The organism is Aliivibrio sp. 1S175 (genome assembly GCF_001690985.1).
Taxonomy (GTDB): domain Bacteria; phylum Pseudomonadota; class Gammaproteobacteria; order Enterobacterales; family Vibrionaceae; genus Aliivibrio.
In genome coordinates, this window is the sequence record NZ_MAJS01000079.1 from 346,030 (window position 1) to 461,372 (window position 115,343).

Annotated in this window: 104 protein-coding genes and 1 other RNA gene (1 of these 105 running past the window's edge); 70 read left to right on the forward strand and 35 right to left on the reverse strand. The window is 39.1% G+C overall.

What is annotated here, in order from left to right; all coding sequences use genetic code 11:
* Positions 1 to 88: 88 nt before the first annotated feature.
* Positions 89 to 1,303, forward strand: coding sequence for a NupC/NupG family nucleoside CNT transporter (locus tag A6E06_RS16805; protein ID WP_065593966.1), 1,215 nt, complete (start codon positions 89 to 91; stop codon positions 1,301 to 1,303).
* 97 nt (positions 1,304 to 1,400) lie between these two features.
* On the opposite strand, the gene A6E06_RS16810 is transcribed toward A6E06_RS16805, so the two are convergent.
* Both A6E06_RS16810 and metA read right to left on the reverse strand, forming a co-directional pair.
* Positions 1,401 to 2,729, reverse strand: coding sequence for an anaerobic C4-dicarboxylate transporter (locus A6E06_RS16810; protein WP_065593965.1), 1,329 nt, complete (start codon positions 2,727 to 2,729; stop codon positions 1,401 to 1,403).
* Between the two features lie 254 nt (positions 2,730 to 2,983).
* Complete coding sequence (gene metA / locus A6E06_RS16815; protein ID WP_065593964.1) at positions 2,984 to 3,922, reverse strand: homoserine O-succinyltransferase; 939 nt, start codon at positions 3,920 to 3,922, stop codon at positions 2,984 to 2,986.
* A gap of 308 nt (positions 3,923 to 4,230) precedes the next feature.
* Here metA and A6E06_RS16820 point away from each other — a divergent pair, with 308 nt between their 5' ends.
* The 4 genes from A6E06_RS16820 (at position 4,231) to cadC (ending at position 8,130) form a co-directional block, all read left to right on the forward strand.
* Positions 4,231 to 4,677 carry a hypothetical protein gene (locus A6E06_RS16820; RefSeq protein ID WP_083190362.1) on the forward strand — a complete coding sequence of 149 codons (447 nt, stop codon included), beginning with the start codon at positions 4,231 to 4,233 and terminating at the stop codon, positions 4,675 to 4,677.
* Positions 4,678 to 5,044: 367 nt separating this feature from the next.
* Positions 5,045 to 5,464: a YeeE/YedE family protein gene (locus A6E06_RS16825; RefSeq protein WP_176703444.1), complete on the forward strand. Its 420-nt coding sequence runs from the start codon at positions 5,045 to 5,047 to the stop codon at positions 5,462 to 5,464.
* Between the two features lie 12 nt (positions 5,465 to 5,476).
* A complete protein-coding gene (locus A6E06_RS16830; RefSeq protein WP_065593962.1) occupies positions 5,477 to 5,899 on the forward strand; it encodes a YeeE/YedE family protein in 423 nt (140 codons plus the stop codon).
* Positions 5,900 to 6,510: 611 nt separating this feature from the next.
* On the forward strand, positions 6,511 to 8,130 hold the full coding sequence (gene cadC / locus A6E06_RS16835) for a lysine decarboxylation/transport transcriptional activator CadC (protein WP_065593961.1): 1,620 nt from the start codon (positions 6,511 to 6,513) through the stop codon (positions 8,128 to 8,130).
* A gap of 78 nt (positions 8,131 to 8,208) precedes the next feature.
* Here the strand turns inward: cadC and A6E06_RS16840 are convergent, their stop codons facing one another.
* Together A6E06_RS16840 and A6E06_RS16845 are read right to left on the reverse strand one after the other, a co-directional pair.
* Positions 8,209 to 9,678 (reverse strand): sodium:alanine symporter family protein, encoded by a 1,470-nt coding sequence (locus A6E06_RS16840; protein ID WP_065593960.1) that lies wholly within the window; start codon positions 9,676 to 9,678, stop codon positions 8,209 to 8,211.
* A gap of 212 nt (positions 9,679 to 9,890) precedes the next feature.
* Complete coding sequence (locus A6E06_RS16845; protein ID WP_065593959.1) at positions 9,891 to 10,196, reverse strand: hypothetical protein; 306 nt, start codon at positions 10,194 to 10,196, stop codon at positions 9,891 to 9,893.
* A 138-nt stretch (positions 10,197 to 10,334) separates the two neighbouring features.
* On the opposite strand from A6E06_RS16845, the gene cadB reads away from it, so the two are divergent.
* The 3 genes from cadB to pdxY all read left to right on the forward strand — a co-directional run bounded on the left by cadB (position 10,335) and on the right by pdxY (position 14,871).
* Positions 10,335 to 11,669: a cadaverine/lysine antiporter gene (gene cadB / locus A6E06_RS16850; protein ID WP_065593958.1), complete on the forward strand. Its 1,335-nt coding sequence runs from the start codon at positions 10,335 to 10,337 to the stop codon at positions 11,667 to 11,669.
* Positions 11,670 to 11,786: 117 nt separating this feature from the next.
* A complete protein-coding gene (locus tag A6E06_RS16855; protein ID WP_065593957.1) occupies positions 11,787 to 13,925 on the forward strand; it encodes a lysine decarboxylase CadA in 2,139 nt (712 codons plus the stop codon).
* Between the two features lie 76 nt (positions 13,926 to 14,001).
* Entirely contained in the window at positions 14,002 to 14,871 is an 870-nt protein-coding gene (gene pdxY, locus A6E06_RS16860; RefSeq protein ID WP_065593956.1) for a pyridoxal kinase PdxY, read from the forward strand.
* 96 nt (positions 14,872 to 14,967) lie between these two features.
* On the opposite strand, the gene A6E06_RS16865 is transcribed toward pdxY, so the two are convergent.
* Complete coding sequence (locus A6E06_RS16865; protein ID WP_065593955.1) at positions 14,968 to 16,041, reverse strand: hypothetical protein; 1,074 nt, start codon at positions 16,039 to 16,041, stop codon at positions 14,968 to 14,970.
* Entirely contained in the window at positions 16,041 to 17,090 is a 1,050-nt protein-coding gene (locus tag A6E06_RS16870) for a hypothetical protein (RefSeq protein ID WP_065593954.1), read from the reverse strand. Before A6E06_RS16870 ends, A6E06_RS16865 begins: the two co-directional genes overlap by 1 nt.
* Positions 17,091 to 17,497: 407 nt before the next feature.
* On the opposite strand from A6E06_RS16870, the gene A6E06_RS16875 reads away from it, so the two are divergent.
* The 6 genes from A6E06_RS16875 (at position 17,498) to A6E06_RS16900 (ending at position 25,740) form a co-directional block, all read left to right on the forward strand.
* Positions 17,498 to 18,127, forward strand: coding sequence for a magnesium transporter (locus A6E06_RS16875; protein ID WP_065593953.1), 630 nt, complete (start codon positions 17,498 to 17,500; stop codon positions 18,125 to 18,127).
* A 209-nt stretch (positions 18,128 to 18,336) separates the two neighbouring features.
* Entirely contained in the window at positions 18,337 to 18,885 is a 549-nt protein-coding gene (gene sigZ, locus A6E06_RS16880) for an RNA polymerase sigma factor SigZ (protein ID WP_065593952.1), read from the forward strand.
* A 156-nt stretch (positions 18,886 to 19,041) separates the two neighbouring features.
* On the forward strand, positions 19,042 to 20,640 hold the full coding sequence (gene gshA / locus A6E06_RS16885; RefSeq protein ID WP_065593951.1) for a glutamate--cysteine ligase: 1,599 nt from the start codon (positions 19,042 to 19,044) through the stop codon (positions 20,638 to 20,640).
* Between the two features lie 4 nt (positions 20,641 to 20,644).
* Positions 20,645 to 22,444 carry an ABC transporter ATP-binding protein gene (locus A6E06_RS16890; protein ID WP_065593950.1) on the forward strand — a complete coding sequence of 600 codons (1,800 nt, stop codon included), beginning with the start codon at positions 20,645 to 20,647 and terminating at the stop codon, positions 22,442 to 22,444.
* Positions 22,437 to 24,254, forward strand: a complete 1,818-nt coding sequence (locus tag A6E06_RS16895; protein ID WP_065593949.1) for an ABC transporter ATP-binding protein — start codon at positions 22,437 to 22,439, stop codon at positions 24,252 to 24,254. Before A6E06_RS16890 ends, A6E06_RS16895 begins: the two co-directional genes overlap by 8 nt.
* Before the next feature lie 25 nt (positions 24,255 to 24,279).
* Entirely contained in the window at positions 24,280 to 25,740 is a 1,461-nt protein-coding gene (locus A6E06_RS16900; protein WP_065593948.1) for a glutathione synthase, read from the forward strand.
* Between the two features lie 89 nt (positions 25,741 to 25,829).
* On the opposite strand, the gene A6E06_RS16905 is transcribed toward A6E06_RS16900, so the two are convergent.
* The 3 genes from A6E06_RS16905 to smpB all read right to left on the reverse strand — a co-directional run bounded on the left by A6E06_RS16905 (position 25,830) and on the right by smpB (position 27,683).
* A complete protein-coding gene (locus A6E06_RS16905) occupies positions 25,830 to 26,369 on the reverse strand; it encodes a DUF3332 domain-containing protein (RefSeq protein WP_065593947.1) in 540 nt (179 codons plus the stop codon).
* A gap of 388 nt (positions 26,370 to 26,757) precedes the next feature.
* Positions 26,758 to 27,124, reverse strand: a transfer-messenger RNA (tmRNA) gene (ssrA, locus tag A6E06_RS16910).
* A gap of 73 nt (positions 27,125 to 27,197) precedes the next feature.
* The gene (gene smpB / locus A6E06_RS16915; protein ID WP_012550958.1) at positions 27,198 to 27,683 is read right to left on the reverse strand and encodes an SsrA-binding protein SmpB; all 486 of its coding nucleotides are present in this window, start codon (positions 27,681 to 27,683) and stop codon (positions 27,198 to 27,200) included.
* Between the two features lie 99 nt (positions 27,684 to 27,782).
* Here smpB and A6E06_RS16920 point away from each other — a divergent pair, with 99 nt between their 5' ends.
* Both A6E06_RS16920 and A6E06_RS16925 read left to right on the forward strand, forming a co-directional pair.
* The gene (locus A6E06_RS16920) at positions 27,783 to 28,223 is read left to right on the forward strand and encodes an SRPBCC family protein (protein ID WP_065593946.1); all 441 of its coding nucleotides are present in this window, start codon (positions 27,783 to 27,785) and stop codon (positions 28,221 to 28,223) included.
* Positions 28,207 to 28,518, forward strand: coding sequence for an RnfH family protein (locus A6E06_RS16925; RefSeq protein WP_065593945.1), 312 nt, complete (start codon positions 28,207 to 28,209; stop codon positions 28,516 to 28,518). Before A6E06_RS16920 ends, A6E06_RS16925 begins: the two co-directional genes overlap by 17 nt.
* A 76-nt stretch (positions 28,519 to 28,594) precedes the next feature.
* Here A6E06_RS16925 and bamE read toward each other — a convergent pair whose 3' ends face one another.
* The 3 genes from bamE to nadK all read right to left on the reverse strand — a co-directional run bounded on the left by bamE (position 28,595) and on the right by nadK (position 31,843).
* The gene (bamE, locus tag A6E06_RS16930; protein WP_065593944.1) at positions 28,595 to 28,951 is read right to left on the reverse strand and encodes an outer membrane protein assembly factor BamE; all 357 of its coding nucleotides are present in this window, start codon (positions 28,949 to 28,951) and stop codon (positions 28,595 to 28,597) included.
* A 214-nt stretch (positions 28,952 to 29,165) separates the two neighbouring features.
* A complete protein-coding gene (gene recN, locus A6E06_RS16935; protein WP_065593943.1) occupies positions 29,166 to 30,833 on the reverse strand; it encodes a DNA repair protein RecN in 1,668 nt (555 codons plus the stop codon).
* Positions 30,834 to 30,958: 125 nt separating this feature from the next.
* The gene (gene nadK / locus A6E06_RS16940; protein ID WP_065593942.1) at positions 30,959 to 31,843 is read right to left on the reverse strand and encodes an NAD(+) kinase; all 885 of its coding nucleotides are present in this window, start codon (positions 31,841 to 31,843) and stop codon (positions 30,959 to 30,961) included.
* Between the two features lie 176 nt (positions 31,844 to 32,019).
* Here nadK and grpE point away from each other — a divergent pair, with 176 nt between their 5' ends.
* The 5 genes from grpE to A6E06_RS16965 all read left to right on the forward strand — a co-directional run bounded on the left by grpE (position 32,020) and on the right by A6E06_RS16965 (position 38,765).
* Entirely contained in the window at positions 32,020 to 32,604 is a 585-nt protein-coding gene (grpE, locus tag A6E06_RS16945) for a nucleotide exchange factor GrpE (protein ID WP_065593941.1), read from the forward strand.
* A 218-nt stretch (positions 32,605 to 32,822) separates the two neighbouring features.
* Positions 32,823 to 33,782: a hypothetical protein gene (locus A6E06_RS16950; protein WP_065593940.1), complete on the forward strand. Its 960-nt coding sequence runs from the start codon at positions 32,823 to 32,825 to the stop codon at positions 33,780 to 33,782.
* Positions 33,783 to 34,001: 219 nt separating this feature from the next.
* Complete coding sequence (dnaK, locus tag A6E06_RS16955) at positions 34,002 to 35,903, forward strand: molecular chaperone DnaK (RefSeq protein ID WP_012550950.1); 1,902 nt, start codon at positions 34,002 to 34,004, stop codon at positions 35,901 to 35,903.
* A gap of 442 nt (positions 35,904 to 36,345) precedes the next feature.
* Complete coding sequence (dnaJ, locus tag A6E06_RS16960) at positions 36,346 to 37,491, forward strand: molecular chaperone DnaJ (protein WP_065594244.1); 1,146 nt, start codon at positions 36,346 to 36,348, stop codon at positions 37,489 to 37,491.
* 254 nt (positions 37,492 to 37,745) lie between these two features.
* A complete protein-coding gene (locus A6E06_RS16965; protein WP_255312107.1) occupies positions 37,746 to 38,765 on the forward strand; it encodes a DUF3541 domain-containing protein in 1,020 nt (339 codons plus the stop codon).
* A gap of 86 nt (positions 38,766 to 38,851) precedes the next feature.
* On the opposite strand, the gene A6E06_RS16970 is transcribed toward A6E06_RS16965, so the two are convergent.
* From A6E06_RS16970 to rdgC, 3 genes are all read right to left on the reverse strand, one after another.
* Positions 38,852 to 39,106: a YfhL family 4Fe-4S dicluster ferredoxin gene (locus A6E06_RS16970; protein ID WP_065593938.1), complete on the reverse strand. Its 255-nt coding sequence runs from the start codon at positions 39,104 to 39,106 to the stop codon at positions 38,852 to 38,854.
* Positions 39,106 to 40,497, reverse strand: a complete 1,392-nt coding sequence (gene yegQ, locus A6E06_RS16975; RefSeq protein WP_065593937.1) for a tRNA 5-hydroxyuridine modification protein YegQ — start codon at positions 40,495 to 40,497, stop codon at positions 39,106 to 39,108. Before yegQ ends, A6E06_RS16970 begins: the two co-directional genes overlap by 1 nt.
* A 225-nt stretch (positions 40,498 to 40,722) precedes the next feature.
* Positions 40,723 to 41,634, reverse strand: coding sequence for a recombination-associated protein RdgC (rdgC, locus tag A6E06_RS16980; RefSeq protein WP_176713301.1), 912 nt, complete (start codon positions 41,632 to 41,634; stop codon positions 40,723 to 40,725).
* Positions 41,635 to 41,847: 213 nt separating this feature from the next.
* Between rdgC and phoB the strand changes: the two genes are divergently transcribed.
* The 8 genes from phoB (at position 41,848) to A6E06_RS17020 (ending at position 51,009) form a co-directional block, all read left to right on the forward strand.
* Complete coding sequence (gene phoB / locus A6E06_RS16985; protein ID WP_065593935.1) at positions 41,848 to 42,540, forward strand: phosphate regulon transcriptional regulator PhoB; 693 nt, start codon at positions 41,848 to 41,850, stop codon at positions 42,538 to 42,540.
* 28 nt (positions 42,541 to 42,568) lie between these two features.
* Positions 42,569 to 43,867, forward strand: coding sequence for a phosphate regulon sensor histidine kinase PhoR (gene phoR / locus A6E06_RS16990; RefSeq protein WP_065593934.1), 1,299 nt, complete (start codon positions 42,569 to 42,571; stop codon positions 43,865 to 43,867).
* Between the two features lie 58 nt (positions 43,868 to 43,925).
* A complete protein-coding gene (locus A6E06_RS16995; RefSeq protein WP_255312106.1) occupies positions 43,926 to 44,864 on the forward strand; it encodes a PstS family phosphate ABC transporter substrate-binding protein in 939 nt (312 codons plus the stop codon).
* A gap of 73 nt (positions 44,865 to 44,937) precedes the next feature.
* Positions 44,938 to 47,151 carry an ABC transporter permease subunit gene (locus A6E06_RS17000; protein WP_065593932.1) on the forward strand — a complete coding sequence of 738 codons (2,214 nt, stop codon included), beginning with the start codon at positions 44,938 to 44,940 and terminating at the stop codon, positions 47,149 to 47,151.
* A gap of 24 nt (positions 47,152 to 47,175) precedes the next feature.
* Positions 47,176 to 48,699 (forward strand): phosphate ABC transporter permease PstA, encoded by a 1,524-nt coding sequence (pstA, locus tag A6E06_RS17005; protein WP_065593931.1) that lies wholly within the window; start codon positions 47,176 to 47,178, stop codon positions 48,697 to 48,699.
* Positions 48,700 to 48,703: 4 nt separating this feature from the next.
* Complete coding sequence (gene pstB / locus A6E06_RS17010) at positions 48,704 to 49,522, forward strand: phosphate ABC transporter ATP-binding protein PstB (RefSeq protein WP_065593930.1); 819 nt, start codon at positions 48,704 to 48,706, stop codon at positions 49,520 to 49,522.
* A 39-nt stretch (positions 49,523 to 49,561) separates the two neighbouring features.
* Positions 49,562 to 50,260 carry a phosphate signaling complex protein PhoU gene (phoU, locus tag A6E06_RS17015; protein WP_065593929.1) on the forward strand — a complete coding sequence of 233 codons (699 nt, stop codon included), beginning with the start codon at positions 49,562 to 49,564 and terminating at the stop codon, positions 50,258 to 50,260.
* Positions 50,261 to 50,448: 188 nt separating this feature from the next.
* A complete protein-coding gene (locus A6E06_RS17020; RefSeq protein ID WP_065593928.1) occupies positions 50,449 to 51,009 on the forward strand; it encodes a VC2662 family protein in 561 nt (186 codons plus the stop codon).
* 287 nt (positions 51,010 to 51,296) lie between these two features.
* Here A6E06_RS17020 and A6E06_RS17025 read toward each other — a convergent pair whose 3' ends face one another.
* The 3 genes from A6E06_RS17025 to A6E06_RS17035 form a co-directional block, all read right to left on the reverse strand.
* On the reverse strand, positions 51,297 to 51,968 hold the full coding sequence (locus A6E06_RS17025; RefSeq protein WP_065593927.1) for a hypothetical protein: 672 nt from the start codon (positions 51,966 to 51,968) through the stop codon (positions 51,297 to 51,299).
* 82 nt (positions 51,969 to 52,050) lie between these two features.
* A complete protein-coding gene (locus A6E06_RS20165; protein ID WP_065593926.1) occupies positions 52,051 to 53,070 on the reverse strand; it encodes a hypothetical protein in 1,020 nt (339 codons plus the stop codon).
* 186 nt (positions 53,071 to 53,256) lie between these two features.
* Complete coding sequence (locus tag A6E06_RS17035; RefSeq protein ID WP_065593925.1) at positions 53,257 to 54,180, reverse strand: LysR family transcriptional regulator; 924 nt, start codon at positions 54,178 to 54,180, stop codon at positions 53,257 to 53,259.
* A 132-nt stretch (positions 54,181 to 54,312) separates the two neighbouring features.
* Between A6E06_RS17035 and A6E06_RS17040 the strand changes: the two genes are divergently transcribed.
* Positions 54,313 to 54,951 (forward strand): AcfA family outer membrane beta-barrel protein, encoded by a 639-nt coding sequence (locus tag A6E06_RS17040; protein WP_065593924.1) that lies wholly within the window; start codon positions 54,313 to 54,315, stop codon positions 54,949 to 54,951.
* 40 nt (positions 54,952 to 54,991) lie between these two features.
* Positions 54,992 to 55,357 carry a YgiW/YdeI family stress tolerance OB fold protein gene (locus tag A6E06_RS17045; RefSeq protein WP_065593923.1) on the forward strand — a complete coding sequence of 122 codons (366 nt, stop codon included), beginning with the start codon at positions 54,992 to 54,994 and terminating at the stop codon, positions 55,355 to 55,357.
* Between the two features lie 70 nt (positions 55,358 to 55,427).
* Here A6E06_RS17045 and A6E06_RS17050 read toward each other — a convergent pair whose 3' ends face one another.
* A complete protein-coding gene (locus tag A6E06_RS17050) occupies positions 55,428 to 56,171 on the reverse strand; it encodes a copper homeostasis protein CutC (RefSeq protein ID WP_065593922.1) in 744 nt (247 codons plus the stop codon).
* Between the two features lie 251 nt (positions 56,172 to 56,422).
* Entirely contained in the window at positions 56,423 to 57,031 is a 609-nt protein-coding gene (locus A6E06_RS17055) for a peroxiredoxin C (protein WP_065593921.1), read from the reverse strand.
* Between the two features lie 130 nt (positions 57,032 to 57,161).
* On the opposite strand from A6E06_RS17055, the gene A6E06_RS17060 reads away from it, so the two are divergent.
* The 3 genes from A6E06_RS17060 (at position 57,162) to aceA (ending at position 61,583) form a co-directional block, all read left to right on the forward strand.
* Complete coding sequence (locus A6E06_RS17060) at positions 57,162 to 58,061, forward strand: hydrogen peroxide-inducible genes activator (RefSeq protein ID WP_065593920.1); 900 nt, start codon at positions 57,162 to 57,164, stop codon at positions 58,059 to 58,061.
* A gap of 574 nt (positions 58,062 to 58,635) precedes the next feature.
* Complete coding sequence (aceB, locus tag A6E06_RS17065) at positions 58,636 to 60,240, forward strand: malate synthase A (RefSeq protein ID WP_065593919.1); 1,605 nt, start codon at positions 58,636 to 58,638, stop codon at positions 60,238 to 60,240.
* 14 nt (positions 60,241 to 60,254) lie between these two features.
* Positions 60,255 to 61,583, forward strand: a complete 1,329-nt coding sequence (gene aceA, locus A6E06_RS17070; protein ID WP_065593918.1) for an isocitrate lyase — start codon at positions 60,255 to 60,257, stop codon at positions 61,581 to 61,583.
* Positions 61,584 to 61,690: 107 nt separating this feature from the next.
* Here the strand turns inward: aceA and A6E06_RS17075 are convergent, their stop codons facing one another.
* Positions 61,691 to 62,134 carry a CBS domain-containing protein gene (locus A6E06_RS17075; protein ID WP_065593917.1) on the reverse strand — a complete coding sequence of 148 codons (444 nt, stop codon included), beginning with the start codon at positions 62,132 to 62,134 and terminating at the stop codon, positions 61,691 to 61,693.
* Between the two features lie 244 nt (positions 62,135 to 62,378).
* Between A6E06_RS17075 and queA the strand changes: the two genes are divergently transcribed.
* From queA to secF, 5 genes are all read left to right on the forward strand, one after another.
* Positions 62,379 to 63,431, forward strand: a complete 1,053-nt coding sequence (queA, locus tag A6E06_RS17080) for a tRNA preQ1(34) S-adenosylmethionine ribosyltransferase-isomerase QueA (protein ID WP_065593916.1) — start codon at positions 62,379 to 62,381, stop codon at positions 63,429 to 63,431.
* Between the two features lie 188 nt (positions 63,432 to 63,619).
* Positions 63,620 to 64,747 (forward strand): tRNA guanosine(34) transglycosylase Tgt, encoded by a 1,128-nt coding sequence (gene tgt, locus A6E06_RS17085; protein WP_065593915.1) that lies wholly within the window; start codon positions 63,620 to 63,622, stop codon positions 64,745 to 64,747.
* Between the two features lie 95 nt (positions 64,748 to 64,842).
* The gene (yajC, locus tag A6E06_RS17090; protein WP_060991670.1) at positions 64,843 to 65,175 is read left to right on the forward strand and encodes a preprotein translocase subunit YajC; all 333 of its coding nucleotides are present in this window, start codon (positions 64,843 to 64,845) and stop codon (positions 65,173 to 65,175) included.
* Positions 65,176 to 65,228: 53 nt separating this feature from the next.
* Positions 65,229 to 67,085: a protein translocase subunit SecD gene (secD, locus tag A6E06_RS17095; protein WP_083190363.1), complete on the forward strand. Its 1,857-nt coding sequence runs from the start codon at positions 65,229 to 65,231 to the stop codon at positions 67,083 to 67,085.
* A 13-nt stretch (positions 67,086 to 67,098) separates the two neighbouring features.
* Positions 67,099 to 68,049 (forward strand): protein translocase subunit SecF, encoded by a 951-nt coding sequence (gene secF / locus A6E06_RS17100; RefSeq protein WP_065593913.1) that lies wholly within the window; start codon positions 67,099 to 67,101, stop codon positions 68,047 to 68,049.
* Between the two features lie 73 nt (positions 68,050 to 68,122).
* On the opposite strand, the gene A6E06_RS17105 is transcribed toward secF, so the two are convergent.
* The 3 genes from A6E06_RS17105 to map all read right to left on the reverse strand — a co-directional run bounded on the left by A6E06_RS17105 (position 68,123) and on the right by map (position 72,131).
* A complete protein-coding gene (locus tag A6E06_RS17105) occupies positions 68,123 to 68,503 on the reverse strand; it encodes a DUF3461 family protein (protein WP_065593912.1) in 381 nt (126 codons plus the stop codon).
* A gap of 123 nt (positions 68,504 to 68,626) precedes the next feature.
* The gene (gene glnD / locus A6E06_RS17110; RefSeq protein ID WP_065593911.1) at positions 68,627 to 71,248 is read right to left on the reverse strand and encodes a bifunctional uridylyltransferase/uridylyl-removing protein GlnD; all 2,622 of its coding nucleotides are present in this window, start codon (positions 71,246 to 71,248) and stop codon (positions 68,627 to 68,629) included.
* A 55-nt stretch (positions 71,249 to 71,303) separates the two neighbouring features.
* Positions 71,304 to 72,131, reverse strand: coding sequence for a type I methionyl aminopeptidase (gene map / locus A6E06_RS17115; RefSeq protein WP_065593910.1), 828 nt, complete (start codon positions 72,129 to 72,131; stop codon positions 71,304 to 71,306).
* Positions 72,132 to 72,498: 367 nt separating this feature from the next.
* Between map and rpsB the strand changes: the two genes are divergently transcribed.
* The 21 genes from rpsB (at position 72,499) to A6E06_RS17220 (ending at position 95,116) form a co-directional block, all read left to right on the forward strand.
* Entirely contained in the window at positions 72,499 to 73,230 is a 732-nt protein-coding gene (rpsB, locus tag A6E06_RS17120; protein WP_065593909.1) for a 30S ribosomal protein S2, read from the forward strand.
* 133 nt (positions 73,231 to 73,363) lie between these two features.
* A complete protein-coding gene (tsf, locus tag A6E06_RS17125; RefSeq protein ID WP_065593908.1) occupies positions 73,364 to 74,212 on the forward strand; it encodes a translation elongation factor Ts in 849 nt (282 codons plus the stop codon).
* A gap of 184 nt (positions 74,213 to 74,396) precedes the next feature.
* The gene (gene pyrH / locus A6E06_RS17130) at positions 74,397 to 75,128 is read left to right on the forward strand and encodes a UMP kinase (RefSeq protein WP_065593907.1); all 732 of its coding nucleotides are present in this window, start codon (positions 74,397 to 74,399) and stop codon (positions 75,126 to 75,128) included.
* Between the two features lie 35 nt (positions 75,129 to 75,163).
* Complete coding sequence (frr, locus tag A6E06_RS17135) at positions 75,164 to 75,721, forward strand: ribosome recycling factor (RefSeq protein ID WP_065593906.1); 558 nt, start codon at positions 75,164 to 75,166, stop codon at positions 75,719 to 75,721.
* 123 nt (positions 75,722 to 75,844) lie between these two features.
* Complete coding sequence (locus tag A6E06_RS17140) at positions 75,845 to 76,618, forward strand: isoprenyl transferase (RefSeq protein ID WP_065593905.1); 774 nt, start codon at positions 75,845 to 75,847, stop codon at positions 76,616 to 76,618.
* 3 nt (positions 76,619 to 76,621) lie between these two features.
* Complete coding sequence (locus tag A6E06_RS17145) at positions 76,622 to 77,461, forward strand: phosphatidate cytidylyltransferase (RefSeq protein ID WP_065593904.1); 840 nt, start codon at positions 76,622 to 76,624, stop codon at positions 77,459 to 77,461.
* A gap of 101 nt (positions 77,462 to 77,562) precedes the next feature.
* Positions 77,563 to 78,765, forward strand: coding sequence for a 1-deoxy-D-xylulose-5-phosphate reductoisomerase (gene ispC / locus A6E06_RS17150; RefSeq protein WP_065593903.1), 1,203 nt, complete (start codon positions 77,563 to 77,565; stop codon positions 78,763 to 78,765).
* A gap of 2 nt (positions 78,766 to 78,767) precedes the next feature.
* Complete coding sequence (gene rseP, locus A6E06_RS17155) at positions 78,768 to 80,126, forward strand: sigma E protease regulator RseP (protein ID WP_065593902.1); 1,359 nt, start codon at positions 78,768 to 78,770, stop codon at positions 80,124 to 80,126.
* Positions 80,127 to 80,155: 29 nt separating this feature from the next.
* Complete coding sequence (gene bamA, locus A6E06_RS17160) at positions 80,156 to 82,585, forward strand: outer membrane protein assembly factor BamA (RefSeq protein WP_065593901.1); 2,430 nt, start codon at positions 80,156 to 80,158, stop codon at positions 82,583 to 82,585.
* A gap of 73 nt (positions 82,586 to 82,658) precedes the next feature.
* Positions 82,659 to 83,174 (forward strand): OmpH family outer membrane protein, encoded by a 516-nt coding sequence (locus A6E06_RS17165; RefSeq protein ID WP_065593900.1) that lies wholly within the window; start codon positions 82,659 to 82,661, stop codon positions 83,172 to 83,174.
* An 8-nt stretch (positions 83,175 to 83,182) separates the two neighbouring features.
* Positions 83,183 to 84,202: a UDP-3-O-(3-hydroxymyristoyl)glucosamine N-acyltransferase gene (gene lpxD / locus A6E06_RS17170; RefSeq protein ID WP_065593899.1), complete on the forward strand. Its 1,020-nt coding sequence runs from the start codon at positions 83,183 to 83,185 to the stop codon at positions 84,200 to 84,202.
* A gap of 127 nt (positions 84,203 to 84,329) precedes the next feature.
* Positions 84,330 to 84,782 carry a 3-hydroxyacyl-ACP dehydratase FabZ gene (fabZ, locus tag A6E06_RS17175; RefSeq protein ID WP_065593898.1) on the forward strand — a complete coding sequence of 151 codons (453 nt, stop codon included), beginning with the start codon at positions 84,330 to 84,332 and terminating at the stop codon, positions 84,780 to 84,782.
* 2 nt (positions 84,783 to 84,784) lie between these two features.
* Positions 84,785 to 85,573, forward strand: a complete 789-nt coding sequence (gene lpxA, locus A6E06_RS17180; RefSeq protein ID WP_065593897.1) for an acyl-ACP--UDP-N-acetylglucosamine O-acyltransferase — start codon at positions 84,785 to 84,787, stop codon at positions 85,571 to 85,573.
* A gap of 102 nt (positions 85,574 to 85,675) precedes the next feature.
* Complete coding sequence (gene lpxB / locus A6E06_RS17185; protein ID WP_065593896.1) at positions 85,676 to 86,836, forward strand: lipid-A-disaccharide synthase; 1,161 nt, start codon at positions 85,676 to 85,678, stop codon at positions 86,834 to 86,836.
* A gap of 4 nt (positions 86,837 to 86,840) precedes the next feature.
* Positions 86,841 to 87,464 carry a ribonuclease HII gene (rnhB, locus tag A6E06_RS17190; RefSeq protein WP_065593895.1) on the forward strand — a complete coding sequence of 208 codons (624 nt, stop codon included), beginning with the start codon at positions 86,841 to 86,843 and terminating at the stop codon, positions 87,462 to 87,464.
* Positions 87,464 to 90,943 (forward strand): DNA polymerase III subunit alpha, encoded by a 3,480-nt coding sequence (dnaE, locus tag A6E06_RS17195; protein WP_065593894.1) that lies wholly within the window; start codon positions 87,464 to 87,466, stop codon positions 90,941 to 90,943. The genes rnhB and dnaE overlap by 1 nt, the downstream gene beginning before the upstream one ends.
* 51 nt (positions 90,944 to 90,994) lie before the next feature.
* Positions 90,995 to 91,954 (forward strand): acetyl-CoA carboxylase carboxyl transferase subunit alpha, encoded by a 960-nt coding sequence (gene accA / locus A6E06_RS17200; RefSeq protein WP_065593893.1) that lies wholly within the window; start codon positions 90,995 to 90,997, stop codon positions 91,952 to 91,954.
* Between the two features lie 73 nt (positions 91,955 to 92,027).
* Positions 92,028 to 93,359: a tRNA lysidine(34) synthetase TilS gene (gene tilS / locus A6E06_RS17205; protein WP_065593892.1), complete on the forward strand. Its 1,332-nt coding sequence runs from the start codon at positions 92,028 to 92,030 to the stop codon at positions 93,357 to 93,359.
* Between the two features lie 58 nt (positions 93,360 to 93,417).
* Positions 93,418 to 93,729, forward strand: a complete 312-nt coding sequence (locus A6E06_RS17210; protein ID WP_065593891.1) for a cytochrome c — start codon at positions 93,418 to 93,420, stop codon at positions 93,727 to 93,729.
* A gap of 92 nt (positions 93,730 to 93,821) precedes the next feature.
* Complete coding sequence (gene glnB, locus A6E06_RS17215) at positions 93,822 to 94,160, forward strand: nitrogen regulatory protein P-II (RefSeq protein WP_065593890.1); 339 nt, start codon at positions 93,822 to 93,824, stop codon at positions 94,158 to 94,160.
* An 89-nt stretch (positions 94,161 to 94,249) separates the two neighbouring features.
* Positions 94,250 to 95,116, forward strand: coding sequence for an endonuclease/exonuclease/phosphatase family protein (locus tag A6E06_RS17220; RefSeq protein WP_065593889.1), 867 nt, complete (start codon positions 94,250 to 94,252; stop codon positions 95,114 to 95,116).
* On the opposite strand, the gene A6E06_RS17225 is transcribed toward A6E06_RS17220, so the two are convergent.
* From A6E06_RS17225 to gloB, 3 genes are all read right to left on the reverse strand, one after another.
* The gene (locus tag A6E06_RS17225; RefSeq protein WP_065593888.1) at positions 95,097 to 95,789 is read right to left on the reverse strand and encodes a YIP1 family protein; all 693 of its coding nucleotides are present in this window, start codon (positions 95,787 to 95,789) and stop codon (positions 95,097 to 95,099) included. The two genes, A6E06_RS17220 and A6E06_RS17225, sit on opposite strands and share 20 nt — an antisense overlap.
* A complete protein-coding gene (locus tag A6E06_RS17230; RefSeq protein ID WP_065593887.1) occupies positions 95,786 to 97,333 on the reverse strand; it encodes a LysM peptidoglycan-binding domain-containing protein in 1,548 nt (515 codons plus the stop codon). Before A6E06_RS17230 ends, A6E06_RS17225 begins: the two co-directional genes overlap by 4 nt.
* 112 nt (positions 97,334 to 97,445) lie before the next feature.
* Positions 97,446 to 98,204 carry a hydroxyacylglutathione hydrolase gene (gene gloB, locus A6E06_RS17235; RefSeq protein ID WP_065593886.1) on the reverse strand — a complete coding sequence of 253 codons (759 nt, stop codon included), beginning with the start codon at positions 98,202 to 98,204 and terminating at the stop codon, positions 97,446 to 97,448.
* Positions 98,205 to 98,248: 44 nt separating this feature from the next.
* Between gloB and A6E06_RS17240 the strand changes: the two genes are divergently transcribed.
* A complete protein-coding gene (locus A6E06_RS17240; protein ID WP_176703446.1) occupies positions 98,249 to 98,989 on the forward strand; it encodes a methyltransferase domain-containing protein in 741 nt (246 codons plus the stop codon).
* Positions 98,990 to 99,004: 15 nt separating this feature from the next.
* Here A6E06_RS17240 and rnhA read toward each other — a convergent pair whose 3' ends face one another.
* Positions 99,005 to 99,478 carry a ribonuclease HI gene (gene rnhA, locus A6E06_RS17245; RefSeq protein ID WP_105055290.1) on the reverse strand — a complete coding sequence of 158 codons (474 nt, stop codon included), beginning with the start codon at positions 99,476 to 99,478 and terminating at the stop codon, positions 99,005 to 99,007.
* A gap of 37 nt (positions 99,479 to 99,515) precedes the next feature.
* Here rnhA and dnaQ point away from each other — a divergent pair, with 37 nt between their 5' ends.
* The 3 genes from dnaQ to A6E06_RS17260 all read left to right on the forward strand — a co-directional run bounded on the left by dnaQ (position 99,516) and on the right by A6E06_RS17260 (position 101,854).
* A complete protein-coding gene (gene dnaQ / locus A6E06_RS17250; protein ID WP_065593884.1) occupies positions 99,516 to 100,244 on the forward strand; it encodes a DNA polymerase III subunit epsilon in 729 nt (242 codons plus the stop codon).
* A 9-nt stretch (positions 100,245 to 100,253) separates the two neighbouring features.
* The gene (locus A6E06_RS17255) at positions 100,254 to 101,516 is read left to right on the forward strand and encodes a TIGR03503 family protein (RefSeq protein ID WP_065593883.1); all 1,263 of its coding nucleotides are present in this window, start codon (positions 100,254 to 100,256) and stop codon (positions 101,514 to 101,516) included.
* 158 nt (positions 101,517 to 101,674) lie between these two features.
* Positions 101,675 to 101,854 carry a hypothetical protein gene (locus A6E06_RS17260; RefSeq protein ID WP_065593882.1) on the forward strand — a complete coding sequence of 60 codons (180 nt, stop codon included), beginning with the start codon at positions 101,675 to 101,677 and terminating at the stop codon, positions 101,852 to 101,854.
* Positions 101,855 to 101,924: 70 nt separating this feature from the next.
* Here the strand turns inward: A6E06_RS17260 and fadE are convergent, their stop codons facing one another.
* Positions 101,925 to 104,372 (reverse strand): acyl-CoA dehydrogenase FadE, encoded by a 2,448-nt coding sequence (gene fadE, locus A6E06_RS17265; protein WP_065593881.1) that lies wholly within the window; start codon positions 104,370 to 104,372, stop codon positions 101,925 to 101,927.
* 354 nt (positions 104,373 to 104,726) lie between these two features.
* Between fadE and lpcA the strand changes: the two genes are divergently transcribed.
* Both lpcA and A6E06_RS17275 read left to right on the forward strand, forming a co-directional pair.
* Positions 104,727 to 105,308: a D-sedoheptulose 7-phosphate isomerase gene (gene lpcA / locus A6E06_RS17270; protein ID WP_065593880.1), complete on the forward strand. Its 582-nt coding sequence runs from the start codon at positions 104,727 to 104,729 to the stop codon at positions 105,306 to 105,308.
* Positions 105,309 to 105,383: 75 nt separating this feature from the next.
* Positions 105,384 to 106,211 carry a class II glutamine amidotransferase gene (locus A6E06_RS17275; protein WP_065593879.1) on the forward strand — a complete coding sequence of 276 codons (828 nt, stop codon included), beginning with the start codon at positions 105,384 to 105,386 and terminating at the stop codon, positions 106,209 to 106,211.
* A 50-nt stretch (positions 106,212 to 106,261) separates the two neighbouring features.
* Here the strand turns inward: A6E06_RS17275 and purN are convergent, their stop codons facing one another.
* On the reverse strand, positions 106,262 to 106,900 hold the full coding sequence (purN, locus tag A6E06_RS17280; RefSeq protein WP_176713302.1) for a phosphoribosylglycinamide formyltransferase: 639 nt from the start codon (positions 106,898 to 106,900) through the stop codon (positions 106,262 to 106,264).
* A gap of 131 nt (positions 106,901 to 107,031) precedes the next feature.
* Entirely contained in the window at positions 107,032 to 108,072 is a 1,041-nt protein-coding gene (gene purM / locus A6E06_RS17285; protein WP_065593877.1) for a phosphoribosylformylglycinamidine cyclo-ligase, read from the reverse strand.
* Positions 108,073 to 108,297: 225 nt separating this feature from the next.
* Between purM and upp the strand changes: the two genes are divergently transcribed.
* Entirely contained in the window at positions 108,298 to 108,924 is a 627-nt protein-coding gene (gene upp / locus A6E06_RS17290; RefSeq protein WP_012550882.1) for a uracil phosphoribosyltransferase, read from the forward strand.
* A 99-nt stretch (positions 108,925 to 109,023) separates the two neighbouring features.
* Here upp and A6E06_RS17295 read toward each other — a convergent pair whose 3' ends face one another.
* Positions 109,024 to 110,274 (reverse strand): uracil-xanthine permease family protein, encoded by a 1,251-nt coding sequence (locus tag A6E06_RS17295; RefSeq protein WP_083190364.1) that lies wholly within the window; start codon positions 110,272 to 110,274, stop codon positions 109,024 to 109,026.
* 205 nt (positions 110,275 to 110,479) lie between these two features.
* Between A6E06_RS17295 and A6E06_RS17300 the strand changes: the two genes are divergently transcribed.
* Positions 110,480 to 111,640, forward strand: coding sequence for a DUF2066 domain-containing protein (locus A6E06_RS17300; protein WP_065593876.1), 1,161 nt, complete (start codon positions 110,480 to 110,482; stop codon positions 111,638 to 111,640).
* A 54-nt stretch (positions 111,641 to 111,694) separates the two neighbouring features.
* Here A6E06_RS17300 and A6E06_RS17305 read toward each other — a convergent pair whose 3' ends face one another.
* The 3 genes from A6E06_RS17305 to A6E06_RS17315 are packed head-to-tail and all read right to left on the reverse strand — an operon-like array spanning position 111,695 to position 113,970.
* Positions 111,695 to 112,129: a DUF2069 domain-containing protein gene (locus A6E06_RS17305; protein ID WP_065593875.1), complete on the reverse strand. Its 435-nt coding sequence runs from the start codon at positions 112,127 to 112,129 to the stop codon at positions 111,695 to 111,697.
* Positions 112,130 to 112,149: 20 nt separating this feature from the next.
* On the reverse strand, positions 112,150 to 112,500 hold the full coding sequence (gene arsC, locus A6E06_RS17310; RefSeq protein WP_065593874.1) for an arsenate reductase (glutaredoxin): 351 nt from the start codon (positions 112,498 to 112,500) through the stop codon (positions 112,150 to 112,152).
* A 15-nt stretch (positions 112,501 to 112,515) separates the two neighbouring features.
* On the reverse strand, positions 112,516 to 113,970 hold the full coding sequence (locus A6E06_RS17315) for a M48 family metallopeptidase (RefSeq protein ID WP_065593873.1): 1,455 nt from the start codon (positions 113,968 to 113,970) through the stop codon (positions 112,516 to 112,518).
* Positions 113,971 to 114,131: 161 nt separating this feature from the next.
* Here A6E06_RS17315 and A6E06_RS17320 point away from each other — a divergent pair, with 161 nt between their 5' ends.
* Together A6E06_RS17320 and A6E06_RS17325 are read left to right on the forward strand one after the other, a co-directional pair.
* The gene (locus tag A6E06_RS17320; protein ID WP_065593872.1) at positions 114,132 to 114,353 is read left to right on the forward strand and encodes a sulfurtransferase TusA family protein; all 222 of its coding nucleotides are present in this window, start codon (positions 114,132 to 114,134) and stop codon (positions 114,351 to 114,353) included.
* Between the two features lie 8 nt (positions 114,354 to 114,361).
* Positions 114,362 to 115,343, forward strand: the 5' portion of a protein-coding gene (locus A6E06_RS17325) for an AI-2E family transporter (protein WP_065593871.1). It continues 86 nt past the right edge of the window; the window shows 982 of its 1,068 coding nt (coding positions 1-982); the start codon lies at positions 114,362 to 114,364; the stop codon falls past the right edge of the window.

A 115,343-nucleotide genomic window follows, 5' to 3' on the forward strand; every position in this document is an offset into this window, starting at 1 on the left:
GTAACTATTTTATACCTCTATCGTCATCTACTATGGCGAGTCCTTTCGTTTCTTCATATTTACCTCAATTTATTAAATAGGCATTATTATGACCATTTTATTTAGCCTTATAGGCATGTGCGCGCTTATTTTTTGCGCGTGGGTATTTTCAGAGAAGCGTTCAGCTATCAATTGGAAAACCGTCCTTAGAGCCCTTTTTTTACAACTTTCTTTCGCGGCTCTTGTTCTTTATTTTCCTTGGGGACAAATGGCGTTGGCATCGCTAAGTAGCGGGGTATCGAGTTTATTGGGTTTTGCGGATGAAGGCATTGCCTTTCTATTCGGTGATTTAGCTTCAACTGGTTTTATCTTCGCAATTCGTGTCCTACCAATCATCATCTTCTTCAGTGCGTTAATCTCCGCTTTATATTATTTAGGTATCATGCAAAAAGTCATTGCTGTATTGGGCGGTGCAATCCAAAAATTCCTAGGTACTAGTAAAGTTGAGTCATTAGTTGCGACGGGTAATATCTTTTTATCTCAAGGTGAATCTCCTCTACTAATTCGTCCATTCTTACCTCAAATGACACGTTCAGAGCTCTTTGCTGTAATGGTCGGTGGTATGGCATCGGTAGCTGGTAGTGTTCTTGGTGGTTATGCTGGTCTAGGTGTTGAATTAAAATACTTAATTGCAGCAAGTTTTATGGCGGCACCTGGCAGTTTATTGATGGCTAAGATCTTAGTTCCTGAACAAGAAACTCCGGTTGACCAACATGAATTAGCCATTGATAAAAGTGAACAAAGTAACGTGATTGATGCGTTAGCAAGCGGCGCAATGAACGGTATGAAAATCGCAGTGGCGGTAGGTACAATGTTGATCGCGTTTGTGAGTGTGATAGCTATGCTAAACAGTGGTCTAGAAATGGTTGCTGAATGGTTTGGTTTTGCTGGCGTGACATTACAAACTGTTTTTGGTTACTTATTTGCACCAGTTGCTTGGATTATCGGTATTCCAAAATCTGAAATGGTAATGGCTGGTTCTTATATTGGTCAAAAAGTGGTATTGAACGAGTTTGTTGCGTTTATTGATTTTGTTCAGCATAAAGATCAATTGTCAGCATACAGCCAAGTTATTATTACTTTTGCATTGTGTGGTTTTGCGAACGTGAGTTCTATTGCGGTTCAACTCGGTTCAATTGGTATTATGGCACCAGAGCGTCGTGCAGAAGTGGCAAATATGGGTTTTAAAGCGGTACTAGGTGGTACGTTAGCAAACTTAATGAGTGCGTGTTTAGCGGGTCTGTTCTTTAGTTTATCACTGTAAGATAATTAAATATAAAAAGCCCGTGATGCTTGTTTTATTAACAGTGCACACGGGCTTTTTGTTATCTATCATTTATTAATTGTGTTTAATTCCCACGTTAGCCAATGACAATTTGACCTAAGACGTAACCAAGCATACACGCAGAAATGACACCAATTAAGCCAACGGACATAAATGAATGGTTAAAGTAGTATTTACCAATCTTTGTTGTACCTGAGCTATCAAAGTTAACCGTTGCAATGTCTGATGGGTAGTTTGGAATAAAGAAGTACCCATAAACAGCAGGCATTAAACCTATCACTAATGCAGGCTCTAAACCTAGAGCAAGACCAACAGGTAGCATCATACGAGCCGTTGCTGCTTGAGAGTTAACCACGACAGATACAATGAATAATGCTAAAGCAAATGTCCATGGGTGAAGCGTAACCATATCTACGATGCCAGCTCTAAATTGAGGCATAGCATATTGGAAGTAAGTATCAGACATCCAAGCGATACCAAAGATTGCAATCGCCGCAACCATTCCTGATTTGAATACCACACCATTAGGTACATCGCGAGGATCTGTTTTTGTTGCTAATAGAATCACACCACCAAACGCCAGCATCATCATCTGAATTACGACGGACATTTTGATTGGTGCACCGCCCTCTGTAATCGTTCTAACTTCAGGCCACATAGCGATGATAACGATAGATACAATCGCACCCAAAAAGATCAGTACCGCATTGCGCGCTTTAGTTGGCAGTTGTTCATCTAGAGAGGTTGATGTTGTATTTAAGATTTTTTCACGCCAAACAGGATCTTTTAAACGAGCTTGGTATTCTTCATCATCATCTAATTCTTTACCACGACGTAAGCTGTAAAGAGCGAGCATTAGCGTACCAAATAACGTAGAAGGCACGGTTACCATCAAGATAGACATTAAGGTAATTGAAGCATCTATATCGACTAATTGTGCTAGATAATAAACCACCGCGGCTGAAAGAGGTGAGGCAGTAATCGCAATTTGAGAAGCAACAGATGCCGCCGCCATTGGGCGCTCAGGACGAATGCCATTTTTTAAAGCAACATCACCAATGATTGGCATAATAGAATACACGGCATGGCCTGTACCTAGTAAGAATGTCATTGCATAAGTAACAAAAGGCGCAATGATAGTGACGCGTTTAGGATTCTTTCTTAAGATCCGCTCTGCCACTTGTAACATATATTTTAGGCCGCCAGCCGCTTCTAAAATAGAAGCACAAGTGACTACAGCTAAAATGATTAACATTACGGTGACTGGTGGTGAGGTTGGCGGCATTTTGAAGATAAATACTTCAATAACTAAGCCAATCCCAGAGACTACCCCTAGACCTATTCCACCAAATCGGGAACCGATATAAAGCACGAGTAACAAAAAGAGAAATTCAAAATACAACATAGAGCCACCTGCATAAATGCAATTTATAATTAAAATCAACTACAGGCATTAATACCTTATATTTCATAGGGTTTTATTGAGCAAGTTCTCATTTGGTTTGTTGTTGGTTTTATAAATAGAGGATATGTTGATCTGAATTAAATGAAAGGTCATTTTTTATAAAAAAACAAAAAAATGGGCGCTATCTATCAGAATTTTCTGGTTATTATATGCTGGGAATAGGTGTTAATCAGATGATTAACACCTAATAAATATTAATCTCGGGTAAAGTTTTGCTCTGAAAAATGGTCCAAGTCGTATGGTGTTTGTTGGTAAACACAGTAATTTAACCAATTAGAAAACAACAAATGACCATGGCTACGCCATGTTGCTTTGGGTGGGATCTCAGGGTTGTCACCAGGGTAGTAATTGAGTGGTATTGTTGGTTCCATGCCTTCACCTAAATCACGAACGTACTCATGATGCAGAGTGAATGAATCATACTCAGGGTGGCCTGTGACAAACACATTTCGCTTATCTTTGGTTGAAGCAAGGTATACACCAGCTTGTTCAGATGTTGCTAGAATATCCAGATCAGTGTGTTCATTCAGGTAATCTGCAGAAAAATCAGCGTAACGAGAATGAGGTGCTAAAAATTCATCATCAAAACCACGTAAAATAGGGTGGTGTTGGTCAAGATTATCATGCTTATATACCCCTGATAATTTCTCTTTACGGGTGCGTTTGGGTAAATCATAAAGCAGTTTTAGCCCTGCTTGAGCAGCCCAACAGACATATAAGCTAGAAGTAACATGGTCTTTTGCCCACGTCATGATGGTTTGTAGGTGATCCCAATAAATGACATCTTCAAACTGCACTAATCCCAGTGGAGCCCCCGTAATGATCAGTCCATCAAAATTTCGGTTTTTAATACCTTCAAATTGGCGATAAAAGGTATCTAAATGCTCAGTTGGCGTATTTTTACTGGTGCGATTATCTATACGTAATAGCTCAACATCCACTTGTAATGGGCTATTTGATAGTAAGCGTAAAAATTGTGTTTCGGTTTCAATCTTCTTTGGCATCAAATTTAAAATGATCACTTTAAGAGGACGAATGGCTTGCGTGGTGGCGCGAGATTCTTGCATGATGAAAATGTTTTCTTCACGTAATACTTCGGCTGCTGGGAGTTGGTCTGGTATTTTTATTGGCACAACTTATCCTTAAGTTATTTCTTATTTGTAGCGTTCTATACGTCTATACACCTAAGCTACCTTATTATGAATAGTGTGTCGATAGTAGAAAGGGATCCTATATACCCTTTCGATATTTATTCACTTTATTATTTAATAGGTAATTGAAAAGCCAATCTGGGCTATTTGCTCGACTTTTTGTATTAATTCCTAGCCATTAAATCGTATTGCCAATATTTATGTAAAAATGTTTTACGTTTCAGCTATCTTGTTAGCCTTCAGAATATAGTTAGAATCAATGGCATACCAATAAGGTATTATCTATATATATCAACAACCTGTTGATTGAAAAGGTAACGTATTCCTCGATGAGAATTATAGAAATGACAACATTAACAGAAAAATCAGGCATTACTCTTATTAAATCTGGCAGCTTTAAATTAAATGATCTTAGCCAATTACTAAATGTATCAGGTCTGAAAAGTGATATGGCAGAAGTGGCTGTAACTAACAATACAAACTCATTAACTATGGGGCATTTTACAATGTCTCCAGGTGTTGAATTTGAATATTTCTATGATTCAGTAGAATACAAAGTAATTACTAAAGGTAAGATTGTAGTACGTGATGTAGATGGCAATAAATATGTTGCTGAAGTAGGCGACGTACTTTTATTCTCTCCAGATGTAACCGTTATTTTTGATGCAGAGAGTAATGGCGAAGCAATTTATACCGCTCATCGTCAAGCTGCAGAAGATTTTGCACCAGCTAAATAATTAAAAATTAATTAATGTTTAAAAGGGCTTCTTACTAATAATCAAAATTGGTAAGCAAGCCCTAATTGACTCGTTATTATAGGAAATAATCTCAGCATTAAATACTCGATTCATAGCGACCTCTCGCCCCTACGGAAACACTTCCTGCAACATCACCAACCGACCATTACAATCTTAATCATTTGTTATTTACCTTACCCACAGTGAAAAAGAGTTCTTTTTTTGTTCATTAGTTTTGACTACAGCACTTTAAATTAGCCTTATCTAATATTTCTCTTGTTAAATTTGATTTTGCTAAATAAGTATTGACTAATATACCGTTCGTACGTATTCTTATCAATATGTTCAAAAAACAAACTAATGAGTAATAATGATGACTATTCCATGGGACTCTCTATTTGGCGGAATGCTGTTAGGTGTATCTGCTACTTTACTACTTTTATTCAATGGTAAAATTGCGGGTATTAGTGGTGTACTTACGGGATTAATGACACCGAAAAAACGTGATTACGCGTGGCGATGGCTATTCGTGCTTGGCATGATAAGTGGTGGTATCGCAGGTGTGCACTTTTTAGGCGCAGAGGTTCCTAGTGAATATTCAACGACGACAGGAATGCTTATTATCGCAGGATTACTCGTCGGGATAGGCACACGCTTAGGTAATGGTTGCACAAGTGGTCATGGTATTTGTGGTATTGGGCGTCTTTCAGTTCGCTCAATAGTTGCCACATGTATATTTATGGCAGCTGCTGCGATTACCGTTTTTGTTCGTCTTCATTTACTTTAATAGGAGTAAGGTATGAATAATGTATTGTTTCGTTTAGTTGCTCTTATTTCTGGTGTGTTGTTTGGTCTTGGTATGGTGATATCTGGTATGGCAGATCCCCAAAAAGTCATTGGTTTTTTAGACATCGTAGGGCAGTGGGATCCAAGCTTAATGTTTGTGATGGGAGGAGCGTTACTTGTCTTTATGCCTGCTTATTTCCTCTTGATAAAGCCTAAATCAAAACCTGTGAACGCAGAAGAATTTTGCTTATCAACCAATACTACAATAGATAAGCGATTAGTTACGGGTGCTGCTATTTTTGGATTAGGCTGGGGTATTGCTGGTGTATGCCCAGGACCTGTTGTGTCTAGTCTTGCTTTAGGTAATATGGATGTCATTGTTTTCTTTATTGCTATGATTGCAGGCTTAGGAATTACTCATAAAATGAGCCAATAGAAAATAAAATAGCTTTCCATTATATCTCTCATCCTAAAAGACATTGAAATAAGGCGTTCACAGCTAAAGTGAGCGCCTTTTTTATGCTTGTGACTTTTAGTTAGTAAGTATAGATTTGGCGTTCATGCTTTTCTTGAATAACGTCACAAGCTATGTTTAATAGTGAAATTCTTAATGATGGATATATTAGTTGTGTTTTTAGGTTTATTTATCTTTATTATCCACACATTATTCAAGGTTATAAGTTGATAAAAGTTGATCTGTTTACATTCTATTTATGTTGCGTTAATAATTAGTAAGTTTCATTAATATTAAAGATAAGGATATTAATGAGAAAAATGATGTTCTTATGTTATTTGATTTATCTGTGTTTTTTATTAAAGCCTTATATATCAGCCTATTAAATTATTTTCTGAATGGTGTTTATAGGGCGGATCTTGATGGATCCTAAGATTCCATTTTTGATATGGTAATAACATATCCTCGAATAAATAGTTTATTTATAATCCCCCTCTCTTTCATAAATAGTATTTTAATTAATCGTGAATCTTTATCTTTTGAGATGTGTAGGCTATTTATATTAATAACGATTTAACACTAATGAGTATCTTATGGTTGGATTATGTTTTCAAATTAATGACTGGACTCTTGTCATTGAAGAAAATAAATTATATCGCCAAGATAGGGAAGTCTCTGTTGAGCCACGTTTAGTTAATCTATTACGTTTTCTGGCTCAGCATTCAGGTGAAGTTTTTTGTCGAGATGAGCTCATTAATCAGGTTTGGGATGGGGCATTTGTAACAGATCAAGTCGTCACCCAGTCTATTTTTGAGTTACGTAAGATCTTAAGAGACGGTCGATTAGATAACGCAAGGTATCTTGTGACCGTACCAAAGCGTGGTTATAAGTTAGTCGCGGAAACAAAACTGATTAATTTTGAAGATACAGAGTTTTGGAAAGCTAGCGATCGTACTACGTTTTCAACGGGAGCTCCTACTTCTCAATCAGATTTTCAAAATAAAGCGCTAGAAAGAGAAGAAGAGGAAAAGCACCCTGATCTTTCTTTTCCTTCAGGCCCACTTACTCGAGCTATGACGACGATATCTAAAGACGTCGAAAAAGAGAAAAGTAAGCAAGGTTCTAGTTTTAATTCTTTCCATCGTTGGAAATTACTCGCTTTTGATGCCTTTCTTGTGTGCATTATTATTACCGTCATTATATCGACAACGTATCAAGAATCGGCGACACGTATAACAAAGGCTATTGATATCGATCTAATTCAATTTAGCTACCATGAAAGTCGAAATCAAAAAGATGATACTGCGTTTTTAGCTGATGGGATCAGCCAAAAATTAATGGCAGATATAGCCAGTGTTGGCAATTATCGTGTTCAATTAGATAAAACGGTATTTACTACGGGGATATTACCGGGAAAAGTAGTGAATGTTAGAGTCGAAGAACAACAAAATAAAACCTATTTGGATATTGAATATCGCAGTAATACGTCAAATAAAGTGCTGTTTAGTCGCCAATATAGAATGAAAAATACAAACCTAGATGATGTATTACGTCAATCATCTTTGGATTTAATGAGAGCATTAGGTATCTCAGTATCTAAAGAACAAATTGATATCCTAATGCTTGGTTTGCCTAAAGAAGAGGGATTGCTTGAAATGTTAATTCAAGCGAACCATTACATTAATCAACCCGATCCTGAGTTGTTTGAACAAGGTATTAGACTACTAGAAAAAATATCAGTACAAGAACCGGATAATGGCTACATATTAGCGGAGTTATACATTGCTTATAATGCATTTTCTGCGCTTAATCCTGAGCTGGAATTAAATGATAATACGTTGAAAATTGAAAGTTTAAGCCAAGATCTTGTTGCTGGTTATACGAATAATACGGAGGCAATACAACCAACCCGTATTTATGAAGCGTTAGCTATGAATGCGATTAAACAAGACGAAAAAGAAGAAGCTCAGAAGTACCTCAATTTGGCTTTTCAAAGAAGAGAATCTGCTTTTTCTTTTATACTTCAAGGTAAGTTGGCTGAATTAAACGGCAATTTAGAGCAAGCAGGGGATGCATATAGTCGAGCATTCTATATGGATACATCGTTAGAAACGTATACATTAAGTGAAAATTTAGTCTTTTATAGTGACTTAGAAACGGTTGCTTATTTCATGTATAGAGCGGTGACACCAAGTGAAATTCGATTAATGTAATCATCATGCTGTTGGAAATAAAAAAGCCCGTCGTAAGAGATACGACGGGCTTTTTTCATTTATGATTTAGGAAAGTATTTATGCTTTCTTTTTCTTTGGGTGCCATGCACCTTCTAAATCATCAAGTTCTGGGAACTTAGTACGATCAAACTCTGGCGTTTTACCCGCTTTAAGTTGAATTTCGTAATCTTTAATGATCTTGATAGCCAACTTAGAAAGTAGGATTAATGCAATGATGTTGATTAACGCCATCATGCCCATAGAGGCATCAGCTAGACTCCATACCACAGGTAGAGAAGCGACAGAGCCAAACATTACCATGCCAAGAACACACAGACGGAAACCAAATAGGCCTTTCTTAGAGTTACCATTCAAGAACATTACGTTTGTTTCAGCGTAGCTGTAGTTCGCAATGATAGAAGTGAAACAGAACAGAAGAATAGCCAGTGCCATAAAGTAGCTTGTCCAACCGCCTAACTCATTGGTTAGTGCTTGTTGAAGAAGGCTGATACCAGTTGCAGCATCAGGTTGGTCCATTACGCCAGAAAGCATAATCATTGCAGCAGAAGCCGTACAGATAACGATTGTATCGACAAACACACCTAGCATTTGCACAAAACCTTGTGATGCAGGGTGGTTAGGGTTTGGTGTAGCACTTGCTGCGATGTTAGCAGCTGAACCCATACCGGCTTCGTTCGAGAACAGACCACGAGCGATACCAGATTGCATTGCTTGCGCGATAGTATAAGCAACACCACCCGCCGCGGCTTCTTGCCAACCGAATGCGCTCTTAACGATAAGCGTTAATACTGCAGGAACTTCAGTAATGTTCATTACGACGATGATTAATGCAATGGCAAGGTAACCAATCGCCATTACAGGAACAATTTTAGATGATGCAGTAGCTACACGACGTAACCCACCCATAATGAAGAAAGCAGATACAGCAACAATGACAACACCCATGATGGTTTTATCAAAACCAAATGAGTGATTTAACGCGTCAGTAATTGTGTTTGCTTGAACAGCATTAAAGACCAAACCAAATGCGATGATTAAGAAGATAGAGAAAAGTGTGCCCATCCAGCGTTGGCCTAGGCCTTTTTCCATGTAAAAAGCTGGGCCGCCACGGTATTGACCGTCAACGTCTTTCACTTTGTACACTTGCGCTAGTGTTGATTCAATGAATGCTGTCGCCATACCAAATAGAGCAATCACCCACATCCAGAAGATAGCACCAGGGCCTCCCACCGTTAATGCCACTGCCACACCTGCCATGTTACCCGTTCCCACGCGAGCTGCCATAGAGGTACAAAATACTTGATAAGAGCTGATGCCGTTTTCGATTTCTTGGCCGCTGCGTAAGATTTTAACTGAATGTCCAAGTTGGCGAAGCTGAATGAAGCCAAGACGTACTGTGAAGTAAACCCCCACACCAACAAGAAGGTAAACGAGAACTTGTCCCCAAAGAAGGCCATTGATCACACCAATAACGGACATCAATGCCTCGTTTATTGACTCAATTAGCGGTAAATCTGTGTTTGTCATGAAATTTCCTTATTATTAATCGTTAATTTATTTTTCTTAAATAATGGATAACGAAATGCCAATCTTTAAGAAATATAAGTAACTTTGTTATAAAGTTGTATAAAATATCGTTTGCTAAGGATTCGCGGCGATTAATATAGTTCAGTCAGCTTTGTATAGTCAATAATAATGAAACAATATGTCGTACTTTTTTTACGAATAAACATAATTATTTACAACATTTCGTTTTCATTTTTCTCTCTTTTATTATTTTTGTATTCAACAAGGAAAATGGCAGCAAGCTTGACATAACGGAGAGATAAACCTTTTCCTTTCTCGGTAAATATTTCAAAGTTGATAACTTTATCTTTTTTGTTTTTTATCATTTTATCTAAATTGAAAATAATTAACTTAATGATAATTAAGTATTTTTTAAATTGTAGTTTGCGTTTTTTACTTTGCACCCTTATTTTTTTTATCATTATTTTATTGATAATTTTATCCTTATTTTTTTTCCATTCTTTGGGCGTAACCTTCATCTCAACATTCAAGCGAGATGTTGTTTATTTACCCCGATAGAGTTTGCATGACCTGTCCAGATAACACCTTGCCCCTTTAAATAAATAATTTCGTATTACGGGCTTAAATTGGTCCATTCGATAATTCCTGGAGATGTTATGGAATCGAATACAAAGAAAATTGGCTTAATAGCCTGTACGGGTGTTGTTGCCGGCAACATGATGGGGAGTGGTATTGCACTATTACCTTCTTCATTAGCAGCGGTTGGTTCAGTATCAATTTTTAGTTGGATTATCTGTTTAGTTGGTGCATTAAGTTTGGCGTTTGTTTTTGCCCGCTTAGCAACAAAGAATCCACAAGAAGGTGGCCCTATTGCTTATGCTGGTGAAGTATCTCCTGTATTTGGTTTCCAAACGGGTGTTCTTTACTACCACGCAAACTGGATTGGTAACTTAGCAATCGCCATTACTGGTGTTTCTTACTTATCTGTTTTCTTCCCTGCTTTGAATGACCCTATCCCTGCAGCTGCCGCGACGATTGCATCAGTATGGTTATTTACCCTAGTTAACTTACTAGGTGGTAGCTGGGTTAGTCGTCTTTGTACATTAGGTTTAGGTCTTATCCTTATTCCGGTTGTTGGTACAGGGGTTGCTGGTTGGACTCACTTCGATCCTGCTTTATATAGCCAAAACTGGAATGTCTCTTCAGGTACAAGTAGCCACGCTGTTATTAGTGCTGTGCTTATCTGTTTATGGTCGTTTGTTGGTGTTGAATCAGCAGCGGTATCATCTGGTATGGTAAAAAATCCAAAACGCACGGTTCCTTTAGCAACAATGCTTGGTACTGCGATTGCGGGTGTGATTTATATCCTATCAACTCAAGTAATCAGCGGTATGTTCCCAGCAGCAGAAGTGGCGGCATCAGGCGCACCATTTGCAATGGCGACCACTGAAATCTTCGGTAGCTGGTCAGCGCCATTTGTTGCTGCATTTACTGCTTTAGCATGTTTCACATCACTGGGTTCTTGGATGATGTTGGTTGGTGAAGCCGGCAAGCGTGCTGCTCACGATGGTAACTTCCCTAAAATTTACGGTGAAGTTGATAAAAACGGTGTAGCGAAAAAAGGCCTTGTACTTGCGTCGCTAAAAATGACAGCGCTAATGATTGTATTGACCGTATTCAGCTCTCAATCAGCACATACTGCTGACTTATTTAATCAGTTAACGACTGATGCCGTACTACTAACAATGCTTCCTTACTTCTATTCAAGCATTAACTTAATTCGATTCGAAGGTATGACAACACGCAGTGGCTTCACCATGTTCTTCTCTGGTATTGCTTGTGTGTTCTGCATGATTGCTCTTGCTGGTGCAGAAGGCGCAACACTGACTGCAACCTTCATCGTGTCACTTGTTATCTTAATGTTCTACGCAAAAAAAATGGGCTTGAAACAATCTGAGCAACACATCAGCACTGAAGCTACTGCCCATTAATATCACTCGATAGCGTGAACACGTAACGCTACCAACTTAATAAATTTACCCTCAGGCGCTCCACTACCTCACCATCAAAAAGATGGGGAGCGCCTTGTTTCGTCTTGGAGATATAAAATGAATATTTTTGCTATCCTAAACCACTCAGGTGTTTTCTTTAAAGAAGAGCCAGTACGCGAATTACATGCTTCTTTAGAAAAAGCAGGCTACAAAGTAGTTTACCCAGTAGACGCGCAAGATTTATACAAAATGGTCGAAATGAACCCACGAATTTGTGGTGTGTTATTTGACTGGGATAAATACTCACTAGACCTATGTACTGAAATTAATACCCTGAATGAAAAATTGCCTTTGTACGCATTTGCAAACCAACATTCAACATTAGACATTTCATTAACTGATTTACGTCTAAATCTTCATTTCTTCGAATATGCCCTAGACATGGCTGACGATATCGCGTTGAAAATCAATCAAGCGACCGAAGAATATAAAGACCAAATCATGCCTCCTTTTACTAAAGCGTTATTTAAATACGTTGAAGAAGGTAAATATACATTCTGTACTCCGGGTCACATGGGCGGCACCGCTTTCCAAAAAAGTCCTGCAGGCAGCATCTTCTATGATTTCTACGGTCCAAACGCATTTAAAGCGGATGTATCAATCTCAATGCCTGAACTAGGTTCATTGCTTGATCACTCAGGTCCTCATAAAGAAGCAGAAGAGTACATCGCTCGTACTTTTAATGCGGACAGCTCTTACATCGTAACGAACGGTACGTCTACCTCAAACAAAATTGTAGGTATGTTCTCTGCACCAGCAGGCAGCACTGTACTTATTGACCGTAACTGTCATAAATCTCTGACTCACATGATGATGATGAGTGATGTAACGCCTATTTACTTCCGTCCAACGCGTAACGCTTACGGCATCTTAGGTGGCATTCCACAAAGTGAATTCACTCGTGAAGTGATTGAGCAAAAAGTAGCAGCAACACCAAACGCAACAATGCCGGGTTATGCAGTTATTACTAACTCAACTTACGATGGTCTGTTGTACAACACTCAATACATCAAAGAAACGCTAGAAACTAAATTCATTCACTTCGACAGTGCTTGGGTTCCTTACACTAACTTCAACTCTATTTACGAAGGTAAATGTGGTATGAGTGGTGAAGCGATGCCAGGTAAAGTGTTCTATGAAACACAATCAACTCATAAATTATTGGCTGCGTTCTCTCAAGCATCAATGATCCACGTAAAAGGTGAGTTTGATAAAGAGTCGTTCAATGAAGCCTTTATGATGCACACATCAACATCACCTCAATACGGTATTGTTGCATCAACTGAAACCGCTGCGGCAATGATGCGTGGTAATACAGGTAAGAAACTGATCCAAGACTCAATTGATCGTGCGATTCGTTTCCGTAAAGAGATCAAACGTCTACAAGGCGAAAGTGAGAGCTGGTTCTTTGATGTATGGCAACCAGAAAACATCGATACAACAGAATGTTGGAAACTGGATCCTAAAGATACATGGCATGGTTTTAAAGACATCGATGATGACCACATGTACCTTGACCCAATCAAAGTAACGCTATTAACTCCAGGAATGAACGAAAATAGCGAAATGAGCGAAACAGGTATTCCTGCTTCTATTGTTGCTAAATACTTAGATGAACACGGTATCGTAGTCGAGAAAACAGGTCCATATAACCTATTGTTCTTATTCTCTATCGGTATTGATAAATCAAAAGCGATGCAACTGCTTCGTTCATTAACTGACTTTAAACGCGGTTTTGATCTAAACTTAACAGTGAAAAACTTCCTTCCTTCACTGTACAGAGAAGATCCAAGCTTCTACGAAGGCATGCGCATTCAAGAACTGGCACAAGGCATTCACGATCTAACTCGTCAATACCGTTTACCAGAACTGATGTTCAAAGCGTTTGATGTATTACCTGAACTAAAAGTAACACCACACGCAGCATGGCAAGAAGAGCTACGCGGTAATGTGGAAGAAGTGAAACTGGAAGAAATGGTTGGTCGCGTAAGTGCCAATATGATCCTTCCTTATCCTCCAGGTGTTCCACTAGTACTTCCTGGTGAAATGGTAACAACAGAGTCTCGTCCAGTACTTGATTTCTTAGAGATGCTATGTGCAATCGGTGCTCATTACCCAGGTTTTGAAACGGATATTCACGGTGTATATGCTCAAAAAGATGGCAGTTACACAGTGAAAGTATTAAAAGAAGATTAAGCCCTAGGGTTTTAAAGGATTATCGTTTATTTTAGGGCATGGAAGCCCTTACTCTACTTTAAATTATGGTGATGTTATGAAACGTATTCTTTCCATTCAGTCTCATGTTGTATTTGGTTGCGCAGGCAACAGTGCTGCGGTTTTTCCAATGCGACGAATGGGGATGGAAGTGTGGCCTATCAACACGGTACAGTTTTCAAATCACACGCAATATCAACAAGGCTGGAAGGGCATTGCAATGCCTGCTGGTCACATATCAGATTTAGTTGATGGTTTATCAGCAATTGAAGCAACTCACGTTTGTGATGCGGTATTAAGTGGTTACTTAGGATCAGCAGCGCAAGGTGAAGAAATCATCACAGCGGTACAGAAAATTAAACAAGACAATCCAAACGCAATTTACTTTTGTGATCCAGTAATGGGACACCCAGAAAAAGGCTGCATTGTTGCCCCTGAAGTGGAAGTGTTTTTTAAAGAATCTGCATTAGCATCAGCGGATATTATTGCGCCAAACTTACTTGAATTAGAAAGTTTATCTGGCATGACTATCAACACCTTAGAGCAAGTGATTGAAGCGAATAATCAACTGCTTGAAAAAGGCGTTAAGATGGTAGTGGTAAAACACTTAAGTCGTGCGGGAATTAAAAAAGATCGTTTTGAAATGCTATTAACCACCAAAGAAGGCAGTTACCACGTTTCTCGTCCTTTATATGACTTTGATGCTAAGCGTCAGCCAGTAGGGGCCGGAGATTTAATTAGTGGCGTGATGCTTGCCAATTTAATGGCGGGTTACTCTCCAATTGATGCGTTTGAACGTACCAATGCTGCGGTTGATTCAGTAATGCAAGAAACCTTCAATCGTGGTGCGTATGAACTGCAACTTATCGCATCTCAAGAGCATTTCAATACGCCAGAAATCACGGTAAAAGCAGAGAAAGTCGCTTAATTACGCGAAGAAAAACAAGCAATAATACTCTACAATAAGTAAAAAATGCATGAGCCCGTTATTCTTTTCATTAAAGAATAACGGGCTTTTTTCGTTTTATTGCTGAGCAATGTCGTTTAAAAATTGAAGGCGCTCTTTTTCTTGTTCTGACATTTGATAGGGTTCATCACTTAAGCTTGAAATATCAAAAGATAAAATTGGGAAAACAGGTTTTCGGCTTGTGCCATAACGCGTTTTCTCTCCAGGAAAGTCAGACATTTTCTCAACCGTGATATTTCGCAGCTCAAACTCTGCTACATCATTTTTAAGCACTGAACTATGTGCTTTTAGTTGAAAGACAGCATCACCTTGTGAGAGTTTCCCTTTATTTGTTAAGGAAGCAATCGGCTTTCCATCTTGTTGAAATAAGTTGGCTCTAATTCGGTAGTTACCCGACTCTTTCACTTCAATGTTCAGCGGTAATATCATATCGCTTCCCGCAGAGTTGGGCGGCTCTATTGAGTTAACATAAGCCACTGGATTTGAAAATTGAATATCCGTAGTGAGCGTATCTTTACCATCTAAAAAAGAGATTACCGCTTTAATTCTAATCTCTTGAGGCCACTCTTTTTTAGGTGAAAACTCAGTAGTTAACTCTTGTGTGTATTGAGTTGTGAGAGTTTTTCGAGTTTCTGGGTCTAATAGCTCATACTCGATATGATCAACTGCGAGCTCTGAATTAAGAGTGACAGTAATAGACTCAGGGTAAGAAAATCGATATTTATCTAAAGAGAGGGAAGCTTTATGAGAACCATCTAACACAGGGATCTTAACTTCACTGAAATGATTGGGTTCAAGATAACTTTTATCGTTAGAAAGCAGTGGCGTTGAGTAAGAAGGATAAATAATATCTGCGGCGTAAGCTTTAGATAATAAGGCAAATTGTTTGGTTAACTCTTGTGGGAAAGCCTGAGGTATCTCATCTTGTTCTTGTGGAGGTGTAAGGTCTGTTTTTGTTTGCACTACTTCTTTTTTTAATTGCCTTTCTGAAGCTGTTTTTATTTTTTGGTGAGCTTTTACTGAAGGATGATCTCCTGCCATTGTTGGGGCTGAGTTATCCTGCATTATCCAATGAAAAGTGGTGGCTGAAGTCATCAACAACGCACCAATAAATAAAGCATTCTTATTCATCACAATAAATCACTAACCAGTTCAGACATGGTTTCATTTTTTGAGTTATCAACGTACCGATATGTATTGCCGCTTAACCAATAAGTAGAATCTGTCGTACTTACTTTAATGATTGTACCATCGAGCAGTGTTTTTTGTTGGCTTACTGCCGTTACTTTACCTTGATGTTTTGTGCCTATTAATCCGCTATGGCTGTAATCATCCCCCATTAATAGTGGGTAATGATAAGGCATAAAATTAGTCACCGCTTGTGGTTGGTTTTTTATTTCCCCATCAAAAGCGAGAGTTGTTGAACAGCTTGTAAATGAGCCAGATTGACTTGAACCACAAGAAGAATGACTTGATACCACGCCATCATCTTTCCCCGGTAAGAATCCACTGGTTGATCCTAAATAGTCACTGCCTTTACCGACAAAGCGAATGCGAGGAATACGGTTATCAGGTAAAGGGGCTAATTGGCGTGCATTGGTAATTTTTAAATCATTAAGTACGCCGGTATTTCCTGCACTAGGTGTTTCACCTAGCCATAATGACATTGCATATTTTAGCGGAGCATTTAATACGCCACTGCCTTCTGAGATATTAATCGCCATATCACCCAGCTCAGAACCACCGCCTGCACCAGCAAAATCAAAGGTCGCAATAATATTAAGAGGAGCTAACCCCGCATTGGTCAGCCAGTTTTCTTGATTGTCTAACAAATAGCGAGCGACCAGATCTCCAGTAGAATGAGTCACTAAAATACAGCCATTTTGACAGGTGTTATTTTCAGAAAGAGCTTTTAATTTTGGCCATACGTAATCGCTTGAAATTCTTCCTGCAACACGTTCGTGAGAAGGCCAGTCGATACGCTCATCGGCTTTAGCTAACCAAAAATCTTGCCAATAGGTTTTTCCATCAGCAACAACCGTATCATGATTGGGCTTGGTTTGAAGTTGACCTGCTTGAAAGCCGTGGATCAAGATTATTGGGTGTTCACCTAATGCAGCCAAACTAGAAAAAGAAGTCATAGCAGTAATGAATAAAAATAGACGTGAAAATAATTTCATAAGAGTTGGCTCTTTTTTAGTAATTATATTTATAGGGTAATTGCTCAACTAAACTTTCGCAAATAGGGATATCGATTGCGTTCTCATTTATGAGGTAGTGCGCATTGGTTTCTGATTATTTAATCAATTTATGGTCATTTTAATGATTTTTGCTGTATTTATTTCTGAATGTAAATGAAGAACATATTTGAAATACCTGCTTACACACCGCAATGGTATCTCTTTCTATTATTTGGTAAAATCCGCCCGTCTTTGAATGCAGTTTCGCTGCTATCCATTAACCCATCTTGTTTATACAAGGAAGCACATCATGAACACAAGTAAACAGGAACCCCCAAGTTGGTGGTTTAACTCTTTTTCTACATGATGATCTGAGGGTGATATGTCTTCAGATCTGGAGACGTATTATGGAATTTGTACAACAAAAAACAGACACCGAACATATTAAAACATCAGAAAATATGCATAAAGGTTCTGGTGTTGAAGATAGTAATATCAGCATAAAAAATGCATCAATTGGCGTGCTTTATAAGAAGCGCGTATTTTGGTTAGTACTGCTTGTTTTTGGTAATGTATTCTCAGGGGCAGGTATCGCTTACTTTGAAGAGATCATTACCTCTTATGTTACGTTGGTTTTTTTCTTACCTTTATTAATTGATAGCGGTGGTAACGCCGGATCTCAATCTGCAACCTTAATGGTTCGAGCGTTAGCTACCGGTGATATAAAACCAAATGACTGGGGTAAAATGCTTGGCAGAGAAGTATTTGTCGCTCTAGGGCTTGGTTTGAGTATGGCTGCTGCCGTTTACCTTTTAGGTTTATATCGCGGTGGCTATGAGGTTGCGATGGTGGTTGGCTTAAGCATGATAGCGATTGTGCTTATAGGTAGCTTAATTGGCACTATACTTCCTTTTGGTTTACATAAGCTCAATTTAGATCCCGCTTCTGCGAGTGCCCCAATGATTACCTCTATCGCTGATATTTCCGGCGTATTAATTTATTTTGCTATTGCTTCTGCGGTATTAGAGATAGGCTAACCACTCTCTTATTTAAAAATATTCGCTCATTGATGAATGGATTAAGACGTTAAAAAGCCCAATATCACTTTTGATGTTGGGCTTTTTTCCTATATAAGGTGTTATCGATTACAATGAGCTATCGGTAAGTATTTTATTTTGTATCAGTTCTAAAATTTGATTTTTCCTTTAGTGGTTAAACATATTCACTTATTTGAGGTTCCGTTTTTATGTTGTCTGAATGGCAAAATCACAAAGTGCAATTGCGTAGTTATGTGTACAAACGAGTGGATGATGCAAGTGCGGTAGATGACATACTTCAAGATGTATATATAAAAGCCAGCAGCAATTTACATCAATTAAAATCTCAAGGTAGCTTGAAAGGATGGTTATATAAAATTGCCTACAACACGATCATGGATTTTTATCGTGATAAGTTGCCGTATGATGAGTTACCGGAAGATTTAGTCGCAGAAGATGAAGATACTGTAGAGGAAGCTCGTAAAGAATTGGCCGAATGTATACGCCCTTTAATTGATGACCTCCCAGAAAAATACAGTATTCCTTTGCGTTTAGCTGAACTAGAAGGCGTTCCTCAACAAGAGATAGCTGATAAGTTAGGGTTATCCTTGTCGGGGGCAAAAAGTCGAATTCAACGAGGTCGTGCTAAATTTCGCGAAAACTTAATGACCTGTTGTGATTTTGAACTCAATGATGGAGGAGCTGTCACTGGCTACTCTTCTAAAAAAGGAAAAAGTTGTTCTTCGCAATTAAAATAATACGGCTCCTTTCCTAAAAAGAAACGGTAAATAGTCACTCTATTTTCCGTTTCTTTTATCCACTCTTTTTTATTCCTATTATTTGAAAAAATTTTGCGTCTTTTCTTCAGCTTCTGCGTCTTTGATCCGTTAAAACTATTTTTATGAAGATCATAAATGAAAAATACTGATGTGAAATACCTAGAATCTAATACGCTTTCTTTTTTAAATAACGAAAATGCCATGAGTACTTTGCATGACATTCGACGTGGAATTGAAAGAGAGTTGATCCGCACTACGCCTGAAAACCATATTTCAAACTTATCTCATCCAGAAGAATTGGGTTCGGCTTTAACGCACCCTTACATAACCACTGATTTTGCAGAAGCGCAATTAGAGTTAGTCACCCCAGCAATGACAGAAAGAAAGGCGACGTTTGATTCGTTGGCTTCTTTGCATCATTTTGTCGCGACTCAGTTGAGTGAAGATGAAATCATGTGGGGGGCAAGTATGCCACCTGAACTGCCAAGTGATGATGAGATTAAGATTGCCGCGTATGGGTCATCGAACGCTGGGCAACATAAGGTGCGTTATCGTGAAGGGTTGGCAAACCGTTATGGAAAAAGAATGCAGTTAATTTCAGGTATTCATTATAACTTTTCATTCCCCGATTCATTTTGGGCAACGTTACACGCACACCTCGGCAGTGAATTGTCATTAAACGATTTTATTTCAGAACGTTATTTTCACTTGATCCGTAATGTTCTACGTAACGGTTGGATTATCCCTTATTTATTTGGTGCATCGCCAGCGGTAGACAAAAGCTACTTAGTCAATCAAGAACATCCTTTAGCGCTTTTTGATGAAGATACCTATTATTTGCCATGGGCGACCTCGCTACGTTTAAGTAATATGGGCTATAGCAGTAATGAGCAGTCTCTTTACCCAACGAGTTTTAATAGTAAACAAGAATATTTAACTGATTTATGTCATGCATTAACAACACCAAGCGCACGTTATGCTCACCTAAATGCCGATCAGCAATTAAATGGGTCCGTCTTACAATTAGAAAATGAATTGTATGGTTCAGTAAGACCTAAAATCGTTAATGATCAATTGCGTCCTTTATATGCAATGTGCCATCACGGCATTCAATACATTGAATTACGCAGTCTGGATAATAATCCACTATTACCATTAGGGATCAATGAAGAACAAAGTCATTTTCTAGATGCATTTCTTACCTATAACGCCTTAGCACCAAGCCCAGAATTAACCGATGATGAGCGAGTATTAATTGCCCGTCGTCAAGAGTTAGTAGCAACAGAAGGGCGAAAACATGGGCTATTATTACCAACGTTAGAAGGAGATATTAAGCTTAAAGATCTTGGTTCTGAATTACTTGATGCAATGATACCTGTTGCGACGTGGCTAGATAATGCGTTTGCTACACAAGAGCATAAGCAAGGTATTGAACGTGAACAGGCTAAGTTTGTAGATAGTAATTTAACGCCATCAGCACAACTGCTAGCAATGATGAAAGAGGAAAAACTCTCATACAAACGAGCAACACAGAGACTCTCAAAAGTTCATTTTAAACAGCATCAAGATACTAAGATTGATGACGAGGAAATGGATAATTTAACTCGTTTAGTGACTGAGTCTTTAGTTAAACAACAACAAATTGAAGCACAGCAAGATATAAGTTTTGATGCGTTTATTCAGAGAAAAAATTATTTACAGTGTGACTGTGAAATAGAAGAGGCGGTAGCGTAATTTAATGAATATTTTGTGGAAATTGCGCGGCTACATCAAGATGTTTTCACGCCAATACATTATCGCTATTATCGCATTACAAGTGGTGGCACTACTCAGTCTAATACCGTCTTGGTTAATTGGGCGGATCATCGATAGTATCAGTGCTAACCAATTAACCATGGCGTATTTATTGTTTCATATTGGTGGCATCGCTCTCTCTGCGATTGCTATGTATGGCTTACGTTATGTATGGCAAAGTCAATTGTATGGGGCTTCTATTGCTATTGCGAAAGTGCTGCGTCGAGACTTATTTAAAAAGTTTTCAAGGTTGTCACCGTCATTTTATTCTCGTCGAAGTACGGGTGATTTAATGGCTCATGCCACTAATGATTTGAATGCGGTTGAAGAGGCAACAGGAATGGGGGTTATGACCTTAGTCGATTCCTTTATCGCCGGTTTGACTGTTATTTTTGGCATGATATTCATTGTGAGTGGTGAGCTTACTGCTGTTGCACTATTACCGTTTCCGTTATTGGTTTATATCACTAAACATTATGGTACTAATCTGCATAAAACATTTGGTCGCGCGCAAGCAAGTTTCGCTCATTTAAATGAAGAAGCGCGTGAAACTGTTTCTGGTATTCGTGCCGTTCGCTCTCATGATATTGGGCAGCGTCAAGAGCAGCGCTTTGGTAAAACACTGGATGAAACATTAGAAGCAAATTTTGCCGTTGCGAAAGTGGATGCTGCCTTTGCACCCACCATTCAACTTATTTACGGCTTATCATTTGTTATTTCATTGGCTTATGGCGCATGGTTAATTAGCCATGGTCAAATCTCGATCGGGTTGTTTACTACGTTTACGTTATACCTTGGGCAGTTATTAGGACCATTTCTGCAATTTGGTTGGCAGTTTAATGTTTTCCAACGCGGAAGTACGTCGTGGAAACGCTTAGAGGCACTTTTTTCAGAAAAAGAAGAAGTGGTTGAAGGCACCGTTACATTACCAACTGATGCGAAAGCAACAGTAGACATAAATATAGTGTCATTCTCTTACCAAAATGCGAACCGTCGAGCATTAGAACACATTAATATGAAGGTGGATGAAGGTGGTTTTGTTGGTATAACCGGACCAACCGGTAGTGGTAAGAGTACCTTACTACAATTGATCCTAAGACAGTTCGAGTTACAAAACTCATCAAGTATAAGTATTGATGGGCATCCTGTTGGATCATTAACGTTTCATTCATTACGCAGCAAGATGGCGTGGGTTCCGCAAAAGCCATTTCTTTTTTCAGGCTCTATTGCTGAAAATATCGCATTGGCCAAACCGGATGCAACAGAAGAGCAAATTAAACACGTTGCAGAGATGGCGGGAATTAAAAGCGAAATTGATGCGATGCCTGATGGGTTTAATACTCAACTACGAGAAGGAGGAAGTAATCTTTCTGGTGGGCAACGTCAGCGATTAACACTGGCAAGAGCTTTACTATCTGATGCGGATATTCTGTTGTTGGATGATCCATTCAGTGCGTTAGACATTAAAACTGAAGTGATTGTTCGTCGAAATCTAAAGGCAAATTACAGTCATAAAACCATGTTATTAGTAACTCAACGTTTACCTAATTTAATCGAAGCAGATCGGATCTTTGTATTAAATGAAGGGCAAATTGAAGAGCAAGGGTCACATCATGATCTATTGGCTAATCAAGGTTGGTATTCAATGGTTTACCAACGACAAAGTCAGCTAAACACCGTTATTGAAGATATCCCAAGTGAGAGTATTCAAGGGTCAAAATCAGAGGGGGGATCTCATGCGTGAAGACAATGCACAACAGCCTAGTGATACCTTCTTATTTAAGCGCTTATTAGCCTACTCTTTACCTCATAAAGCACGGTTCATTGTCGCCTTTATGATGCTAACGGTTGCGATAAGTGCTGAAATGGCGACTCCATGGCTAGCAAAGATTATCCTTGATGAGGTAATCGTACCGCAACAGTTTGAGTGGCCCCATCTGATTGGTCTTGTTAGTTTGGTGATGTTGTTTTATGTGATCTCGGCGTTATTTACGTATTTGCAAGCCGTATCATTCCGTCATAGTGCCTTGTTGGTGATTAATGATGTGAGAAAACAGCTGTTTAATCATGTGTTGAATTTCTCAATCAGCAGCTTTGATAAATTATCTGCCGGTAAATTGGTTTCTTATATTACCAATGATACGGAATCGATGCGTGATATGTTTGTTTCAACGATCCCTACGGTCATTCAAGGCAGCTTACGCATCATTGCGATATTTATTGCGATAGCGATTTTGGATTGGCGCTTGATGCTATTGAGCTTGGTATTGATCCCGATATTACTGACAACAATGCATTTGTATCGAAAAATCTCAATGCCAGTGTTTAATGGGATTAGAGAGCAGATCAGCAATATCAATGGACGGATTAATGAATCGCTACAAGGAATGGCGCTGATCCAAGCGTTTAATCAAGAAAAAGCATTTAAAGAAAAATTTGAGCAAGAAAACCAACGGTGGTTTGAGTTTAGAACCAAATCAATCGCGATTGATAGTTTCATGCTGATCCCATTAACCCGTTTAGTGTCGAATCTAACGGCTGCAGGAATTGTGGCATGGTTCGCTTATGGGTCATTAACTACCGCGGTTGAAGTGGGTACGTTATACGCATTTTTGAACTACATCGAACGTTTCTTTGACCCGTTCCGTCAACTTTCAATGGAGCTACGTAAATTGCAGGTAGCAACGGTTGCATCAAAACGTGTATTTGAGTTATTGGATGAGCAATCAGAGCAGAACCGATATCCAACAAAATGTGTTGAGATGTCAGCGCCGTATGACATTGAGTTTCGTCATGTTGACCTAAACTATGACGAAGCGAATTTGGTCTTATCTGATGTGAATTTTGTCGCTAAAGGCGGTCAGTTTACAGCGATAGTTGGCCATACTGGTAGTGGTAAAAGCTCGGTGATTAATTTGCTGATGCGATTCTATCAACAGCAACAAGGCTCTATTTTAATTGGAGGCCAGCCGATTGAATCTTTACCTGAAGTCCAATTACGTAAATTATTTGGTTTGGTTTCTCAAGATCCAACGATTTTTAGTGGTTCAATAAAAGAAAATATCGATTTATCTCATGATAGGCCAAACGAAGAAAAAGTGATGTTAGCGGCGCAACAAGTTAACGCTGATCACTTTATTAAACGTCTTACTGATGGCTATGATTATCATCCTGGTCACGGTGGTGGTTCGTTTTCTGTAGGAGAGCGACAATTGTTAGCTCTCGCTCGCGCCTTGTCACATGACCCAAGTGTTTTTCTTTTAGATGAGGCAACGGCCAACATTGATAGTGAGACGGAAGAGACAGTAAAAGTCGCATTAGAAAATATTCGAGATGGGAAAACGGTCATTATGGTCGCTCATCGATTATCAACTATTAAAAACGCCGATCAAATATTAGTAATGAACAAAGGAAAAGTGGTTCAAAGTGGCAGCCATGATGAACTTATTGTGCAAGCTGGAGATTATCGAGAGTTGTATTTAACACAAAAAGCACAAGAAGAAGATGAACATCAGAGCAGCACACTTGGTTTAGCTAGCATTACCGCTGCTTGAATTATTGAATTTAAGAGTAATTAAAATGAATACAGAAAAAAAACCGTTTGTTTCTCAACAAATAATTGAAGACGCTTGTGAGTGGGCTATTATGCATGGTGTGGCTTTTCGACAAGCAGATAATACGGCAAGGCATTGTCCATTTAGTATCGCACCAATGACCATTGAGCGTGATGTATATAATCACTTACTCATGGTGACTCCACTGATCACTAAGTTGATTAATAACGTCTCTGAAGATCATGAATTTCTTCAAGCTTCATTAAGCAGCATGGCGAAAGCCGATCCGTTTTTTGGCTTGTTAATGTCATTGCATCAACAATTACATGGTGATGCTGGCAATAAACTTGTCGCAGAGCGTCAGCCATTATTATTGATGCGTACCGATTTTATGGATGACCGTCAGCACGGCGCAAAAGTAATTGAATTTAATGGAATTGCAGCAGGGATGGGGCCGTTTGGGCAGCGAGCAGCTGAGTTCCACTCTTTTATGAAGCACCAATGGCCAGAAACGTATAATCAATGGATTGAAGACCCTTCCGCTATTTCTGCAGATAACCACGGTTTGGAGCAATTGGCCTATGGTATTGCAACTACTGCGAGAGCGATTAAAACGGATTTTTCTGACCAAAGTAAACCCACGTTTTTAATGGTGATTCAGAAGAATGAAGATAACGTGTATGACCAACATTTACTTGAAATTGAACTGCAGAAACAAGGAATACGCACGGTAAGACGTACCTTTGAGCAGTTAAGTACTCAGCTTTCTAGTGGCGAAAATAAACGATTGTTACTTGAAAACGTAGGTGCTGTTGATGTTGTTTATTTACGTGCAGGTTATCAATATGAGGATTATTTCGCACCGGAATTAAATGAACCAGTGTGTTGCCATACATTGAGTCAAATTAGACTGTTTATCGAGCAGCATCATGTTGCCGTGAATGCCACGATCAGTCAGCAATTAGCGACCAGTAAATCAATGCAAATGTTATTAACCATGATGCCAGACACTGAATATGCTCGTTGGGGATTAACACTTGAAGAGGCTCAATTAGTTAAAAGTGTACTGGCAGAGATGAAGCCGATTAATACGCAAACTATAGATTGGTTTACGACCGAAGCAGACCAAAATCAATGGGTATTAAAAAACCAAGGAGAAGGTGGTGGTCATTGTATCTTTGGTCAGGATATAGCGAAAAAATTAACTCAGTTAGCACCAGAAGAGTACGATGCATGGGCGTTAATGCAACGCTTGTATCCACATGAGCGAGATGCTCCTACCATTGCAGTACGTGATGGTGAGCAAACGTTAGTGAATGATTTAGTCAGTGAAATTGGATTATTTACTGCGTATTACAATGGTAAGCCGGTAACTGAGCTTAATGGTTATGCGGGGTATTTAATTCGCAGTAAACCTGCCAGTGAAAACGAAGGTGGGATCCACAGCGGTAAAGGCATTTTAGATTCATTGGTGTTAATTGATTAATAAGCTTTATTATTAGTACAAAGCCCAATATCACTCTAATGATATTGGGCTTTTTATCTATTAAATCTATGAGTATATTTAAGTCAGCATTAGGCTTTGGATGCTGCTAGTTCTTGTAGTTGTTCAATTGTAGTTTCCGCAACAAGTACACCATCAATAAAGTAACTTACTTGATTGTCATTTTTTAAACCAAGAAGCGTTGCTTTATCTCCGTTTGAATACGTAATATCCATTTGAATTGTGTTTTCATCGATTTGTTGAAATTCACCTGTTTCATAAGTTCTTTGCAGGGTGATAGGGGCTACAGGTGCTGTTTTTAATGAGTCATCTAAATCGTCATTAATATTTATCATGGTCTCTGTTTTACTATCAAAAATGTGTGGAGATCCATTAATTGGGTTTTTCCCCGTCCAGAATTCAAGCGAATTAAAAACGATATAATCGGCGGCGGTTGTAATTGCATAAACGGGTGATAATAAAAAGTTCACTCCTGCTCGAGCGTATCGGTTATCTACGACTTCAACGTTGAATTGCATTAGCTTTCCTGTCACTGCCATGCTACCAACACATCCAGATAAACTGATGGCCACAGCAGTCATTGCCACAACTTTAATAAATGTTTTTTTCATGTTCCCTCACTTGGCATTAAGCATTTTACTAGAACTATTAACATAGTTGGGAACTTTAGAATTGGCCTTAAATAGGGTTACTATTTAATGATTTATTTTTATTATGTGCGGTAGTGCAAAAATACGTAGTGAAAAGAGATAAGGGGGATTTGTTGCTATTAAGCAAAGAGGTCGAAGAAAAAATGAGTGATTATCGTATTATTACAGTAACAGATTAGAACCATTACAAAGCCTGTTTATTGTTCAGTTCGGTCACGTTTAGAGTGTTGCTATCATTTCAAATAGACAGTAAATAATCAAACATCGAGCACTTTGCTATGAGTGAACATTTTTTCTTTCAAGTACAAAAAAGCCCAACCTCTTTCGAAGTTGGGCTTTTCCAAACGTTTGGTGGAGCTGGGGGGATTTGAACCCCCGTCCGAGAACCGTTCACCGTTGGCGCTACATGTTTAGTCGATCTTTAATTTCACCGTAAAACTGCGAACCGACACGCTATCTTATGGCTAACCTGAATTATAATTCGAACTTCATCTCTCAGGTGGGAGAGTCCATTCTAGTTCGTTTGGGTTTGATCCCCTGTTATTCCCCGTCTTACAAACGGAAGCTAGGGCAGGAGAGCTCCGAGCAGGTTATTAAGCTGCTAGTGCGTAGTTTTCGTCGTTTGCGACTATTTTTTTGCGGCTTTTTACGTGGCCAACCGCCCCACGACATGCTCCTAGGGTTTCAAAATTCCCGTCGAATCCTGAATCAGCCCCAAAGATTTGGTACTTGATGATACTAACAGAAAAACAGCGTCTGTCTAGTTAGTATCTATCTAACTGGTTGAAATTAACGCAAACTACTCTTCATAATTCGTGCTTTATCTCTGTTCCAGTCTTTTTCTTTTGAATCTGTACGTTTATCGTGCAGTTTTTTACCTTTTGCTACACCAACTTTAATTTTGGCCCAAGAGCGAACCCAATACATAGTTGTAGCAACAAGAGTCATCCCTTCACGGTTTACTCGACCGATAAGGTTATCAATTTCTTTACGGCTCATTAGAAGCTTACGAACACGAGTTGGGTTCGCTACAACGTGAGTCGATGCTGCTTGGAGTGGTGTGATGTTCATACCACTAATGAATATTTCGCCATCACGGACATAAACATAGCTTTCCGCGATATTAACTTTACCAGAACGAAGAGATTTAACTTCCCAGCCTTGGAGTTCAACCCCTGCTTCGATTTCATCTTCAATGAAATATTCGTGGCGAGCTTGCTTGTTCATAGCAATGGTATTACTGCCCGCTTTATCTTTTGATTTTTTCTTTGCCATAATGCCCACATTATACTGATAGAGAAGTGGTTTGACTATATATACTCAAGCTAATTCAAGATGGTATGATGCTTACCTCTATAATGTAAAGGATAATTTATGCCTCAGGTTAGCCGATCTGCATTAGTGCCGTTTAGCGCAAAGCAAATGTACGATTTAGTCAATGATGTTACTTCTTACCCTCAGTTTTTGCCAGGGTGCTCAGGTTCCAAGATTATAGAGCAAACGGAAAACGTAATGGTAGCATCTGTGGATGTTGCAAAAGCCGGCATAAAAAAGACATTTATAACCCAAAATACATTAATTGATTCTGAAATAATTGGGATGAACCTAGTCGATGGACCATTTAAATCTCTTACTGGTGGTTGGCATTTCACTGCGTTGGATGAAACGGCTTGTAAAGTAGAATTGAAACTAGAATTTGAGTTTTCCAGCGCATTGGTAGCGATGGCATTTGGTAAAGTATTTCAAGAACTCACCAGTAATATGGTGAATTCATTTACGCAAAGAGCGAAGCAGGTTTATGTTAGTAATGAATGAAATGATTCATGTTGAAGTGGTTTATGCCTTACCAACGGAACAAATTGTATTTAAATTAGCAGTAAAAGCAGAGCAAACAGTAGAAGAGATAATCAGACAATCTGGGGTATTAGAGCGTTACTCTGAGATAGATTTGGCTATAAATAAGGTTGGCGTATTTAGCCGTAATGTAAAATTAGATGCGACAATAAGAGATAAAGATCGGATTGAAATATATCGGCCTCTACTTGCGGATCCAAAAGAAATTAGACGAAAAAGAGCAGAGCAAGCGAAAAAAGAAGCTCGTAAAAAATAACGTTATTTTAAATTATAAAAAACCGGAAATCGTTTTACGATCTCCGGTTTTTTTGTTTGATAGCTTTGCTATAAAGTTAAAACTTTTCGAAAAAGCTATCACTCATAGGGAATTCACCTTCAAGACTGGTTAAATTACCATTGTCATCAAAGTGAACAATTAAATCCTTTTGGATTGAATCTTCATGGCCATGAGTAAAGAGGTAAATATAATACCAAGTATTTGGGTAGCCTGATTCAACAAGCATTGGAGAACCCATAACAAACTGTACTTGTTGTTTTGTCATACCAAATCGCAGTTTATCGACGGCTTCCTGTTCGACGTAGTTACCTTGGGCAATATCGATTCGATATACCAATGGCTCTAATAGCGAGCAACCACCCAGAAGCCCAACAGCAAGGGGTAGAGCAATGATCCATTTTTTGAATTGCATAATTCGTACAGCTTAGCCTTTAAAATAATTAAACAGATGATAAACAAGCTAGACTAATAAGTAAAAAGGTTAAGCTTGTTATGCTGTGTTTTGACCCTAAATTTTGAATCAAGTTGCATTCTATTCATAATTTAAAAGAAGGATGGAATAAAAACGCCAATATCAAAGACGACATTGGCGTTAATTAAGAGGTGAGATGAGTTACTATGAGTAATTAAGCCGCACTTAGTAACTCTTTTGCATTGGCAAGCGTGTGGTCTGTGATTTGTGTGCCGCCTAACAAACGGGCTAACTCTTCAATGCGCTCTTCTGTACTTAATGCTCGCATTTGAGTTTCCGTTTTACCTGAGTTGCTATTCTTGGTGACAAATAATTGATTATGTCCACAACCAGCCACTTGAGGTAAGTGAGTAACACAAAGAACTTGGGTCGATTCTCCAAGAGTTCGTAGCATTTTACCTACAACCGCGGCAGTTGGACCACTTATCCCTACATCTACTTCATCAAAAATTAAACTTGGGGTTTCTACTTTTTGAGCGGTGATAACTTGAATAGCTAAAGAAATACGTGATAGCTCACCACCAGAAGCAACTTTTGCTATTGGATGCAATGGCTGCCCTGGGTTAGTTGATACTTTAAAGCATAAGGTATCTATCCCAAGCGGTGATATTTTCGTTATGCCATCACTTTCAATTTGAATATCAAAAACGGCTTTTTCCATGCTTAATGTTTGCATGCTTTCTGTGATTTTATTATTTAATTCTTTTGCATAGCGTTGACGGCTTTTTGTTAACTTATATGCGGCGTCTAAAAAATGTTGTTTTAATTCTTCTACTTCTTGTTCTCGTTGTACTCGTTTTTCATCGGAACAATCAAGACGTTCATATTCGGCCAACAGTTGTTGGTGGTGTTCATATAGCTCTTCTGCAAGTACATGATGTTTTTTAGCCATAGACATTACTCGACTAAAACGTTCTTCTACATAAGCAATTTGTGCAGGATCTACATCAATACAATCCAAATAATTTTTAAGTTCATGGTTCGCTTCTTCAACTTGGATCATTGCTTCATTTAGCATTTCAGATAACGGTGCGAGTTGTGGATCTAATTGACCAAGTTGAAGAAGATGATTATTTGCATATTGAAGTAACTGTAATGCATTTACATCATCACTTTCATACAGTATAGAGCTGGCTTGTTGGCAATGCTCCACTAAGTCACCTGAATTAGAAAGACGTTTATGATCTTCTTCTAATTGGGTAAATTCTTCTTCACCTAGCGCTAGCTCATTGAGTTCTTTTATTTGATATTCGATCAGTTGTTTTTGTGCTTCATTTTGAAGGCTGTTTTTAATCATTTGTTTTAATGAATTATCAGCTTGTCGCCATGCTTGGTAACGGCTGCGTGTTTTATTCAATAAAGAGACATGACCAGCGTATTGATCTAGCATATTTAGCTGGTAATCAGGTTTCATTAATTCATGGTGAGCATGTTGGCCATGAATATTAATAAGCAAATGGCCTAATGTTTTTAATTGTGCAGCAGGTACAGGGCTACCATTAATAAAACCACGAGAGCGGCCTTCTTTGGTGATTACGCGGCGTAAAATACACTCATTGCCATCATAGAGCTCATTGTCTTCTAACCAACGTTTGGCATTCAGATTATTTTCTAATGTGAAGAGTACGGTAATCTCTGCTTTTTCTTCTCCTTGGCGAACCATGGAAGCTTCAGCGCGATCGCCTAAACATAGACCAAGAGCATCAATTGCAATCGATTTACCTGCACCTGTCTCACCGGTAATTGTGGTCATGCCTTTGGTTAAATCAAGCTCTAATGATTTTACAATTGCGAAATGAGTAATTTTAATATGTGCCAACATAAGCCATTCTCTGTGAAATTTAAACGCTAAAGTACTGTATAAAGAAACAGTATATACTGTTTCTTTATACAGTAAAGTTTAAATTAACTTTTTGTGAGCGGCTTATGTTTACTAATGACTAGAAACTAAAATAGTTTACTTGACCAACCTAGCTTATTTCTAAGTACATGATAGTAGCTATAATCTTTAGGGTGAATAAGTTTTAACTTACTTGGGCTTTGGAATATATGCACTTCATCACCAGGGCTGACAGGTAATGAGACCTGCCCGTCACAACTCACTTCTAATGCACTACGATTTTCTGGTGAAATGAATAATTTTATGTGACGTTTACCTTCGACAACTAATGGTCGACTTGACAGGGTATGTGGGAACATAGGTACTATCGAGATGGCATTTAGGTTTGGTGATAGGATTGGACCACCACCAGAAAGAGAATAGGCCGTAGATCCTGTTGGGGTTGAAATGATCAGTCCATCAGAACGTTGAGAAAACGCAAAGCTGTCATCAATATAAACTTCAAACTCAATCATGTGAGCTACTTGGCCAGGGTGAAGCACGACTTCATTAAATGCGGTATTGTGGCTTTTAACTTGTCCGTGACGGTGAACCTCAGCTTCGAGTAAAAAACGTTCTTCTTTAACGAATTCACCGTTTAATACAGCTTGTAATGGTTCTTCAAAGTTATCTGGGTCAAGATCAGTTAAAAAGCCAAGATTGCCTCGATTAACACCGATGACTGAAATGTCAAAACGTGATAAAACACGAGCCGCGCCTAGCATATTGCCATCACCACCGACAACAATCGCAAGATCGGCTTGTTCGCCTAATTTTAATAGGTGGTTAAAGCGATCGTCAGGGATGTCAGGTAATGCTTCACGTAAACGGCTATCGATTAATACCGGATAATTTAACCCAGTAAGCCAATTATAGAGTGCTAAATGTGTTTTTACAGCACTTGGGTCTCTTGGTTTACCAATGATTGCGATAACGTTAAAGGCTGTTTTCATATCCACCATCCGTCATGAAATGGGCAACAAATGTTACAATTAGCACTATTATGCTTGAATCGCTTTATTTAGTCCCCATAATAATGACAAAGTTTTAATTTGCTTATAGAGCGATGCCTTGGTTTGTATTAAGATCGTTTTATATAGCTAATCATTAGCATTCTGGAGAAGCAGTAATGAACAACGAAGAAAACAAAGTTAACGAAGAAGCAGTAATGGAAGATCACATTGAAGCCGTTGGTACAGAGGCTGATGTCGAGTGGAATGAATCTGCAGAAGATAACCAAGAAGCAAAAATAGCGGAACTAGAAGCTGCATTACTTGCAAGCCAAGCGCAGCTTAAAGACCAACAAGATGCAGTTTTACGTGCCAAAGCAGAAGAGCAAAACGTTCGTCGTCGTGCTGAAGGCGATATTGATAAAGCGCGTAAATATGCGTTGAAAAAATTCGCAGGTGAACTACTTCCTGTTATCGATAATCTAGAGCGTGCTCTTGAGAATGGCGATAAAGAAAATGAAGCAGCAAAAGCGTTGCTTGAAGGTGTTGAATTAACACTACAAACGTTTATTTCCACGGTTGAAAAGTTTGGTTTAACAGTAATTAATCCTGTTGGAGAAGCATTTAACCCAGAGCTTCACCAAGCGATTGGTATGCAAGCAAGCCCAGATCATGAACCAAATACGGTTATGATTGTGATGCAGAAAGGCTACTCATTAAATGAGCAAGTTCTTCGTCCTGCAATGGTAATGGTTGCTCAATAACCACCATTTTAATTAAATGACAATGAAGTAAGCGAATTCAGCGATGAGTTCGCTTTTTTTTGTCTTTATTTTAAGATAGGCAGTCTTCTTTTCTAGAAAGTGTGTTGTAAATAAGGAATGGGGGTCAAGCTTTTAAATTTTATCACTTTTTCTATCGTTATTTATTTTGTTTTTTACTACATTTTACTCATCATGGATGAATGGTTAGGAACAAATAAATGGAAAAAAAATTGAACATTAAATCTCTTTTAGTTGGCGCGCTTTGTCTTTACACGCCATTAAGTTTTGCTGAGCATGTTGTGGCGTCTGAGACTTATACCTCAATGGCATTAGCAAATGATGCCAAATTATATAATGCACCAGAGACTTCTGCTTGGGCTCGTGGAGCCACTATTGTTCAAGGTATACCTCGTGGAGATGCTGCGCCGTCATATTGGGCTGATGAGATCATTGATAAAAGTATGACCACTTCTGATGCGTGGACGGGAATGACACAATGGTTCACGGTATTTGAGGCGCAGAAAAACACAGCAAAAAATGTTCGAGTTGTTATTGGTGATGCTGATATGTGGTTACTTCAATCGACTGATGGAAGCATGGATCCATTGACGGCTGAATGGGTCAATATTACTGTAAATCGAGCATCCGTCTCTTGGGCTGCCTATTACTCTCACAACATTATTAAATATATTGAAGATGTCCCATATCGCCGTTCTAGTGATGGCTTAAAAGAGTATCAATTGCATCCAGAACATTACCCATTGCATGGTGGAACCAGTAAAGTTGCTATTGATGGTGAAAATGTCCTTGCCGCGTTTGTACGAATGAAAGCATGGTTGGTTCCCGATAAACCACAAGGCAAGCAAGATATTAGTACGGCGAAAGTGTTAATCAGTACGGGAGCAGATTATTACCCAACGGTGAATACGTCGGTTTCTCATGGTGATTTATCTAATGCCAATTATTTACCGGGAGTTGGTGGTAGTCGTTTTCAATATTTAACCACTAAGCCTACTTGGTATTATATGGGAACGGTTGCGGATGAGGGGGTATTGATCGTTGATGATAATAGTCCGTATATTAAGGCTGGTGGAAAAACGTATTTAACAAAAGAAGAGTGGCAACAAAATCCACCGCCAATTGATTTTGACGTGATGAACGACAAAGGTGCTAACTAAGTTAATATAGTTAAAGAGTATTCTGGAAGATAAGCCTGGCATGATTGTTAGGCTTTTTTTTGCTTAGATGGAAATAAAATTGATTTTTTTTTATGATTTCCCTTGAATTGTGATTTCACGCCCTTATTTATTAGTCATAGAATGAATTATGGGATTCAGTCCCAACCTTTACTCAAGTTGTTTTGAGTAAATTTACATAGATAAATTGGAGATAACCTGATGGGTAAGATCATTGGTATTGACTTAGGTACTACTAACTCTTGTGTTGCTGTTCTAGATGGCGATACGCCACGTATTTTAGAGAATGCAGAAGGCGAACGCACGACTGCATCGGTAGTTGCATACACTGATGGCGAAACTCTTGTAGGTCAGCCAGCGAAGCGTCAAGCAATTACTAACCCACAAAATACATTATTTGCGATTAAGCGTCTGATCGGTCGTCGTTTTGAAGACGAAGAAGTTCAACGTGATATCGAAATTATGCCATACAAAATTATCAAAGCTGATAATGGCGATGCATGGGTTGAAGCGCGAGGCCAAAAAATGGCTGCTCCTCAAGTATCTGCTGAAATTCTTAAGAAAATGAAGAAAACAGCTGAAGATTTCCTAGGCGAAGAAGTGACTGGCGCAGTAGTAACTGTTCCTGCTTACTTTAACGATGCTCAACGTCAAGCAACGAAAGATGCTGGTCGTATTGCGGGTCTTGATGTTAAACGTATCATCAACGAACCAACAGCAGCAGCACTAGCTTACGGTCTAGATAAAAAAGGCGGCGATCGCACTATCGCAGTATACGACCTTGGTGGTGGTACATTCGATATTTCTATCATTGAAATCGACAACGTTGATGGCGAGCAAACTTTCGAAGTTCTTGCTACAAACGGCGATACTCACCTAGGTGGTGAAGATTTCGATAACCGTATGATCAATTTCTTAGTTGACGAGTTCAAAAAAGAACAAGGTATTAACCTTAAAACTGATCCACTTGCTATGCAACGTGTTAAAGAAGCAGCAGAAAAAGCGAAGATTGAATTATCTTCAGCTCAACAAACTGACGTAAACCTTCCTTACGTTACTGCTGATGCAACTGGTCCTAAGCACATGAACGTTAAAGTTACTCGTGCAAAACTAGAATCTCTAGTTGAAGACTTAGTGGTTCGTACTCTTGAGCCTCTTAAAGTAGCTCTAGCGGATGCAGATTTATCTGTAAACGAAATCACTGACGTTATCCTAGTTGGTGGCCAAACGCGTATGCCTATGGTTCAAGCTAAAGTTGCTGAATTCTTCGGTAAAGAAGCGCGTCGTGACGTTAACCCTGATGAAGCAGTAGCAATGGGTGCTGCAGTTCAAGGTGGCGTATTGTCTGGTGATGTTAAAGATGTACTTCTTCTAGATGTAACTCCTCTGTCTTTCGGTATCGAAACGATGGGTGGTGTTATGACTAAACTAATCGAGAAGAACACAACTATCCCAACAAAAGCGGATCAAACGTTCTCAACTGCTGAAGACAACCAAAGTGCGGTAACAATCCACGTACTTCAAGGTGAGCGTAAGCAAGCGACATACAACAAATCTCTAGGTCAATTTAACCTAGAAGGTATCCAAGCAGCACCACGTGGCATGCCACAAATCGAAGTAACTTTCGATCTAGATGCTGATGGTATCCTAAACGTATCGGCTAAAGATAAATCGACTGGTAAAGAGCAGAAGATCACTATCCAAGCATCAGGTGGTCTAACTCCTGAAGAAATCGAAGCAATGGTACAAGAAGCAGAAGCAAATAAAGACGCGGACAAAAAGTTCGAAGAATTAGTTGTTGCTCGTAACCAAGCTGACCAAATGATCCACGGTACTAAGAAACAAATTGAAGAAGCAGGCGATGCACTTCCAGCTGACGAGAAAGAAAAAATCGAAGCAGCAATCAAAGCTCTAGAAGACGTTAAGTCAGGCGATGATAAAGAAGTAATCGATGCGAAAACTCAAGAGCTAATGCAAGCAGCACAAAAGCTAATGGAAATCGCTCAACAGAAAGCTCAAGCACAAGGTGCTGACGCAGGTGAGCAACCTAAGCAAGAAGATGATGTAGTAGACGCTGAATTCGAAGAAGTTAAGGATAAATAATTCCTGTCGTTCTAAGCCGCTATTTCGGCGTTAAAAGTACTCATTTACTAACGTAAACTCCGTGCTTTTTCCTTGAACTAGCGACTTATAACTTAATGAATTAATTATCGGTTTCTCGATAGAAAATATATTGCGGGCGTTGGAGTTTTCTCTACCGCCCGCAAGTTTGTAATATCAACCTGAATAAGTAACTATTCAGATATTGCGTAGGAAAAATTGATTAGAACAAGGCATAAATTGTGTTAACTAGTATTCTAATTACATAATTTATAACGAAGTTATAATTAATTTTCACAAGCAAGAATGAGTCGGTACTTGTTTAGGTTGATATATTATTAAGGTCAATCTAGATAATCATTCTCGAACGTTGAACCTGATTATCTAGATTGAACTCATACTGATGGTGTCACTGCCGGCAGTATCAAAAATTGGTGACCAAAGCATGTCTAAACGTGATTTTTATGAAGTATTGGGCGTAAGCCGTGATGCTTCTGAGCGTGATATTAAGAAAGCCTATAAACGTCTAGCGATGAAATTCCACCCTGACCGTAATCAGGGTGATGAAACCGCGCCAGAAAAGTTTAAAGAAGTAAAAGTTGCGTATGAGATCTTAACGGATGCTCAAAAGCGTTCAGCTTACGATCAATACGGTCATGCAGCCTTTGAACAAGGTGGTATGGGCGGTGGCGGCGGCTTTGGCGGCGGTCAAGGTGACTTTGGCGATATCTTTGGTGATGTGTTTGGTGACATCTTTGGTGGCGGCCGTCGTGGCGGTGGTCAACAACGTGCACAACGCGGTTCAGATTTACGTTACAACATGGAACTTACGCTAGAAGAAGCGGTTCGTGGTTGTGACAAAGAAATTGAAGTACCAACACTAGTGTCTTGTGACCCATGTGAAGGAACTGGCGCTAAGAAAGGCACATCTTCTTCAACTTGTAGCACTTGTCATGGTCATGGCCAAGTTCAAATGCGCCAAGGCTTCTTTGCTGTACAGCAGGCGTGTCCTACTTGTCACGGTAAAGGCAAGATCATTAAAGACCCATGTAATTCTTGTCATGGTGAAGGTCGAGTTCAAAAAACTAAAACGCTTAATGTTAAGATCCCATCAGGGGTTGATACTGGTGACCGTATTCGTCTATCTAATGAAGGTGAAGCGGGAGAGCACGGCGCTCCAGCAGGCGATCTATACGTACAAGTTCATGTAAAAGAACACAATATCTTTGATCGTGACGGTAACAACTTATACTGTGAAGTGCCAGTAAGCTTTACGATGGCTGCGTTAGGTGGTGAAGTTGAAGTCCCTACTCTTGATGGCCGTGTAAGCTTGAAAGTGCCTCTAGAAACACAAACGGGCCGTATGTTCCGTATGCGTGGTAAAGGCGTTAAAGGTGTTCGTACTCATAGTGCGGGTGATTTAATCGTTAAATTAATTGTTGAAACTCCAGTTAAATTAACGAAACGCCAAAGAGAGCTGCTTAAAGAGTTCCAAGAATCATTTGATGGGAAAGATGCGAAGAAGCATAATCCGAAATCAGAAGGTTTCTTATCTGGTGTTAAGAATTTCTTTGATGATTTAACGAAATAAATCGTTAAATTTATCAATAGTTATTAAAGCCTAATGATACTTATTTTGTATTGTTAGGCTTTTTTTATATCTCAAACTTTTATTTTTGCTGTTTATTTACACGCCTTTGACGGTATTTTACACTCTTCGTTTATAATCCAACCAACTAGATTTGAGTGTCTATATTTAAGCGAGGATGTATGGAGTTATTCAAAGCAAAATTTTTATTATTAATTACGTTGCTATTGAGTTCAGCGTTCACTAATGCTGAAATTATGGAAGGTGGGAGAACAACGCCCAGTTTTGAGCAAGATGCCGCCTCTATTCGCCATACTTATGAAAGCCAACTCTATACGTTGCCAGCATTTAAAGCGGGTCATTATGGATTACGTATGTATCGTCAAACGATGGACCCTAAATATTCAGCGGCAATTTGGTCTGATATGGCTCGAGTCGCAAGTCGACTTAACCAATTGTCTTCAGAAGTGCACACTCCCAAACAAATTGAGGCTTATTCACAAAAACGGTTAAGCATGTATGTTGATGATACTGATGTTCGCAGCATGTTACGTTACCAAGCAACTAAATCGATGCCAGAGTATTTATATCTTGGTGTTGATCTGCTTGGCTCAATGGCTCGTGCTGATGAATATGGCTTAAAGCATCGTAATGACAAACAGCTGCGAGAAATTATCCGTCGTTATGATTTTAAAAAATACGCGACAGATGACGCGATGATTAAAGCATGGGCAGCACAATTGGCGAATCAAGTTTATTGGTTGCGTCAATTGGGCGAACAAGATGTGGTTGATGATTTTGTAGAAGCATTTAAATTAGCCTATCCAGATGAGAAAGATGCTGCGCTTTCTAAGCAGCAATATGGCAATAAGATCTACGGATTAACTCATATTTTATTAGCGGATTCTAAGTATTATCAACGACCACTGAAAGAATCAGATCATCAATGGATATACGATTATTTACGAAATAATATTGATACGATTTTGGAAAAAACCAAAGAAGACATTATTTCAGAAGTTGGGATCACTTTCTTATTGGCTGGATTAGAGAATGATCCTGTTGTTTATAAAACACAAAAACACATCCAAGATGATATTAATCGCCCAAAAAATATGGTGCCATCAACGACTGAAGGTACAGATTTAACGGATGGTGAACATCGGAATGTATTGGCGATCATGTTACTTGATTGGCAAACACCGCATGAGGCACCAACTATCCAAAATCAACCTAAGATATTTATTGGTAAGCCGTATGGACTGATTAAAAAATAAGAAGAATCAGCGTTAAGATACAAAAATGCCCAATGACATTTAACTGTCATTGGGCATTTTTAGTGAAACAAGAAGAGCAATAAAAACTAGGCGAGACCTTGAAGTGTCACAAATTTTTCTAATAGCTGATCATCCGTTTCTACGTTGTTTGGATCTGAAATTACACAATTATTGATTGGGCAAACAGACTGGCATGTAGGGATATCGTAATGCCCCTTACATTCAGTGCACAGGTCTGGGTTAATCTCGTAGATATTGTCACCCATGCTGATCGCTTCGTTTGGGCACTCAGGCTCGCACATATCACAATTGATGCATTTCTTATTGATCAATAACGCCATTACTTACTGCCGTGTGGATTGCGAGTATCTTCACCCGTGTGCAAGTTACGCATTAATAGACCGTATTCTAAATCTACGTTTGCAGGAACGGGGATAAATACAAAGTGGCCGTTGCCTTTTGCTGAATCAACGGCTTCACTCTTACGGTTTTCCATCATTTCTAGCGTGAAGGTTAAGTTACCTTGTGGCGTCATGATCTCAACTGAATCACCCACTAGGAATTTGTTTTTAACATCAACTTCTGCTAAATCGCCACGACGTTTTCCTGTGAATTCACCAACGAATTGCTGAGAATCAGAGATAGAGTAACCGTAATCGTAGTTTTGGTACGTATCATGTGTATGACGACGTAGGAAGCCTTCAGTGTAGCCACGGTGAGCTAGGCTCTCTAGCGTACCCATTAGGCTTTCATCAAATGGTTTACCTGCAACGGCATCATCAATCGCTTTACGATAAACTTGAGCAGTACGAGCACAGTAGTAGAAAGACTTTGTACGACCTTCGATTTTAAGAGAGTGAACGCCCATCTTCGTTAGACGCTCTACGTGTTGGATAGCACGAAGATCTTTAGAGTTCATGATGTAAGTACCATGCTCGTCTTCAAATGCTGCCATTTTCTCTTCAGGGCGGTGTGCTTCAGAAAGAAGAACGACTTCATCCGTTGGTTTGCCTAAACCTAATGTATTGTCAGGACGTTCGTTTTGAACTTCTACGTCTTGGATCTCAACACCGGTAGGATTAACTTCAACGATTTGACCGTTTTCGTCTTCTTTTGCTTCTTCAGCTTTGTATTCCCAACGACATGCATTAGTACATGTACCTTGGTTAGGATCACGCTTGTTCATGTAACCAGACAACAAGCAGCGACCAGAGTACGCCATGCATAATGCACCGTGTACAAAAATTTCTAGTTCTGTATCAGGACAGTGTTCACGGATCTCTTCAATTTCTTCTAGTGATAATTCACGAGATAAGATCACACGCTCAACACCTTGAGTAGACCAGAATTTCACTGTCGCCCAGTTAACCGCGTTAGCTTGAACTGACAGGTGAATAACAACGTCAGGGAAAGCTTCACGAACCATCATGATTAAACCAGGATCAGACATGATTAAGGCATCTGGGCCCATTGCTACGATAGGGGTTAAATCACGAATAAAGGTTTTTAACTTTGAGTTATGTGGTTGGATATTACATACCACATACAGTTTTTTACCTTGCGCATGCGCTTCGTTAATACCGATCTCTAGGTTTTCATGGTTGAATTCGTTGTTACGAACACGAAGGCTGTAACGTGGTTGGCCTGCATAAACTGCATCTGCACCGTAGGCAAACGCATAACGCATATTTTTAAGGCTGCCAGCTGGCGAAAGTAGTTCTGGTTTAAACATGATTGCTTCCCAATGTTGTATTCTGATCTCAGGTCAGGTCATATCTCATGGATATGAAGGAGGCCGGATTTTACATGGAAAGTGAGGGAAGTGCTAGGGATTAGCAAGATTGAACTTGTATTTTATAAGGGTATTGGTCTAGGAACTATACGCTACGCTAACTAGACACTATAAGAGCGGGTAAGTATATTGCTTTTATAGTATCTAGACGCGAAGCGTATCGTTTTACTCTTTCTCTTCAATGCCACCAAGTGCTTTGAATAGATCAGGCAGTAGAGCATCAAGTTCTGAGCTCATTAACGAGAAATCCGCATCAAAACGAGCGGCTTTATCTTCAAAACCAATGTCTTCATTTTGATCTTTTACATCATCGCTGAATTTTAGGCGTTTTAGAGATAAATCATCCGCAAGAATAAACTCTAAACGGTCTTGCCAAGTTAGTGCTAATTTAGTCACGACTTTGTTGGCATCAATGTGCGCGTGGATTTCATCACACACTAATTCTTGCTGCTTACAACGGATCACGCCGCCATCTTCTAAAATTGCTTTTAGTTCTGCTTCTTCACCCATCTCAAAACCTTGAGGAGTTGTGCCTGTTTTAACCCACTCTGTTAATGCATTTTCAATAGGTTGAGTTGAAGTAAGAGGAACAACAGGTAAGCTACCGATAGATTTACGAAGCAACGCTAATACATCTTCCGCTTTCTTGTAACTGCCCGCATCAACAATAATAAAACCAGATTCAGGCAAGATTAATGCGTAGGTTTGTTGATGCTTGCTGAATGCTCGTGGAAGCAGATCAATCACGATGTCATCTTTGATAGAGTCTTTCTCTTTTTTCTTAAGAGGACGACCTTGTTCCTGTTCCATCGCATCAATTTTAGCGTTCATTGATTCTTTGATTACAGACGCAGGCAACATTTTTTCTTCTTTCTTGGCGCAGATAAGAATATTTTTGCTTGCTACGTGAGTCAGCATATCGCCATGGCGGCCCATTGCAGTTACCCAGCCAAATTTTTGCATGTCTTGGCTGCCACAAGGTGTGAAACGGAAATCGTTCAGTTGTTTTTCAAGTTGCTCAGGATTGAGATCAATCTCTTTAGTAAAACGATAAATTAAACAATTTTTAAACCACATCATGCTGCTGAATTCCTATCTTTTTTAAGTGCGCTTATGATAGGAGATTTTGCCTCATTATGCTTGTAGAGTTTTCGGGATTTTGGGTAATTGTCCATAAGGTTGAAATTCAATGATGAAATTATGAACTTTTCTTTTCAATAGTCACAAAAGTGTCATAATTACCTTTAATAATAGCGGTATAAATTTTGTTGGCTAATTTAGGTAAAAATAATGTCTAGAAGGATACTTGTCGTAGAAGATGAAGCACCAATCCGTGAAATGTTGTGTTTTGTATTAGAGCAGAAAGGATATGAACCCATTGAAGCAGAAGATTATGACACTGCGCTTGGTTTACTTTGCGAACCTTACCCTGATTTAATTTTACTGGATTGGATGTTGCCAGGTGGCTCAGGCATCAACTTGATCAAGCATCTTAAACGTGATGAATTTACCAAAAAAATCCCTGTCGTTATGCTTACTGCTCGTGGTGAAGAAGAAGATAAAGTTCGAGGTCTTGAAGTCGGAGCGGATGACTACATTACAAAACCGTTTTCGCCAAAAGAATTAATGGCTCGTTTAAAAGCAGTTATTCGTCGAGTTTCTCCTACATCAGTTGAAGAACTGATTGATGTTCAAGGTTTAAAATTAGATCCAGTTTCCCATCGTGTTACAGCGAATGATAAAGCGTTAGATATGGGGCCTACTGAGTTTAAAATGCTGCATTTCTTTATGACGCATCAAGAGCGAGTGTATAGCCGTGAGCAGTTATTAAATAATGTGTGGGGCACAAATGTTTATGTCGAAGATCGCACCGTTGATGTTCATATTCGACGCCTCCGTAAAGCATTAGAAATTGAAGGTCATGACCGTTTGGTTCAAACCGTTCGTGGAGCGGGTTACCGTTTCTCAGTACAAGCGTCATAATTATTAATAGTAGCAAAAGGTAAGATACATGGTTGAACGTCTTTCATGGAAAAAGTTAGTCGGGGAGTTAGCTTTTTTCTACATACCTTGGATTATTGTCGGGTATTTGTTTGATGCTATATGGCCATTGTTGTTTCTTGCCTCGTTTATTCTGTTGATTTGGCATTTGCATAATCAAATTAAAATGTCTCGCTGGCTACATGAAGGGCGTAAAGCCACGCCGCCTTCTGCATCAGGCAGTTGGGAACCTATTTTTGATGAAACGTATCGCTTACAGAAAAGACATAAAAAACGTCGTAAAGAACTGTCTACGTTAATTCGTCGTTTTAGACAAGGCGCGGAAGCCCTTCCAGATGCCGTAGTGGTTTTTCGCCATGAAGGAAATATTGTTTGGTGTAATAGTCTAGCGCAATCATTACTTGGTTTTCGTTGGCCTGATGATTCAGGGCACCCAATAACAAATTTAATACGAACGCCTGATTTTGTTCAGTATCTAATCGCGCAGAATTTTGATATTCCCTTAGATATGCCATCACCAATTAATACAGATAAAACGCTTGAAATTCGTATAGTGCCGTACAGTGACGGTGAGTATTTAATGGTGGTACGTGACGTTACGCAAATTAAACAATTGGAAGGCATGCGTCGTAATTTCTTTGCGAATGTTTCTCATGAACTACGTACGCCAATGACGGTATTGCGTGGGTATTTAGAAATGTCGGAAGACCCTGAAATGTTAGTTGGTCCGATGTGGAACCGAGCACATGGCGTTATGACAGGGCAACTTTCACGAATGGAAAGTTTGGTAGAGCAACTATTAACGTTATCTAAAATAGAAGCAGCCGCAACCTCTATGCTAGAGGATAGAGTAGATGTTCCCTCTATGTTAGACGCTTTAGAAAAAGAAGCGGTGGCATTAAGTGGTGAGCGAAACCATACCATTATTTTTAATGTTGATCGCGGGCTTAAAGTGCAAGGTGATGAAGACCAATTGCGCAGTGCTATTTCTAATTTAGTGTATAACGCTGTGAAGCATACGACTGATGGTGCAGACATTACGGTTGAATGGAAAAAAACAAAGTCAGGGGCAACATTAAATGTATCTGACTCAGGTCAAGGGATTGAACCACAACATATACCTCGCTTAACAGAGCGTTTTTATCGAGTAGATAAAGCTCGTTCAAGAGACACCGGGGGAAGTGGGTTAGGGTTAGCTATTGTAAAGCATGCACTTAGCCATCATGATTCACAATTAGAAATACAAAGTAAACTGGGAAAAGGAAGTACCTTCTCATTTGTTTTACCTACAAAATTGATTTTAAAATAAGGACATAATGAAAAACATACATAGTAAAATACGGAGATTGTCTCGGGTGCTCTTTCCTGTGGGATTTCTTTGGCTATGTATTACTCAAAGTGTTTTAGCCTACGGTGGAAAATTAGCTCATTATGAACGTGAATCTGGTATTTCGGGTAATTTATCCTCAATAGGTTCCGATACTCTTGCAAATATGATGACACTTTGGGCGGAAGATTTTCAACGTATTTATCCCAAAGTGAATATTCAAATTCAAGCATCTGGTTCCTCTACTGCTCCTCCGGCTCTTATTGAAAGTACAGCTCAATTTGGTCCTATGAGTCGAAAAATGCGGCAAAGTGAGAAAGCGGCATTTGAACGACAATTTGGTTACCCACCAACTGAAATCCGAGTCGCTATTGATGCACTCGGAATTTTTGTTCATCAAGACAACCCAATTAAAGGGCTTAATTTTATTCAACTTGATGCTATTTTTTCTGCCACATTACGATGCGGAGCATTAAAACCGATTAATCGCTGGGAAGATTTAGGCATAGAAACACGTTGGGCTACGCATCAAATTCAACTGTTTGGTCGTAATTCAGTGTCTGGTACTTATGGGTATTTTAAAAACAATGCGCTATGCGATGGTGATTTTAAAGTTAATGTCAATGAACAACCCGGCTCGGCCTCAGTAGTACAAGGCGTGTCAGCTTCATTAAATGGGATAGGTTATTCTGGCGTTGGTTATCAAATGTCAGGCGTTAAACTAATCCCAATTAGTAAAGATGGGAGTCATTATATAGAGCCAACAACGAATAATATAATCAGTGGTAAGTACCCTTTAGCTCGTTTTCTTTATATTTACATTAATAAATCCCCCACAGCGGATCTTAAGCCGTTAGAAGCTGAATTTATTCGTTATATGCTCTCTTATGAAGGCCAAAAAAGAGTAGAGCAAGACGGATATATTGCATTGTCTGAGCGATTTGTTTTACAAGAATTATCCAAGTTAGATTTACATTAAATTGTCATTATAGTGTCACTCATATAATGAAATATAAAAAATATCCATAATTTAATACAGAGGTTGACCCATCATGGCATATGCCAAACCTAATCAGAGAACTCGAGATAAACAACGTCGCGTTGTGGATCTGATTATGCGTATTTGGGTGAAATCCAGTGGCATTGGGATCATCGCAGCCCTTATGCTTATTTGTTTTTATCTACTAGCAGTGATTGCACCTATTTTCACTTCGGTAACTGTCGAACCTTCATCTGAATACGCCGTTTCTTATCCGGATAATACCTTAGCAATTGGTTCTGATGAGCAAGGAAAAATGGCTTATCGAATTGACGATACTGGCCGTGTTCAGTTTATTGATCTCATTAATAAAAAATTAGTGAGTGAACAGCAGATCATTGAACATTCAACCACATTTACATCTACGATCGAAAGCCAAGATTGGTTTGCATTTGGAGATGATGAAGGCCGAGTACAGTTTGCTCAAATTGGATTTCAAACTAATTATTCCAAAGGAAACCGTCAGCTTATTCCGTTGGTCGAAAAATTCACTCCTTTCCCAAGTATTCAATTAGATGAAAAACAACAAGCGTTAACTCAATTGGCGTTAAGTTTAACCGCGACTGAAGGGGTTGTTTTAGCAAAAACACAAGATGAACGTTTGCTGGGAATTGAATTAGATAGTGTTGTTAATCAAATGACGGGAGAAACGGTCTGGAAGGCGGTACCTATTGAATTCGAGCAAGACAATGTAGATAAGATTAGTTCGTTACTTTCGATGGTAATTACGCCTAATAATGATTTTTTATATTTGTTATATCAACATGAGTTACAAGTTTGGAGCTTAAAAGATCATAAAGCGAGTTTACGTGAACGGATTACATTAATTGACTCAGCACAAAAATTAGTCTTACTTTCTGGGGCGCATTCAGTATTAGTGCAATTTGAAAATGGTGATTTATCACAATGGTTTGATACGATTAATAATGAAAAGCGGTCATTGACATTAATACGTACTTTTCACGTTGGTTCACCTATTTCACAATTAGCGCCAGAGGTATATCGCAAAGGAATTAGTATTATAGATACTGAGGGGAATTTAGCGTTAATCCATACCACGACAGAAAAAGCACTTTATCGTCAGCACGTGTTTAACGATGACGTATTAGCGGTAACTCAACCGCCTAATGCACAAAAACTTATCGTACTTACTAAAAGTGGATGGGAGTGCTTTGAGGTAACAAATCCTCATCCTGAAGTTAGTGTGCAATCTGTTTTTGGGAAAATGTGGTATGAAGGTTACCCCGAACCTGCTTATATTTGGCAATCAACAGCGGCAAATGATGATTTTGAATCTAAATTTAGTTTGATGCCTTTGGCTTTTGGTACATTAAAAGCGGCTTTCTATGCCTTGATTTTTGCAGGACCAATCGCGATTGGCAGTGCTATTTATACCGCTTACTTTATGTCTTCCAATGTTCGTCGATATGTAAAACCAACCATTGAAATAATGGAAGCGTTACCGACCGTTATTATCGGTTTACTTGCTGGGATTTGGTTAGCCCCAATTGTAGAAAATAACCTTGTTGCTGTGTTTAGTTTATTTGTATTCTTTCCATTAAGTATGATCATTATTGCTTTTATATGGCACATATTGCCGGCTCATATAATGAGAAGGTTGCCTAGGGGCCAGCATGCCATTTTACTTATCCCAGCATTAATTGGGATTGGGTACCTTACTTTTCAATATGGTTATTTGATTGAAAGTTGGTTATTTGATGGTGATTTACGACACTATCTTGGTGATAAAGGCGTTGGTTATGATCAGCGTAATGCATTGGTCGTTGGGATTGCGATGGGTGCTGCTATTATTCCAACGATTTATACCATTGCGGAAGATGCTATATTTTCTGTGCCAAAGCATTTGTCTGAAGGGTCATTAGCTCTCGGCGCGACACAATGGCAAACCTTAACTAAAGTCGTTTTACTTACTGCTAGTCCCGGTATTTTTTCTGCTGTGATGATGGGGTTGGGTCGTGCCGTAGGTGAAACCATGATCGTATTAATGGCAACAGGTAACACACCTATAATGGATGGCAATATTTTAGAGGGCATGAGAACGCTTGCTGCTAATATTGCGATAGAAATGCCTGAATCAGAAATGGGCAGTACTCACTTTAGAATGCTTTTCTTAGCGGCTTTCTTATTATTTGTCTTTACCTTTTTCGTTAACTCATTGGCAGAGTGGATACGCCAAGGGTTACGTGAAAAGTACCGTAGTTTATAGGTGAATATGAGATGAAGGTGAAGAATGAAGCGTTGGATTAAATCGGGTTCTCCTTGGATATGGTTAACGGCTGGTTCGGTAAGTATCAGCATGATTGCCGTACTTGGTATTTTATTACTGATAGGCTGGAAAGGGCTTTCTTATTTTTGGCCTACGCCATTGCAAGAGTGGCATACGATTGACGGTAAAGTTATCGTTGGTCAGTTATATGATGTAGAAAAACTACACGATACTAATACCGAAAAAAAAGAACGTTTAGTTATTAAAGTAGGAAACCGAGACATTAATGGTTTTGATTTTATTAATATTGATAAAGATAAAATAAAATCCGTGAGTCAACCTGCTGAATTGGCCGTGGTGGATAGACTCCAACATGGTAAATATTTTGGAACGATTATTGAAACCTCAAACGGTCTTAAACTCAATAAATTGCAAGTGGAGTCATGGGTACGTAGTGAAAAAGCTAAAATAGAACTATTAGAACAAGAGCAGCATAAACTGTATCAATTACTTGATGCGTTACCAAAAAAGAATCCACTCAGTGATGAGAATAAAAAACGAGAAGAACAATTAAATGAACAAGCAAAAGCGATCTCGAATCAATTAAGTCATAGTTATTTAATACTGCAAGATAGCCAGGGTGAAAAGTATAAATTAAGCAGCGATAATGTAGTCGATATTTGGTTTCCTAATATGATGACGTTAAAAGAAAAAACAATACATTGGTTTGAGGAGCTATACGATTTTATTAGTAACGATCCACGAGAAGCTAATTCTGAAGGCGGAGTGTTCCCCGCTATTTTTGGTACTATTTTATTAGTGTTACTCATGTCCGTTATCGTTATGCCATTAGGGGTTATTGCTGCGATTTATTTACATGAATACGCAAAGCCCAATATGCTGACAAGATTAATTCGTATCGCAGTGATAAACCTAGCGGGTGTACCTTCGATTGTTTATGGTGTATTTGGTTTAGGTTTCTTTGTTTATGTTGTTGGTGGCACACTTGACCAGCTTTTTTATTCAAATAAATTACCAACACCAACATTTGGTACACCTGGCTTATTATGGTCAGCACTGACTTTAGCTATTTTAACGCTGCCAGTTGTGATTGTTGCAACAGAAGAAGGACTTAGTCGGATCCCTAACTCGGTACGCCATGGTTCATTGGCATTAGGTGCGACACAGTTTGAAACCTTATGGAAGATTGTTTTACCGATGGCAAGCCCTGCGATAATGACCGGGTTAATTTTAGCCGTAGCAAGAGCCGCGGGTGAAGTCGCCCCTTTGATGCTCGTTGGGGTAGTTAAACTAGCGCCTTCTTTACCTGTTGATAATGTAGCGCCTTATTTGCATTTAGATCGTAAATTTATGCATCTTGGTTATCATATCTATGATGTAGGATTCCAAAGTCCAAATGTAGAAGCTGCTCGTCCTATCGTTTATGCCACGGCATTTTTGTTGGTTACCGTTATTGTTGGATTAAACTTAACTGCCATCGCTATTCGTAATAATTTACGAGAGAAATACCGAACATTGGAGTTGTAGCTATATGTATTCATTATCACCAGATCTCTCTTTTTTATCACCAATAGACGTCAATGATTTATCGGATGAAAATACAGCAATAGAGATCAATAATCTCAGCTTGTATTATGATAAAACGTCCGCCTTATCGAATATTGAAATGCGTATACCTAAAGGGCAGGTGACTGCTTTTATTGGACCGTCGGGTTGTGGTAAATCGACTTTATTACGTTGCATTAATCGAATGAATGATTTGGTTGATAATTGCAAAATCAGAGGTTCAATAAAACTGTTTGGTGATGATATTTATCAACCAAACACAGACATACCTTCATTGCGTCGTCGTGTTGGAATGGTGTTTCAACGGCCAAATCCGTTTCCTAAATCAATATATGAGAACGTAGTTTACGGTTTACGTTTACAAGGGATTAAAGAAGCGCGAATATTAGATGAGGCAGTAGAAGATGCGCTGAAAGCAGCAGCGCTGTGGGATGAAGTAAAGCATCGCCTACATGAAAATGCATTTGGATTATCAGGTGGCCAGCAACAACGCTTAGTTATCGCTAGAGCGATTGCGATTGAACCAGAAGTGCTTTTATTAGATGAACCGACATCAGCATTGGACCCCATTTCAACCTTAACCATTGAAGAACTTATCTACGAACTAAAAAGCAAATACACCGTAGTTATTGTTACTCACAATATGCAACAAGCTGCTCGAGTTAGTGACCACACCGCCTTTATTAATCAAGGTAAATTGGTTGAATACGGTAATGCGAATACTATTTTTACTTCTCCAGTGCATAAACAAACAGAAGATTACATTACAGGCCGTTATGGGTAATTAGCCTACAGTAGCCAACCAATAAGATAAGGATATACCATGCAACTTGGTCGACATATTTCAGGCCAATTTAACACCGAGCTTGAAGCCATTAGAACTCATGTATTAACTATGGGTGGAATGGTGGAACAGCAACTTACCTATGCATTAGAAGCATTGCATAATCACGATGCTGAATTAGCAAAGCGTGTCATGCATGAAGATCATAAAGTAAACGCCATGGAAGTTGCGATAGATGAAGCGTGCACGCGCATTATTGCAAAACGACAACCTACAGCGAGCGATTTACGTTTGGTAATGGCGATCATTAAAACAATCACTGATCTAGAACGTATCGGTGATGTTGCATCTCAAATCGCTAAAGTGTCATTAGAAAATTTCACAAGTAAACAGCATTCATTACTCGTTTCTCTTGAGTCATTAGGTCGTCAATCAGTAAAAATGATGCACACGGTATTAGATGCCTATGCTCGAATGGACGTAAAGGCCGCAACAGAAGCTTATAAGTTTGATGATAAAATAGATGCAGAATACGAAGCCGTTGTACGTCAATTAATGACTTATATGATGGAAGATCCAAGCTCAATTCCAAGTGTAATGAAGGTTATGTGGGCGGCTCGTGCTATTGAGCGTGTAGGAGATCGTTGCCAGAATATTTGTGAATATATTATCTATTTTGTCAAAGGAAAGGATGTACGTCATATCGGCGATCAAAATATTGATGATGTGATTAAATAAGTTGAGTGATACTTAACTCGAAATAAGCCTTTGACTTAAAAATAATAATCAAACAAATAAAATTTGAGCTATGCTGTATTTATCGCAACTAACGAGTATATTATGAGCTATTGCATTCATAATGCGATTGATAATACAAAAATAGATTCATTTAATAATCATAAATTATAGTAATAAAGGAATATATTATGAAGAAGATTTTAGTTGGTACTTGCGCGGCGTTATCTATGGTTTCATCGTTCGCTATGGCGGATAGTACTCCAGTGATGTTCTCATCTCTGAATGGTTTTAATGCACCAGCGGCAAGTGAAGTAAAAGGCGTTCGTTTAGCGGCTCTTCATGGTAAAACTGGCGATGTAACAGGTGTCGATTTTGCGCTTGGTATGTCTGAGAGTGATAACCTAACAGGTGTTAACTTCCCACTATTTATCGGTGCGAACAAAGTTAATGGCAACATGACTGGTGCATCTTTCGGCCTATTTAACTGGCATAAAGGTGATGATTTAGGCGCTAACTTAGGTTTTGTAAATATCACTAATAATGTTAAAGGTGCGAACCTATCAGCAGTTAACTATTCTGAAGGTTACACCATGGTTGATGTTGGCGTTGCAAACCTTTCAAACGATTCACACGTTCAAGTGGGTTTATTTAACATGACATCTGAAATTAAAGGTGTTCAAGTTGGTCTGATCAACTGTGCTGAAAATGGTTTCCTACCTTGTTTCCCAATCGTGAACTTTGCGATGTAATTTGGTTTCAAATTTAATTAAATAAAAATGGCGCTGCTTTATTATAAAGTAGCGCCATTTTTGTATCTGACCATTCTTGGTTTTCTTGTCATTTTATCAAAACTTATTAATGAGAAGGAAGATAGAGTGAATCATAAAAATAAAAAGCCCCTGCACCAAATTACTTATGTAGGGGAGAGAGTTACCAAAGGGTAATTATTTATCTTCTATCATTGATTTTATAGATATAAATAAAACGATCAGAGGAAGCGAAAGCATAATTAAAAAAGTCATAGTTTCTCCAAAGATTAAAATCGTAAGTTAAATCCAATTTCATAACTGTTTTCGGTTCTGGTTTTATCGCTAGGGCTTACTCTTGACTCACCAAAGGTATACTTCATATAAGGTTCTACCCATTTAGGCTTTAGGGTTAGTGTGACATCTTGGCTGTTGTAATAGCTTTTTGATCCAGTTAGTTCACGGTCATGAGTAAACGAATAACTAAAGTTACTCCATTGATTAATTGTGTAGCTAGCCCCAAGTGTATTTTTCCATTCTCTGGTGGTATTAAATGCATTGAAATTATTGTTTACGCCAGGCTGAAATATGCTCTCTGAAAAAACACCTTTTCTCCACTCATGAGAGGTATTAGCAAAAATCATAATGTCTTGAGTTAATGCTGTTCCGGTAAATAGCCCAACATTATAAATATCAAAAATATCTGCTCGCCCGTAACTTACAAATGCTTCGGTATAAAATTGACCAAGCATGACACCATAGCCGGATCCAATTTCTAAATATCCAGTTGAATCAATGTCTGCAGTAAAACTGATTGCTTCCGTTGCTTGAAGATTGGCAGTAACGGTTCCTACCCATTCATCATTATTTTGAGAGAGTTGAACGCTTAAGTCTGGTTCATGATATTTCGCTGAAGCAGATAAAGAGGCAAAAAAAGATAACAATAAGAGTTTAAAGCGCATAATTAAGTACTCATCGTAAAAATAAAAAAGGAGTCACCAAAATAGCGACTCCTTTGCTTTATTTATCAAACTCTAGCTAATCTTATGAGCGTGTAGCTCTATCCTTGATAGCTTGCTTAATTTGCTGACGTTGCTCTTGAGATAGAGATCTTGCTTTATCTTTTAATTTGGTTTTTTGCTCTTCTGTTAGGTTAGGCTTTGCTGGAATCCAGTCATTGATAGCATCTGAAATAGTACCTTTAGCTGCGATTTTTAAATCTTCAATAGTTTCTCTTTCACCTGTAAGTAGGTAATAGCCTAGGGAGTTTCCTTGAAGATCCATTTCTATATTAACTATTTTTAACATAGTTAGTTTATTATCTTGAGACCATTCAACAGTCATATCTTTAGTTACACCCCAAGCTCTCTGTCTCATATCTTCATCAATAGCCCCTTTCCCTTCATTTGCGATGAAGGCAATAGCTAAGAATTTTTGTTCTTCTTCTGTAAGGAGTATCATTGCTTCTTTATATGCCTTCACAGTTTTAACTGAGACAGTTGTACTCTTATCTTCTTGACCTTGAATAATAATTCCTGCAGGAGTGTCAATTAAAGTAACCTCACTTTCACCGAGTGAGATGATTAGTTTGTTATCATCTTCAAATTGAAAATCAAAACCCAATCCAAATTCAGGATCTATTGCGGGTATAACTCCGTAATCAGGATCTATCGGGTGCTGAACATCGGTGACAATTAATCTTCCATTTACAATACTTAAGTTTACTTCTGCACCATGGTTACCATGAAAGATGATTGAATCACCTTCCTTTTGAATATAACCAACAGTGACGCCATTTACGTCTTTTACGTTATCGCCATCGGTTGTAAATGTTTGACCATTAATACGAATAAGAGTATCGGTTTCTTGACCTTTAATCATTGCAGCTTGATAAGTTCCCTCATCACCTTTGATTAGTGCTGCTTGAGCATTTTCACCTTCAAAATATTGAACATCAGCAATACCATCTTGTGGTGTTGGCCCGTTATTATCGCTTGAACCTGAAGAAGAACAACCAGCTAGGAATGATGCCGCAACTAAAGATGCAATTAATTTAAGTTTCATATTGGTTTCTCTCTTAACGTAATGGTTGGCTTATTAGCCATAATTTTTGAAAGCATCAGTGCTTGTTGATGGCGTTCCTAGCCGATGAGAGAAGTATATGGAATGTACTAAAAAGCCTCTAATCCCTTAAAAGAATAGAGGCTTTAACGTTAAGTTATTAATGAGAGAGAAGAATGACCGTAATAACTACTGGTTATCAATGAGTAAGGATTGAAGAATTTTTTTTAACCACAACACGGTTGGGCTATTTCTATTTTTGTGGTGATAATAAGCACAAACCTTTGGGTTAATATCTTGATTATCAAATAGTATTTTAAGGCTTCGTAGCGGTCTATTATGTTCGATATCTAAGAATTTAGACGCAGGAAACATCATGTCAGAGTTATTAACGACATCAAGAACGGCTGATGGTAATTCAGATCTAAAACCAATTTTTGCTTCTAAACCTTTAATTTTTAATATTTTTTCAGCTAAAGATTGATGAGAATTCCAATCAACAGCGATAATGGTTGCAAGCTCGAAATGAAAACCATCTTTCACTTCAATACTATTTCCTTTATAAGGATGATCTTTTCTTACATAGCCAGTAAAACGATCTTGAGCAATTGGTTTTTGAATTAATTCTTTTGGTGCATGGCCTATTTCATAATTAAGGCCTAATTGAACTTCATCATTGATGATGTCGATCATTGTTGATTTAGACCAATTTAATAATTGCACTTGAACATTGGGAGCCTCAGCTCTGATTGCTTGAAATAACTTATTGGCAATGGCACTTAAAAGAAAAGGAGATAGCGCCAGTTTGATAACGCCTTCAAGTTTTTTAGGATCAAACTCATTACTTTCGTTTAATGTGGAAGAAAGTTCATCAAGTATTGGTGAGATGCTTTCAGCCAATTGATTTGCATATTCAGTCGCTCGAAGTCCATGATGGGTTTTTACAAATAACTCATCACCAAAATGATCTCGTAAACGCTGCAGAGCTTTACTGATAGCAGGCTGAGATACAAATAGGCGATCAGAGGCTTTTCGCATATTTCTTTCTTGATGAAGAACGATAAATGTTCTCAATAAGTTTAAATCTAATGTGGCGAATAGATCTTTTGCCATGGTGAATTATTTCCTTATAAAGTCTGAACTATTTAGTAACTCTTCACGCTTCCTTCACGAACTTCCCTCTATAGTACCCACATAACGAATTAAGACCAAGCTTAACCCCATGACTATAGGATTGTATTTATAATGAAAAAGTATCTATTTCTACTAATGGCAGCAACATCAACAACGGCATTTTCTGCACCATACGTAGGTTTAGAATATGGCGTAACAAACATGAATCACGATTACTCAACGACTTTTTCAGAGACTGCTGGAGATGTAACATTAACTCCTGATGATTCAAACTCTGCGTTTGGTGGCTTTGTTGGTTATCGTTTTAACGATTTTGGTTTAGAGTTAGGTTATAAGAAATTTGAGAGTGATGATTCTCGTAGTAAAACAATAAATTATAATCCACCAGTAGAAACTGAGCGCGAATGGAATGCTGATTTAGATGCGACTCAATTTACATTTAAACCAGTGTATTTTTATAATTTTAATGAGAAATTACAATTAAAAACCGGTCTAGGTTTAACGTATACCCAATATAAATACGACTCATCAGCATATACAGAAACAGAAAATGATTTAACAGATCAAGAGTCAATTTCTGATCATGAACACGGAGCATCTAAATCAGAAAGTGTATTTGGTGCTATCGCAAGCGTAGGTGTTGAGTACATGGTGATGCCAAGCTTAGCTTTAGGTGCATCAGCAAGCTATCAAGTAGATAGTATTGCTAATTCAACGTCGTTCATGTTGAGTTCAGCTTACTACTTTTAATATGTAGTTATAGAAGTTAATCATATTTGGAAATAATAAAATGAAAAAAATTGTATTAGTAAGTGCATTAGTATTGGCGTCAACAGGTGCGTTCGCAGCTCAAAACACTCAAGTAGCTAAAGGCGGATTTTCTGGCCCAAGCGCAGTGACTGTAAATACTGTTCAAATAGCTCAAGAAGCAAAAGATGATACTCCAGTAACACTAACAGGTTATATTGTTGCTTCATTAGGTGATGAAGAGTATCAATTTAAAGATGCAACAGGTGAGATGATTGTTGAGATTGATCACCGTGATTGGAATGGTATTGAAGCAACACCTGAAACAAAATTAGTGATTCAAGGTGAAGTAGATAAAGAGTGGAAACACACTGCAATTGACGTAAATACTGTGCAGTTAGCAAAATAACTTTTCTACAGACCCAAAAATAGAAAAGGCCAGAAGATAATCTCTGGCCTTTTTATTAGCATTTTTAAATTTATTTAATATTTTGTCTTACCGCATCGATTTTTTTAGCGTCAGTCACTGGGACAATAAAATCATCCAAATCTCCAGTTCCCATTTTAACGCCATCTAATACTAACTTCATTTTACTTGGACGAGTTGATTTTCCGGATAAGTGGATCTCAGTGATACCCGTCTTTTCAATTATCTCTTTCGCATTTTCAGCAGTGACACCAGCACCTGCTAATATTTCAAAGCGTCCATTAGCTAGTTTTACCATTTCAGATAGAACATCAATACCATCATAAGCATTTGCTGCTAGACCAGAGGTAAGTATGCGCTCACAACCTAGCTCTGCAATGTTTTCAATTGCTTTTTTATAATTAGAACATTGGTCAACAGCGCGATGAAAAGTCACACCCAAATCATTGTCATTGGCTATTTTCATTAAGCGAGTAGACAGTGGCATATCAATATCGCCATTAGCTTTTAATACGCCAAAAACTACCCCTTGTAAGCCGGCTAATTTTGCTGCATGAATATCCTCAATCATTGCCGAGATATCGTCGTTGTCATATAGAAAATCTCCTTGGCGAGGACGGATCATCGCATAAACAGGAATAGAGGAGATAGCTGCTGCTTTTTTCATGAAACCAAAGCTGGGAGTAAGCCCACCCAATGCAAGAGAGGAGCATAGTTCAATGCGATCTGCGCCACCATTAATAGCATTATGCAGTGATTCTAAGTTATCGATACAGACTTCAATTTTAATAGACATGATGGGTAAACAAAAATAATTGATAATAGAACAGTTTACGGGATATTTGATTTTAGATGTGTGAAGAGAGCGTCAGAATTACGAGCTAGAATAAAGAAAAAAGCCCTGAAGAAAACTTCAGGGCTTTTAGTATTAGGCAAACTTTCTGATTTTAGGCTACTGCGTTTATACGCTTTTAATATTCTAGCCACATGCACCGTTGAGCGTAGGTGCATTCGAGTACTTTGATGTAAAGTACTCTATGTCAGCAATTACTTGCTTAGGTCGTCAGCGTGTTCAGATAGGAATGCTGCAACACCTTGTGGAGATGCGTCCATACCTGCTTTGCCTTCTTCCCATTGTGCTGGACAAACTTCACCATTCTTCTCGTGGAAGTTTAGTGCGTCAACCATACGTAGCATTTCGTCGATGTTACGACCTAGTGGAAGATCGTTAACCACTTGGTGACGTACAAGGCCGTCAGAATCGATTAGGAAAGAACCACGGAAAGCAACACCAGCTTCTGGATGCTCAACGTCGTATGCTTTACAGATTTCGTGCTTAACGTCAGCAACTAGAGGGTATTTAACTGGACCAATACCGCCATCTTCGATAGCCGTGTTACGCCATGCGTTGTGAGAGAATTGTGAATCGATAGAGATACCGATTACTTCCGCGCCTTTAGCTTGGAAATCAGCTAGACGGTTGTCAAAAGCGATTAGCTCTGAAGGACAAACGAAAGTGAAGTCTAGTGGGTAGAAAAATACTACCGCAGTCTTACCTTTAGTGAATTCTTTGAAGTTGAAGCTATCAACGATCTCGCCGTTACCTAGAACAGCTGCAGCAGTAAAGTCTGGTGCTTGACGACCTACTAGTACCATTTTTGAATCTCCTAAAAATTAGATTTTCCAAACTTCATGTTTGGCTTTATGTTTCAACAGGACAAACTATAGTACAAAAGGTATGATTGAAAAAAGCGAATTAAATAGATGGATGTAATCGAGAAAAGCGATGACTAAATGGCCTTCATTAAAACAGTTACACTATTTTATTACCTTACATGAAACTCGCCATTTTGGTGAAGCAGCAGAAAAGTGCTTTGTGAGCCAATCAACATTAAGTAAAGGAATACAAAACCTTGAAGAGCTGATTGGTTGTCCATTGTATGAGCGTGATAAAAAAACATTAATATTTACCCCTATTGGGGAAAGGGTGGTGGCTCAAGGGAGAGAACTTTTAGCAAAAGGACAAGATTTAATAGAACTTGGGTCTTTGTGTCAGGGTGACACAATGCAAGGACAGCTTCGTGTTGGATGCATTCCTACGATAGCCCCTTTTTTATTATGTGATTTAGTACAAGAGGTAAATAAGAGTTACCCGCAGTTAACCTTATTATTAAGGGAAGATACAACAACGAACCTTTTAGCTGCACTAAGACAAGGGCAGTTAGATGTATTAATCCTTGCCTTGCCGGTTGATATAGCAGGAATGGACAGTTTAGTGGTTGGCTCTGATCCATTTAAAATGGTGATCAGTAAAGATCAAGTGAACTCAATTTCGACGCCTATTCGTTATGATGAGTTGCCTGATGAATTTGTTTTCTTATTAGAGAAAGAGCACTGTTTAACAGAACACGCGGTTTCTGCTTGTAAGTTAACGAGTAAAGAGAAAATAAACCCCTTTACAGCAACGAGCCTACACACACTCGTCCAAATGGTCGCGAATGGCTTGGGAACTACGTTTATTCCTCAAATGGCAATAAAGCATGGTTTGTTAGATAACCAAAACTTGGTTGTAGTTGAGCCGCCAGGTCAAGAGGCATCAAGAGATATCGGTTTAGTTTGGAGACCAAGTTCATCTCGCTTACAAGCTTTTCATCAGCTAGCGGATGTCGTAAAAGGCATATTATAGTTTTATGATCACATTTTAAGGCGCTTATTTATTTTTATAGATAGGCGCTTTCTACTTTTGAATAATAGGGTGATTAGTGACCACCTTCGCACTTCTTTATATTTATTTTAAAACAGATCTGACCAGTTAATCCCCTTTCTTCTTGTTGTATATCGTCACTTTCTTATAGTCACTCGTTTAATTAAACGAACCTTTCTCTTTTTTTAATTCTATCCCCCTGTTTTCTTTGTGAAATTAAAACTGTGAATTTTACATGTTCAATTTTACAAGTTTAATTTGTGTAATTTTACTACGTTTTTATCAGATCATTTGCCTGCTTGTTTGTTATCGAAATGTAAAAAATAAATTTTGACAATTATCTTTATAGAGCATTTACTCATAACTCGAGTTGCTTAGTTTTACGGACATATTATTGAAAATTCAAGGCAATGTTAGCCTTTAGTAGGGGTTGTAATTGATACGCTCTTTCGAGAATGTAATAGACGTAAGCAACAAGAACGACAAATAGGATGAAACATGAATACTAAATCGTAGTGTTTTAGTTACAAATGTAATTTTGCCGGAGGCGCAAACCATGACTGATACCATGACAACCACAGAAAAAAAAATATCCATTGTTGGCGCTGAGTTGCCACAAGTAAAAGAAGTGTTAAGCGCTGGGGCTGTCCGTTTTTTAACTCATGTGGTTGAAAAGTTTGCCCACCGAATTCCTGAGCTTTTAGACACACGCCAAGTGCGCCAACGAAAAATAGATGCAGGTCAATTGCCCGATTTTTTATCTGAGACTCGGTCTATTCGTGAATCAGAATGGAGCATTCAAGGGATTCCTGCCGATCTTCAAGACAGACGAGTAGAGATCACTGGACCGACTGATAGAAAAATGGTGATTAATGCTTTGAATGCCAATGTAAAAGTATTCATGGCAGATTTTGAAGATTCATTAGCTCCCTCATGGGAGGCGGTACTTGATGGACAGATTAATCTGAGAGATGCAATGAACGGCACTATTCAATACACCAATCCTCAAACTCAAAAGGTATATCAATTAAAACAAGATCCAGCGGTACTGATTTGCCGTGTCCGTGGTCTACACCTTCCTGAAAAACATGTGTTGTTTAATGGTGTTCCTATTCCTGGAGCTTTATTTGATTTTGCCCTTTATTTTTATCACAACTACCAAACGTCATTAAAGAAAGGCAGTGGACCTTATTTTTACCTACCAAAATTACAAGCCTACCAAGAAGCGGCGTGGTGGAGTGACGTATTCAGTTTTGCTGAGCGAGAATTTGGATTGAAACAAGGGACGATTAAAGCGACCGTTCTTATTGAAACCTTGCCAGCTGTATTTGAAATGGATGAAATTCTGTACAGCTTAAAAGAACACATTGTGGGACTGAATTGTGGTCGATGGGATTACATTTTTAGCTACATTAAAACACTTAAAAATCATCCTGACCGAGTTTTGCCAGATCGCCAAGTGGTGACGATGGAAAAACCGTTTCTAAATTCTTATTCACGTCTATTGATCAGAACATGTCACAGAAGAGGAGCATTTGCGATGGGAGGAATGGCCGCCTTTATTCCATCAAAAGATCCGGTAAAAAATGATTGGGTACTAAATAAAATTCAAACGGATAAATCATTAGAAGCGAATAATGGACATGATGGAACTTGGGTTGCTCACCCTGGTTTAGCTGACACAGCAAGAGCTGAATTTGATCACGTGTTAGGCGAGCGAACCAATCAGCTAGATATCAGTCGAGAAAATGATAACCCTATTACCGCCGAAGAATTATTAGCCCCTTGTGAAGGTGAAAGAACCGAAGAGGGAATGCGTCATAACATTCGTGTCGCGGTTCAATATATTGAAGCGTGGATCACCGGTAATGGGTGTGTCCCGATTTATGGATTAATGGAAGACGCCGCTACGGCAGAAATATCAAGAACGTCTATTTGGCAATGGATACAACATGGGAAAACATTAGATAACGGAGAAACAGTTACAGCCGATCTATTTAGAACCATGTTACTGGAAGAGATGAAAGTAATAGAAGAGGAGTTGGGAACTGAACGTTTTGATTCGGGCCAATTTACTCAAGCTGCAAAACTGATGGAGAAACTGACCACCAGCGATCAACTTACGGACTTTTTAACACTATCTGGCTATGAATATTTATAAGAGAGGGAACTATTATGACTACATTTAAACCGCAAACTCGCCAACAACAAATTGATGCACTAAAAAAAGATTGGGCTGATAACCCTCGTTGGAATGGAGTAACTCGTCCATACACAGCGGAAGAGGTAATTAACCTTCGTGGCTCTTTTGCACCAGAAAATACCATTGCTCAAAAAGGGGCTGATAGATTATGGTCGTTGGTGAATGGGTCATCTAAAAAAGGATACGTAAACTGTCTTGGTGCCTTAACTGGTGGGCAAGCCGTTCAGCAAGCAAAAGCGGGAATTGAAGCAATTTACCTTTCAGGCTGGCAGGTCGCTGCGGATAATAATACCGCATCAACCATGTACCCTGATCAATCATTGTATCCGGTAGATTCAGTGCCTTCAGTGGTTAAGCGTATTAATAATTCTTTCCGACGTGCAGATCAAATTCAATGGTCAACAGGAACCCCCCCTGAAGAGGGCATTGATTATTTTCTGCCGATTGTGGCTGATGCAGAAGCGGGTTTTGGTGGCGTACTTAATGGTTATGAATTAATGCGTAACATGATTGAATCAGGTGCTGCAGGCGTTCACTTTGAAGATCAGTTAGCATCAGTGAAAAAATGTGGTCATATGGGTGGCAAAGTATTAGTACCAACTCAAGAAGCAGTACAAAAACTGGTTGCTGCGCGATTAGCTGCTGATGTAGCAGGAACAACAACACTCGTTATCGCAAGAACCGATGCCAATGCTGCGGATTTATTAACATCAGATTGTGATCCGTATGACCAAGAATTTATTGAAGGCGAGCGTACAGCTGAAGGTTTCTACAAAGTAACCGCAGGTATTGACCAAGCCATCTCTCGTGGTCTGGCGTATTCACCTTATGCTGATTTAGTATGGTGTGAAACGGCAACACCGTGTTTGGAAGAAGCTCGAAAGTTTGCGGAAGCGATTCATGCAGAATATCCAGACCAACTACTGGCGTATAACTGTTCGCCATCGTTTAACTGGGAGAAAAACCTCGATTCAGAAACGATTGCGAAGTTCCAACAAGAATTGGCTGATATGGGCTATAAATACCAATTTATTACTCTAGCTGGCATTCATAGTATGTGGTTTAACATGTTTGAACTTGCTCATTCTTATGCTCAAGGTGAAGGGATGCGTCATTATGTAGAAATGGTTCAACGTAAAGAGTTTGAATCGGCATCTAAAGGGTATACGTTCGTTGCGCATCAACAAGAAGTGGGCACAGGTTACTTTGATATAATGACTAATACCATTCAAGGTGGAAAATCGTCAGTAACCGCATTAACAGGGTCAACGGAAGAAGAGCAATTTAAAACTAATGCGTAGTGGTCTTACGTTAATTGAATAAATTCACATAATAATAAATAGGCAACTATCACGTTTAGGGAGAATGGAATCTCCCTTTCTTTTTTATTCGCATTGAACGTTACCGTTTATTCATCCACTTCCATAGGATCGACCTCTTCTTGCAATTCCAATAAGTTAATTGCGATCGTCACAAAGTCTGAATCAGTAATAATTCCCACCAATTTGCCATGGTGAACAACTGGCAAGCATCCCATTTTATGTTTTTGCATAAATAATGCGGCTGATTTCAATCCACCATATGGAGAAACACTCATGATGTTTTCATGCATTATATTATTGAGTGGAATATCTAAAGCGGATATTTCTTCCAGCGTCGGTTTTTCTAAACATGATGCTTGAGCGGATAATAAATCACGTTGTGTCACTAATCCAATCAATGCGTGTTCAGTATCTACAATAGGTATATGTCGAATACCGTGCTCGTCCATTAATGCTTTGGCATCTTCTAATGAATGTGAACGAAGCAGGGTGTGAGGGTGAGTGGTCATCATATCATTAACGGTAAACATAGCGTGCTCCTGCCATTTGAATATCCTAAATTAAATATAGAATGAGAATGAATAAAAAAGTGCGAACTAGCTAGAGGTTTGAAGAGATAAAAATATTGATGATACTTTCTCTGTTTGAAGTCAAATTCATTAATTTAAGTACGAATTTTTTTCAAAATTTGAGAGGTATATGGCTTCACCTCTTGCTATTGCTCTGAGCGTGAATATACTACTCTGTCTGCCATTTTTGATGAAGAAGTAAACCATGCAAGTATCCGATTTCCACTTTGAATTACCCGATGAACTTATTGCGCGTTACCCTCAACCTGAGCGTACGGCAAGTCGCCTATTACGATTAAATGGTAATAGCGGCGAATTAGTTGATGGTCAGTTTACTGATGTGCTTGATTTAGTGCAGAGCGGTGATCTTGTTGTTTTTAATAATACTCGTGTTATTCCTGCGCGTATGTTCGGTGTAAAAGCATCTGGTGGAAAACTGGAAGTTTTGGTTGAGCGTGTGCTTGATGAACATTCTGTATTAGCTCACGTTCGTTGTTCTAAATCGCCAAAACCAGGAAATCAATTGTGGTTAGGTGAGAATCAAGAATACGAAGCGGAGATGGTTGCTCGTCATGACACCTTGTTTGAAATTCGTTTCACTTCAGAAAAGAAAGTACTAGATATTTTGGATGAGATTGGTCACATGCCATTACCTCCTTATATCGATCGTCCTGATGAAGATGCAGATAAAGAGCGCTACCAAACGGTTTATAATGAAAAACCGGGTGCTGTTGCTGCTCCAACCGCTGGGTTACACTTTGATACAGACATTTTAGAAAAAATGAAAGCAAAAGGCGTAGAATTTGCTTACGTTACTCTTCATGTCGGTGCTGGTACATTCCAACCTGTTCGTGTTGATAATATTTTAGAACACCACATGCATTCTGAATACGCTGAAGTATCTCAAGAAGTCGTTGATGCGGTTAACGCAACAAAGGCGCGTGGTGGTCGTGTTATTTCTGTCGGCACAACGTCAGTGCGTTCTTTAGAAAGCGCTGCTCAACATGCGTTAAAACAAGGCACAGAGTTAGCCCCATTTTTTGATGATACAGAAATATTTATTTACCCAGGGTATGAATTCCAAGTTGTTGACGCATTAGTGACAAACTTCCATTTACCGGAGTCTACTCTTATCATGCTTGTCAGTGCTTTTGCTGGCTATGAAAATACGATGAAAGCGTATGAGCAAGCGGTGAATAATCAATACCGTTTCTTTAGTTACGGTGATGCGATGTTTATTACAAAAAAAACAGCGTAACAAAGGTAAGCTAACGTACCATATAAATTCAAATTTCACTCACGGAACCAGTGAAATAGGAAAACTGGATGTTTTCAACTAGGTTGACAAAAGAACGATTGTTAACCTAGCGGTGCATCATTAAACCTATTTAGTGAATGCAAATTAAATACATTGTCAGATTGTTTCTCTGGCTTATTGGAGGTTTCGTGAAGTACGAACTACTCAAAAAACAAGGCCGCGCTCGTCGTGGTCAACTGCAATTCGACCGTGGTACGGTTGAAACTCCAGCATTTATGCCAGTAGGTACTTACGGTACTGTTAAAGGCATGACTCCAGAAGAAGTTAAAGATACTGGTGCTGAGATCTTACTAGGCAACACGTTCCATTTATGGTTACGTCCTGGTCAAGAAATCATGAAATTGCACGGTGATTTACATGACTTTATGAACTGGAAAGGTCCAATCCTAACCGATTCAGGCGGTTTCCAAGTATTCAGCCTTGGTAAAACACGTAAGATCACTGAAGAAGGCGTACATTTCCGTAGCCCGGTAAACGGTGATAAGATCTTTATGGATGCAGAGAAATCAATGCAAATCCAGTACGATCTTGGTTCTGACGTAGTTATGATTTTTGATGAATGTACGCCATATCCTGCAACGCATGATGAAGCACGCATTTCAATGGAACGTTCGATTCGTTGGGCTGACCGTAGTCGCAATGAATTTGATCGCCAAGAAAACCCGAATGCACTATTTGGTATCGTTCAAGGTGGTGTATACGAAGACTTACGTGATGTGTCTGTTGAAGCGCTAACGAAAATTGGTTTTGATGGTTATGCTGTTGGTGGCCTAGCAGTAGGTGAACCAAAAGAAGACATGCACCGCATTTTAGAGCATACATGTCCACAATTACCAGAAGATAAGCCACGATACCTAATGGGTGTTGGTAAACCAGAAGACTTGGTTGAAGGCGTTCGTCGCGGTATTGATATGTTTGATTGTGTTATGCCAACGCGAAATGCACGTAATGGTCACCTATTTGTGACTGGCGGTGTGATCAAGATCCGTAATGCGAAACATAAAATCGATACAACACCACTAGATCCTGAATGTGATTGTTATACTTGTCAGAATTACAGCAAGTCTTACTTACATCATTTAGATCGCTGTAATGAAATTTTAGGTGCACGTTTAAATACGATTCATAACTTACGTTATTACCAACGTATTATGGCGAGCATCCGTAAGGCTCTGGAAGAAGAACGTTTTGAGCAGTTCGTGGAAGAATTCTACGCACGTCGCGATCGTGAAGTTCCACCATTAAAAGACCTTTAAAAACAGAGTTATCACCCATATATCTAAAGGGATATGTGTATGGTCACATTTTAGAAACCGGAAATTAGAAACTAGATTAACGAGGACGTTATTAAATGAATTTTTTCTCTCAAGCTCATGCAGCTGGTGAAGCAGGGGCACAAGGCGGTGGCATGCAAATGTTTATCATGCTGGGTATGTTTGCTGTTATCTTTTACTTTATGATTTATCGCCCACAAGCGAAACGTCAAAAAGAGCACAAAAATCTAATGTCTTCTATGGGTAAGGGTGATGAAGTCCTTACTGCAGGCGGTTTAGTGGGTAAAATCACTAAGGCATCTGAAGAAAATGATTACATCGTAATTGAGCTAAACGCGAATAACGAAGTGACTATTAAAAAGGATTTTGTTTCAGCAGTTCTGCCAAAGGGCACGCTGAAATCATTATAAAAACTGTACCCTCTAACTTCGGTTAGGGGGTATTTTTCATTAAGGACATCGCTGTGCTAAACCGTTTCCCTTTATGGAAGTATTTGATGGTAGTCTCAGTACTACTGATTGCCGCGTTATACGCACTTCCAAACCTTTATGGTGAAGATCCAGCCGTTCAAATCACGGGTAGCCGTGGTACTGAGGTTCAAACCTCTACGCTGGATGTTGTCGCTGAAAATTTAAAAAACAACGACATTGCTTATAAGTCTATTGCATTCGAAAATGGCAGTGTACTTGTTCGCTTTAATGATACTGATTCTCAAATCAGTGCTCGAGATATTATCAATCAATCACTAGGTAAAGATTACGTAGTGGCACTAAACCTTGCAGCATTAACTCCTGATTGGCTAACTTCTATTGGTGCTGCTCCAATGAAATTAGGTCTTGATCTTCGTGGCGGAGTGCACTTCTTAATGGAAGTGGATATGGATGCCGCAATGAGCAAACTCATTGGGCAACAACAAGAATCTTTCCGTACCGATTTACGTGAAGCAAAAATTCGTTATCGTGCGATTCGTGAATCAGGCAAAGATGCAGTTGAAGTTATTTTACGTGATGAAGATCAGTTAGCAGAAGCTAAAAAAATGCTGTCTGATACTCATCGTGATATGACGTTTGTTGATTCAGAAGTAAATGGTCAATTTAAGCTAGTTGCTAAGTTTACAGATCAACGTTTACAAGAGATTCGTAACTACGCAGTTGAGCAAAATATTACGATTATTCGTAACCGTGTTAACGAACTTGGTGTTGCTGAACCATTAGTTCAACGTCAAGGCGCTAGTCGTATTGTGGTTGAATTACCAGGTGTTCAAGATACCGCTCGTGCAAAAGAAATTTTAGGTGCAACAGCAACGCTTGAATTCCGTGAAGTCGATGATAAAGCGGATTTATCAGCAGCAGCTAGTGGCCGAGCACCTGCGGGCAGCGAAATTAAAGAAGATCGCGATGGTCGTCCTGTTGTTCTGAAAAAACGTATTATTCTGGGTGGAGCAAGCATTACTGATGCAAGCTCAAGCGCTGATGAATATGGTCGACCACAAGTCAACATCTCACTGGATAGTGAAGGTGGTAGTAAGATGACTGCATTTTCTCGTAAAAATATCGGCAAGCTAATGGCTACCGTATTTACAGAGTATAAAGACAGCGGTCGTCGCACACCTGAAGGTCGCGTTATTCTTGCTAAAACAGAAGAAGTGATTAACCAAGCAACCATTCAATCTGCATTGGGTCGTAGTTTCCGAATTACGGGTATCGACTCTCAGGCTGAAGCTCATAACCTTGCGTTACTACTTCGTGCTGGTGCTCTAATTGCACCTATCTCGATTGTTGAAGAGCGTACGATTGGTCCATCTATGGGTCAACAGAACATCGACATGGGTATTCAAGCATGTATCTGGGGTATGGTAGCTGTAATGCTATTCACTCTTGTTTATTACCGTGGTTTTGGTTTAGTCGCTAACTTGGCTCTTGCTGCTAACTTGGTGTTAATTATTGGCGTTATGTCAATGATCCCAGGCGCAACAATGACCTTACCTGGTATTGCAGGTATTGTCTTAACCGTTGGTATGGCCGTCGATGCAAACGTCCTTATTTTTGAACGTATTCGTGAAGAATTAAGAGACGGGCGTAATCCACAACAAGCAATCCATCAAGGTTATGCGAATGCATTTAGTACTATTGCCGATGCAAACATTACAACATTAATTACAGCAATTATTTTGTTTGCTGTTGGTACTGGTGCAATTAAAGGCTTCGCGGTAACGCTGTCTATTGGTATTTTGACTTCAATGTTTACGGCTATTGTAGGTACTCGTTGTATTATTAACTTAGTTTACGGCGGCAAGCGCGTAGACAAATTGTCGATCTAAGGGAATATTTGTCATGTTTCAAATAATGAAAGCAGAGAAAACGATCGACTTTATGCGTTGGTCTAAGCCTGCCTTTCTTTTCTCCATGCTGATGATTGTAGCCTCGCTTGCTACGCTATCAACAAAGTGGTTGAATTGGGGGTTAGATTTTACCGGTGGTACGCTAATTGAAGTGGGTTTTGAGCAGCCAGCTCAATTACAAGATATTCGTGGTGCATTAGAAGCAAAAGGCTTTGGAGATGCAACAGTACAAAACTTCGGTACTGCACGTGATGTTATTGTTCGTCTTCAACCTCGTGAAGGGATTAAAGGGGAAGAGTTAGGTAACCAAATCATTAGTGCAATTAAAGAAGGCACGGGTGATCAAGTTGAGATGCGTCGTATTGAGTTTGTTGGCCCTAATGTGGGTGATGAACTAACAGAGGCGGGTGGTTTAGCTATTCTGGTGTCTTTGTTATGTATCTTGGCTTATGTTTCTATTCGTTTCCAATGGCGTTTAGCTGCGGGTGCGGTATTAGCATTGGCCCATGATATTATCATTACGCTCGGTATCTTTTCATTCTTACAAATTGAAGTTGATTTAACGATTATCGCGGCACTACTAACGGTAGTGGGGTACTCCTTGAATGATACTATCGTTGTGTTTGACCGGATCCGTGAAAACTTCTTGAAGATGCGTAAAGGTGCTTCTGAAGAGATAATGAATGATTCAATTACCCAAACGTTGAGCCGAACATTGATTACATCAGCAACGACTTTGTTTGTGGTTATCGCATTGTTTGTTCAAGGCGGGGCAATGATTCATGGTTTTGCTTTAGCACTACTATTGGGTATTACTGTTGGTACGTATTCTTCTATCTACGTAGCTTCTGCATTGGCTCTTAAATTAGGTATTACACGTGAACACCTAATGCCAACACCTATCGATAAAGAAGGTGAGGAAGAATTTGAAGAAATGCCTTAATCGGTAATTTTAATATTCTGCTCATAAAAAATGGACCGTAATGGGTCCATTTTTTTATAGTTAAAAGTAGTATTTAAAGCTTATCTAAATCTCGTTCTATCTCTTCAATTTTACTCGCCACAACTTTTTCTAAATGGCGTAGATCGTTGAGTATTTTCTTTTTCACATCGGCAGGTGTTTCTTTTTCTGGACGTGTAATTTTATTTAACTCATCAATAATAAGAGTTAGGTTACGATTAATTTCGGTTGTTTCTTTATAACGGTGAGTACCACCATCGACTAAGACATTTTTTACTTGGCGTGGGTATTTAAACTTGACGCTTTTAGCAAATAATTCCCCTTTTTGCTTACCAAAGTAAATTTTTAATACATCTTTGTGGGCTTCTTGACGTAAAGAGTAACGTTCTATTTTTCCTGGTTCTGAAATTCCAAGGCTAACTAAGTGTGGGTACATGGTTTACTCCATTGTTATTATCTTGTTGTTTCAATCTTCATCTAAGATAAAGAGGATGACAAATAGCGTTAAACAAACTTGTGGTGTAGATCTGCTAAGTTTAAATATAGTTGTTTAAACCGCTTAATTTATTAAATTATCTACATTTTCAATGAGCGCTGCTTTTAGCTCGTCTTGTTTATCTTCATCAAGTCTTCCTCCTACATCAGAGGTTAGAATGAAAAGATCTTCTGCACGTTCACCAATAGTGGTGATCTTTGCTGCGTGAAGATTTACACCTAAACGTGCAAAAGTTGCCCCGACGGTTGCTAGTAAACCTGGAGTATCTAATGCTACGAATTCCATCAAAGTGCGTTTCCCCGTTTTTGTTGGAAGAAATTCCATGCGAGTCTTAACGGTAAAATGCTGTAATTGACGTGGTGGACGACGAGTTTTAATGTGCGTTTCTTGAGTTTCGAGCTCCACTGCATACAGTTGATCGATTAAACGTTGCTGTCTATCTTCATCAATAGGGTCGTCATTTTGGTCAAGAACCATAAAGGTATCAATGGCATAGCCATCTTTGCTCGACATTATTTGTGCGTCATAGATAGTAATGCTTCGTCTATCAAGCTCTGCTGCAACAGTAGCAAAAAGATGCGCCTGGTCTTTGCTGTAAATGAAAATTTCAGTGCCACCGCGCGTTGCATTTTTACTGATAAGTATTAATGATTCTTCTTTATTTTTGTGCTGAAGAAGATTACTTGCATGCCATGTAATTTGCTGATGTGTGTGACGTAAAAAATAATCAGCTTTAAATCGACGCCATAAGTCTTCAACTTGCCATTGAGTAAAACCCTCGGCACGTAATTGAGCTGAAGCCATATGTTGATTGTGTCGAATACGATCACGCATATCTGGTGGATTTTCTAAACCACGGCGTAATGCTCGCTGAGTCGCATTATATAAATCCGCGATCAGTGAACGTTTCCAACTGTTCCATAGGTCTGGGTTTGTTGCACTAATATCAGCAACAGTAAGACATACTAAATAGTCTAAACGTTCTTCATCTCTAACTTGTTTTGCAAATTCAGTAATAACATCTGGGTCATAAATATCACGGCGTTGAGCGGTGACAGACATTAATAAATGGCTTTTAACTAACCAAGATACAAGGTTTGCTTCTGGTTTTGATAATCCATGATGGATACAAAATTCATAAGCATCAATAGCGCCGAGTTCTGAATGGTCACCACCGCGGCCTTTCGCTATATCATGGAAAATAGCCGCAATAATCAATAGCTCTTTTTTGTTTATTTTTGGGTACACTTCGCAACATATTGGGTGTTTTTGTCGATTTTCAGGGTTTGAAAATGTATTAATATGATTTAATAAACGCATACTGTGTTCATCAACGGTGTAGGCATGAAAAAGGTCAAACTGCATTTGGCCTACAATTTGACTCCATTGCGGCAAGTATGCAGAAAGTACACCTAATCGATGCATAACACTGAATGCTTTATGAAGTGCATTAGGGTGCTGGGTTAGGCGAATAAACTTATCTCTAGCTTCTGGAATTTCACATAAAAAGCGATTAAGCCTGCGGCGTGCGGTACGCAATTGGCGCATTGTCGGTGGGGCAACCCCTTCAATGGTTGAGTCATTTGCTATAAGTAAAAACATATCAAGGATGGTATCAGGACGAGCTTGAAATAATGCCGGTTTTCTTGCTTCAATTAAACGGCCGCGACGCTGAAAATCCTCATTAATAATAATGGCTTTTTCTTGTTCACCTTGATGGATAATGGCTTCGTCAAAAATCTTTAATAACATGCTATTAAGTTCGGCAACGCGGCGCAGTGTGCGATAAAATTCTTTCATCATACGTTCAACGCCACGATTCCCCTCACCAATAAAGCCTAAGCGTTCAGCCACTTGTGGTTGATGCCCAAAAGTAAGGCGATTGTCATAACGTTTAAGTTCAATATGTAAGGCAAAGCGAACGCGCCATAGGAATTCTTGGCATTCAAGCAATTCTCGATATTCAGCGTCCGTTAAAAAGCCAGCTTGGCTCATTTCTAAAAGAGAAGTTGCACCAAAATGACGTCGAGCAATCCAGCTTAATGTGTGGATATCTCGTAACCCTCCAGGGCTGGATTTTATGTCTGGTTCTAGGTTGTAAGTCGTATCATGATAGCGGCTATGACGCTTCTTCTGTTCATCAATTTTAGCTTGATAAAAAGCGTCACTAGGCCAGAAACTGTCAGAGTGAATACTGAGTTTTAGTTTATGAGCAAACTCTTTATCACCACAAATATAACGGGATTCTTGAAGGTTCGTTGCAACCGTTAGGTCACTTTTCCCTATTTCTATGCATTCATTTAAAGAGCGAACGCTATGGCCAACCTCTAATTTCAAATCCCAAAGTAAGGTGACAAATGCACTGACTTTTTGGCAAAAGGAATCACTCGGACTGTCATTACTTAAAATTAATATATCGATATCAGATAAAGGATGAAGCTCACTACGACCATAGCCACCAACGGCAATTAATGTTGTTTTTGATAACTTTTCAAATTCAAAAAAACGCCACAACCGCGACAGTAGTTGATCAAAATAGAAAGATCGTTCAAAAACCAAATCTGAAACAGGCACGTTTTGCTGGAAAGATGTAATTTGGTGTTGAGATAAGAATGCGAGCTGTTGTTTTAATTCAGCAATTGTCAATTGTTGGTCGGATAAGGCAAGAGGAGATGTATAATTCATAGCAATCCCTGCTGATAAAAAAACAGAAGACCGAAGCCTTCTGTTTATTTCATTATTATTTGTTATTCATGTGTCTAGGAATACTTTCTTCAGCTCGAAGTGTTAGTACTTCACACCCTGTTTCAGTGACTAAAATAGTGTGCTCCCATTGAGCGGTATTTTTGCCGTCACCTGTATAAACTGTCCAACCATCATTGTCATCTTGTAGACAACCAAATTTACCTAAGTTAATCATTGGTTCGATAGTGAATGCCATACCTGCTTTTAGTACAGTACGATCATTATTCTTATAATGAACGACTTGTGGTTCTTCATGGAATTTAGAACCTATACCATGACCGCAGTAATCACGAACGATAGAGCATTTTGGTGTAGTGCCCTTGATGTACTTTTGAATAGCAGTACCAATTTCACCCAGTTTTACACCAGGTTTTACTTTTCGCATGCCTACATACAGACTTTCTTGTGCAATTAAGCATAAGCGTTTATCTGTTGAGCTAACGTCACCAATTAAAAACATCTTAGATGTATCGCCGTGGTAACCATCTTTGATTACTGTAATGTCGATATTAAGAATATCACCGTCTTTTAGTACTGCTGGTTTAGTAAAACCATTGTATTGCTCATCTTGTGTTGCCGGAATGCCGTGGCACACAATGTGATTGATTGAGGTACAAATAGATTTAGGAAAACCATGGTAGTTCAGTGGCGCAGGAATAGCACCTTGTACTTCAGTAATATGCTTGTGGCAAATTTGGTCAAGTTCTTCAGTTGTTACCCCAGCTTTTACGAAGGGTTCAATCATTTCAAGTACTTCTGCGGCTAATTGGCCGGCAACGCGCATTTTTTCAATTTCTGCAGCGCTTTTAATATTTACTGACATGGGCTTTTCTCTATCTAGAAATAAATCGTTCTGGTTAAACGATAATTGTTCTTAGTTTACCTAGGCTGTGTTTATCTTTCAATATGAAGAAGAATGAAAAATAATTCTTGTTTAAAAGGAATTCAGAATGATTTTTTTGAAAATAGTAGATTTTAACGGCGTTTTTATGGTATAAAGCGCGCCGGATTGGTTAACTATTGTTTGATGCAATGGTATGCCAAATCCAACATACTTTTATCTTAAATCACACACATATCGTCACGCAGTCTGGGGTGCTCAATTTTTTGATTATTTTAATCAATTGGTTAGGGTCGGATTATTAGCGGGATATGTGGAGGCCTAACCCCACTAACAGAGGAATTCTCAAATGGCAACTGTATCAATGCGCGATATGCTTAAAGCTGGTGTTCACTTCGGTCACCAAACTCGTTACTGGAACCCAAAAATGAAGCCATTCATCTTTGGTGCTCGTAATAAAGTTCATATCATCAACTTAGAAAAAACGGTACCAATGTTCAACGAAGCTTTAGCAGAACTTGCTAAAATCGGTAGCAAAAAAGGTAAAGTTCTTTTCGTTGGTACTAAGCGCGCTGCATCTGAAGCTGTTAAAGAAGCTGCAATCAACAGTGACCAGTACTACGTGAACAACCGTTGGTTAGGCGGCATGCTTACTAACTTTAAAACTGTTCGCCAGTCTATCAAGCGTTTAAAAGAATACGAAGTGCAAGCTCAAGACGGTACTTTCGAGCAAATCACTAAGAAAGAAGCGCTAATGCGTACGCGTAGCATGGAAAAACTAGAGAAATCTCTAGGCGGTATCAAAAACATGAACGGTCTTCCTGACGCGTTATTTGTTATCGATGCTGATCACGAGCACATTGCAGTTAAAGAAGCAAACAACCTAGGTATCCCAGTATTTGCTGTTGTTGATACTAACTCAAACCCAGATGGCGTTGACTACATTATCCCAGGTAACGATGACGCAATCCGCGCAATCCAACTTTACCTGAACGCTGCTGCTGATTCTGTAAAGTCTGGTCGTAACCAAGACGTTGCAGCTGCTGTAGCTGAAAAAGACGGTTTCGTAGAAGCTGAGTAATTTTCGACTCGTCGAATTATTATTTGCTCCTAGTGAGTCTTTTAGTTTCGTAGTAAACTAAAAATAGTTAGCAGGGGCCCAATTTGGCCCCTGATTTTTAACTTTTAAACCTATTTATATTGAGGAATTGAGAATGGCAACTGTAACTGCTGCTCTAGTTAAAGAACTTCGTGAACGTACTGCTGCTGGTATGATGGAATGTAAGAAAGCACTTGTTGAAGCTGAAGGCGACATCGAGTTAGCAATCGAAAACATGCGTAAATCTGGCGCAGCAAAAGCGGCTAAAAAAGCAGGCAACATCGCTGCTGAAGGCACAATCATCATTAAAGAAGAAGCTGGCGTAGCCGTTCTTCTTGAAGTTAACTGCCAAACTGATTTCGTAGCTAAAGATGGCGGCTTCCTAGCGTTCGCTAACGAAGTTGCAGAAGTAGCTTTAGCAGAACGTCTAAACGACATTACTGCTCTTCAAGCTAAATTTGAAGATGCTCGTATCGCTCTAGTTACTAAAATTGGCGAAAACATCAGCATCCGTCGCGTTCAACTAGTTGAAGGCGTTGCATTGGCTTCTTACCGTCACGGCGAGAAAATCGGTGTTGTTGTTGCTGGTGAAGGTGCTGCTGAAACGCTTAAGCACATCGCTATGCACGTTGCTGCTTCTAAGCCTGAATACGTTAACCCATCTGACGTACCTGCTGAAGTAGTAGAAAAAGAAAAAGCTGTTCAAGTTGAAATCGCTATGAACGAAGGCAAACCTCAAGAAATCGCTGAGAAAATGGTTATTGGCCGTATGAAGAAATTCACGGGCGAAGTTTCTCTAACAGGTCAAGCTTTCATCATGGAACCTAAGAAAACTGTTGCTGAAGTTCTTAAAGAGAACGGCGCATCAGTAACTAACTTCGTACGTTTAGAAGTTGGTGAAGGTATCGAGAAAGCTGTTGAAATGAGCTTTGCTGATGAAGTAGCAGCGGTACAAAAAGGTTAATCCTTACGTATTGTTGATAAAAAAGACCGTGGCTTTGCTGCGGTCTTTTTGTGAAAGCGAACTAAAATCGATTAAAAATGATATGAGATAATAGTTGTAACCACTTATTATTAATTTATGTAAATAAGATTAATGTTAAATGGCTACAGTTATTTCGACAACTCTTAGTGAAAAGGTAAGAACCATGACGACGAACCCGAAACCAGTATATCAGCGTATTCTATTGAAACTTAGTGGTGAAGCACTTCAAGGCGAAGAGGGTTTTGGTATTGACCCTGCAACACTTGAGCGTATGGCTCAAGAGATAAAAGAATTGATTGAACTTGGTGTTCAAGTAGGTGTTGTTATCGGTGGCGGTAATCTTTTCCGTGGTGCAGGTCTTGCTGAAGCCGGTATGAACCGTGTTGTAGGTGACCACATGGGTATGCTAGCAACGGTAATGAATGGCCTTGCTATGCGTGATGCGCTTCACCGTGCTTATGTAAATGCACGTGTAATGTCTGCTATCCCTCTAAAAGGCGTGTGTGATGATTACAATTGGGCTGACGCTATTGCTCAATTGCGTCAAGGTCGCGTAGTGATCTTTTCTGCGGGAACGGGTAACCCATTCTTTACTACCGATTCTGCTGCATGTTTACGTGGTATTGAAATTGAAGCTGACATCGTTTTAAAAGCGACAAAAGTAGATGGTGTGTTTACCGCTGATCCAGTATCTAACCCTGATGCAGAATTATATGATAAACTGGATTACAACACTGTTCTTGAAAAAGAATTAAAAGTTATGGACTTAGCTGCATTTACTCTTGCTCGTGACCACAAAATGCCAATTCGTGTATTCAATATGAATAAGCCGGGTGCATTACGTCGCGTAGTAATGGGTGAAGCTGAAGGTACTTTAATCAGCAGCGCTGAATAAGTAGTCCTGAATAAAATAACAATTAAGGTGAAGTTGTGATTAACGAAATTAAAAAAGACGCTCAAGAGCGCATGGAAAAAAGTGTAGAGTCACTGAGAAATAACCTGTTAAAAATTCGTACAGGTCGTGCACACCCAAGTCTTCTATCTGGTCTTTCTGTTGAGTATTACGGTGCAAGAACGCCGATCAATCAAGTTGCAAACATTATTGCTGAAGATTCTCGTACTCTTGCAATTACTGTTTTTGATAAAGAACTTGCAGGTCTTGTTGAAAAAGCGATCATGATGTCTGACCTTGGTTTAAACCCAATGTCTGCAGGTACGGTAATTCGTGTACCACTTCCACCATTAACAGAAGAGCGTCGTAAAGACCTTGTTAAGATTGTTCGTGGTGAAGCTGAAGGCGCTCGTGTTGCTGTTCGTAACATCCGTCGTGATGCTAATGGCGATCTAAAAGGTCTTCTTAAAGACAAAGAAATATCAGAAGATGATGATCGTAGAGCACAAGATGAGATTCAAAAACTGACAGATGCAGCAGTTAAGAGTGTTGATGACGTGCTTTCAGTTAAAGAAAAAGAGTTAATGGAAGTATAATTTACTTTTATTACTCATTGTTCAGGCTGATTTTTTTATTAATTTAATGATATGATATCAGCTGTGAACACGATAAGAAGCGCTATGTGTAGACATTAGCGCTTTTATTTTTAAGGGAGTTATATGGCCAGTCAAACTAACAGCGAGTTTTTATCATTTGAAGTACTGCCAAAACATATTGCGGTAATTATGGATGGTAATGGACGTTGGGCGAAAGCTCAGGGAAAACCTCGTGTATTTGGTCATAAAGCCGGTGTTGATGCGGTGAGAAAAACCATATCAGCAGCGAGTAAATTAAATATTAAAGCGATTACGCTTTTTGCTTTTAGTAGTGAAAACTGGCGCCGTCCCGAAGAAGAAGTTAGCGTTCTTATGGAGTTGTTTATCACGGTACTTTCTCGTGAGGTAAAACGTCTTCATAAAAATAATATTCAGTTACGTGTGATAGGTGATACTTCTCAGTTTAGCGCTCGTCTTCAAAAGAAAATTGTGGATGCGGAAGCATTAACCTGTGAAAATTCAGGTTTAGTGTTAAATGTTGCTGCAAATTATGGCGGCAAGTGGGATATTACTCAAGCTGTAAAACGACTTGCTTATCAAGTCGAACAAGGTAACTTACAGGCAAATGAAATTGACGAAGAAGCGATTGCTTCTAAGCTAACAATGTCAGATTTGCCTGATGTGGATTTGATGATAAGAACCAGTGGAGAATGCCGTATTAGCAACTTTATGTTGTGGCAAATGGCCTATGCTGAGTTCTATTTCACTGACCAATATTGGCCTGATTTTAATGAACAAAGCTTAGCTGATGCTGTTGCTTGGTTTGTAAGTCGAGAAAGACGATTTGGTTGTACGGGTGAGCAAATCCAAGCTCTAATGAACGAAAAGGATCGATAAAGTTTGAAACAGCGCATTATTACTGCTCTTATCTTAGCACCTCTAGTTATTGCCGGCATTTTCATGTTGCCAATGCAAGGTTTCTTAATTGCGATCACAGCAATTACTCTGGTTGGATTTTGGGAGTGGACTCAGTTTACTGAATCAAAATCACGTTACGTTGCTTTAATCCCTTCTGTAGCAGCCCTTGCTGCCTCTTTATTTTTACTTCCAACATCAACACTTGAATTGATGATTCCAAGTGATGGGCACCAAGCGATATTATTGATTGGTACTGTTTGGTGGTTAGTTGCATCAGGACTCGTTCTTACGTTTCCAAGCAGTAAGAAATTATGGCAAAACAATCTACTTTTAAAACACCTTTTTGGTTGGCTAACCATGATCCCATTTTTGTGGAGTATTTTACTATTACGAGCTGACAGTTATGTAATTGATAGCTTCTACGGTGCAAAATTAGTGTTGTTGGTTTGTTTATTGGTATGGGCTGCAGATAGTGGTGCTTACTTTGCGGGCAAAACTTTTGGTAAGCGTAAAATGTCACCAGCCGTAAGTCCAAATAAAACGATTGAAGGATTAATCGGTGGCGTAATTACCGCCATTATTGTCGGTTGGATTGGCGCAAGTGCATTTGATATCCGTTTTGACAGTACCGCTGCTATGCTAGGTATTTTTATTGCTACCATTATTATTTCTGTTCTGGGTGATCTTGTTGAAAGTATGTTCAAACGAGCATCTGGTATAAAAGACAGTGGAACAATCATTCCTGGTCATGGTGGTATTTTAGATCGTATTGATAGCTTAACTGCTGCATTCCCAGTGTTTGCTTTCTTGTACTTTCTGTAGTTAGTTTCTCTTCTATTTTGAAGAACTAAATCAACTTAATTTATACGGTAGATATTATAATCTACCGTTTTTCTATTCAATTTTCATTGTGGTCATTCATTATGCGCAAGTTAACCATTTTAGGTGCTACAGGCTCTATTGGTAGTAGTACACTTTCAGTCGCAAAACAAAATGCTGATAAATTTGATGTTGTTGCATTAGGTGCAGGAAGCAACGTTGAAAAAATGCTGGAGCTTTGTTGTGAATGGCAACCCAAATATGTGGCTATGGCAAGTGCAGACGCAGCAAATACATTGATCGGCAAACTTAAAGAACACCGTCTTAATGTTGAAGTCTTTTCTGGTGAAGAAGGACTTTGTCATATTGCTCAGCTTGATGAAATTGATACCGTAATGGCCGCAATTGTTGGTGCTGCTGGTTTATTACCAACGATGTCAGCAGTAAAAGCAGGAAAACGCATATTACTTGCGAATAAAGAAGCCTTAGTTATGTCTGGGCAGTTATTCATCGATGCCGTCGAAAAGTATGGGGCAGAATTACTTCCCGTCGACAGTGAACATAATGCCATATTTCAATGTCTTCCTGAACGTATTCAAACTAATTTAGGTCGTTGTGATTTAGATGCTAATGGTATTAGCTCTATTTTATTGACCGGTTCAGGTGGCCCATTTCGTTATACAAATATTTCAGAATTAGAGTCAGTTACTCCTGAAATGGCGATAGCGCACCCTAATTGGTCAATGGGGCCGAAGATCTCTGTTGATTCAGCAACAATGATGAACAAAGGGTTGGAGTATATTGAAGCTCGCTGGTTGTTTAACGCAAGTAAAGAACAATTGAAAGTTGTGATTCACCCACAATCTGTAATTCACTCTATGGTTCAGTACAAAGATGGTTCAGTCTTAGCGCAAATGGGGCTTCCTGATATGAGAACGCCTATCGCCTGTACTATGTCCTACCCTAAGCGAGTGAATGCAGGAGTGGAGCCGCTAGACTTTACCAAAATTGGTGAGTTTAGTTTTATCGCCCCTGATTTTTCCCGCTACCCATGTTTAAAATTAGCCATTGATGCTTGTTATTTAGGTCAACATGCAACAACAGGACTAAATGCCGCGAATGAACAATCGGTCGCTGCTTTTTTGAACGGACAGATTAAATTTACTGACATAGCTCGAATTAATGAGTTGGTTTTGGACAAAGTATGCGCAAACTTCCAAAACCTTGAGCTAGATAGCTTGGAAAGCCTGATTGACCTAGATAGAATGGCCCGTCATTATGCCGATGAGGCAATTAAAAAGGTTTAACTATGTCAGAACTTCTATGGAATTTAGCATCATTCATCATTGCATTGGGCATTCTTGTTGCCGTACATGAATACGGACACTTTTGGGTTGCACGCCGTTGTGGTGTAATTGTTGAAAAGTTTTCTATTGGTTTTGGTAAAGCGCTTTGGAGTAAAAAAGGCAAAGACGGCACTGAATACAGTATTTCCATGATCCCTCTTGGTGGTTATGTGAAAATGCTTGATGAGCGTGTTGACGATGTGCCTGAAGAGTTAAAAAAGCATGCATTTAATAATCGTCCTCTATGGCAGAGGAGCGCTATTGTTGCTGCGGGTCCAATCGCGAACTTTATTTTTGCCGTAATTGCATGCTGGCTTGCTTTTATGATCGGAGTAACAGCACTTAAGCCTGTTGTCGGTCATATTGAAAATAATTCTATCTTTTCTCAAGCAGGAATTGAATCTGGAGTGGAACTAAAAGCCATTTCAGGAATCAAAACTTCCGATTGGGAATCGGTAAACATGGCAATTGTTTCTCATATTGGTGATGAATCAATGACGGTAACCTACAGCGATAAAAATAATATTGGTGTAGATATTACTAAAAATCTTGATTTATCAGAGTGGGCATTTGACCCAGAAAAAGATTCACCGATGGTGTCATTAGGTTTTTTACCTTATCGTCCTAAATTGACGCTTAATATAGCGAATGTTAGTGCGAACAGCGCCGCCGAAAAATCAGGTTTACGTGCTGGAGATAGCTTAGCTTCGGTTAATGGAATTAAATTAACGGAATGGCAAGATATGGTGAATGCCATTCAAGCCAATCCAAATAAAACGATTGAACTAACCGTTCTTCGTGATGGTGTTGAAACTACGTTGGCATTAACGCCAGATAGTAAAGAAAATGCGAAAGGCAATGTGATCGGCTTTGCTGGTGTTTCACCAGTATTTGAGCAATGGCCTGAAGGCTATCGTTATGAAAAACAGTACGGCCCAATCATTGCGCTTGGAAAAGCGATTGAAAAAACAGGCAGTATTATTGATTTAACATTAACCATGACAAAAAAATTGTTCACGGGTGATGTTGCTTTAAACAACTTAAGTGGCCCAATCTCCATAGCAAAAGGAGCAGGGACAACCGCTGAGTATGGTTTAGTATCATTTTTAGGATTTTTAGCTTTAATTAGTGTTAATTTAGGTATTATTAATCTATTGCCTCTTCCGGTACTGGATGGCGGACATTTACTCTTTTTTGCTATTGAAGGCATTACACGTAAACCCGTATCGGAAAGAGTTCAGGAAATTGGTTATAAAGTAGGTACAGCAATGATCATGTCATTAATGGCTGTCGCTTTATTTAACGACTTTATGCGCCTTTAAGTAGTAGCAAGGGAATTATAAAACGTATTATGGCGATGAAAAAATTGTTGATTGCTACATTGCTCTTTAGCAGTGTAGCAGCGCAGAGCGCAGAAACTTTTGTGGTTGATGACATACGCTTTGAGGGATTACAGCGTGTAGCATTAGGTGCTGCATTACTTAAAACACCAGTTCGAGTTGGCGATTCAATGAGCCAGCAAGATGTATCACAAGTCATTCAAGCACTATTTGCTTCTGGTAACTTTGAAGATGTCAAAGTATACCGTGATGGTAATGCCTTACTGATCAAGGTTACGGAACGTCCAACGATTGCAAATATCTCTTTTTCTGGTAACAAAGCCATTAAAGAAGAGCAGATGCAGCAGAATTTAGAAGCCTCTTCTATTCGAGTTGGTGAAGCATTAGATCGAACAACATTAAGTAATATTGAAAAGGGCTTAGAAGACTTTTATTACAGTGTTGGTAAGTACAATGCAACTGTTCATGCCGTGGTGACGCCATTGCCTCGAAATCGTGCCGATCTTAAGTTTGTATTTACTGAAGGTGTGTCGGCTAAAATCCAGCAAATTAACTTTATTGGGAATGAAGTCTTTACTGATGAGCAGCTCCTCAGTCGCTTTAATCTTAATGTAGATATTGCATGGTGGAACTTTTTAGCGGATGAAAAATATCAAAAGCAAGTGCTTGCTGGTGATATAGAAGCCCTACGTTCATATTATCTTGACCGCGGTTATTTGAAATTCCAAGTCGACTCTACACAAGTTTCTATCTCTCCAGATAAGAAAGGGGTTTATATCGCCTTAACAGTGGATGAAGGCGCGGCTTACACGGTGAGTGGTGTTAAATTCCAAGGCGAATTGATCGGTAAAGAAGACGAGTTTAAAAAACTAGTTCCTTTTGAAGATGGTGAGGTTTACAACGGTTCTGCGGTTACTCGCTTAGAAGAGAATGTTAAGCGAATTTTAGGTGAAGCCGGTTATGCTTACCCTCAAGTTCGTACCATGCCAGAATTTGATGATGAAAACCAAACGGTATCATTAGTTATCAATGTAGAAGCTGGTAACCGTATTTACGTCCGTGATATCAAATTTGTGGGTAATACATCAACAAAAGATGAAGTATTGCGTCGTGAAATGCGTCAAATGGAAAGTGCTTGGTTAAACTCTAAATCGATTGAAACGGGTAAAAATCGTCTTAACCGTCTGGGGTTCTTTGAAACGGTTGATGTACAAACAGTGCGAGTTCCGGGTTCTGATGACCAAGTTGATCTGGTGTATTCAGTAAAAGAAGCAAACTCAGGCAGTGTTAACTTCGGTGTCGGTTATGGTACTGAATCAGGCGTGAGCTTCCAAGTCGGTCTGCAGCAAGATAACTTCGTTGGTTCTGGTAACCGCGTTGGTATCAATGCAATGATGAACGATTATCAAAAGAACATTAGCTTAGATTATCGTGATCCGTACTGGAACCTTGATGGTGTCAGTCTTGGTGGTAAGGTTTTCTATAATGAGTTTGAAGCGTCTGATGCGGGTATTGTCGATTATACCAACCAAAGTTATGGTGCCAGCCTAACGTGGGGCTTTCCGTTTGATGAGTTAAATTACTTCGAAATTGGTGTGGGATATACTCATAACAAAATCTCTAATCTAGAAGGGTATGTTCAAATTGATCAATATCTGACTTCTGTAGGTGATGCTTATGACGAAGGCGCTCAGCAATTAATAGTAAGCGACTTTGATGTGACGTTATCTTGGACTCGTAATAACTTGAACAAGGGTTACTTCCCGACAGCGGGTAACTATCAACGTGCGTCATATAAAATAACAACGCCGAATTCAGATTCACAGTTCTTTAAAGCACAATATGAAGTTCGCCAATATTTCCCATTAACGAAAAAGCATGAGTTTGCGCTATTGATGCGTGGTAAAGCTGGTTATGGTAATGGTTATGGTCAAACTGAAGGTAATGACAACCTGTATCCATTCTATGAGAACTTTTATGCAGGTGGCTTTACTACGTTGCGTGGCTTTGGTTCAAACTCTGCGGGCCCTAAAGCCGTTTATGCTCAAGGCTCAAATGGCGGTATAGGCAACAATACGTCTTATGCTGCAACAGATGACTCTGTTGGTGGTAATGCTACCGCGCTTGCGAGTATTGAGTTGATCGTCCCTACGCCATTTGCTAGTGAAGAAACACAAAGCCAAATTAGAACGAGTGTGTTCTTTGATATGGCGAGTGTTTGGGATACTGAGTTTGATTATAAAGAGCCAAAAGCAGGAATGGATGGAGCGCAGTATTATTATGATTACTCTGATCCGTCGAACTTTAGGTCGTCATATGGTGCAGCCTTGCAATGGATGTCTCCAATGGGACCTCTTGTATTCTCAGTTGCGAAACCCGTGAAAATTTATGAAGGTGATGACGAAGAATTCTTTAGTTTCACCATCGGTCGAACTTTCTAAGCATTGATAGCTCTAATAGAAAAGTGTTAATGTAAACTGGTTCAATTTAGCTCGATAATAATTAATTAAGGATATGATTTTGAAAAAGTTAGTAAAAGTAGCCGCTTTAGGCACAGTATTGTTAAGTGGTTCTTTTTTTGCTAATGCAGCAGAAGCCGCAACCAAAATTGGTTATGTAAATATGGCTCAGATCGTTCAGCAAATGCCGCAACGTGAAGCAATTTCAGAAAAGCTTCGTGCTGAATTTAAAGATCGCATTGATGAACTACGCAGTTTAGAGTCAAAGATTAAAGATAAAGTAGAAACGATTAAGCGTGATGGTGAACTTCTTGGTAATTCAGGTAAAACGAAGCTTGAGCGTGAAATCGCTTCTCTTCAATCTGATTACAAATTAAAAGCACAAGCATTAGATGAAGATAACCGTCGTCGTCAAGGTGAAGAGCGTCAGAAGTTGATCATGCAAGTTCAACAAACAGTAGAAAAAGTAGCAAATAAAGAAGGCTACGATATGGTTGTTGATGCACAAACATTACTTTGGGCAAAACCAGAAGACAACCTATCAGAACAAGTGATTAAAGCAATTAAATAAGGTTGAAGATGACTCGTATTACGCTTGCTGAATTGGCAAAAAAACTAGGTGCAACAGTCCACGGAAATGGTGATGTTGTTGTTCATTCTATCGCTTCGATGAGTAAAGCAAGTGAGGGAGATATTACTTTTCTTTCTGATGCTAAATATCGTAAGCAATTGGCTGGTTGCCAAGCATCAGCGGTGATTGTAAAGGAGGCAGAGGTTGAGTTCTGCCAATCTAATGCATTAATAATGCGAGACCCATATTTAGGCTTTGCGTTAGCAGCTCAAGCTTTAGATACGACACCAGCGCCAGCAAAAGATATTGCGCCATCAGCATTCATTGCTGATGATGCAATTATTGGTGAGGGTGTTGCTATCGGTCATCATGCAGTTATCGAATCAAAAGCGGTGATTGCAGATGGAGCAATTATTGGCTCTGGCTGTTTTATTGGTCAAGAAGCCAAAATTGGTAAAAATACTAAATTATGGGCAAACGTTTCTGTTTATCATCGAGTAGAAATTGGTGAGTCTTGCTTAATTCAATCAGGTACTGTTATTGGTTCTGATGGCTTTGGCTACGCAAATGACCGTGGTACATGGGTTAAAATCCCACAACTGGGTACTGTAATTATTGGCGATAATGTTGAGATTGGTGCTAATACGGCAATCGACCGTGGAGCTATTGATAATACCGTTATTGAAAGTAATGTAATTATTGATAACCAAATTCAAATTGCACATAACGTACAAGTCGGATCTGGTTCTGCTATGGCCGGTGGTACAATTGTCGCTGGCAGTACTAAAATTGGTAAGCACTGTATTATCGGTGGTGGTTCAGTGATTAATGGCCATATTGAAATTACGGATGGTGTTACCATTACAGGTATGGGAATGGTGATGAGAGGCATCAGCGAAAAAGGCATGTACTCATCAGGTATTCCACTGCAAACGAATAAAGAATGGCGTAAAACTGCGACTCGAGTTCATAAAATTGATGAAATGAATAAGCGACTAAAAGCAGTTGAAAAAAAGCTTGTTGATTAACTCTAGTTTTTACACATTCTAATTAATAACAATAGGTCTGCATTTTGCAGACCTTTGTCTATCTATTATTACTCGATTTGAGCTACACTATTACTCAGATACGATATTGTTTTATAGGAATATTATTTTGACTCGTGAAAATAAAACACTCAACATTACAGAAATCCAAGAGTTATTACCCCATCGTTACCCATTCCTATTGGTTGACCGAGTAACGGATTTCGAAGAAGAAAAATACTTGCACGCGATCAAGAATGTGTCTGTAAATGAGCCTCAATTTACTGGTCACTTCCCAAAAATGCCAATTTTCCCTGGTGTATTGATTCTTGAAGCAATGGCTCAAGCAACTGGTTTACTTGCATTTAAATCATTTGGTGCCCCTGCTGAGAATGAGCTTTACTATTTTGCTAGTATTGATAAGGCTAAATTCCGTAAGCCAGTCGTTCCTGGCGATCAACTAATTATCGAAGTTGAATTTATTAAAGACCGCCGAGGTATTGCATTATTTAATGGTGTAGCAAAAGTTGACGGTGCTGTAGTGTGTTCTGCTGAACTTAAGTGTGCAAGACGAGAGTTTTAATTATGATTCATGAAACTGCTAAAATTCATCCATCAGCTGTAATTGAAGGAAACGTAACCATTGGAGCTAATGTTTCCGTTGGTCCGTTTACTTATATTACTGGCAATGTGTCGATCGGTGACGGTACGGAAGTTATGTCGCACGTAGTCATCAAAGGTGATACGACAATAGGCAAAGATAACCGTATTTTTCCATTTTCAATCATTGGTGAAGAAAACCAAGATAAAAAATATGGTGGAGAAATTACTACTGTTGTTGTTGGTGATCGTAATGTGATTCGTGAAAGTGTTCAAATCCATCGTGGTACGACACAAGATAAAGCAACAACAGTGATTGGCGATGATAATCTACTGTGTGTGAATGCGCATATTGCTCATGATGTGATTGTTGGTAATCATACCCATATAGGTAACAATGCTATTTTAGGTGGCCATGTAACTGTGGGTGATTACGCTGGTGTTATGGCGTTATCAGCGATTCATCCTTTCTGTTCTATTGGCGCATACGCTTACGTCGGTGGTTGTTCTGCTGTCGTTCAAGATGTATTACCTTATGTTCTTGCCCAAGGTAACCATGCTTCACCTTTTGGTTTGAATTTAGTTGGCTTAAAGCGTAATGGATTTGAAAAAGCAGAAATACGCGGGTTGCAGAAAGCTTATAAAGAAATTTATCGTTTAGGTAAAACACTTGATGAAGCAAAACTTGTATTAGTTGAAATGGCAGAAGAGTTTACCTCAATAACGCCAATGCTAGATATGCTAAATAACTCAGAGCGTGGCATCATCCGTTAATGATTATCTTCATATAATTGAGAACATGATGTGTATAGAAAAAGATCGCTCTATTTGCGGTCTTTTTTTGCTTTAAGCAGAAATGAAAAATTAGGTATAAATATGGCACAAGTAAATAAACCATTACGAATAGGTATTGTCGCTGGTGAACTTTCTGGTGATACGCTAGGAGAAGGTTTTATCAAATCAGTAAAAGCACAATATCCTGATGCTGAATTTGTTGGGATTGGTGGGCCAAAAATGATAGCTCAAGGTTGTGAGTCATTATTTGATATGGAAGAACTAGCCGTAATGGGATTAGTGGAAGTATTGGGTCGTTTACCTCGCTTACTGAAAGTTAAAGCTGAGTTAGTGCGTTTTTTTACTCAAAATCCACCTGATGTGTTTATTGGTATTGATGCACCTGATTTTAATTTACGTTTAGAAAAAACGCTAAAAGAGAAAGGCATTAAAACGGTTCATTATGTTAGTCCATCGGTATGGGCCTGGCGTCCAAAGCGTATATTTAAAATTGATGCGGCCACTGATCTTGTTTTAGCATTCTTACCGTTTGAAAAAGCATTCTATGATAAATACAATGTTGCTTGTGAATTTATTGGTCATACGCTAGCGGATGCTATTCCTATGGAAAGCGATAAATCTTCTGCTCGTAAATTGTTAGGTTTAAAGCAAGATCGTAAATGGTTAGCCGTTTTACCAGGTAGCCGTGGCGGAGAAGTTGCATTAATTGCTAAGCCATTTATTGAAACTTGTCAGCGTGTACATAAGCAATATCCTGAAATGGGTTTTGTGGTTGCAGCTGTGAACGAAAAACGCAAAGAACAATTTGAAACTATTTGGAAAGACATTGCTCCCGAATTAGAATTTACCATTATTCAAGATACCGCTCGAAATGTAATGACAGCCGCTGATGCTGTATTATTAGCCTCTGGGACTGTAGCGCTTGAATGTATGCTAATTAAAAGGCCCATGGTAGTTGGCTATCAAGTAAATAAATTAACAGGATGGATTGCTCAAAAGCTTTCTATTACTGAATTTGTTTCTCTGCCTAATGTCTTGGCAGGGAAAGAATTAGTACAAGAATTTATTCAAGAAGAGTGTCACCCTGATTTTCTTTATCCGGCAATGGAAAAAGTCTTGAGCCAAGATAACAGTAAATTAATTGAAAAATTTACTGAAATGCATCAGTGGATCCAAAAGGATGCGGACAAGCAAGCCGCTAATGCCGTCTTACGTCTAATTAATAAAGAAACAGTAGAATAACGTTATGACAAAAAAAACAGACTCAAAAGAATTACCACCATTTGAATACCCTCAAGGTTATCAGCTTTTTGCAGGGGTTGATGAAGTTGGACGTGGACCATTAGTTGGTGCTGTTGTGACGGCTGCCGTTATTTTAGACCCTAATAATCCAATCGAAGGATTAACGGATTCTAAAAAACTGACGGATAAAAAACGTGATTTATTGTTTCCAGAAATCCAAGAAAAAGCATTAGCATGGTCACTAGGCCGCTGTGAAGCACATGAAATTGATGAATTGAATATCTTACAAGCTACGATGGTTGCAATGCAAAGAGCCATTGCAGGGTTGCCGATTACACCAGATTTTGCCTTAATTGATGGCAATAAAGTTCCTGATTTACCAATGGATAGTTTGGCGGTTGTTAAAGGTGATTTACGAGTTCAAGAGATCAGTGCTGCATCTATTATTGCAAAAGTAACTCGGGATAGAGAAATGGAAGTTCTAGATAAAGAATTTCCTCAATTTGGTTTTGCGAAGCATAAAGGTTACCCAACCAAGGCACATTTTGCTGCCATTGAAGAGCATGGTGTGATATCTGAGCATCGCCGTAGCTTTAAACCCGTGAAACGTGTGTTAGGAATAGAGTAATGTCTGACCCTAAATTTGTACACCTTAGAGTTCATAGTGATTTTTCGCTTGTTGATGGCCTTTCTAAAGTCCCACCATTAGTTAAGAAAGTTGCTGAGATGAACATGCCAGCCATGGGTTTAACTGATTTCACTAACTTATGTGGTTTGGTTAAGTATTATTTTGCAGCCCATGGCGCAGGTGTTAAACCGATTATTGGTGCAGATTTTACGGTTCAGTCAAAAGAATTTGGTAATGAGCTGTTTAACCTAACGGTCTTAGCAAAAAATAATGAAGGGTATAAAAACCTAACACTATTAATATCAAAAGCATACCTACGCGGTCACGTTCAACATACTCCTGTCATGGATAAAGAGTGGTTGATAGAGCATAAAGAAGGTTTAATTCTTCTTTCTGGTGGTAAGAATGGTGATGTAGGTAAAGCGCTGCTGAAAGGCAATAAAGAACTTGCTGATGAATGCGTTGAGTTTTATCAAACCTACTTTCCAGACCACTATTATCTTGAGTTAACTCGAACTGGTCGTACTGACGAAGAAAGCTACCTTCACTTTGCTGTAGAGCTCGCTGAAAAAGAAGGGTTGCCCGTTGTTGCAACCAATGATGTTCGCTTTATTAAAGCAGACGATTTTGATGCGCATGAGATTCGTGTAGCGATTCATGACGGCTTTACTCTCGTCGATCCTCGTCGACCAAGGCTTTATAGTGAACAGCAGTATTTACGCTCAGAAGAAGAGATGTGCGAACTTTTTGCTGACATTCCAGAAGCGTTAGAAAATAGTGTAGAGATAGCTAAACGTTGTAATGTAACTGTTCGCTTGGGTGAATACTTTCTTCCCAACTTCCCAACGGAAGGGATGAAAATTGAAGATTTCCTTGTAAAGAAATCTCAAGAAGGATTAGAAAGACGTTTAGCCTTTTTATTTCCAGATGAAAATATACGCCTAGAGCGTCGACCTGAATACGATGAACGTTTACAAATCGAACTCGACGTTATTAACCAAATGGGGTTCCCCGGTTATTTCTTGATCGTAATGGAATTTATCCAATGGTCAAAAGATAACTTAATTCCTGTTGGGCCTGGTCGAGGGTCAGGTGCGGGCTCACTTGTAGCTTATGCATTAGATATTACCGATCTTGATCCTCTCGAATATGACTTGTTATTTGAACGATTCTTGAATCCTGAACGTGTATCGATGCCCGATTTCGATATTGATTTCTGTATGGATAAGCGTGATCAAGTAATAGACCACGTTGCTGAAATGTATGGTCGTGATGCCGTATCTCAAATCATCACCTTTGGTACAATGGCAGCAAAAGCAGTAATTCGAGATGTAGGCCGTGTTCTTGGTCATCCTTATGGTTTTGTTGATCGTCTTTCAAAACTAATCCCGCCAGATCCTGGAATGACATTAGCAAAAGCATTTGATGCAGAGCCTCAACTTCCTGAACTGTATAATGGTGATGAAGAAGTTAAAGCCTTGATCGACATGTGCCGTATTTTGGAAGGCTGTACCCGAAATGCAGGTAAGCATGCGGGTGGTGTTGTTATTTCACCAACGACAATTACTGATTTCTCTCCTTTATATTGTGATGCGGATGGCAACTTCCCTGTAACTCAATTTGACAAAAATGACGTTGAAACGGCAGGTCTAGTTAAGTTTGATTTCTTGGGTTTAAGAACCTTAACTATTATTGATTGGGCTCTAGGCTTAATTAATCCTAAATTAGAAAAGCAAGGCAAAAAAGCGATACGAATAGAATCCATTCCTTTGAATGATCCTGCTGCGTTTAAACTGTTACAAAATTCAGAAACTACGGCGGTCTTCCAATTAGAATCGCGTGGAATGAAGGATTTGATCAAGCGATTACAACCAGATAGTTTTGAAGACATTATCGCATTGGTTGCACTTTTCCGCCCAGGCCCTCTGCAGTCAGGGATGGTGGATAACTTCATTGACCGTAAACATGGTCGTGAAGACGTGTCTTATCCTGATGTGAATTGGCAGCATGAGTCATTAAAGGAAACGCTAGAGCCAACGTACGGCATTATTTTATATCAAGAACAAGTAATGCAAATTGCACAGATCTTAGCCGGTTATACGCTGGGTGGCGCCGATATGCTTCGTCGTGCAATGGGTAAGAAAAAACCCGAAGAAATGGCAAAACAACGTGGTACTTTTAAAGATGGTGCCATTGCTAATGGGGTAGATGGCGAGTTGTCGATGAAAATCTTCGACTTGGTAGAAAAGTTTGCAGGGTATGGTTTTAACAAATCTCACTCAGCCGCTTATGCTTTAGTGTCTTACCAAACGTTATGGTTGAAAACGCATTACCCTGCCGAATTTATGGCGGCGGTAATGACCGCAGATATGGATAACACTGATAAGATCATCGGTCTTGTTGATGAATGTTTCCGTATGAAGCTAAAAGTGCTTCCACCAGATGTTAATGCTGGTTTATATCGTTTCAATGTCGATGAAGATGGCGCTATCGTTTATGGTATTGGTGCGATCAAAGGGGTTGGTGAGGCGCCTATTGAAAATATCATCGAGGCTCGTAATAAAGGCGGGCATTTCCGTGATTTATTTGATTTTTGCTCTCGAATTGACACAAAAAAAACCAATAAGCGTGTTGTGGAAAAACTGATCCGCTCTGGCGCATTAGATAGATTAGGCCCACACCGTGCCGCTCTGATGGCATCATTAGATGATGCAATGAAAGCGGCAGGGCAGCATCATCAAGCGGAATCATTTGGTCAGTCAGATATGTTTGGGGTATTAACTCAAGCCCCAGAAGAAGTAGAGCAAGCGTACACACACGTTCCAAGATGGCCAGAGAAAGTATGGCTTGAAGGAGAGAGGGAGACATTAGGTCTTTATTTAACCGGTCACCCCGTTAATGCGTATATTAAAGAGTTATCTCGATATACGACGTGGCGCTTGAATGATGCTCACGTAACTAGACGTGATCAAACCGTAACAGTTGCAGGTTTAGTTATTGCTGCTAGAGTAATGACCACAAAACGAGGCAGCCGTATCGGTTTAATGACATTGGATGACAGATCGGGCCGAATGGAGGTCATGTTATTCTCAGATGCGCTTGATCGATATGCAGATTTACTAGAAACTGACAAAATAGTGCTGGTTTCTGGACAGGTCAGCTTTGATGATTTCAATGGGGGGCTTAAAATGTCTGCCCGTGAAGTGATGTCATTGGGAGATGCACGAGAAAAATACGCTCGTGGATTATCAGTGTCTATTACGGAAGCACAAATAAACAATCAATTTTTTGAGCGCTTTAGTCAAATACTAGAGCCGAATCGGGCAGGGACTGTTCCGGTAAATGTCTATTATCAGCGAGCGAATGCTCGTGTTAAGTTGGTCTTAGGGACAGAGTGGCGAGTGACGCCAACAGACCAACTAATGGATGATTTGAAATCGTTGCTTGGCGAACAGCAAGTCGAGCTTGAGTTTAACTAGAATAAGTAAGGCTGCTAATTTGAGCGGCCTTGAACTAATAAGGATTCTTTAATGAGCCTAAATTTTCTTGAATTTGAAAAACCAATTGCAGAACTAGAAGCTAAAATTGAAGCGCTGCGTGATATTTCTCGCCGTGGTGGAGATAATACGCTCGATCTAGAAAAAGAAATTAAGCAATTAGAAGATAAATGTTTAGAGCTTAAAAAGAAAACATTTAGTAACTTAGGTGCGTGGGAAGTAGCACAACTTGCTCGTCATCCTGAGCGTCCATATGTACTAGACTACATCGAACATATGTTTACTGAGTTTGATGAATTAGCGGGCGATCGAGCTTTTGCTGATGATAAAGCGTTAGTGGGCGGTATGGCACGTTTAGATGGTCGTCCTGTGATGATTATTGGTCATCAAAAAGGGCGTGGTACAAAAGAAAAAGTATTACGTAACTTTGGGATGCCAAAGCCTGAAGGTTACCGTAAAGCAAAACGTTTAATGCAAATGGCTGAGCGTTTTAAAATGCCAATCATTACTTTCATTGATACAGCAGGTGCTTACCCAGGTGTTGGTGCGGAAGAGCGTGGTCAATCTGAAGCGATAGCAACGAACCTAAAAATCATGTCAGAGCTAAGCGTTCCTGTGATTTGTAATGTTGTTGGTGAAGGTGGTTCTGGTGGTGCATTGGCTATCGGCGTAGGTGACTATGTCAACATGCTTCAGTATTCTACTTATTCAGTAATTTCCCCAGAAGGTTGTGCATCAATCCTATGGCGTGATTCAGATAAAGCACCGCAAGCGGCTGAAGCGATGGGTCTTGTTGCTCCTCGCTTAAAAGAACTAGAGCTGATTGATACGATTATTGATGAGCCACTAGGTGGCGCACATCGTAATCATAAAGTTACGGCTGAAAACATTAAGGCTCGTTTGATTGAACAATTGAATGAACTTGAAGGTTTTGATGAAGAAGCACTGCTTGATCGTCGTTACCAACGTTTAATGAATTACGGTTACTGCTGATAATTTGTGTTAGATAGAGTAAAGTGAAAGCGAGCCAGAGTGCTCGCTTTTTTATTATCTGGATATATTGTTTATGCTTTATTCTCAATTCTCATCTCAATTAGATTCTTATCCTGTATCTAAGCCACATCTTATTGTCGCCTTAAGTGGTGGTATTGATTCTATGGTTCTACTTCGCCTTGCTTCTATCTACGCAAAAGAAAGAGGTTTTGAATGCATTGCTGTTCATGTGAATCACGGATTAAGTCAGCATGCATTTGATTGGGAAGAAGTGTGCCAAGTTCATTGTAATTCTTTATCAGTTGAGCTCTATATTGAGCGAGTACAGCTTACTGTTAGTGCTCAAGATAGCTTAGAAGAAGTCGCAAGAAAGGCTCGTTATCACGCATTAGAAAAGCATATGCAAATGAATAGTTTATTGTTAACCGGTCAGCATCAAGATGATCAGGTTGAAACTTTTTTTCTTGCATTAAAAAGAGGAAGTGGTCCTACGGGATTGTCTTCAATGCCGGCGGTAGCGCTCTTGCCAAAAGGTTATAAATGTCGTCCATTATTAGCCATGTCTCGAGCTAATATTGAGTTGTATGCTAAAGAGAACAGATTAAAATGGGTCGAAGATGAAAGTAATAAAGACACTCGGTTTGATCGAAATTTTTTACGTCACGATATCGTTCCTCATCTAACTGATCGTTGGCCAAGTTTTGCTTCTTCTGTTTCTCGTAGTGCTCAATTATGTGCAGAGCAAGAGATTTTGTTGACCGAATTACTGCAGCCAAAATTAATTGAATTTCAAGACAGTTATAGTGGAATAGCCATTTCACAATTAGATAGCGAATCAGAATTAGCTCGAAATATGTTATTACGCTTGTGGTTAAAGCAGTTCTCAATGCCTTTACCAAGTCAGGCTCAGCTAAAAATATTATGGACGGAGGTTGCAAAAGCAAAAGCGGATGCGAACCCTTCGTTGATGTTAGGTTTAATACAATTAAGACGCTTTCAAGATCGCTTATATTGTTTGCCTGTATATCAAGATCTGTCTTCTTGGAAGGGGGCGTTGAATTACACCGTAAATCTGCCTGATAACCTAGGAATGCTTACGTTGGGAGATAACAATAGGAATAGTCATCAAAGTGTAGGTGAGTCTACCTTGTTGCTAAGAGCTCCTTTAGAGAATGAAATAGTTGAAGTGCACTTTAATGTACAAGGGTTATCCCCTCATCCTGAAACCCGCGAACACAGCCGTAAAATGAAAAAACTGTATCAAGAATATGGGATCCCAAGTTGGCAGAGATCGCGACTACCTCTGATTTTTTATAATGGAGAGCTTGCAGCAGTTGCTGGGTTATTTGTATGTAAAGCATTTTCAGGTGAAGAGTGTGAGCTGATCTGGAAGAAATCAGACTAGAAATAGACTTTCAGTACGAACTTGTCAAAATGATAAAAAATATAAATGGAGCAATGGAATGAAAAAAATAATTGGGTTAGCAGTTATCGCATTAATGGTCTCAGCACCGACATTGGCAGCGGGTGATGCGGCTGCAGGGAAGGCTAAATCACTTATTTGTGCCTCTTGTCATGGCGCTGATGGCATTGCGGTTATTCCGGGATATCCTAATTTGAAAGGGCAGAATGCTCAATATATCGAATCGTCATTAAAAGCGTATAAAAACAAAGAACGTAATGGGGGTAATGCAGCAGTAATGCAGCCGATGGCTTCGATGTTAAATGATACCGACATAGCTAATTTAGCAGCTTATTATTCAACAATGAAATAACCATAAATTAAGTAATGCGATTCCTAGGTTGTATGTTCGCTTTAGCTCAAGGATAATAGAATAATAATTAATACGAATGTTAAAGGACTAATATGAAAAAGATTGAAGCGATCATTAAACCATTCAAGCTTGATGATGTGCGTGAAAGCCTTGCTGATGTTGGTATCACTGGCATGACAGTATCAGAAGTCAAAGGGTTTGGTCGTCAAAAAGGGCACACAGAACTGTACCGCGGTGCAGAATACATGGTCGATTTTTTACCGAAAGTAAAACTTGAAATTGTAGTTACTGACGATGTTGTAGATCAGTGTGTTGATGCCATTATTGAAACGGCTCAAACGGGTAAAATTGGTGATGGTAAAATATTTATCTCTGATGTTACTCGAGTCATTCGTATTCGTACCGGTGAAGAAGATGAAGACGCAATTTAATGCCCACATAAACATGAGTATCTGCTAATCTAGTTAGCATTATATTACTTATTTAAGGAAGGAGTGATGATTCACTCCTTTTTTTGTTTATGAAAAAGAAAACGCTATTTTTATCTGGTTCAGCTTTATTCGTTGGGTTAGTTCTTGCCGCTAAATCAATGGTATTTACCGTTCCTGTGGGGCCTGAATTTATTGAGCTTTCTAAAGTGGCATCTAATGATTCATTGACCTACCAATCTGGTTGTAGCCAATTTAAAACGTCAGATCCAATCGATCGTAATGGTCAACTGAATGTCTTAGTTTGGAATATTTATAAGCAACAAAAAGACGATTGGGAGGCAGCATTAAATACACTAACAGCCTCTTCTGATTTGGTTTTATTGCAAGAAGCCAGTTTAACGCCTGAATTAAAACAATTTGTAGTGGATAAATCGTATTCTGCTGAGCTAGTGCGAGCTTTTGATGTATTTGATACGAGTGCTGGGGTCTTAACGTTAGCAAAAGCATCTGCAGAAAAAGTGTGCGCTCATACTGCGATTGAACCGTGGTTACGTTTACCTAAATCAGCGCTTCTTTCTGAATATCCTTTATCAAATGGAGAAACGTTAATAGTCGTTAATATTCATGCTATTAATTTTACGTTAGGAACTGAGGATTATAAAAATCAAATTGAAGCGTTATCAACAGAAGTTAAGTCACATGACGGTCCTGTGATTATCGCGGGTGATTTTAATTCATGGAGTGAAGATAGGCTTACGACATTACAACAAGAAGTGAAGCAGTTAGATTTAAAAGAAGTCGTGTTTACGCCAGATGATCGTATGCGTTTTATTACAGGTTTACCATTAGACCATATTTTTTATCGTGGCTTAGAAACAAAAGAAGCGCACTCAATTAAGAGTAACGCTTCTGATCATAATCCATTGCAAGTTAGCTTTACCCTGAAAACGCAGTAATAAAGCCCCAGAGTGCAAAGCAAGCAACCCAAGGAAGGATTGCAATGATGAGAGCTTTCGAGCGATCTAAATCTGTCCACGCACCTAATGCGGCATAACTTAAAACGATATACCAAGGCATAAGCAGTGGGAAAGAACTCGCATAAGCTGACCAATGATCAGTCATTGGCAGTTTGATTAAACCATTTAAGCTGTTTAAATCGGCAGCGTAAGGCATGATGTTAGCGTGATTAAGTAGCAGGCTAGCATAACTTGCAATATCCCCTATTAATGCAGGAAACATTATGACAGTGCTACCAGCAACCCATTTGAAGTAACCGTGCTGGTATTGGCTCTGCTTGGTTGCAAGCTTAAACCATAATGCTAATAACAAAATAGTTGCTGTTCGGCCCATCACATCATTAATTACTTCACCGGCTAATAAAATTTCTTTAGTTAGCCATTCACCTTGAACTTGTCCGCCAACACTTTCTATTTGTGCGATTAAGTTAGTGGTAACCCATTCAAAATTGACGAGGTCAAAATAGGTTCCCCAAAATATGAATGGTGCGAAGATCAATAAAACATAAGGCAGCCAAGCCCATTTGCCATGTTCATATAATGCAGCAAAGCAATCGGCTGGAGAGCGAAAAATATCGACCAATAAAATTAATGGATTTGAAGAAGGTGTCATACGTTTACCTTAGTAACATCAACGTAAAGTTTTAATTTTTGTCCTGGCTTAATATAAGAGCCACGTTCGATGTTATTCCATTTCATAATATCTGTCACAGAGACACTGAATTTCTGTGCGATAGAACTTAGGTTGTCCCCTTGTCTGATTTGATAATGTACAGTTCGGATGATTGCGCCATCAGAACTGTTCTTCCAAATCACCAAGTTTTGACCAACGCGTAAAGAATCTTTTGGAGCCATGCCATTCCATTTTGCTAGATCTCGGTATGAAATCGAGTTGTCACGGGCAATGCTCCATAGGCTTTCGCCGTCTTTAACTTTATGAGCTAGCTTGTATTTCCCTTTAGCTTTAGCTTGAGTCTTTTTTAAACGTTGTGGAGCACTTAACGCATACGTTTTATTACCTTGAGAAGCCGTTGGGATTAATAAATACTGCCCAACACGAATGCTCGAACCATTAATATCATTCGTTTGCTCGATGATCTTAGTTGTCGTGTTGTGTTTTACTGCTAATTGGCTAATGGTGTCACCAGGTTGTACTTTGTAGCGTACGACCTTCATGGTTTTATCACCATTTTTCTTTAGATTAGCATTAAATTGCGCTACGTTTTCTATAGGGAGTAATAGGTGGTAAGGGCCATCTGGAGACGTTGCCCATTGATTATAGGCTGGGTTATAGCCTTGTAGTTCAGTGATTGAAATCCCCGCAAACTCAGCCGCAATAGCAAGATCGAGTTGTTGTTTAGGGTCTACCATTTCAAGAACCGGTTTATTAGGGATCGGTGGAAGTTCTACACCGTATTTTTCATGATTTTTTATGATATCAGCAAGAGCAAGTAATTTAGGAACGTAACCACTGGTTTCTTCTGGTAAATCTAATGAAAAGAAATCGGTTGGCTTACCTAGCTTTCTATTCTTAGTCATGGCTCTTGATACTCGACCAGCGCCGCTGTTGTAAGATGCAATTGAATTTTGCCAGTCACCATCGAAGCGGCTATCAAAATATTCCATATAATCTAAAGCTGCGTTTGTTGCGGCTGGGACATCACGACGACCGTCATACCACCAATTTCGTTCTAATTTAAAGCGATCAGCAGTACCTGGAACGAATTGCCAGAGGCCAGCTGCACTGCCATGCGAATAAGCAAATGGGTCAAACGCACTTTCTACAACAGGGAGAAGCACTAATTCCATTGGTAAACCGCGTTTTTCTATTTCAACGGTAATCATATATAGAAAAGGCTGTGCTCGTTTGGCGACTGTGCGCAAGTGACTCGGATGCTTGATATACCAGTTGCGATAATAATCGACTGATTTATGATCTGGAATTGGCATTTCTAATTGCATTGCAATACGTTGCCAAACGTCTTCTTGTTCTTGTGGAGTCAGTGGTGGCTGCTCAACAGGTTCTATTTTAGAAGGCGTGGTGTCTGTTTTTGAAGGAGTCGTTACTGTTGTTTCTGTCTGAGCTTGCTCTGGAGGAGGTGCGGTTTGGCAGCCTGCTAATAGCGCTAATCCAATCCAATGGAATTTCAGTTTCATTGTGTATTGCCTTCAGTTTGCTATGCCAATATCGCATAATGATATTGGCATTCATATTTTTTATTTGGTAAGGGATAATACGTTGCAACCACAGATCAAACAAGTTTCCTATTTAAAACTCATCTTTCCATCGTCTTAATGCGGTAAAGGTCTCAAGCTCGGTACTATTGACTACTTTATTTGCGACGGATTTTTTCACATTGGCTTCATTTGTTCGTAGAAATGGGTTAATTAATTTTTCACGCTGTAATGTGGATGGGATGGTTGATTTACCATTAGCTCTAAGACGCAATACTTTTTCTCTATATTGTTGTAAATAGTCGTTGTCGGGTTCGACAGCTAAAGCAAAAGCTAGATTTGATGCGGTATATTCATGGGCACAATACACTTCAGTTTCATCAGGTAGGGCGGCAATTTTTTGTAGTGAGTTGAACATTTGCTCGGCTGTGCCTTCAAATAACCGGCCGCAACCTGCAGAAAATAATGCATCACCGCAGAAAAGTTTTTCGTCTCCCACATAAGCAATATGGCCTCTAGTATGACCTTCAACACCAAGAACCATAAATTGTTCATCGAATAATTCAACAAAATCGCCATCATTTACTGGGTGAGTTAATGTTGGAATGGGTTCATTTTCTGGGCCAACCACATTAACATTAGGGAACTGTCGCACAAGTTCAGGTACCCCCCCAATATGGTCATTGTGGTGGTGAGTTATTAAAATCGCATCTAAAATAAAATTATGCGCTTTAATGCACTCTAAAACGGGTGTCGCATCACCGGGATCAACAACAACACAATGATTGTCATTGTTGTGAATTAACCAAATGTAATTATCATTAAATGCAGGTATGCTTTTTATTGATAGCATTAACCTTTCTCCAAATTTTGTAGCGTAAATAGGTAACGATATTGATTAAGCCAGCACTGCTTGATAAAAAAATTGTAAAACCGCATTCATGGTCTGATATCCCTCACGGAGAGTGGATAGGAGAGCTGATTCAATCACGTCTGGATGAATGGTGCCCTAAACTTTTTGGTTACCATATGCTTAAAATTGGTGGACTCAGTGCTGAACTAGATAGTCGCTTTTGTAACATTAAACACCAAGTTAACTTAGATAACAAAAGTTCGTTAAGAAATATTACGTCTGAATTGCCGAAATTGCCTTTTTTAGAAAAAAGTATCGATGCTTGTATACTTGCGCATCAGCTCGACTATTCATCCGATCCACACCAGCTATTAAGAGAAGTCGATAGAGTTCTAATTAATGATGGCTATGTTATCTTGACGGGGTTTAATCCAATGAGCGCAATAGGCTTAGCGAGTTTATTTCCGTGGAGGAAAAACAATCTACCGTGGAGTGGTCGAATGTTTACGCCGCACAGAATTAAAGATTGGCTTGGCGTATTAAATTTTGAGGTGGTCTATAGTGATTGCTTTGCACTAGCGCCTTTAACTCGTTATAGAACAGTATGGACATGGTTTGAAAATTTGGGTGGAGAGTCAGTAAAGCCGATTAGTGGGATTTATTTTATAGTGGCAAGAAAAAGGACTTACCCATTAAGGCCTATAAAGTCGGCATGGAAAAAGAAGCCGAAATTGGCTCCTATTTCAGTGGCACAGACCCATCAAGGTAAAACTGAGTCAAAATAACACTTTTTCATAAAACTAGCCGGGATAACCCGTATCATCTTGAGTCGGGTTTTCAGCTGCCGTTCTTGCTAATTCATCACACATTTCATTTTCACGATGACCAGCGTGGCCTTTTACCCAGCGCCAATCAACAGTGTGTCGTTCAGCCTCTGCGTCAAGTTGTTTCCAAAGATCGGCATTTACTACGGGCTTTTTATCTGCTTTTTTCCAGCCTCGTTTTTTCCAGCCATGGATCCATTGAGTAATTCCTTGGCGAACATATTGGCTGTCTGTCGTTAGCACCACAGAGCATGGTTCTTTTAAGTTACGCAGTGCTACCACTGCTGCAAGCATTTCCATGCGATTATTGGTGGTTTGATTAAACCCTTCTGAAAAGGTTTTTTCTGTGCCTTTATAGCGCATTACAATACCGTAACCACCAGGACCAGGGTTTCCTAAACAAGAACCATCTGTGAAAATTTCAACCTGCTTCATTATCTCTGTTATCATTAGAAGAATTTAGAAATAGTCTGACACAAATGAGCCTATGAATACTAGCGACAATTCCCCTAATCGAATTATTGTTCTCGATACAGAAACCACCGGTATGAACTTTTCTGGCGGGCCTGTTTATGAAGGTCACCGTATTGTTGAAATTGGTGCGGTTGAGATTATCAACCGAAAATTAACCGGTAATCACTTTCATGTGTACATCAAACCTGATCGACTTATTGATCTAGAAGCGATTGATGTTCATGGTATTACTGATGAGTTTCTGTATGACAAACCCGAATATAAAGAGATTCATGATGAGTTTTTAGCCTTTATTAAAGGGGCAGAGCTAGTTGCTCATAATGCCCCCTTTGATGTTGGCTTTATGGATTATGAATTCAGTAAAGTTAATAAGCTTATCGGCACAACGGATCAGTATTGTAAAATTACAGATACCTTGGCGATGGCCAAGAAAATATTTCCGGGTAAGCGGAATAACCTAGATATTTTATGTGAACGTTATGGCATAGATAATTCACATCGAACACTTCATGGCGCTTTACTCGATGCTGAGATTTTGGCCGATGTTTATCTGTTAATGACAGGTGGTCAAACAAGTTTAAGTTTTAATGCTGGAAATCAAACCGATTCTTCGGAAGAAAGTATTAAAAGATTGAATTCAGGAAGAAAAGGATTAAAGGTTTTACGTGCTACGGCCGATGAAATAGAAGCGCATGAAAAGCGTTTGGATATAGTTGGTGATGCCTGTTTGTGGCGTAGTTAGGAGTGTAGTATGTGGCGGTTATTGATGATTGTGTTGTTTGTCCCAATGCTTTCTTGGGCAAAGAGCACAGAAATGTCGTGGTTGGATAACCGTTTTCGTGTCGATCCTACAATTAAACAAGTATCGTTCTTGGTTTATAGAGAAAAAACATCACAAGCCGTAACCTTGGTTCGCCCTGATGGCACTAAATATTATGCTTGGGAACATCCTGAAAATGTTGCTTGGTATGAAGAAAATGGTATGGATATTATTTCGATAGAAAATCCTATGCCGGGACCTTGGCAAGCGATAGGTAAAATTACGCCTCAAAATAAGGTGAAGATTTTATCTAACCTGACATTGAATGTTGATTCTTTACCAACGAAATTGTATCAATCTGAAAGTTTGAAATTCACAGCTCGTTTATTACAAGATGGTAAGCCTCTAGTATTAAGAGATTTTTTGAATCGCATTAAATTAAATGTCACGTTTACCCCTTATTTAGCGAATGAAAAAAATTTAGTTAAAGAAGCTCGTCCATTAGCAGAGGTACTCGGTACTTTTGAAGATAATGGAGAGGGTCTTGATGAAATTGCTGCTGATGGCGTTTTTACTGTTAATTTACCAATAAATGTTAAACCGGGTAAATATTGGGTTCGGATCCAATCTCGTAATGGTGTGTTTTTAAGAACGGTAGAACAAGATGTATTAGTTTATCCTTCGCCAATTCGAGCTAGTTTTACTCAAGGTCGTAACGAAAATCAAAGCCATTCAATGACCATTGATACTGAAGCAGGGACAATAAAGACAGGTTCACTCGCGGCTCATATAGAGCAGGTTAACCCAGATAAAATAACCTCAGTGACTCAAGCACAATCAGATCATGATGACGAAAAATTGTATTTTGACTTACCAAATAGTTATATACCGGGTAAAAATACCTGGACTGGTTGGATTTATGCCACAGATATGGCGACTGACCGTCCTCTAAAGTTTTTTCTGGGTAAGCACAGTTATGGCGTGACTGAGCCGATTGATTTAAAAGCCGTTTATGAAGCAAGAATTAAAGCAGAAGTAGCACAGCGTAGAATTGAAGAGCAAGAGAAAATAGAAGAAGAACGAGCAGATGCTCGTAAATGGTTCTGGATTTATGTTGGCATCGGAAATGTACTGATTATTTTTCTTATTTTAGCGGGCATTTTTGGTTGGAAAAAAATCAAAGACATTAAAAAACAAAAAGAGACATTACCTAAATCAGAGAAATTGTCCATGCCACCACGTCCTAAAGTATAGAATTTATGTTCATTCTCTTTAAATAAAAACCATATACTTGTGGTTTTTATTATCATTTTCTTACATTTATTCCAAAGTTAACGATTGCTTTTTTATAACATTTGCACTAAGGGTTTTTATTAAATATACTTTGCTCAATTATTGATAGGGGCAATATTTTGAATAAGAAAAAATTAATGCTAGAAGCTGCTTTTAACGAAACGTTAATCAAAAGTAAGGGAGCACAAATAAGTTCTTTGATTTGTTGTGGCTTATTGGGTACGAATAATAGCAGTATTGACTACTTATCTATTGAAGAGATTATTTATTTAAAATTAGTCGTGAATTTAAATAAATAATCCCATGATGGATAGACTGAAAAGGCCAGAGCAAATGCTCTGGCCTTTTTTATGGTGATTTAAATAATTCCTAAGCTATTTTACTGTGTTCAAAGTTATTCGTTTGCGGCTTTACGATAAGCTCACTTGGGTCGAAGTCCTCTACATTGATGGTCGCTAGTCGACTTTTCTCTGCTTTACGAAGTAGTAGAGCTTCTTTATCTGAAATGATATTTAGCTCTAAGCCAACTTTTGCAACACGATCTAATTGCATGAAGGGTAGACGTTGTTTTGATTCTTTACATACTCGGTCATAAATTGGCTCAGCAGTTAAGATATCAATTAACGCTTCTTCCATTTTTCCTACTGGATTAAATCGACTTGCTTCTAAGAACAACCCGCGACCAATTCGACTACGTGCACCTGATGGCTCTTGAAGGATACGAGCCAGTTTATGATCAAGTTTATCACTTGGGCGCTGGCGACGAAGTCCTGTTGGTAATAGAATTAATCGCATAGCACCTGCTACAAATCTATTTGGGAAATTTGACAATAGTCCGTCAATCGCTTGCTCTGCTTGATGCAGTGAATCTTGAACACTCCAATGAACTAACGCTAAATCTTCTTTTTGACGGCCTTCATCATCAAAACGTTTTAGAACCGATGTAGTTAAGTAAAGTTGACTTAAAATATCACCAAGACGCGCTGACATACGTTCGCGACGCTTTAAGCTACCACCCAATACAGCCATTGAAATATCAGACAATAAAGCTAAATTTGTACTGTAACGGTTTACTTGTTGGTAATAACGCTTTGTCTCATCATTAAATGGAGTTTTAGAACCGCGACCATCAGATAAACCAAACCATAAACTACGAACAAAGTTACTGATACCAAAGCCAATGTGACCAAAGACAGCTGCATCGAATTTATCAAGAGACGCTTGCTTATCTTCTAAGTAGGCTGCGTCCATTTCTTCAAGAACATAAGGGTGGCAGCGAATAGCGCCTTGACCGTAGATAATCATTGAACGGGTCAGTATGTTTGCGCCTTCAACGGTAATGGCGATTGGCGATCCTTGATAACTGCGGGCTAAGAAATTAGAGCTGCCTAAACAAATCCCTTTACCACCAGCGATGTCCATGCCATCAATAGCAATACGTTGTGCTCGGTGAGTACAGTGATATTTTACAATAGCTGAGATAACTGATGGTTTCTCACCTTGTACAATACCGGCAACCGTTAGTGCACTTGCTGCATCCATCATATAAGCATTACCTGCCATACGCGCTAATGGCTCTTCGATCCCTTCCATTTTACCAATGGGTAATTTGAATTGGCGACGAATTCGAGCATAAGCACCCGTAGCAAGCGCTGCGGTTTTTGCACCACCCGTTGCGTTAGATGGCAAGGTGATACCTCGACCCACTGACAGACACTCAACTAGCATACGCCAACCGTGACCGGCCATTTTTTCGCCGCCGATGATGTAATCAAGTGGAACAAATAAATCGTCACCTTGTGTTGGACCATTTTGAAATGGCACATTCATAGGGAAGTGGCGGCGTCCAATCTTAACGCCTTCTAAGTTTGTTGGAATAAGAGCACAAGTAATACCGAGGTTTTTCTTATCGCCTAATAAACCATCAGGATCTTGTAGTTTAAACGCCAAGCCTAAAACGGTAGCGACAGGGGCTAAGGTAATGTAACGTTTATTCCAAGTAAGACGCATACCAAGAACTTCTTTTCCTTCCCACATGCCTTTTGTGACGATACCAAAGTCAGGAATTGACCCAGCATCGGAACCAGCTTCTGGGCTTGTTAACGCAAAGCATGGGATCTCTTTACCTTCAGCTAAGCGAGGTAAGTAATGATTTTTTTGGTCTTCAGTGCCGTAATGTTGAAGAAGTTCACCAGGGCCTAATGAGTTAGGAACCCCTACGGTAATAGAAAGCACGCCAGAAACACTGGTTAGTTTTTGTAGAACAGAAGATTGTGCGTAAGCTGAGAATTCTAAACCACCGTATTTTTTCTTAATGATCATGGCAAAGAATTTATTATCTTTTAGGTATTGCCATACTTCTGGTGGCAAATCAGCAAGCTCATGAGTGACTTCATAATCATTGATCATTCGGCACACTTCGTTTACTGGGCCATCCATGAATGCTTGTTCTTCATCCGATAACGTATTTTTAGGAATATTATGAAGGAACTTCCAATCAGGATTTCCTTTAAACAGTTCAGCTTCCCACCAAACCGTACCGGCTTCAATTGCATCTTTTTCTGTTTTTGACATTTCAGGCATGACGCCTTTGAACATTTCTAATGCCTTATTACTGAAAATAGACTGACGAATTGAAGGGATGTTTAATGGCACTGCAATCACTAAGAAGACAGCCCATGTAATAGGACCAGCATAACCTAATCCTGAACTCACAGCTAAGATAGCCGCAGTGACAAGAGTGGCAGTACGTAGAGATTGTCGATGATAACTTAATGCAGCAAGTGCAATTAATGTTGTTAAAAGTGTCAGGGCCATGTAATTCTCCTTTTTCGGCGCTGCTCTGTTTGTAGAAACAGAGGGTATTACGAGACTCGGTCGTAACATTATTGTGTGATGCTATTCTGATAAGAGGTCTAACCAGTTAAGGTAATTGTAGTCTCTATGTTAACAAAAAGTAAATGACGTTAATGGTTAAAAAGTGATCCAGCTTGAGTAATTAATAAACAAATTTTATTTTTAAGTGAGTAACTTCTAATTTTTCTGGCTATTAATTGAGATATTTATGCTGTGTATAGAAGAAATATAGAGCGGATCTCTTTTAAAGATTTGGTGGTATAGGTACACTGAGATTAGCCCCTAATAGGGAAAATAATAAATAGAGAGAATCTTATGTCTTATCAAGATCTGATCCGTTCTGAATTAACAGAAGCCGCTCAAGTACTGAATGACTTTTTAGCTGACGATAAAAACCTTGCTCACATCGAATTAGCGGCAAAAACCATTGCAGACTCTTTCAAGCAAGGCGGTAAAGTATTGTCTTGTGGTAACGGTGGTTCACATTGTGATGCAATGCATTTTGCTGAAGAATTAACAGGCCGTTATCGTGAAAATCGCCCGGGCTACCCAGGTATTGCGATTTCTGATCCTAGCCATTTATCGTGTGTGAGTAATGACTTTGGTTATGACCATGTATTTTCTCGTTACACTCAAGCGGTTGGCTCAAAAGGTGATGTATTATTTGGCTTATCGACGTCTGGTAATTCAGGTAATATTTTAAAAGCGATTGAAGCGGCAAAAGAAAAAGGCATGAAAACCATTGCTCTAACAGGTAAAGATGGTGGAAAAATGGCAGGTCTTGCTGATGTAGAGATCCGAGTTCCTCATTTTGGTTATGCTGATCGTATTCAAGAAATCCACATTAAAATCATCCATATTGTTATTCAATTAATTGAAAAAGAAATGGAAAAATAATTCATTATGCTGACCAATCTTGATATCTCTGTGAATTAAGGTTGGTCAGGTTGCGAATAAAGGAGTAACGCAAGAATGTGTGAATTACTCGGAATGAGTGCCAATGTACCAACCGATATTTGCTTTAGTTTTAAAGGGTTGGTTCAGCGTGGCGGCAATACTGGCCCACATCGTGATGGTTGGGGGATTACTTTTTATGAAGGGAAAGGATTTCGTACATTTAAAGACCCAAAGCCGAGCTGCCACTCAAAAATAGCTAAACTTGTTCAAGATTATCCGATTAAGAGCAAAGCGGTAATTAGTCATATTCGCCAAGCAAACCGCGGTGAAGTGAATCTTGAAAATACCCATCCGTTTACGCGTGAATTGTGGGGGAGATATTGGACGTTTGCTCATAATGGTCAATTAACTAAATTTGATGAATTATCAACAGGGCGCTTTCGACCTGTTGGAGAGACAGACAGTGAACGTGCATTTTGTTGGTTATTAAATCAATTAGAAGATAAATATCCAGAGCCGCCTCAAGATATGATGTTAATGTTTGAGTTTGTGTCTGAATGTTGTGATCAGTTAAGAGAGTTAGGTGTCTTTAATATGTTATTGAGCGATGGTGAGTACGTTATGACTTACTGTTCGAACAATTTACATTGGATCACAAGGCGTGCGCCCTTTGGTCAAGCTTCATTAATTGATGAGGATGTTACAATTGATTTTCACAAAGAAACGACGTTGAATGATGTTGTTTCAGTGATCGTGACACGGCCATTAACGGATAATGAAGAGTGGCGTAAAATGAAAGTTGGTGAGTATGCTCTATTTCATTTTGGTGAATTAACCGCAGGTAATCATGATACGGTGCCTGAAATGGCTCCACCGCCATCAGAATGCTCAATTAATTCATAAGCGATATGTATGAAAAATGCCCATCAATATCATATTGATGGGCATTTTTATTATTCAGTTTCTAATCCTGATAGGCCTAAGGCATCACCATCAAGTATGGCTTTTCCATCCTGCATGATTAATCGCTCTTCAACTAACCAATTTGCTACCATTGGATAAATAACATGCTCTTGAGCTTGGACTCGTGATGCGACGTCTTCAGCGTTATCGTCTTCAAAAATAGGCACTTTAGCTTGAAGGATCACTGGGCCGCCATCTAATTCAGGGGTTACGAAATGGACACTTGTTCCGTGTTCCTTATCACCGGAATCAATAGCACGTTGATGAGTATGTAATCCAGTGTATTTTGGTAGAAGAGAAGGGTGGATATTCAGCATTTTACCTTGGTACCGAAGTACAAAATCTTCACTTAAGATACGCATAAAGCCAGCAAGGATGATGACGTCAGGTTTGTGAAGATCAATTAGTGTTGCTAATGCGCTATCATACTGCTCACGGTTCTCATATCCAGCAGCACTTAGGCAATGAACATTAATTCCAGCATTGAGTGCTCTGTGTAATCCGTAAGCGTCACTTTTATTTGAAATGACCGCAGAAATACGAGCGTTAGGGATCTTGTTACCACAAGCGTCAATAAATGCTTGTAGGTTACTGCCACTGCCTGAAACTAATACAACAATATTTTTCATCATAACCGTCTTATTCATTTAAGTAATGAGAACTATTCGAACATAAATAATAGATATAAAAAAGGTGATCGAATAAGTGATCACCTTTCTCTTTATGCTTTATGAGCTAGCTCAAAGTTTATATAACCCGATTAACGGATCTCAACTTGTTCTTCGCCTTGCTTTGCAGTTGCAACCTCACCGATAACCCAAGCGTTTTCGCCTTCAGCATTCAGTAGAGCAACCGCTTGATCAGCCTGATCTTTTGGAAGAGCAATAATAAGACCTACACCACAGTTAAAGGTACGGTACATTTCGTATGTATCAACGTTTCCTTTTTCTTGTAGCCAATTAAAGATAGCAGGCCATTCCCAGCTCTTACCATCAACAACTGCTTTTGTGCCTTCAGGCAGTACGCGAGGGATATTTTCCCAGAAACCACCACCAGTAATATGAGAGATAGCATGAATATCATGCTCTGCTATCATTTTTAAGGCTGATTTAATGTAGATTTTTGTTGGTTCAATTAAATGGTCAGCAATGGTTCTACCATTTAATTCTTCATTAAGATCCGCGTTTGATACTTCAAGAATTTTGCGAATTAGTGAATAACCATTTGAGTGCGGACCACTAGAACCTACAGCGATTAGAGCATCACCAGCCGCGACTTTTGTGCCATCGATGATGTCCTCTTTTTCAACAACACCCACACAGAAGCCTGCAACATCGTAATCTTCACCTTCATACATGCCTGGCATTTCAGCAGTTTCACCACCGATTAGCGCACAACCTGCTTGAATACAGCCTTCACCGATCCCTGTTACTACTTCAGCAGCAACATCAATATCAAGTTTCCCAGTTGCATAATAATCAAGGAAGAACAGAGGTTCTCCACCTTGAACAATAAGGTCATTAACACACATAGCAACTAAATCGATACCAATGGTATCGTGCTTATTTAGGTCAAGAGCTAAACGTAACTTAGTACCAACGCCATCAGTACCAGAAACTAAAACAGGTTGTTTGTATTTAGTAGGAAGTTCACATAACGCACCAAAACCACCAATGCCACCCATTACTTCTGGGCGACGAGTACGTTTTACTACGCCTTTAATTCGATCAACAAGTGCATTACCAGCATCAATGTCTACACCAGCATCTTTGTAGCTAAGAGAAGTTTTGTTGTCGCTCACGGAGGTGTCCTCGCCATAGGTTGGATTTCAAAAATCCGCGCCATTCTAACAGCACAATGTAAAAAGGGAAACGTTTGCGTAAGAGTTTTTGCATAAATTTTGTAATAAAAAATAATAAATTCGGTAAACAACTTCTAGTGCAGTAATTTATTTTATGATAACGCCATTTTTCAATGGAAAAATATGTATAATTAGAAGGTTTGATTAATGTATTTGGAGTCAGAAATGAAAGTTGTTGAAGTAAAACACCCGCTAATAAAACATAAAATTGGTTTAATGCGCGAAGGCGATATCAGCACTAAGCGTTTTCGTGAATTAGCAACTGAAGTAGGTAGCTTACTTACTTATGAAGCAACATCAGATTTTGAGACAGAAAAAGTAACTATCAATGGCTGGAATGGCCCTGTTGAAGTTGACCAAATTAAAGGTAAAAAAGTAACGGTAGTGCCAATCTTACGTGCAGGTCTTGGCATGATGGATGGCGTTCTTGAACACATCCCAAGTGCACGTATCAGTGTTGTTGGTATTTACCGTGATGAAGAAACGTTAGAGCCAGTACCTTACTTTAACAAGTTAGCGTCTAACATCGATGAGCGTATTGCTTTAGTTGTTGATCCAATGCTAGCGACTGGCGGTTCTATGATCGCAACGCTTGATCTTTTAAAAGAGAAAGGCTGTAAGAACTTTAAAATTCTTGTTCTTGTTGCTGCTCCTGAAGGCATTGCGGCATTAGAAAAAGCGCATCCAGATGTTGAGCTTTATACTGCGGCTATCGATGAGAAATTGAATGATAAAGGTTACATCATTCCAGGCCTTGGCGATGCTGGTGATAAGATCTTCGGTACTAAGTAATAGGCACCATTGAGTCATTATATTTACTGAATGCTTTAAGCATTAAAAAAGGATTGATGGGTAACCATCAATCCTTTTTATTTGCCCTAGACCCTAGATTTATTTATCATCTTCCATCTGTGTATTATCGACAACATGGTTTTCACCTAAGTCATCAGGAAGAATTAAATTAAGGGCAATAGCCACGATCCCACAAAGACTCACGCCTTGTAAATTAAAATCGCCAATACCCACAGCCATACCACCAATACCAAATACTAGGGTAACGCCAACAATGGTTAAGTTACGTGCTTTATGTAAATCAACTTGGTTTTTAATCAGAGTATTCAGACCAATCGTCGCGATTGAACCAAACAGTAAGATCATAATGCCCCCCATTACAGGGACAGGAATAGTTTGTAATATTGCGCCTAATTTACCCACAAGAGCCAAAACAATCGCACAGACGGCAGCCCATGTCATGATTACAGGGTTAAACGCTTTGGTTAGCATTACAGCGCCAGTGACTTCACTGTAAGTTGTATTTGGTGGCGCGCCGATAAGAGAAGCAGCCATGGTGGCAATACCGTCACCCGTAATGGTGCGATGTAGACCTGGTTTTTTTAGATAATCTTTTCCGGTTACGTTTGAGATAGCCAGCATGTCACCTACGTGCTCAACCGCTGGTGCAATTGCCACCGGGATCATAAATAGAATGGCGTTAATATTAAACTCAGGATAAGTGAAATTAGGCAGAGCAAACCAAGCTGCTTGATATACCGGAGTAAAATCGACAATACCAAACATTAGACTTAATGAATAACCAACAATAATGCCAGAAAGGATAGGTAATAATTTAAAGAAACCTTTAGAAAAAACACTGATACCAATCGTAGTAAATAATGAAGCGCCAGCAATCCAAAATGCGATTTGTCCGTCAACTAACTGATAAGCGCCATCGCCCGTTTTTCCTAACGCCATATTAACCGCTGTTGGCGCTAAGCCTAGGCCGATCACCATAATGACAGGGCCAACAACAACAGGAGGCAGTAATTTATGAATAAAAGCGACGCCTCTAACTTTAATCACAGCGCCTAATGCAACATACACTAACCCTGCGACCATTAGTCCGCCCATGGTAGCTGGAATACCCCATGTTTGAGTTCCGTAGATAATTGGAGCAATAAAAGCGAAAGAAGAAGCGAGGAAGATAGGAACAGAGCGACGAGTAACTAATTGAAAGAGAAGGGTACCAACACCAGCACCAAATAGAGCAACATTAGGATCTAAGCCAGTTAGGAGGGGAACAAGAACGAGTGCACCAAATGCAACGAACAACATTTGAAAGCCTTGGAACAAATTGTATAACATTTCCATTTCCAGTAATGAATTTGAGGGATTCTATCACTATTTAATTAATAAATATCTTGATTTAGCTCGTGAAAAAATAAAACTTTTTAAGAAAGTATCACTCTAATAGTTTGAAAGTTAGATCTGAGTCAATTCGAATCCTTGCTGAATAATGGGATAGCCCTTATTATCGCGGTAAATTATAAAAGTAATTATAGGTTGTTTGATGTTACGTATCTTGTGTTTATTAATGTGTATGATTGCGGGGCCAGTTTTTGCTCAGCAACAAACGGATCTTTATCATACTGAAGTGCAATTAACTGATGCTGAAAAAGCAGAAAGCTTGGCCAAAGAAGAGGGCTTAGTGAATGTATTGATCAAGGTCTCTGGTCAACAGTCAATTGCAGAGAATGAGGTGATAAAAAAAGCGCTAACACGAAGTGATCGCTATGTAACTCAAATGAGTTTTGTTGACTATGATGATGCCCCTCGTGGTATGAAGCTTGGTTATAACTCAAGTATGGTATTGAACCTATTAACTCAAGCCGAGCAAGGTGTGTGGGAAATGCCGCGTAAACCTGTGTTGGTTTGGGTTGTTAATGAATACAATTATCAGAGAAGTATCATTTGGGAACAATCAAACAATTCATTAATTACTCGTATTAAGAATGCTGCAAATGAACGTGGTTTACCGGTTATGTTCCCAGTGGGTGATTTTGATGATGTAACATCTATTGAAATTCCAGACTTGTGGGGCAACTTTAAAAAGCCAATAGCAGATGCGAGTGAGCGTTATAATCCTCAAGCTATCTTAGTGGTTAAAGTTCGTGGTAATAGCTCAAGTTGGACATTGTTTGATACAACGCCTCAATACCTTGCGACGACATCTAAAAAGCCAATTGAAGGCCGATCGTCAGGTGCTGTTCAATTAGCCGATATGGTTAACGAAGTCAGTGATTATTTTGCTCAAACTTATACGAAAAACTTAGGTGCTGTTGCTAGTGATTCTGAGGTTGTATCGATTAAAGGAATTCATACCACAAGAGCTTTCTTTACTTTAGAGAAACTATTAAAGCAGATGAACTCAGTGGCTAGTGTTCAAGTTGATACAATTCAAGGTGATAAAGTTACTTATACATTAAATTTATTGGGTGACTATCAGCAATTTAATGATGAGCTATTAAGTAAAAATACTCGTATATCAGTCGTGCACGAAGCACCTATCGTTAATCAGGAAATCAGTACTGAATTAACAGAAGAAGTTTCGCAAGACGTAATACCGGCTGAACTTAAAGAAGAGTCACCTGCGATAAAAGAGGATGCTTTAGTTGATGAACTTGAAATCAAACAACGCGTCATCCATCAGTATGAATTAAGCGTAAATTGATCCATTTCGATTAAATAAAAAAGGTGACTTAAGTGTCACCTTTTTTATGTCTAATTACTCACCCTCTGTGAATTTTGCTTTTTCTATTTTTTCTACTTCAGATAAAAGTTTCAGTTTTAAACCGAGTTCTTTGCCTCGAAGACGAGCGTAATAAATATTACCTATAAATGCACCGGAAGTAAGTATCACTTCAATCAGTGCAAAGTATCGTTCACCTTCATCAAGCCACAGAATGGTTAAACCATGCAAAAAATAAAACATTAAAATAAAGTTAGCCCACGCATGAGTATAAGGCTTCCCTTGAATTATGCCCTTTAAAGGAAAAAGCATTGGAATAATCCAAGCGACGGTTACACCATAAGGGTTAATTAATGGGTGAGGGGATAATGTACTATGCCAAAGTGTAATAAAAGCGAGTAGTGCTAAATTACAAAACAAAGCAAGTAAACGGTAGCGCTTCGTCTCTGCGCTCATTTCAACTGAATCCATGTCACGTCCTTGGTGTTGTATTATAAAATATCTAACACTTGTTCGGGTGGGCGTCCTATTTTAGCTTGATTATTGTAAACAACTATTGGGCGTTCGATCAGTTTTGGTGTTAATGCCATTGCTTCAAATAACTGTTCGTCAGTCACTGAGCCATCATCTAGATTTTGTTCTTTATATTCAGTTTCTTTTGTTCTCATCATTTCACGAACCGAGGTAAAACCTAGTTGAGAAAAGAGTGCTTTTAATGCATCAATACTTGGGATTTCTTCAAGGTATTTAACTACGTTTGGAGTAATCCCTTTCTCTTCGAGTAATGCTAAAGTTTCACGACTTTTAGAACAACGTGGGTTGTGATAAATAACAACAGACATATTTTTTCCTTTTGATTATAAGGCGCTAAAACGCTCTCGTGATAGGCGTAGCTGATCGATTCTTGCGTCGTATCTAGCTTGGTCTAAACTTCCAAACTCAACCAATTGGCTTGCTTGAGTATAATTATTGAGGGCTTTATTCCACATTCCTTTTAACGCATACATTTCTGCTCTTGCTGCTAATTCACCATTAGCGCTGCCATTGTCATTATAGGCTTTAGAAAGTAACTGCCAACCTGTAGGGTCATCTGGGTAATCATGGGTATAACGTTGTAAAACACGCACAGCTTCTGCCGGTTGGTTGGATTCAGAAAGTGCATGAGCATAGTTAATTGTTAATACTGGATTGTTTGGTAATTGAACTAACCCGTTTTCTAAGCGTTTAATCGCTTGTTGATTTTTCTTGGTGTACAGATCTAAATCGGTAGCTGCATCAATATAAAATGTATTAAGAGGATCATCTCTTAATAGTTTGTCCATGATTGGTTGCGCTTTATCGTATTGTTTTGAATCAATATACACGAGAGCTTTGCCGTAATTGAGTGCTTGTTTTATATCGTTATTGTGAGTTTTTGATTTACGTGAAAACCAATCTAGAGCAGCATTACTGTCAATACCGGCAAAGCGCGCAACAATACGAGAGCGAGCAAGGTGATAATGTAATGACGTATTTACTCTGCGCATTGGATATTGTTGCGCTCTTTCTCTACTGTCGGTAATACGAGACGTCGGTAATGGGTGAGTCAGTAACATGGGTGGTGGTGTGCTTGCATAGCGGTATTGATCGGCTAAACGAGAGAAGAATCGAGGCATAGCGGATACATCAAAGCCAGATTTAGCTAAAGTATCAATTCCAAATCTATCAGCCTCTTTTTCATTACTACGAGTATAGTTAATCGAACTTTGCATAGCACCAGCGGTAGTCGCGTGAATTGCGGCTATCCCAGCTTCTGGAACCGCAATGGCTAATAATAACGACCCAATAAGAGCGGCAACCGTTGCAGGGGATCGCCTCGCTTGGTCTTCCATACTACGGGCTAAGTGACGTTGGGTAATATGTGCAATTTCGTGTGCTACAACAGAAGCTAATTCACTTTCTGATTGAGCGTACAAAAATAATCCAGAGTGAAGTGCGACATAACCACCAAAAAAGGCAAAGGCGTTAATTTCTCTGTTGTTGATTAAGAAAAAATGGAAAGGGGTTTTTACATCACTCGCATTAGCGACTAATCGATGCCCTAGAGCTTGCACATATTCAGCTAAAACAGGATCATTAATAACAGGTTGGCTTGCTCGAAGCATACGCATATACGCATCACCGTAGATTAACTCTTGATCAATCGTTAGTGTTGATGCTGCTGTTGTCCCTATGTCTGGCAAATTTAAATCGTTATTTGCGTAAACAGGAAGAGTACTTGTCAATAATGAGGTGATCAGTAAACAACTGGCCAGTTTTTTTAATTTGAACATGTCGTTTTTACAAATCCTTTTCAATAACATTCTCTTATGGAGAGATAATAACGTAATCTAGATAATTAAGAGCATCAAATTTAGAATTGGTTTCTTTTTTGTAGTAATTATGTGATTTATACTCTTTCAATTAAAATCTATCATATATATAGAGCAGCTGAATGGAAACCCGAAGCTTAGATTTATCACAATATCGTTGTCCTATGTCGTTGCTATTAGCGAAACGAGCCAGTAAATCGTTAGCTAAGAATGAAATGTTACGGATCAAAGTTATCGACAAGGGATCTTTAACCGATATGATGTCATACTTTGAGCAGTATCTATTTGATATTCAATTAGAGCATACTGATACTTGCTCGCTTTTAACCATCAAGAAGAAGTAGAACCTAATATGTTAGATATGGTTACGCAGTGGTATAAACGCCGCTTTTCAGATCCTCATGCCGTTAGTCTCGTTGCGATTCTTATCGTTGGCTTTATCACTATCTACTTCTTTGGTCATTTAATTGCGCCATTATTAGTTGCCATTGTCCTCGCTTACTTACTTGAGTGGCCAGTCGCTAAATTGAATAAATTTGGTGTGCCAAGAACCCTTTCTGTAATGCTTGTCATTATTCTTTTTATCAGTGTAATGCTAATGGCTGTATTTGGTTTAGTTCCAACGATTTGGAACCAAGTCGGTAACTTAATCAATGATGTACCATCCATGTTTAATGGGTTGCATAGTTTATTATCTAGTCTTCCTGGACGTTATCCTGAATTGATTCAACCTCAATCAGTTGAGACGTTATTAGAAACCATTCGTGGGAAAGTACTTGGAATGGGAGAGGTAGTGGTAAAAGGCTCTCTTTCTTCGTTAGTTAGTCTTGCCGCTTTGGGTGTTTATTTAATTCTTGTTCCACTGCTTGTTTTCTTTTTACTTAAAGATAAAGAAGAAATGGTAGGAACAATGAGTAATATCCTGCCTAAAAATCGTCGTTTAGCGACAAAAGTATGGATTGAGATGAATGAACAGATAAGTAATTACATTCGAGGTAAGGTGGTCGAAATTCTGATTGTCGGTAGTGTAAGTTATATTACCTTCTTTATCATGGACTTACGCTATTCTTTATTACTCGCCGTTATGGTCGGGTTTTCTGTATTAATCCCTTATATTGGTGCAGCTGCAGTCACGGTACCTATCGCCATCGTTGCTTTATTTCAATGGGGATTAACCCCCGATTTTTATTGGTTGATTGTTGCTTATGGGATAATTCAAGCACTTGATGGTAACGTTTTAGTGCCTGTTCTTTTTTCCGAAGCCGTTAATCTCCACCCAGTGGCTATCATTGTGTCGGTATTAGTATTTGGCGGGTTATGGGGTTTTTGGGGGG

Excerpts from the sequence above, each read along its gene's own strand:
- glnD (WP_065593911.1), bottom strand. The coding sequence starts at position 71,248 with ATGAATTATACATCTCCTCTTGCCTTATCCGACCAACAATTGACAATT.
- A6E06_RS17060 (WP_065593920.1), top strand. The coding sequence starts at position 57,162 with ATGACTAAATGGCCTTCATTAAAACAGTTACACTATTTTATTACCTTA.
- smpB (WP_012550958.1), bottom strand. The coding sequence starts at position 27,683 with ATGGCAAAGAAAAAATCAAAAGATAAAGCGGGCAGTAATACCATTGCT.
- pstB (WP_065593930.1), top strand. The coding sequence starts at position 48,704 with ATGTATTCATTATCACCAGATCTCTCTTTTTTATCACCAATAGACGTC.
- A6E06_RS16970 (WP_065593938.1), bottom strand. The coding sequence starts at position 39,106 with ATGGCGTTATTGATCAATAAGAAATGCATCAATTGTGATATGTGCGAG.
- fadE (WP_065593881.1), bottom strand. The coding sequence starts at position 104,372 with ATGGCCCTGACACTTTTAACAACATTAATTGCACTTGCTGCATTAAGT.
- A6E06_RS17020 (WP_065593928.1), top strand. The coding sequence starts at position 50,449 with ATGAAGAAGATTTTAGTTGGTACTTGCGCGGCGTTATCTATGGTTTCA.
- A6E06_RS16925 (WP_065593945.1), top strand. The coding sequence starts at position 28,207 with ATGTTAGTAATGAATGAAATGATTCATGTTGAAGTGGTTTATGCCTTA.
- A6E06_RS16830 (WP_065593962.1), top strand. The coding sequence starts at position 5,477 with ATGAATAATGTATTGTTTCGTTTAGTTGCTCTTATTTCTGGTGTGTTG.
- accA (WP_065593893.1), top strand. The coding sequence starts at position 90,995 with ATGAGCCTAAATTTTCTTGAATTTGAAAAACCAATTGCAGAACTAGAA.
- A6E06_RS17220 (WP_065593889.1), top strand. The coding sequence starts at position 94,250 with ATGAAAAAGAAAACGCTATTTTTATCTGGTTCAGCTTTATTCGTTGGG.
- A6E06_RS17295 (WP_083190364.1), bottom strand. The coding sequence starts at position 110,274 with ATGTTATACAATTTGTTCCAAGGCTTTCAAATGTTGTTCGTTGCATTT.
- ispC (WP_065593903.1), top strand. The coding sequence starts at position 77,563 with ATGCGCAAGTTAACCATTTTAGGTGCTACAGGCTCTATTGGTAGTAGT.
- gloB (WP_065593886.1), bottom strand. The coding sequence starts at position 98,204 with ATGCTATCAATAAAAAGCATACCTGCATTTAATGATAATTACATTTGG.
- dnaQ (WP_065593884.1), top strand. The coding sequence starts at position 99,516 with ATGAATACTAGCGACAATTCCCCTAATCGAATTATTGTTCTCGATACA.
- queA (WP_065593916.1), top strand. The coding sequence starts at position 62,379 with ATGCAAGTATCCGATTTCCACTTTGAATTACCCGATGAACTTATTGCG.
- A6E06_RS17075 (WP_065593917.1), bottom strand. The coding sequence starts at position 62,134 with ATGTTTACCGTTAATGATATGATGACCACTCACCCTCACACCCTGCTT.
- A6E06_RS17055 (WP_065593921.1), bottom strand. The coding sequence starts at position 57,031 with ATGGTACTAGTAGGTCGTCAAGCACCAGACTTTACTGCTGCAGCTGTT.
- tsf (WP_065593908.1), top strand. The coding sequence starts at position 73,364 with ATGGCAACTGTAACTGCTGCTCTAGTTAAAGAACTTCGTGAACGTACT.
- sigZ (WP_065593952.1), top strand. The coding sequence starts at position 18,337 with ATGTTGTCTGAATGGCAAAATCACAAAGTGCAATTGCGTAGTTATGTG.
- A6E06_RS16840 (WP_065593960.1), bottom strand. The coding sequence starts at position 9,678 with ATGACAAACACAGATTTACCGCTAATTGAGTCAATAAACGAGGCATTG.
- A6E06_RS16855 (WP_065593957.1), top strand. The coding sequence starts at position 11,787 with ATGAATATTTTTGCTATCCTAAACCACTCAGGTGTTTTCTTTAAAGAA.
- A6E06_RS17210 (WP_065593891.1), top strand. The coding sequence starts at position 93,418 with ATGAAAAAAATAATTGGGTTAGCAGTTATCGCATTAATGGTCTCAGCA.
- A6E06_RS17025 (WP_065593927.1), bottom strand. The coding sequence starts at position 51,968 with ATGCGCTTTAAACTCTTATTGTTATCTTTTTTTGCCTCTTTATCTGCT.
- aceB (WP_065593919.1), top strand. The coding sequence starts at position 58,636 with ATGACTGATACCATGACAACCACAGAAAAAAAAATATCCATTGTTGGC.
- yajC (WP_060991670.1), top strand. The coding sequence starts at position 64,843 with ATGAATTTTTTCTCTCAAGCTCATGCAGCTGGTGAAGCAGGGGCACAA.
- A6E06_RS17040 (WP_065593924.1), top strand. The coding sequence starts at position 54,313 with ATGAAAAAGTATCTATTTCTACTAATGGCAGCAACATCAACAACGGCA.
- rdgC (WP_176713301.1), bottom strand. The coding sequence starts at position 41,634 with ATGTGGTTTAAAAATTGTTTAATTTATCGTTTTACTAAAGAGATTGAT.
- upp (WP_012550882.1), top strand. The coding sequence starts at position 108,298 with ATGAAAGTTGTTGAAGTAAAACACCCGCTAATAAAACATAAAATTGGT.
- dnaJ (WP_065594244.1), top strand. The coding sequence starts at position 36,346 with ATGTCTAAACGTGATTTTTATGAAGTATTGGGCGTAAGCCGTGATGCT.
- lpxB (WP_065593896.1), top strand. The coding sequence starts at position 85,676 with ATGGCACAAGTAAATAAACCATTACGAATAGGTATTGTCGCTGGTGAA.
- A6E06_RS16845 (WP_065593959.1), bottom strand. The coding sequence starts at position 10,196 with ATGAAGGTTACGCCCAAAGAATGGAAAAAAAATAAGGATAAAATTATC.
- A6E06_RS16810 (WP_065593965.1), bottom strand. The coding sequence starts at position 2,729 with ATGTTGTATTTTGAATTTCTCTTTTTGTTACTCGTGCTTTATATCGGT.
- A6E06_RS17255 (WP_065593883.1), top strand. The coding sequence starts at position 100,254 with ATGTGGCGGTTATTGATGATTGTGTTGTTTGTCCCAATGCTTTCTTGG.
- secF (WP_065593913.1), top strand. The coding sequence starts at position 67,099 with ATGTTTCAAATAATGAAAGCAGAGAAAACGATCGACTTTATGCGTTGG.
- recN (WP_065593943.1), bottom strand. The coding sequence starts at position 30,833 with ATGTTGGCACATATTAAAATTACTCATTTCGCAATTGTAAAATCATTA.
- A6E06_RS16965 (WP_255312107.1), top strand. The coding sequence starts at position 37,746 with ATGGAAGGTGGGAGAACAACGCCCAGTTTTGAGCAAGATGCCGCCTCT.
- phoU (WP_065593929.1), top strand. The coding sequence starts at position 49,562 with ATGCAACTTGGTCGACATATTTCAGGCCAATTTAACACCGAGCTTGAA.
- rnhB (WP_065593895.1), top strand. The coding sequence starts at position 86,841 with ATGACAAAAAAAACAGACTCAAAAGAATTACCACCATTTGAATACCCT.
- pyrH (WP_065593907.1), top strand. The coding sequence starts at position 74,397 with ATGACGACGAACCCGAAACCAGTATATCAGCGTATTCTATTGAAACTT.
- cadB (WP_065593958.1), top strand. The coding sequence starts at position 10,335 with ATGGAATCGAATACAAAGAAAATTGGCTTAATAGCCTGTACGGGTGTT.
- A6E06_RS16805 (WP_065593966.1), top strand. The coding sequence starts at position 89 with ATGACCATTTTATTTAGCCTTATAGGCATGTGCGCGCTTATTTTTTGC.
- gshA (WP_065593951.1), top strand. The coding sequence starts at position 19,042 with ATGAAAAATACTGATGTGAAATACCTAGAATCTAATACGCTTTCTTTT.
- purN (WP_176713302.1), bottom strand. The coding sequence starts at position 106,900 with ATGAAAAATATTGTTGTATTAGTTTCAGGCAGTGGCAGTAACCTACAA.
- phoB (WP_065593935.1), top strand. The coding sequence starts at position 41,848 with ATGTCTAGAAGGATACTTGTCGTAGAAGATGAAGCACCAATCCGTGAA.
- A6E06_RS16865 (WP_065593955.1), bottom strand. The coding sequence starts at position 16,041 with ATGAATAAGAATGCTTTATTTATTGGTGCGTTGTTGATGACTTCAGCC.
- A6E06_RS17045 (WP_065593923.1), top strand. The coding sequence starts at position 54,992 with ATGAAAAAAATTGTATTAGTAAGTGCATTAGTATTGGCGTCAACAGGT.
- lpxA (WP_065593897.1), top strand. The coding sequence starts at position 84,785 with ATGATTCATGAAACTGCTAAAATTCATCCATCAGCTGTAATTGAAGGA.
- A6E06_RS16950 (WP_065593940.1), top strand. The coding sequence starts at position 32,823 with ATGGAAAAAAAATTGAACATTAAATCTCTTTTAGTTGGCGCGCTTTGT.
- glnB (WP_065593890.1), top strand. The coding sequence starts at position 93,822 with ATGAAAAAGATTGAAGCGATCATTAAACCATTCAAGCTTGATGATGTG.
- A6E06_RS17230 (WP_065593887.1), bottom strand. The coding sequence starts at position 97,333 with ATGAAACTGAAATTCCATTGGATTGGATTAGCGCTATTAGCAGGCTGC.
- grpE (WP_065593941.1), top strand. The coding sequence starts at position 32,020 with ATGAACAACGAAGAAAACAAAGTTAACGAAGAAGCAGTAATGGAAGAT.
- yegQ (WP_065593937.1), bottom strand. The coding sequence starts at position 40,497 with ATGTTTAAACCAGAACTACTTTCGCCAGCTGGCAGCCTTAAAAATATG.
- bamE (WP_065593944.1), bottom strand. The coding sequence starts at position 28,951 with ATGCAATTCAAAAAATGGATCATTGCTCTACCCCTTGCTGTTGGGCTT.
- pdxY (WP_065593956.1), top strand. The coding sequence starts at position 14,002 with ATGAAACGTATTCTTTCCATTCAGTCTCATGTTGTATTTGGTTGCGCA.
- A6E06_RS16875 (WP_065593953.1), top strand. The coding sequence starts at position 17,498 with ATGGAATTTGTACAACAAAAAACAGACACCGAACATATTAAAACATCA.
- arsC (WP_065593874.1), bottom strand. The coding sequence starts at position 112,500 with ATGTCTGTTGTTATTTATCACAACCCACGTTGTTCTAAAAGTCGTGAA.
- A6E06_RS17315 (WP_065593873.1), bottom strand. The coding sequence starts at position 113,970 with ATGTTCAAATTAAAAAAACTGGCCAGTTGTTTACTGATCACCTCATTA.
- rpsB (WP_065593909.1), top strand. The coding sequence starts at position 72,499 with ATGGCAACTGTATCAATGCGCGATATGCTTAAAGCTGGTGTTCACTTC.
- A6E06_RS16890 (WP_065593950.1), top strand. The coding sequence starts at position 20,645 with ATGAATATTTTGTGGAAATTGCGCGGCTACATCAAGATGTTTTCACGC.
- A6E06_RS16870 (WP_065593954.1), bottom strand. The coding sequence starts at position 17,090 with ATGAAATTATTTTCACGTCTATTTTTATTCATTACTGCTATGACTTCT.
- lpxD (WP_065593899.1), top strand. The coding sequence starts at position 83,183 with ATGACTCGTATTACGCTTGCTGAATTGGCAAAAAAACTAGGTGCAACA.
- A6E06_RS16920 (WP_065593946.1), top strand. The coding sequence starts at position 27,783 with ATGCCTCAGGTTAGCCGATCTGCATTAGTGCCGTTTAGCGCAAAGCAA.
- A6E06_RS17050 (WP_065593922.1), bottom strand. The coding sequence starts at position 56,171 with ATGTCTATTAAAATTGAAGTCTGTATCGATAACTTAGAATCACTGCAT.
- A6E06_RS17000 (WP_065593932.1), top strand. The coding sequence starts at position 44,938 with ATGGCATATGCCAAACCTAATCAGAGAACTCGAGATAAACAACGTCGC.
- dnaE (WP_065593894.1), top strand. The coding sequence starts at position 87,464 with ATGTCTGACCCTAAATTTGTACACCTTAGAGTTCATAGTGATTTTTCG.
- lpcA (WP_065593880.1), top strand. The coding sequence starts at position 104,727 with ATGTCTTATCAAGATCTGATCCGTTCTGAATTAACAGAAGCCGCTCAA.
- nadK (WP_065593942.1), bottom strand. The coding sequence starts at position 31,843 with ATGAAAACAGCCTTTAACGTTATCGCAATCATTGGTAAACCAAGAGAC.
- A6E06_RS17225 (WP_065593888.1), bottom strand. The coding sequence starts at position 95,789 with ATGACACCTTCTTCAAATCCATTAATTTTATTGGTCGATATTTTTCGC.
- rseP (WP_065593902.1), top strand. The coding sequence starts at position 78,768 with ATGTCAGAACTTCTATGGAATTTAGCATCATTCATCATTGCATTGGGC.
- A6E06_RS17305 (WP_065593875.1), bottom strand. The coding sequence starts at position 112,129 with ATGGATTCAGTTGAAATGAGCGCAGAGACGAAGCGCTACCGTTTACTT.
- A6E06_RS20165 (WP_065593926.1), bottom strand. The coding sequence starts at position 53,070 with ATGAAACTTAAATTAATTGCATCTTTAGTTGCGGCATCATTCCTAGCT.
- A6E06_RS17275 (WP_065593879.1), top strand. The coding sequence starts at position 105,384 with ATGTGTGAATTACTCGGAATGAGTGCCAATGTACCAACCGATATTTGC.
- tilS (WP_065593892.1), top strand. The coding sequence starts at position 92,028 with ATGCTTTATTCTCAATTCTCATCTCAATTAGATTCTTATCCTGTATCT.
- map (WP_065593910.1), bottom strand. The coding sequence starts at position 72,131 with ATGTCAGTAAATATTAAAAGCGCTGCAGAAATTGAAAAAATGCGCGTT.
- phoR (WP_065593934.1), top strand. The coding sequence starts at position 42,569 with ATGGTTGAACGTCTTTCATGGAAAAAGTTAGTCGGGGAGTTAGCTTTT.
- pstA (WP_065593931.1), top strand. The coding sequence starts at position 47,176 with ATGAAGCGTTGGATTAAATCGGGTTCTCCTTGGATATGGTTAACGGCT.
- A6E06_RS17300 (WP_065593876.1), top strand. The coding sequence starts at position 110,480 with ATGTTACGTATCTTGTGTTTATTAATGTGTATGATTGCGGGGCCAGTT.
- A6E06_RS17165 (WP_065593900.1), top strand. The coding sequence starts at position 82,659 with ATGATTTTGAAAAAGTTAGTAAAAGTAGCCGCTTTAGGCACAGTATTG.
- cadC (WP_065593961.1), top strand. The coding sequence starts at position 6,511 with ATGGTTGGATTATGTTTTCAAATTAATGACTGGACTCTTGTCATTGAA.
- A6E06_RS16900 (WP_065593948.1), top strand. The coding sequence starts at position 24,280 with ATGAATACAGAAAAAAAACCGTTTGTTTCTCAACAAATAATTGAAGAC.
- A6E06_RS17320 (WP_065593872.1), top strand. The coding sequence starts at position 114,132 with ATGGAAACCCGAAGCTTAGATTTATCACAATATCGTTGTCCTATGTCG.
- aceA (WP_065593918.1), top strand. The coding sequence starts at position 60,255 with ATGACTACATTTAAACCGCAAACTCGCCAACAACAAATTGATGCACTA.
- A6E06_RS17105 (WP_065593912.1), bottom strand. The coding sequence starts at position 68,503 with ATGTACCCACACTTAGTTAGCCTTGGAATTTCAGAACCAGGAAAAATA.
- A6E06_RS17140 (WP_065593905.1), top strand. The coding sequence starts at position 75,845 with ATGGCCAGTCAAACTAACAGCGAGTTTTTATCATTTGAAGTACTGCCA.
- rnhA (WP_105055290.1), bottom strand. The coding sequence starts at position 99,478 with ATGATAACAGAGATAATGAAGCAGGTTGAAATTTTCACAGATGGTTCT.
- A6E06_RS16905 (WP_065593947.1), bottom strand. The coding sequence starts at position 26,369 with ATGAAAAAAACATTTATTAAAGTTGTGGCAATGACTGCTGTGGCCATC.
- A6E06_RS16895 (WP_065593949.1), top strand. The coding sequence starts at position 22,437 with ATGCGTGAAGACAATGCACAACAGCCTAGTGATACCTTCTTATTTAAG.
- bamA (WP_065593901.1), top strand. The coding sequence starts at position 80,156 with ATGGCGATGAAAAAATTGTTGATTGCTACATTGCTCTTTAGCAGTGTA.
- dnaK (WP_012550950.1), top strand. The coding sequence starts at position 34,002 with ATGGGTAAGATCATTGGTATTGACTTAGGTACTACTAACTCTTGTGTT.
- A6E06_RS17035 (WP_065593925.1), bottom strand. The coding sequence starts at position 54,180 with ATGGCAAAAGATCTATTCGCCACATTAGATTTAAACTTATTGAGAACA.